This window comes from Actinomadura macrotermitis (assembly GCF_009604375.1).
Classification (GTDB): Bacteria; Actinomycetota; Actinomycetes; order Streptosporangiales; family Streptosporangiaceae; genus Spirillospora; species Spirillospora macrotermitis.
In genome coordinates, this window is sequence record NZ_WEGH01000002.1 from 1,720,863 (window position 1) to 1,833,519 (window position 112,657).

Annotated in this window: 111 protein-coding genes (2 of these 111 only partly in view); 84 read left to right on the plus strand and 27 right to left on the minus strand. The window is 73.0% G+C overall.

Annotated features, from left to right (window positions below):
- The 9 genes from ACRB68_RS20090 to lysX all read left to right on the plus strand — a co-directional run.
- Window positions 1-163, plus strand: the final stretch of a protein-coding gene (locus ACRB68_RS20090) for an ABC transporter ATP-binding protein (protein ID WP_153535190.1). It extends 527 nt beyond the left edge of the window; only the last 163 of its 690 coding nucleotides appear in the window; its start codon lies off the left edge, out of view; it ends in the stop codon at window positions 161-163.
- Window positions 164-168: 5 nt separating this feature from the next.
- Complete coding sequence (locus tag ACRB68_RS20095) at window positions 169-2,673, plus strand: ABC transporter permease (protein WP_153534312.1); 2,505 nt, start codon at window positions 169-171, stop codon at window positions 2,671-2,673.
- A 402-nt stretch (window positions 2,674-3,075) separates the two neighbouring features.
- Window positions 3,076-4,008: a Rossmann-like and DUF2520 domain-containing protein gene (locus ACRB68_RS20100; RefSeq protein WP_153534314.1), complete on the plus strand. Its 933-nt coding sequence runs from the start codon at window positions 3,076-3,078 to the stop codon at window positions 4,006-4,008.
- Between the two features lie 32 nt (window positions 4,009-4,040).
- A complete protein-coding gene (gene panC, locus ACRB68_RS20105; RefSeq protein WP_153534316.1) occupies window positions 4,041-4,898 on the plus strand; it encodes a pantoate--beta-alanine ligase in 858 nt (285 codons plus the stop codon).
- Between the two features lie 36 nt (window positions 4,899-4,934).
- Entirely contained in the window at window positions 4,935-5,351 is a 417-nt protein-coding gene (gene panD / locus ACRB68_RS20110; protein ID WP_153534318.1) for an aspartate 1-decarboxylase, read from the plus strand.
- Between the two features lie 138 nt (window positions 5,352-5,489).
- Window positions 5,490-7,097 (plus strand): L-aspartate oxidase, encoded by a 1,608-nt coding sequence (locus tag ACRB68_RS20115; protein WP_153534319.1) that lies wholly within the window; start codon window positions 5,490-5,492, stop codon window positions 7,095-7,097.
- Window positions 7,094-7,951, plus strand: coding sequence for a carboxylating nicotinate-nucleotide diphosphorylase (nadC, locus tag ACRB68_RS42840; RefSeq protein WP_153534321.1), 858 nt, complete (start codon window positions 7,094-7,096; stop codon window positions 7,949-7,951). The genes ACRB68_RS20115 and nadC overlap by 4 nt, the downstream gene beginning before the upstream one ends.
- Before the next feature lie 14 nt (window positions 7,952-7,965).
- On the plus strand, window positions 7,966-8,748 hold the full coding sequence (locus ACRB68_RS20125) for a type III pantothenate kinase (RefSeq protein ID WP_153534324.1): 783 nt from the start codon (window positions 7,966-7,968) through the stop codon (window positions 8,746-8,748).
- A gap of 49 nt (window positions 8,749-8,797) precedes the next feature.
- The gene (gene lysX, locus ACRB68_RS20130; RefSeq protein ID WP_328594461.1) at window positions 8,798-10,288 is read left to right on the plus strand and encodes a bifunctional lysylphosphatidylglycerol synthetase/lysine--tRNA ligase LysX; all 1,491 of its coding nucleotides are present in this window, start codon (window positions 8,798-8,800) and stop codon (window positions 10,286-10,288) included.
- 469 nt (window positions 10,289-10,757) lie between these two features.
- Here lysX and ACRB68_RS20135 read toward each other — a convergent pair whose 3' ends face one another.
- Window positions 10,758-12,200: a LacI family DNA-binding transcriptional regulator gene (locus ACRB68_RS20135; protein ID WP_328594462.1), complete on the minus strand. Its 1,443-nt coding sequence runs from the start codon at window positions 12,198-12,200 to the stop codon at window positions 10,758-10,760.
- A 150-nt stretch (window positions 12,201-12,350) separates the two neighbouring features.
- On the opposite strand from ACRB68_RS20135, the gene ACRB68_RS20140 reads away from it, so the two are divergent.
- Window positions 12,351-12,581, plus strand: coding sequence for a LuxR C-terminal-related transcriptional regulator (locus ACRB68_RS20140; protein ID WP_328594464.1), 231 nt, complete (start codon window positions 12,351-12,353; stop codon window positions 12,579-12,581).
- Window positions 12,582-12,710: 129 nt separating this feature from the next.
- Here the strand turns inward: ACRB68_RS20140 and ACRB68_RS20145 are convergent, their stop codons facing one another.
- A complete protein-coding gene (locus ACRB68_RS20145; RefSeq protein WP_153534327.1) occupies window positions 12,711-13,700 on the minus strand; it encodes a C40 family peptidase in 990 nt (329 codons plus the stop codon).
- Between the two features lie 190 nt (window positions 13,701-13,890).
- Between ACRB68_RS20145 and ACRB68_RS20150 the strand changes: the two genes are divergently transcribed.
- From ACRB68_RS20150 to ACRB68_RS20220, 15 genes are all read left to right on the plus strand, one after another.
- A complete protein-coding gene (locus ACRB68_RS20150; RefSeq protein ID WP_194293374.1) occupies window positions 13,891-14,394 on the plus strand; it encodes an amino-acid N-acetyltransferase in 504 nt (167 codons plus the stop codon).
- 3 nt (window positions 14,395-14,397) lie between these two features.
- Window positions 14,398-15,243, plus strand: coding sequence for an RDD family protein (locus ACRB68_RS20155; protein WP_153534330.1), 846 nt, complete (start codon window positions 14,398-14,400; stop codon window positions 15,241-15,243).
- Window positions 15,244-15,251: 8 nt separating this feature from the next.
- Window positions 15,252-15,845: an RDD family protein gene (locus tag ACRB68_RS20160; protein ID WP_153534332.1), complete on the plus strand. Its 594-nt coding sequence runs from the start codon at window positions 15,252-15,254 to the stop codon at window positions 15,843-15,845.
- 1,065 nt (window positions 15,846-16,910) lie between these two features.
- Window positions 16,911-17,231, plus strand: a complete 321-nt coding sequence (locus tag ACRB68_RS20165; protein ID WP_153534334.1) for a histone-like nucleoid-structuring protein Lsr2 — start codon at window positions 16,911-16,913, stop codon at window positions 17,229-17,231.
- Between the two features lie 386 nt (window positions 17,232-17,617).
- Window positions 17,618-20,131: an ATP-dependent Clp protease ATP-binding subunit gene (locus tag ACRB68_RS20170; protein WP_153534337.1), complete on the plus strand. Its 2,514-nt coding sequence runs from the start codon at window positions 17,618-17,620 to the stop codon at window positions 20,129-20,131.
- Between the two features lie 331 nt (window positions 20,132-20,462).
- A complete protein-coding gene (locus ACRB68_RS20175; protein ID WP_153534339.1) occupies window positions 20,463-21,674 on the plus strand; it encodes a ScyD/ScyE family protein in 1,212 nt (403 codons plus the stop codon).
- 176 nt (window positions 21,675-21,850) lie between these two features.
- A complete protein-coding gene (locus ACRB68_RS20180) occupies window positions 21,851-23,011 on the plus strand; it encodes an inositol-3-phosphate synthase (RefSeq protein WP_153534341.1) in 1,161 nt (386 codons plus the stop codon).
- Entirely contained in the window at window positions 23,008-23,820 is an 813-nt protein-coding gene (locus ACRB68_RS20185) for an SCO3242 family prenyltransferase (RefSeq protein ID WP_153534343.1), read from the plus strand. The genes ACRB68_RS20180 and ACRB68_RS20185 overlap by 4 nt, the downstream gene beginning before the upstream one ends.
- Window positions 23,817-24,662: a sugar phosphate isomerase/epimerase family protein gene (locus tag ACRB68_RS20190; protein WP_153534345.1), complete on the plus strand. Its 846-nt coding sequence runs from the start codon at window positions 23,817-23,819 to the stop codon at window positions 24,660-24,662. The genes ACRB68_RS20185 and ACRB68_RS20190 overlap by 4 nt, the downstream gene beginning before the upstream one ends.
- Window positions 24,652-25,260: an EboA domain-containing protein gene (locus tag ACRB68_RS20195; RefSeq protein WP_207709744.1), complete on the plus strand. Its 609-nt coding sequence runs from the start codon at window positions 24,652-24,654 to the stop codon at window positions 25,258-25,260. The genes ACRB68_RS20190 and ACRB68_RS20195 overlap by 11 nt, the downstream gene beginning before the upstream one ends.
- On the plus strand, window positions 25,260-26,105 hold the full coding sequence (locus ACRB68_RS20200; RefSeq protein ID WP_153534347.1) for a TatD family hydrolase: 846 nt from the start codon (window positions 25,260-25,262) through the stop codon (window positions 26,103-26,105). Before ACRB68_RS20195 ends, ACRB68_RS20200 begins: the two co-directional genes overlap by 1 nt.
- 2 nt (window positions 26,106-26,107) lie before the next feature.
- Window positions 26,108-27,238 (plus strand): metabolite traffic protein EboE, encoded by a 1,131-nt coding sequence (gene eboE / locus ACRB68_RS20205; RefSeq protein WP_328594533.1) that lies wholly within the window; start codon window positions 26,108-26,110, stop codon window positions 27,236-27,238.
- Window positions 27,235-28,602 (plus strand): alkaline phosphatase family protein, encoded by a 1,368-nt coding sequence (locus tag ACRB68_RS20210; protein ID WP_153534349.1) that lies wholly within the window; start codon window positions 27,235-27,237, stop codon window positions 28,600-28,602. Before eboE ends, ACRB68_RS20210 begins: the two co-directional genes overlap by 4 nt.
- Window positions 28,603-28,613: 11 nt before the next feature.
- Entirely contained in the window at window positions 28,614-29,405 is a 792-nt protein-coding gene (locus ACRB68_RS20215) for an N-acetylmuramoyl-L-alanine amidase (RefSeq protein WP_235959457.1), read from the plus strand.
- Between the two features lie 228 nt (window positions 29,406-29,633).
- A complete protein-coding gene (locus ACRB68_RS20220; RefSeq protein WP_153534351.1) occupies window positions 29,634-30,302 on the plus strand; it encodes an ArsR family transcriptional regulator in 669 nt (222 codons plus the stop codon).
- On the opposite strand, the gene add is transcribed toward ACRB68_RS20220, so the two are convergent.
- Entirely contained in the window at window positions 30,280-31,251 is a 972-nt protein-coding gene (gene add / locus ACRB68_RS20225) for an adenosine deaminase (RefSeq protein WP_328594466.1), read from the minus strand. The two genes, ACRB68_RS20220 and add, sit on opposite strands and share 23 nt — an antisense overlap.
- A 280-nt stretch (window positions 31,252-31,531) precedes the next feature.
- Between add and ACRB68_RS20230 the strand changes: the two genes are divergently transcribed.
- A complete protein-coding gene (locus ACRB68_RS20230) occupies window positions 31,532-32,524 on the plus strand; it encodes a PRC and DUF2382 domain-containing protein (protein ID WP_328594468.1) in 993 nt (330 codons plus the stop codon).
- A 58-nt stretch (window positions 32,525-32,582) separates the two neighbouring features.
- Here the strand turns inward: ACRB68_RS20230 and ACRB68_RS20235 are convergent, their stop codons facing one another.
- A complete protein-coding gene (locus ACRB68_RS20235; RefSeq protein ID WP_153534356.1) occupies window positions 32,583-32,996 on the minus strand; it encodes an ester cyclase in 414 nt (137 codons plus the stop codon).
- Between the two features lie 33 nt (window positions 32,997-33,029).
- On the minus strand, window positions 33,030-33,917 hold the full coding sequence (locus ACRB68_RS20240; protein ID WP_153535206.1) for an HhH-GPD family protein: 888 nt from the start codon (window positions 33,915-33,917) through the stop codon (window positions 33,030-33,032).
- 67 nt (window positions 33,918-33,984) lie between these two features.
- Between ACRB68_RS20240 and ACRB68_RS20245 the strand changes: the two genes are divergently transcribed.
- Window positions 33,985-34,638 carry a hypothetical protein gene (locus tag ACRB68_RS20245; protein WP_235959459.1) on the plus strand — a complete coding sequence of 218 codons (654 nt, stop codon included), beginning with the start codon at window positions 33,985-33,987 and terminating at the stop codon, window positions 34,636-34,638.
- A gap of 35 nt (window positions 34,639-34,673) precedes the next feature.
- Here the strand turns inward: ACRB68_RS20245 and ACRB68_RS20250 are convergent, their stop codons facing one another.
- Window positions 34,674-36,197, minus strand: a complete 1,524-nt coding sequence (locus tag ACRB68_RS20250; protein ID WP_207709745.1) for an MFS transporter — start codon at window positions 36,195-36,197, stop codon at window positions 34,674-34,676.
- Between the two features lie 113 nt (window positions 36,198-36,310).
- On the opposite strand from ACRB68_RS20250, the gene ACRB68_RS20255 reads away from it, so the two are divergent.
- Window positions 36,311-37,234 carry a helix-turn-helix transcriptional regulator gene (locus tag ACRB68_RS20255; protein WP_153534360.1) on the plus strand — a complete coding sequence of 308 codons (924 nt, stop codon included), beginning with the start codon at window positions 36,311-36,313 and terminating at the stop codon, window positions 37,232-37,234.
- Here the strand turns inward: ACRB68_RS20255 and disA are convergent.
- Together disA and radA are read right to left on the minus strand one after the other, a co-directional pair.
- Window positions 37,225-38,253 carry a DNA integrity scanning diadenylate cyclase DisA gene (disA, locus tag ACRB68_RS20260; protein ID WP_328594469.1) on the minus strand — a complete coding sequence of 343 codons (1,029 nt, stop codon included), beginning with the start codon at window positions 38,251-38,253 and terminating at the stop codon, window positions 37,225-37,227. The genes ACRB68_RS20255 and disA overlap by 10 nt on opposite strands.
- 167 nt (window positions 38,254-38,420) lie before the next feature.
- Window positions 38,421-39,845: a DNA repair protein RadA gene (gene radA / locus ACRB68_RS20265; RefSeq protein ID WP_153534363.1), complete on the minus strand. Its 1,425-nt coding sequence runs from the start codon at window positions 39,843-39,845 to the stop codon at window positions 38,421-38,423.
- A gap of 174 nt (window positions 39,846-40,019) precedes the next feature.
- Here radA and ACRB68_RS20270 point away from each other — a divergent pair, with 174 nt between their 5' ends.
- A complete protein-coding gene (locus tag ACRB68_RS20270) occupies window positions 40,020-40,868 on the plus strand; it encodes an SGNH/GDSL hydrolase family protein (protein ID WP_153534365.1) in 849 nt (282 codons plus the stop codon).
- A 1-nt stretch (window position 40,869) separates the two neighbouring features.
- On the opposite strand, the gene ACRB68_RS20275 is transcribed toward ACRB68_RS20270, so the two are convergent.
- On the minus strand, window positions 40,870-41,919 hold the full coding sequence (locus ACRB68_RS20275; RefSeq protein WP_153534367.1) for an alpha/beta fold hydrolase: 1,050 nt from the start codon (window positions 41,917-41,919) through the stop codon (window positions 40,870-40,872).
- Between the two features lie 74 nt (window positions 41,920-41,993).
- The gene (locus ACRB68_RS20280) at window positions 41,994-42,692 is read right to left on the minus strand and encodes a class I SAM-dependent methyltransferase (RefSeq protein WP_328594470.1); all 699 of its coding nucleotides are present in this window, start codon (window positions 42,690-42,692) and stop codon (window positions 41,994-41,996) included.
- Between the two features lie 187 nt (window positions 42,693-42,879).
- Between ACRB68_RS20280 and ACRB68_RS20285 the strand changes: the two genes are divergently transcribed.
- The 8 genes from ACRB68_RS20285 to ACRB68_RS20320 all read left to right on the plus strand — a co-directional run bounded on the left by ACRB68_RS20285 (window position 42,880) and on the right by ACRB68_RS20320 (window position 49,365).
- Window positions 42,880-43,764 carry a sugar phosphate isomerase/epimerase family protein gene (locus ACRB68_RS20285; protein WP_194293375.1) on the plus strand — a complete coding sequence of 295 codons (885 nt, stop codon included), beginning with the start codon at window positions 42,880-42,882 and terminating at the stop codon, window positions 43,762-43,764.
- On the plus strand, window positions 43,761-44,336 hold the full coding sequence (locus ACRB68_RS41425) for a TetR/AcrR family transcriptional regulator (RefSeq protein WP_328594471.1): 576 nt from the start codon (window positions 43,761-43,763) through the stop codon (window positions 44,334-44,336). Before ACRB68_RS20285 ends, ACRB68_RS41425 begins: the two co-directional genes overlap by 4 nt.
- Window positions 44,337-44,393: 57 nt before the next feature.
- Complete coding sequence (locus ACRB68_RS20295) at window positions 44,394-45,125, plus strand: ABC transporter ATP-binding protein (protein ID WP_153534371.1); 732 nt, start codon at window positions 44,394-44,396, stop codon at window positions 45,123-45,125.
- Window positions 45,122-45,856, plus strand: coding sequence for an ABC transporter permease (locus tag ACRB68_RS20300; RefSeq protein ID WP_153534373.1), 735 nt, complete (start codon window positions 45,122-45,124; stop codon window positions 45,854-45,856). The genes ACRB68_RS20295 and ACRB68_RS20300 overlap by 4 nt, the downstream gene beginning before the upstream one ends.
- A gap of 48 nt (window positions 45,857-45,904) precedes the next feature.
- A complete protein-coding gene (locus tag ACRB68_RS20305) occupies window positions 45,905-47,041 on the plus strand; it encodes an LCP family protein (protein WP_153534375.1) in 1,137 nt (378 codons plus the stop codon).
- Between the two features lie 71 nt (window positions 47,042-47,112).
- Entirely contained in the window at window positions 47,113-48,033 is a 921-nt protein-coding gene (locus ACRB68_RS20310; RefSeq protein WP_328594472.1) for a proline dehydrogenase family protein, read from the plus strand.
- 56 nt (window positions 48,034-48,089) lie between these two features.
- On the plus strand, window positions 48,090-48,884 hold the full coding sequence (proC, locus tag ACRB68_RS20315) for a pyrroline-5-carboxylate reductase (protein ID WP_153534377.1): 795 nt from the start codon (window positions 48,090-48,092) through the stop codon (window positions 48,882-48,884).
- A gap of 46 nt (window positions 48,885-48,930) precedes the next feature.
- Window positions 48,931-49,365: a hypothetical protein gene (locus ACRB68_RS20320; protein ID WP_153534379.1), complete on the plus strand. Its 435-nt coding sequence runs from the start codon at window positions 48,931-48,933 to the stop codon at window positions 49,363-49,365.
- Window positions 49,366-49,444: 79 nt separating this feature from the next.
- Here the strand turns inward: ACRB68_RS20320 and ACRB68_RS20325 are convergent, their stop codons facing one another.
- The gene (locus ACRB68_RS20325; protein WP_153534381.1) at window positions 49,445-50,500 is read right to left on the minus strand and encodes an alpha/beta hydrolase; all 1,056 of its coding nucleotides are present in this window, start codon (window positions 50,498-50,500) and stop codon (window positions 49,445-49,447) included.
- 192 nt (window positions 50,501-50,692) lie between these two features.
- On the opposite strand from ACRB68_RS20325, the gene ACRB68_RS20330 reads away from it, so the two are divergent.
- From ACRB68_RS20330 to ACRB68_RS20355, 6 genes are all read left to right on the plus strand, one after another.
- On the plus strand, window positions 50,693-51,913 hold the full coding sequence (locus ACRB68_RS20330; protein ID WP_153534383.1) for an acetoin utilization protein AcuC: 1,221 nt from the start codon (window positions 50,693-50,695) through the stop codon (window positions 51,911-51,913).
- The gene (locus tag ACRB68_RS20335; protein ID WP_328594474.1) at window positions 51,910-52,716 is read left to right on the plus strand and encodes a phosphatase; all 807 of its coding nucleotides are present in this window, start codon (window positions 51,910-51,912) and stop codon (window positions 52,714-52,716) included. The genes ACRB68_RS20330 and ACRB68_RS20335 overlap by 4 nt, the downstream gene beginning before the upstream one ends.
- Before the next feature lie 337 nt (window positions 52,717-53,053).
- Complete coding sequence (locus tag ACRB68_RS20340) at window positions 53,054-53,257, plus strand: helix-turn-helix domain-containing protein (protein ID WP_026414196.1); 204 nt, start codon at window positions 53,054-53,056, stop codon at window positions 53,255-53,257.
- A 384-nt stretch (window positions 53,258-53,641) separates the two neighbouring features.
- Window positions 53,642-53,740, plus strand: a complete 99-nt coding sequence (locus ACRB68_RS20345) for a 30S ribosomal protein bS22 (protein WP_018654693.1) — start codon at window positions 53,642-53,644, stop codon at window positions 53,738-53,740.
- Between the two features lie 47 nt (window positions 53,741-53,787).
- Entirely contained in the window at window positions 53,788-54,804 is a 1,017-nt protein-coding gene (locus tag ACRB68_RS20350) for an NAD-dependent epimerase/dehydratase family protein (protein ID WP_153534385.1), read from the plus strand.
- Window positions 54,805-54,813: 9 nt separating this feature from the next.
- Complete coding sequence (locus ACRB68_RS20355; RefSeq protein WP_153534387.1) at window positions 54,814-55,740, plus strand: lysophospholipid acyltransferase family protein; 927 nt, start codon at window positions 54,814-54,816, stop codon at window positions 55,738-55,740.
- Here ACRB68_RS20355 and ACRB68_RS20360 read toward each other — a convergent pair.
- On the minus strand, window positions 55,737-56,609 hold the full coding sequence (locus ACRB68_RS20360) for an HAD family hydrolase (protein ID WP_153534389.1): 873 nt from the start codon (window positions 56,607-56,609) through the stop codon (window positions 55,737-55,739). The genes ACRB68_RS20355 and ACRB68_RS20360 overlap by 4 nt on opposite strands.
- 99 nt (window positions 56,610-56,708) lie before the next feature.
- The gene (locus tag ACRB68_RS20365) at window positions 56,709-57,335 is read right to left on the minus strand and encodes a sigma-70 family RNA polymerase sigma factor (RefSeq protein WP_207709746.1); all 627 of its coding nucleotides are present in this window, start codon (window positions 57,333-57,335) and stop codon (window positions 56,709-56,711) included.
- A 191-nt stretch (window positions 57,336-57,526) separates the two neighbouring features.
- Between ACRB68_RS20365 and ACRB68_RS20370 the strand changes: the two genes are divergently transcribed.
- From ACRB68_RS20370 to ACRB68_RS20405, 8 genes are all read left to right on the plus strand, one after another.
- Entirely contained in the window at window positions 57,527-58,762 is a 1,236-nt protein-coding gene (locus ACRB68_RS20370; protein ID WP_153534393.1) for a putative quinol monooxygenase, read from the plus strand.
- Between the two features lie 56 nt (window positions 58,763-58,818).
- Window positions 58,819-59,079 carry a glutaredoxin family protein gene (locus ACRB68_RS20375; protein ID WP_153534396.1) on the plus strand — a complete coding sequence of 87 codons (261 nt, stop codon included), beginning with the start codon at window positions 58,819-58,821 and terminating at the stop codon, window positions 59,077-59,079.
- Window positions 59,080-59,354: 275 nt separating this feature from the next.
- A complete protein-coding gene (locus ACRB68_RS20380; protein ID WP_328594476.1) occupies window positions 59,355-60,083 on the plus strand; it encodes a redox-sensing transcriptional repressor Rex in 729 nt (242 codons plus the stop codon).
- Window positions 60,084-60,108: 25 nt separating this feature from the next.
- Window positions 60,109-61,488, plus strand: a complete 1,380-nt coding sequence (locus tag ACRB68_RS20385) for a glutamyl-tRNA reductase (RefSeq protein WP_153534397.1) — start codon at window positions 60,109-60,111, stop codon at window positions 61,486-61,488.
- Window positions 61,489-61,600: 112 nt separating this feature from the next.
- Window positions 61,601-62,530 carry a hydroxymethylbilane synthase gene (hemC, locus tag ACRB68_RS20390; RefSeq protein WP_153534399.1) on the plus strand — a complete coding sequence of 310 codons (930 nt, stop codon included), beginning with the start codon at window positions 61,601-61,603 and terminating at the stop codon, window positions 62,528-62,530.
- A complete protein-coding gene (locus ACRB68_RS20395; RefSeq protein WP_407924294.1) occupies window positions 62,517-64,130 on the plus strand; it encodes a bifunctional uroporphyrinogen-III C-methyltransferase/uroporphyrinogen-III synthase in 1,614 nt (537 codons plus the stop codon). The genes hemC and ACRB68_RS20395 overlap by 14 nt, the downstream gene beginning before the upstream one ends.
- Before the next feature lie 23 nt (window positions 64,131-64,153).
- Window positions 64,154-65,140: a porphobilinogen synthase gene (gene hemB / locus ACRB68_RS20400; protein WP_153534401.1), complete on the plus strand. Its 987-nt coding sequence runs from the start codon at window positions 64,154-64,156 to the stop codon at window positions 65,138-65,140.
- Between the two features lie 192 nt (window positions 65,141-65,332).
- Window positions 65,333-65,929: a bifunctional DNA primase/polymerase gene (locus ACRB68_RS20405; protein WP_153535222.1), complete on the plus strand. Its 597-nt coding sequence runs from the start codon at window positions 65,333-65,335 to the stop codon at window positions 65,927-65,929.
- On the opposite strand, the gene ACRB68_RS20410 is transcribed toward ACRB68_RS20405, so the two are convergent.
- Complete coding sequence (locus ACRB68_RS20410) at window positions 65,926-67,566, minus strand: serine/threonine-protein kinase (protein ID WP_153534402.1); 1,641 nt, start codon at window positions 67,564-67,566, stop codon at window positions 65,926-65,928. The genes ACRB68_RS20405 and ACRB68_RS20410 overlap by 4 nt on opposite strands.
- A 155-nt stretch (window positions 67,567-67,721) precedes the next feature.
- Here ACRB68_RS20410 and hemL point away from each other — a divergent pair, with 155 nt between their 5' ends.
- Window positions 67,722-69,023 (plus strand): glutamate-1-semialdehyde 2,1-aminomutase, encoded by a 1,302-nt coding sequence (gene hemL / locus ACRB68_RS20415; RefSeq protein WP_328594478.1) that lies wholly within the window; start codon window positions 67,722-67,724, stop codon window positions 69,021-69,023.
- On the opposite strand, the gene ACRB68_RS20420 is transcribed toward hemL, so the two are convergent.
- Both ACRB68_RS20420 and ACRB68_RS20425 read right to left on the minus strand, forming a co-directional pair.
- Window positions 68,912-69,847: a dihydrodipicolinate synthase family protein gene (locus ACRB68_RS20420; protein ID WP_153534404.1), complete on the minus strand. Its 936-nt coding sequence runs from the start codon at window positions 69,845-69,847 to the stop codon at window positions 68,912-68,914. The genes hemL and ACRB68_RS20420 overlap by 112 nt on opposite strands.
- 5 nt (window positions 69,848-69,852) lie before the next feature.
- On the minus strand, window positions 69,853-70,779 hold the full coding sequence (locus ACRB68_RS20425) for an EamA family transporter (RefSeq protein ID WP_153534406.1): 927 nt from the start codon (window positions 70,777-70,779) through the stop codon (window positions 69,853-69,855).
- Between the two features lie 72 nt (window positions 70,780-70,851).
- Here ACRB68_RS20425 and ACRB68_RS20430 point away from each other — a divergent pair, with 72 nt between their 5' ends.
- The 9 genes from ACRB68_RS20430 (at window position 70,852) to ccsB (ending at window position 79,529) form a co-directional block, all read left to right on the plus strand.
- Window positions 70,852-71,736, plus strand: a complete 885-nt coding sequence (locus ACRB68_RS20430) for a LysR family transcriptional regulator (protein ID WP_153534408.1) — start codon at window positions 70,852-70,854, stop codon at window positions 71,734-71,736.
- Window positions 71,737-71,759: 23 nt separating this feature from the next.
- Window positions 71,760-73,469: a serine/threonine-protein kinase gene (locus ACRB68_RS40565; protein WP_207709747.1), complete on the plus strand. Its 1,710-nt coding sequence runs from the start codon at window positions 71,760-71,762 to the stop codon at window positions 73,467-73,469.
- Window positions 73,470-73,512: 43 nt separating this feature from the next.
- A complete protein-coding gene (locus ACRB68_RS20440; protein ID WP_153534410.1) occupies window positions 73,513-74,055 on the plus strand; it encodes a hypothetical protein in 543 nt (180 codons plus the stop codon).
- 25 nt (window positions 74,056-74,080) lie between these two features.
- Window positions 74,081-74,686 (plus strand): hypothetical protein, encoded by a 606-nt coding sequence (locus tag ACRB68_RS20445; RefSeq protein WP_153534412.1) that lies wholly within the window; start codon window positions 74,081-74,083, stop codon window positions 74,684-74,686.
- Between the two features lie 64 nt (window positions 74,687-74,750).
- The gene (locus ACRB68_RS20450) at window positions 74,751-75,389 is read left to right on the plus strand and encodes a histidine phosphatase family protein (protein WP_153534413.1); all 639 of its coding nucleotides are present in this window, start codon (window positions 74,751-74,753) and stop codon (window positions 75,387-75,389) included.
- A gap of 48 nt (window positions 75,390-75,437) precedes the next feature.
- Window positions 75,438-76,025: a TlpA family protein disulfide reductase gene (locus ACRB68_RS20455; RefSeq protein WP_153534415.1), complete on the plus strand. Its 588-nt coding sequence runs from the start codon at window positions 75,438-75,440 to the stop codon at window positions 76,023-76,025.
- 121 nt (window positions 76,026-76,146) lie between these two features.
- On the plus strand, window positions 76,147-76,890 hold the full coding sequence (locus tag ACRB68_RS20460; protein WP_153534417.1) for a cytochrome c biogenesis CcdA family protein: 744 nt from the start codon (window positions 76,147-76,149) through the stop codon (window positions 76,888-76,890).
- A 1-nt stretch (window position 76,891) separates the two neighbouring features.
- Window positions 76,892-78,517 carry a cytochrome c biogenesis protein ResB gene (gene resB, locus ACRB68_RS20465; RefSeq protein ID WP_153534419.1) on the plus strand — a complete coding sequence of 542 codons (1,626 nt, stop codon included), beginning with the start codon at window positions 76,892-76,894 and terminating at the stop codon, window positions 78,515-78,517.
- Window positions 78,518-78,557: 40 nt separating this feature from the next.
- Window positions 78,558-79,529 carry a c-type cytochrome biogenesis protein CcsB gene (gene ccsB, locus ACRB68_RS20470; protein ID WP_153535226.1) on the plus strand — a complete coding sequence of 324 codons (972 nt, stop codon included), beginning with the start codon at window positions 78,558-78,560 and terminating at the stop codon, window positions 79,527-79,529.
- On the opposite strand, the gene ACRB68_RS40225 is transcribed toward ccsB, so the two are convergent.
- Window positions 79,526-79,699: a hypothetical protein gene (locus ACRB68_RS40225; RefSeq protein ID WP_194293376.1), complete on the minus strand. Its 174-nt coding sequence runs from the start codon at window positions 79,697-79,699 to the stop codon at window positions 79,526-79,528. The genes ccsB and ACRB68_RS40225 overlap by 4 nt on opposite strands.
- Window positions 79,700-79,825: 126 nt before the next feature.
- On the opposite strand from ACRB68_RS40225, the gene ACRB68_RS20475 reads away from it, so the two are divergent.
- Genes ACRB68_RS20475 through ACRB68_RS20490 form a run of 4 tightly spaced genes read left to right on the plus strand, consistent with a single transcriptional unit; the run spans window position 79,826 to window position 82,225 of the window.
- The gene (locus ACRB68_RS20475; RefSeq protein ID WP_235959461.1) at window positions 79,826-80,716 is read left to right on the plus strand and encodes a hypothetical protein; all 891 of its coding nucleotides are present in this window, start codon (window positions 79,826-79,828) and stop codon (window positions 80,714-80,716) included.
- 19 nt (window positions 80,717-80,735) lie between these two features.
- Window positions 80,736-80,990: a hypothetical protein gene (locus tag ACRB68_RS20480; RefSeq protein ID WP_153534423.1), complete on the plus strand. Its 255-nt coding sequence runs from the start codon at window positions 80,736-80,738 to the stop codon at window positions 80,988-80,990.
- Window positions 80,991-81,041: 51 nt separating this feature from the next.
- Window positions 81,042-81,917: a hypothetical protein gene (locus ACRB68_RS20485; protein ID WP_194293377.1), complete on the plus strand. Its 876-nt coding sequence runs from the start codon at window positions 81,042-81,044 to the stop codon at window positions 81,915-81,917.
- Window positions 81,918-81,970: 53 nt separating this feature from the next.
- Window positions 81,971-82,225, plus strand: coding sequence for a hypothetical protein (locus ACRB68_RS20490; protein WP_194293378.1), 255 nt, complete (start codon window positions 81,971-81,973; stop codon window positions 82,223-82,225).
- Between the two features lie 7 nt (window positions 82,226-82,232).
- Here the strand turns inward: ACRB68_RS20490 and ACRB68_RS20495 are convergent, their stop codons facing one another.
- From ACRB68_RS20495 to ACRB68_RS20505, 3 genes are all read right to left on the minus strand, one after another.
- On the minus strand, window positions 82,233-83,975 hold the full coding sequence (locus ACRB68_RS20495) for a serine/threonine-protein kinase (protein ID WP_207709748.1): 1,743 nt from the start codon (window positions 83,973-83,975) through the stop codon (window positions 82,233-82,235).
- Window positions 83,972-85,771, minus strand: coding sequence for a serine/threonine-protein kinase (locus ACRB68_RS40570; RefSeq protein WP_207709749.1), 1,800 nt, complete (start codon window positions 85,769-85,771; stop codon window positions 83,972-83,974). The genes ACRB68_RS20495 and ACRB68_RS40570 overlap by 4 nt, the downstream gene beginning before the upstream one ends.
- Window positions 85,772-85,936: 165 nt before the next feature.
- Window positions 85,937-86,134, minus strand: a complete 198-nt coding sequence (locus ACRB68_RS20505; protein WP_103564504.1) for a BldC family transcriptional regulator — start codon at window positions 86,132-86,134, stop codon at window positions 85,937-85,939.
- Between the two features lie 244 nt (window positions 86,135-86,378).
- Here ACRB68_RS20505 and ACRB68_RS20510 point away from each other — a divergent pair, with 244 nt between their 5' ends.
- From ACRB68_RS20510 to ACRB68_RS20600, 19 genes are all read left to right on the plus strand, one after another.
- Window positions 86,379-87,338: a threonine ammonia-lyase gene (locus ACRB68_RS20510; RefSeq protein ID WP_153534428.1), complete on the plus strand. Its 960-nt coding sequence runs from the start codon at window positions 86,379-86,381 to the stop codon at window positions 87,336-87,338.
- Between the two features lie 35 nt (window positions 87,339-87,373).
- Window positions 87,374-87,607, plus strand: a complete 234-nt coding sequence (locus tag ACRB68_RS20515) for a DUF4229 domain-containing protein (RefSeq protein WP_153534430.1) — start codon at window positions 87,374-87,376, stop codon at window positions 87,605-87,607.
- Window positions 87,608-87,664: 57 nt separating this feature from the next.
- Window positions 87,665-88,366: a demethylmenaquinone methyltransferase gene (locus tag ACRB68_RS20520; RefSeq protein ID WP_153534432.1), complete on the plus strand. Its 702-nt coding sequence runs from the start codon at window positions 87,665-87,667 to the stop codon at window positions 88,364-88,366.
- Window positions 88,367-88,512: 146 nt separating this feature from the next.
- Window positions 88,513-89,769: a geranylgeranyl reductase family protein gene (locus ACRB68_RS20525; protein ID WP_328594481.1), complete on the plus strand. Its 1,257-nt coding sequence runs from the start codon at window positions 88,513-88,515 to the stop codon at window positions 89,767-89,769.
- A gap of 184 nt (window positions 89,770-89,953) precedes the next feature.
- Complete coding sequence (locus tag ACRB68_RS20530) at window positions 89,954-90,313, plus strand: NADH-quinone oxidoreductase subunit A (protein ID WP_153534434.1); 360 nt, start codon at window positions 89,954-89,956, stop codon at window positions 90,311-90,313.
- Between the two features lies 1 nt (window position 90,314).
- Window positions 90,315-90,863: a NuoB/complex I 20 kDa subunit family protein gene (locus ACRB68_RS20535; protein WP_153534436.1), complete on the plus strand. Its 549-nt coding sequence runs from the start codon at window positions 90,315-90,317 to the stop codon at window positions 90,861-90,863.
- Between the two features lie 196 nt (window positions 90,864-91,059).
- On the plus strand, window positions 91,060-91,806 hold the full coding sequence (locus tag ACRB68_RS20540) for an NADH-quinone oxidoreductase subunit C (protein ID WP_328594483.1): 747 nt from the start codon (window positions 91,060-91,062) through the stop codon (window positions 91,804-91,806).
- Window positions 91,803-93,152, plus strand: a complete 1,350-nt coding sequence (locus ACRB68_RS20545) for an NADH-quinone oxidoreductase subunit D (protein ID WP_328594484.1) — start codon at window positions 91,803-91,805, stop codon at window positions 93,150-93,152. Before ACRB68_RS20540 ends, ACRB68_RS20545 begins: the two co-directional genes overlap by 4 nt.
- The gene (nuoE, locus tag ACRB68_RS20550; RefSeq protein WP_153534438.1) at window positions 93,149-93,985 is read left to right on the plus strand and encodes an NADH-quinone oxidoreductase subunit NuoE; all 837 of its coding nucleotides are present in this window, start codon (window positions 93,149-93,151) and stop codon (window positions 93,983-93,985) included. The genes ACRB68_RS20545 and nuoE overlap by 4 nt, the downstream gene beginning before the upstream one ends.
- Window positions 93,982-95,280 (plus strand): NADH-quinone oxidoreductase subunit NuoF, encoded by a 1,299-nt coding sequence (gene nuoF, locus ACRB68_RS20555; protein WP_328594485.1) that lies wholly within the window; start codon window positions 93,982-93,984, stop codon window positions 95,278-95,280. Before nuoE ends, nuoF begins: the two co-directional genes overlap by 4 nt.
- Window positions 95,277-97,763 (plus strand): NADH-quinone oxidoreductase subunit G, encoded by a 2,487-nt coding sequence (locus ACRB68_RS20560; protein ID WP_328594486.1) that lies wholly within the window; start codon window positions 95,277-95,279, stop codon window positions 97,761-97,763. The genes nuoF and ACRB68_RS20560 overlap by 4 nt, the downstream gene beginning before the upstream one ends.
- Window positions 97,760-99,100 carry an NADH-quinone oxidoreductase subunit NuoH gene (gene nuoH, locus ACRB68_RS20565; protein WP_153534440.1) on the plus strand — a complete coding sequence of 447 codons (1,341 nt, stop codon included), beginning with the start codon at window positions 97,760-97,762 and terminating at the stop codon, window positions 99,098-99,100. The genes ACRB68_RS20560 and nuoH overlap by 4 nt, the downstream gene beginning before the upstream one ends.
- Entirely contained in the window at window positions 99,087-99,692 is a 606-nt protein-coding gene (gene nuoI / locus ACRB68_RS20570) for an NADH-quinone oxidoreductase subunit NuoI (RefSeq protein ID WP_328594487.1), read from the plus strand. The genes nuoH and nuoI overlap by 14 nt, the downstream gene beginning before the upstream one ends.
- A complete protein-coding gene (locus ACRB68_RS20575; RefSeq protein ID WP_328594488.1) occupies window positions 99,689-100,579 on the plus strand; it encodes an NADH-quinone oxidoreductase subunit J in 891 nt (296 codons plus the stop codon). The genes nuoI and ACRB68_RS20575 overlap by 4 nt, the downstream gene beginning before the upstream one ends.
- Window positions 100,576-100,875: an NADH-quinone oxidoreductase subunit NuoK gene (gene nuoK / locus ACRB68_RS20580; RefSeq protein ID WP_153534442.1), complete on the plus strand. Its 300-nt coding sequence runs from the start codon at window positions 100,576-100,578 to the stop codon at window positions 100,873-100,875. Before ACRB68_RS20575 ends, nuoK begins: the two co-directional genes overlap by 4 nt.
- 10 nt (window positions 100,876-100,885) lie before the next feature.
- Window positions 100,886-102,799 (plus strand): NADH-quinone oxidoreductase subunit L, encoded by a 1,914-nt coding sequence (nuoL, locus tag ACRB68_RS20585; RefSeq protein ID WP_153534444.1) that lies wholly within the window; start codon window positions 100,886-100,888, stop codon window positions 102,797-102,799.
- Window positions 102,800-102,869: 70 nt separating this feature from the next.
- Window positions 102,870-104,444, plus strand: a complete 1,575-nt coding sequence (locus ACRB68_RS20590; RefSeq protein WP_328594489.1) for an NADH-quinone oxidoreductase subunit M — start codon at window positions 102,870-102,872, stop codon at window positions 104,442-104,444.
- Window positions 104,441-106,003 (plus strand): NADH-quinone oxidoreductase subunit NuoN, encoded by a 1,563-nt coding sequence (gene nuoN, locus ACRB68_RS20595; protein WP_153534446.1) that lies wholly within the window; start codon window positions 104,441-104,443, stop codon window positions 106,001-106,003. The genes ACRB68_RS20590 and nuoN overlap by 4 nt, the downstream gene beginning before the upstream one ends.
- A gap of 72 nt (window positions 106,004-106,075) precedes the next feature.
- Window positions 106,076-107,053 (plus strand): polyprenyl synthetase family protein, encoded by a 978-nt coding sequence (locus ACRB68_RS20600; RefSeq protein ID WP_153535240.1) that lies wholly within the window; start codon window positions 106,076-106,078, stop codon window positions 107,051-107,053.
- A gap of 61 nt (window positions 107,054-107,114) precedes the next feature.
- Here ACRB68_RS20600 and ACRB68_RS20605 read toward each other — a convergent pair whose 3' ends face one another.
- The 7 genes from ACRB68_RS20605 to ACRB68_RS41430 form a co-directional block, all read right to left on the minus strand.
- Window positions 107,115-108,218: a hypothetical protein gene (locus ACRB68_RS20605; RefSeq protein ID WP_153534448.1), complete on the minus strand. Its 1,104-nt coding sequence runs from the start codon at window positions 108,216-108,218 to the stop codon at window positions 107,115-107,117.
- A 127-nt stretch (window positions 108,219-108,345) separates the two neighbouring features.
- On the minus strand, window positions 108,346-108,954 hold the full coding sequence (locus ACRB68_RS20610; RefSeq protein WP_153534450.1) for a GTP-binding protein: 609 nt from the start codon (window positions 108,952-108,954) through the stop codon (window positions 108,346-108,348).
- On the minus strand, window positions 108,935-109,372 hold the full coding sequence (locus tag ACRB68_RS20615; RefSeq protein ID WP_153534452.1) for a DUF742 domain-containing protein: 438 nt from the start codon (window positions 109,370-109,372) through the stop codon (window positions 108,935-108,937). Before ACRB68_RS20615 ends, ACRB68_RS20610 begins: the two co-directional genes overlap by 20 nt.
- Window positions 109,369-109,800, minus strand: coding sequence for a roadblock/LC7 domain-containing protein (locus tag ACRB68_RS20620; RefSeq protein WP_153534454.1), 432 nt, complete (start codon window positions 109,798-109,800; stop codon window positions 109,369-109,371). The genes ACRB68_RS20615 and ACRB68_RS20620 overlap by 4 nt, the downstream gene beginning before the upstream one ends.
- Window positions 109,800-110,621 (minus strand): hypothetical protein, encoded by an 822-nt coding sequence (locus ACRB68_RS40230; protein WP_194293379.1) that lies wholly within the window; start codon window positions 110,619-110,621, stop codon window positions 109,800-109,802. Before ACRB68_RS40230 ends, ACRB68_RS20620 begins: the two co-directional genes overlap by 1 nt.
- 208 nt (window positions 110,622-110,829) lie before the next feature.
- Window positions 110,830-112,398, minus strand: coding sequence for a prenyltransferase/squalene oxidase repeat-containing protein (locus tag ACRB68_RS20630; protein ID WP_328594490.1), 1,569 nt, complete (start codon window positions 112,396-112,398; stop codon window positions 110,830-110,832).
- A gap of 130 nt (window positions 112,399-112,528) precedes the next feature.
- Window positions 112,529-112,657, minus strand: the 3' portion of a protein-coding gene (locus tag ACRB68_RS41430; RefSeq protein WP_235959466.1) for a hypothetical protein. 36 nt of this gene lie beyond the right edge of the window; the window shows 129 of its 165 coding nt (coding positions 37-165); its start codon lies beyond the right edge, outside the window — the gene reads right to left on this strand; the stop codon is at window positions 112,529-112,531.

Consider the following 112,657-nt stretch of genomic DNA (forward strand, 5'->3'; position numbering starts at 1 on the left):
GGTCCGCGAGATGGGCCAGACGATCGTCATGGTCACCCACGACCCGGTCGCCGCCTCCTACGCCGACCGGGTGGTGTTCCTGCGCGACGGGCAGATCGTCACCGAGCTGTACCGGCCGACCCCGGACACCGTCCTGGACCGGCTGAAGAGCCTGGGCGGCTGAGCCCGATGCTGCGCACCACACTGGCGGGCCTGCTCGCCCACAAGCTGCGGCTGCTGCTCACCGCGGTCGCCATCACCCTCGGCGTCGGGTTCATCTCCGGCACGTTCGTGCTGACCGACACCATGGACGCCGGCGTCGCCGAGTCCTTCGCCCGGTCGGCCGGGAAGGTCGACACCGCGGTGCTGCCGCCGGAGGGCCGCGACGGCGTCCCCGCCGCACTGCTCGGCAGGATCCGCGGCGTGCCCGGCGTCACCGCCGTGCACGGCGTGGTCAAGGGCGACGCCCCGCTGCTCGGCCGCGACGGCAAGGTCGTCGGCGACCAGGCCACCGTCGGCACCTCGGTGCCGGCCGGGCGGCTGCTGCGCTACGACGTCACCAAGGGCCGGGTGCCGGCCGGGCCGGACCAGGCCGTGGTCGACACCAAGGTCGCCGAGCGCGAGAAGTACACGGTCGGCGACACCGTCACCGTGCTGGACGCCCAGCGCCGGCCGCACCGGTTCACCCTCGTCGGGCTGGTCGACTTCGGCATCGAGCCCGACATCGGCATGCGCGGCGCGGTCGGCTTCGACCCGGCCACCGCGGTCGCGATGACCGGGGCCAAGAGCTACCACGAGATCGACGTCGCCGGGGCGTCGCCCGCCGCGGTCGCCGCGGCGACCGGCGGCGGCTACCAGGTGCTGAGCGGCAAGCGGCTCGGCGAGAGGCTGGCCAAGTCCGCGGGCGCCGACACCGAGGTCATCCAGACCGGGCTGCTGATCTTCGGGCTGGTCGCCATGCTGGTCTCGGCGCTGGTCATCTACAACACCTTCGCCATCCTGATCGCCCAGCGCACCCGCGAGATGGCGCTGCTGCGCTGCGTCGGCGCCTCGCGCCGCCAGGTCTTCGGCGGCGTGGTGCTGGAGGCGGCCGTGGTCGGCCTGGTCGGCTCGCTGCTCGGGCTGGCCGCCGGGCTCGGCCTCGGCGCCGGCGCGCTCGCGCTGATCAACGCGCTCGGCGCCCGCATCCCGGCCGAGGGCGCCACGCTCACCCCGCGCACCGTGCTGATCGGCCTCGCCGTCGGCGTGCTGGTCACCGTCGCGTCCGCGCTGCTGCCGGCCCGCGCCGCCACCCGCGTCGCGCCGATCGCGGCGCTGCGCAGCGAGCCCGAGCCCGGCAGCGGCCGGTTCCGGCTCGGCCGGGTGCGGATCGCGCTCGCCGCGCTGTTCGCGCTGCTCGGCATCGGCGCCGGGGTGGCCGGGTCGCTCGGCATGGCCAAGGGGCCGACCGCGATGTACGTGGTGGCGTTCGCCGGCGCGATGGCCTTCCTCGGGGTGATCGCGGTGATGCCCGCGCTGGTCCGCCCGCTCGCCCGCGCCGCCGGGGCGGTCCCGGCGCGGCTCGGCGGCGTGCCCGCCCGGCTCGCCGTGGCGAACGCGCAGCGCACGCCGCGCCGCACCGCGACCACCACGATCGCGCTGACGATCGGGGTCGGGCTGATGACGCTGTTCGCCGTCGTCGCCGCGGGCGGCAAGGCGACCGCCGACAAGCAGATCACCAAGCAGTTCCCGGTCGACTTCCAGATCCAGGCGCAGTACACCTCCGGCACCGGCCGCGACCGCGGGCTCGTCCCGCACGGGCTCACCGAGCGGCTGCGCGGCCGCGCCGAGCTCGCCTCGGTGATGGAGATCCGCGAGGACGAGGCCAAGGCGAGCGGGCGGGACGTGACGCTGACCACCGTCACCCGGTCCGCGCTCGGCACCCTGATCAAGCCGAAGTTCACCAGCGGGTCGCTGGCCGCGCTCGGCCCCGGCACCGCCGTGGTGAACGCCGAGACCGCCAAGGGGCGGGGCTGGCGGATGGGGCAGACCGTCCAGGTGGCCGCCAAGGGCGGCACGCTGCCGCTGCGGATCGCCGGGATCTACGCCAACGACCTGCCGCTCGTCGGCCTGCTGGTGCCCGAGGACGTCTTCGACCGCCTCACCCCGGTCCGGGACGCCCGCGCGGTGTTCGCCAAGGCCGCGGACGGGGCGTCGGCGGCGGCCGCCCGCACCGCGGTGACCGACGCGGCCCGGCCCTACCCGGCCGTCAAGGTGGCCTCGCAGGCCGAGATCAGGGAGCAGATGACCGACGCCATCGACACCATCTTGATGATCTTCGGCGGGCTGCTCGCGCTGGCGATCGTGATCGCGCTGTTCGGCATCGCCAACACCCTGACGCTGTCGGTGGTGGAGCGCACCCGCGAGTCGGCGCTGCTGCGCGCCCTCGGCATCACCAAGCGGCAGCTGCGCCGGATGCTGTCGGTCGAGGCCCTGGTCATGGCCGTGATCGGCGCCTTCACCGGGGTCGTGCTCGGCGTCGCGTTCGGCTGGGCGGCGACCCGCTCGATGGCCGACAGCGCGGTGTTCGCGGTGCCCTACCTGCAGATCGCCGGGTTCATGCTGCTGGCGGGCGCGGCCGGGATGCTCGCCGCCGTGCTGCCCGCACGGCGCGCGGCCAAGGCGTCCATCGTGGAGTCCCTCTCCCACGACTGACGCCGGCGGCGGGCGGGCCCCGCCCCTTGCCGCCCGTACGGGGTGGCGGCGCGGGGGCGGGGCCGCCCGTCCCGGTCGTCGACGCCGTCAGTACTGCTCTGGTCGGCGCTCGAGACCGAGCCGGGGGTGGTCCCGGGGGCTTCGGTGCTCACCGGGTCGCGGTGAGATCACCGTGCGTGACCGGGGTCACGGTCTACTGTTACTCCGACCTGGTGATCCGCTACAAGGGTTCACGGCGGGTGGCGGCCGAAGTGTGGCCCGGCACCCGAGGTCGAGGTGACGTTCGGTGTTCACATCGTCACCGCGAAGTGATGGCACCCGGAGGGCTGGACGCCACCCGGCCCGCGGGTACGCTGGGTCGCGCACGTCCGGTACCCCGCCTTCGAGGACTGGAACGAACCGATGGACCCATTCGCCCCGCCCCCCTTCGGCGCGCCCGCGGACCTGGGGGAACCCGATCCGCGCGACCGGCCCGCCCGGCTCGCCGTCGGCGTCGTCGGCGCAGGGCGCGTCGGCACCGCGCTCGGCGAGGCGCTGGACCGCGCCGGGCACCGCGTCGTCGCCGCGTCGGCGGTCTCCGAGCAGTCCCGGCGGCGCGCCGCCGAACGGCTGCCGGACGCCGCGCTCACCTCCCCGCAGGAGGTGGTCGCCGCCGCCGACCTGGTGCTGCTGACCGTCCCCGACGACGCGCTCGCCGAGCTGGCCGGCGGCCTGGTCGCGACGGGCGCGGACGTGGCGGGCAAGCTCGTCGCGCACACCAGCGGCCGGTACGGCACGGCGGTGCTGAACCCGCTCACCCGCGCCGGCGGGCTGCCGCTCGCGCTGCATCCGGTGATGACCTTCACCGGCCGTCCCGACGACACCGGCCGCCTGTCGGGCGTCTCGTTCGGGGTGACGGCGCCCGACCCGCTGCGGCCGGTCGCCGAGGCGCTGGTGCTGGAGATGGGCGGCGAGCCGGTCTGGATCGCCGAGGACCGCCGCGCGCTCTACCACGCCGCCCTCGCCGGCGGCGCGAACCACCTGGTCACGCTGGTGGTGGAGGCGATGGACCTGCTGCGCGCCGCCGGGGTCGGCGAGCCGGGCCGGATGCTCGGGCCGCTGCTCGGCGCGTCGCTGGACAACGCGCTGCGCCTCGGCCTGGACGGCCTGACCGGCCCGGTCGCGCGCGGCGACGCCGGCACGGTCGCCGACCACGTCGCCGAGCTGGCCCGGGTGTCGCCGGAGGGGCTGCGCGCCTACGTCGCGCTGGCCCGGCTGACGGCCGACCGGGCCCTGGCCGCCGGACTGCTGAAGCCCGAGGACGCCGAGCGGCTCCTCGAAGTGCTGGCCGACTGACCGAGGAGACCGGACGTGACCAAGGAGCAGAGATGACCCCCGTCATCGCCACGACGCGCGAGGAGCTGGCGGCGGTCCGCGCCGGCGCGAAGGGCACGCTGGCGCTGGTGCCGACGATGGGCGCCCTGCACGAGGGGCACCGGTCGCTGATCCGCCGGGCCCGCCAGGACGCCGACGTGGTCGCGGTGAGCGTCTTCGTCAACCCGCTGCAGTTCGGGCCCGGCGAGGACCTGGACCGCTACCCGCGCACGTTCGCCGCGGATGTGGAGGCGTGCGCCGCCGAGGGCGTCGACATCGTCTTCGCGCCCGCCGTCGAGGTCATGTACCCGGGCGGGCGGCCGCAGGTCTCACTGAAGTCGGGGCCGATGGGCGAGCGGGTGGAGGGCCGGACCCGGCCCGGGCACTTCGACGGAATGCTGACCGTCGTGCTGAAGTTGTTCAACCTGGTGGGTCCCGACCTCGCGGTGTTCGGGGAGAAGGACGCCCAGCAGCTCGCCATGATCCGCCGGATGGTCGCCGACCTGAACGTGCCGGTGCGCGTCGTCGGCGCGCCGACGGTGCGCGAGCCGGACGGGCTGGCGCTGTCCAGCCGCAACCGCTACCTGTCGGCGGCCGAGCGCACGACGGCGCTGGCGCTGTCGCGCGCGCTGCGGGCGGGCGCGGACGCGGTCGCCGGCGGCCCGGCGGCGGTCCGGCGGGCCGCGGCCGCGGTGCTGGACGAGGCGGCGTCCGCCGAGCCGCCGCTGCACCTGGACTACCTGGTGCTGGTGGACCCGGCGACCTTCACCGAGGTCGGCGGCGACCACGCCGGCGCGGCCGTGCTCGCGGTGGCGGGCCGGGTCGGCGCCACCCATCTGATCGACAACGTTCCGCTCGCCTTCCCCGGCTGAAATCCCCTGGATACCGGCACCCCCGAAGGAGACCCGATGTTCCGCACGATGTTCAAGAGCAAGATCCACCGCGCCACCGTCACCCAGGCCGACCTGCACTATGTCGGGTCGCTGACGCTGGACCAGGACCTGATGGACGCCGCCGACCTGCTGCCCGGCGAGCAGGTGGCGATCGTCGACATCGACAACGGCGCCCGGCTGGAGACCTACCTGATCGCGGGCGAGCGCGGCTCGGGGATCATCGGCATCAACGGCGCGGCGGCCCGGCTGGTCTCGCCCGGCGACCTGGTGATCATCATCAGCTACGCGCAGATGAGCGACGCCGACGCGCGCGCGTTCGTGCCGCGGGTGGTGCACGTGGACCGCGACAACAAGATCATCTCGCTGGGCTCCGACCCGGCCGAGCCGGTGCCCGGGACCAAGGACGTGCGCGGCGACCTCGTGCACGGCTGATCCGTGCCGGATTGACGCGTTCCAGGCCGCGGACCTGCGCTTTCGTGCGGGTCCGCGGCTTTTGCATGGGGTCGGCCGCCGGAGCATCCCGGGGTTAATGTCACAATGACGAGAACCGACTCCCTCCGAGGAGGGGACATGATCCCTCGTCAGCTCGCCGCCGCCGCCCCCGGCTGGACCACCACCGCCGACGTCGTCGTGATCGGGTCCGGCATCGCCGGCCTGGTCACGGCGCTGCGCTGCCGCCCGCACGGGCGGGTGCTGCTCGTCACCAAGGCGCTGCTGGACGCCGGCTCCACCCGCTGGGCGCAGGGCGGCATCGCCGCCGCGCTCGCCCCCGACGACACCCCCGCCGAGCACCTGGCCGACACCCTGGTCGCCGGCGTCGGCCTCTGCGACGAGGCGGCCGTGCGCGCCCTGGTCACCGAAGGACCGGACGCGGTGCGGCGGCTGATCGCGTTCGGCGCCGAGTTCGACCGCGCCGCCGACGGGGAGATCGCGCTCACCCGCGAGGGCGGCCACCACCGGCGCCGCATCGCGCACGCGGGCGGCGACGCCACCGGCGCCGAGATCAGCCGCGCCCTGCTGGCCGCCCTCAAGGAGGCCGGCATCGAGGTGATCGAGCACGCCCTGGTGCTCGACCTGCTCCGCGACGGCGCCGGGCGCGCCGCCGGCGTCACCCTGCACGTGATGGGCGAGGGCCAGCCGCACGGCGTCGGCGCGGTGCGCGCCCGCGCCGTCGTCCTGGCCACCGGCGGCCTCGGCCAGGTGTTCTCGGCCACCACCAACCCCGAGGTGTCCACCGGCGACGGCGTCGCGCTCGCGCTGCGCGCCGGGGCGGCCGTCGCCGACCTGGAGTTCGTCCAGTTCCACCCGACCGTGCTGTGGCTCGGCGACGGCGCGCGCGGCCGGCAGCCGCTGATCTCCGAGGCCGTCCGCGGTGAGGGCGCCCACCTGGTCGACGCGTCCGGGACGCGGTTCATGGCGGGCCGGCACGAGCTGGCCGAGCTGGCGCCGCGCGACGTGGTCGCCAAGGGGATCACGAACCGGATGCGCGAGACCGGCGCGTCCCACATGCTGCTGGACGCCCGCCACTTCGGCGCCGCGATGTGGGAGCGGCGCTTCCCGACGATCCTGGCCGCCTGCCGCCACCACGGCATCGACCCGGTGACCGAGCCGATCCCGGTCGTCCCGGCGGCGCACTACGCCAGCGGCGGCGTCCGCACCGACCTGCACGGCCGCACCACGGTGCCGGGCCTGTACGCGTGCGGCGAGGCCGCCTGCACCGGCGTGCACGGCGCGAACCGGCTCGCCTCCAACTCGCTGCTGGAGGGCCTGGTGTTCGCCGAGCGGATCGCCGCCGCCATCGCCGCCGACCCGGCCGTGCCGGGGACGCCCGGCGCGGCGCCCGCGCGCGCCGCGCTGCTCGGCCCGGACGCCCGCGCCGAGATCCAGCGGATCATGACGGCGCACGCCGGCGTCATCCGCACCGGGCCGGGCCTCGCCACCGCCGTCCGCGAGCTGGCCGCCCTCCCCGCGGGCGCCGAACCGGGCGTCGCGGCCTGGGAGGCGACCAACCTGCACACGGTCGCGTCGGCCATCGCGGCGGCCGCGCTGCGGCGCGAGGAGACGCGCGGCAGCCACTGGCGCGAGGACTTCCCGGACCTGTCCGCCGCCTGGCGCGGCCACCTGGTCACCCGGCTGGCCGGCGACGGCCTCACCACCACCTTCGAGGAGCACGCATGACCCCCGAACTCACCGCCCGGCTGACCGCCGCCGGCCTCGATCCACAGGCTGTGGAGAACCTGGTGCGGACCGCGCTGGCCGAGGACGGCGGCACCGACGTCACCAGCGAGCCGATCTTCGGCCCGGACGAGACCGCCGCCGGCGCCTTCACCGCCCGCGAGGACGGCGTCGTGGCGGGCGTCCCGGTCGCCGAGACGGTCTTCGAGCTGCTCGGCATCGGCTACGTCGCCAAGGTCGCCGACGGCGACCCCGTCACCGCCGGCCAGGTGCTGATCTCGGTGACCGGGCCGACCCGCGCGGTGCTGCGCGCCGAGCGGATCGCGCTGAACCTGCTCACCCACCTGTCGGGCATCGCCACCGCCACCCGCCGCTGGGCCGACGCGCTGGCGGGCACCAAGGCCCGCGTCCGCGACAGCCGCAAGACGCTGCCGGGCCTGCGCGCCCTGCAGAAGTACGCGGTGCGCTGCGGCGGCGGCGTCAACCACCGGATGGGCCTGCACGACGCCGCGCTGATCAAGGACAACCACGTGGCCGCCGCCGGCTCGGTCACCCGCGCCTACCAGGCGGTCCGCGCCGCCCACCCCGGCCTGCACATCCAGGTCGAGTGCGACACGCTGCCGCAGGTCGAGGAGGCCCTCGCGGTCGGCGCGACGTCGATCCTGCTGGACAACATGACCGTCGCCGAGACGGCCGAGGCGGTCCGGCTGGTCGCCGGCCGCGCCGAACTGGAGGCGAGCGGCGGCCTGACGCTGGACCGGGCCCGAGATGTCGCCGTGACCGGTGTGGACTACCTTGCAGTAGGTGCGCTGACCCACTCGGCGCGCGTGTTCGACATCGGCCTTGACTTCTCCTGATCAGCGGGGACCTGATGCTGCTCACCATCGACGTCGGTAACACCCACACCGTCCTCGGCCTCTTCGAGGGCGAGGAGGTGATCGAGCACTGGCGGATCAACACCGATCCACGGCGGACCGCCGACGAGATCGCCGTGGTCCTGCAGGGCCTGGTCCAGCAGAGCCCGCTGCTGGCCGACACCGACATCAGCGGCATCGCGCTCTGCTCGACGGTGCCCTCGGTGCTGCACGAGATGCGCGAGATGTGCCGCCGCTACTACGGCGACGTGCCCGCGGTGATCGTCGAGCCCGGCGTCAAGACCGGGGTGCCGGTCCGGATGGACAACCCCAAGGAGGTCGGAGCCGACCGCATCGTCAACGCGCTGGCCGCCGTGCACCTGCACGGCGGCCCGGCGATCGTGGTCGACTTCGGCACCGCCACCACCTTCGACGCCGTCTCGGCCAAGGGCGAGTACGTCGGCGGCGCGATCGCCCCCGGCATCGAGATCTCCATCGACGCGCTGTCCTCGCGCGGCGCCCAGCTGCACAAGATCGAGCTGGTCCGGCCCCGGTCGGTGATCGCCAAGAACACCGTGGAGGCGCTGCAGTCGGGCATCATCTTCGGCTTCGCCGGCCAGGTCGACGGGCTCGTCGAGCGGATGAGCGACGAGCTGGCCGCCGATCCCGGCGAGGTCACCGTCATCGCGACCGGCGGCCTGGCGCCGCTGGTGCTGGAGGAGTCGCGCAGCATCGACCACTTCGAGCCGTGGCTGACGCTGGTCGGCCTGCGCCTCATCTACCAGCGCAACACCCCGTAACGGCGCCCGCGCCCGTCCCGGCACCGGCGCGGGCCGATAGCCTTGCCGGGTGAGCGACGAGACCTACGACGACCTTCCGGAGCAGATGCGGGTGCGCCGGGAGAAGCTCGACCGGCTGCGTGAGAGCGGCATCGACCCCTACCCGGTGACCTTCCCGAGGACGGCGACCATCGCCGAGATCCGGGACAAACACCCCGGCCTGGAGCCGGGCACCGAGACGGGCGAGAAGGTCGGCGTCACCGGTCGCGTCATGCTGGTCCGCAACACCGGCAAGCTCTGCTTCGCCACCATCCGCGACGGCTCGGGCGACATCCAGGTGATGCTGTCGCTGGCCAACGTCGGCCAGGACGCGCTGGACGCCTGGAAGCGCGACGTGGACCTCGGCGACCACATCGGCGTCGAGGGCGAGGTGATCACCTCCCGCCGCGGCGAGCTGTCGATCATGGCGGACCGGTACGCGATCACCTCCAAGTGCCTGCGGCCGCTGCCCGACAAGCACGCCGGGCTCACCGACCCCGAGGCGCGGGTCCGCCAGCGCTACGTCGACCTCATCGTCAACGACGAGGCGCGCCGGATGGCGCAGATCCGCAGCGCCACCGTGCGCGCGGTCCGCGACTTCTGGCACGAGGAGGGGTACCTGGAGGTCGAGACCCCGATGCTCCAGCCGATCCACGGCGGAGCGGCGGCGCGGCCCTTCACCACCCACATCAACGCCTACGGCATGGACCTGTACCTGCGGATCGCGATCGAGCTGTACCTCAAGCGGCTCGTCGTCGGCGGGATCGAGAAGGTCTTCGAGATCAACCGCAACTTCCGCAACGAGGGCGCGGACTCCACCCACAACCCCGAGTTCACCATGCTCGAGGCGTACGGGACCTACCTCGACTACAACGACATGGCCGACCTGACGCAGCGGATGTACCAGAAGGCCGTCGTGGCGGCCCTCGGCACCACCGTCGTCCGGCACGGCGAGCACGAGATCGACCTCGGCCTGCCCGAGTGGCCGCGCATCACCCTGTACGGGGCGGTCTCCGAGGTGCTCGGCGAGGAGATCACCCCGCACACCCCGATCGAGGCGGTGCGCAAGCTCGCCGACGCCCGCGAGGTGCACTGGGACCCCAAGTGGGGCCAGGGCAAGGTCGTGCAGGAGATCTTCGAGGAGCTCATCGAGCACACCCTGATCCAGCCGACGTTCGTCATGGACTACCCGCTGGAGACCTCCCCGCTGACCCGCCAGCACCGCGAGGAGCCGCTGCTCACCGAGAAGTGGGACCTGATCGGGTTCGGCACCGAGCTCGGCACCGCCTACTCCGAGCTGGTCGACCCGGTCGAGCAGCGCCGCCGCCTCACCGAGCAGTCGCTGCTGGCGGCGGGCGGCGACCCCGAGGCGATGCAGCTGGACGAGGACTTCCTGCGGGCGCTGGAGTACGCGATGCCGCCGACGGGCGGCATGGGCGCCGGCATCGACCGGATGATCATGGCCTTCACCGGCAAGGGCATCCGGGAGACCATCCTGTTCCCCCTGGTGAAGCCGGAGTAGAACCCCAGGACAATCACGCCCGCGGGCCCCGGGTCCCTCGTCGGACGGCGAGGGACCCGGGGCCCGCGGCCGGTAGAGGACACCCGGCCCGCGTGTGGCGTAGGGGGCGCTCGGCGTGTGAGAGGCGGACCCGCCCGCCCCTTGGGCCGGTGCGTGGCGTAGGGGGCGCCTGGCGCGTGTTGAGTGGCCTCGCCTGCCTGAGTGGCCTGCGGCGTAGGGAACGCCCGGCACGCGCGGGCTGGGCCCGTTGCTTCGGTTTGGCAGGGGAGCGGTAGGGGTGTGACGGCCGGCATGCCTTTCCTGTCGGCAGGAGCCCGTGGACGTTCGATAGGTGGGCCCCGCCCGCCTTGGAGTGGCGCTTGGGCGGGCCGGTGAGACGGGGCGGGGCCTTGGCGGCATGTGGTGGGCCGCGCTGACGAGTGAACGGGCTCAAGGGGGCGGGCGTGGGGAGCGAAGTCGGGGCGGGGGGTCAGGCGGAGGCGCGGATGACGAGTTCGGGGGTCAGGACGACCTGGCGGTGGCGGTGGGAGGGGCCCTCGGCGGTCTCGGCCAGGGCCAGTTCGGCGGCCTCCCAGCCGAGCTCGCGGCGCGGCTGGCGGATCGTGGTGAGCGGCACCGCGGCGCCGGCGGCCAGCTCGATGTCGTCGTAGCCGATCACCGCGATGTCGGCGGGGACCCGCACGCCGAGCCGGACCAGCTCGTTGACCAGGCCGATGGCCAGCAGGTCGTTGGCGCAGAAGACGCCGGCCGGGACCGTCGGCAGGTCCAGCAGCCGCTGCGCGGCGGCCTGGCCCTCGGTGAGCGACAGGGTGTCCTGGGTGAGCACCACCGGCTCGTCGCAGCCGGCCTTGGCGAGGGTGCGGGCGGCGCCGTGGCGGCGCTCCAGCAGCGGCGGCGGCTCGGGGCGGCCGGTGACGAACGCCAGGTGCTCGCGGCCGAGGGCGATCAGGTGGGTGGCCGCGATGTCGCCGCCGGCGACGTGGTCGACCTGGGCGGAGCAGACGTCGGGGCCGGTGTGGTCCATCAGCACGACGCTCATCCCGGACGCGCGCAGCCGGTCGATGGCGGGCGCGCCGAGCGCGACCGGCATCGCCAGCACGCCGGTGGCGCGCTGCCCGGCCAGCAGCTCCAGGATCCGCTCCTCCTTTTGCGGAGAGTGATCGTTGCTGAGCCACAGCGCCTCGTAGCCGGCCTCGTTCAGCGCGAGCTCGGCCCCGCGCGCCACGTCGGTGGCGTAGGGGTTGGTGAGGTCGTCGACGAGCACGCCGAAGGCGCGGGCACGCCGCGCGGACCCCTCCGGCTCGGCCGGATCGGGGCCTTGGCGCAGCCGCCGCGCGGACTCGTTACGGACGAAACCGAGTTCCTCGATGGCCGCCCGGACACGGTCACGGGTAGCTTCGGCCACGAGTTCTGGCCGGTTTAGGACATTCGAAACGGTCCCAACTGAGACTCCCGCACGCCTTGCTACCTCGCGAATACTCGTCTGTGGCAACTCACTCCTCGTCGGCGTCGGGCCTGTTTCCCCAGGTGGGAGGGTTCTCCGCGGCGGTGACCCGAACGACCGGCCACGGAGCGCGTTCAAAGGGGTACAGAGCGCGTTTATTCGGTGCTTGACGGGCCGGATCCGGCCGCCTAGCGTTCCGAGCCGAAGCGTAGCTTGAAACGATTCACGATCTTCAACCGCGGTCGGGCCGGCGGAGGCCCGGAAGCGGCCGGAGAAGCGGACGGAAGGGAAGGGCCGTGGTTGCTGGAGATCATGTCCCGTCCCGGAACAGACGCACCCCCTTCTGCATGGGGCCGTCCACGCCTTCGTGGGCGGGCCTGCCGCACCCGGAGGTGCGTTCGTGTTCGGTCGGACCAACGACTGAATCGTCACCCGGAGTTCCCCTACTGCGCCCCGCATTCGGTCCATCGGCCACCTCCGGCCAAGCGCGCTGGCACCCCTGGAAACCGATGATCTAACCCCGGCAACCCGACGCTACGTACAGATCGACGCTCACCCGTACCTGTGCAGCGGGCGGCTGCATCCCCGCGGTCATCACCACGGACGAGGGAGGACGGAGTGGAACAGGCCACACTCGTACGACGTGGCACCGAGGATCTGCGGCTGAGCGAGGACGAGCTGAAGCTCCTCGCGCAGATCGCCAGCGGTGTCACCGCAGATGTGGCGGCACGCAAGCTCGAGCTGAGTGCACGGACCCTGCGCCGGCGGCTGCGCACGATCTGTGATCGGCTCGATGTCAACACCCCTATCGAGGCCGTGGTGTGGGCGGCCCGTAGGCAGCTCATCTAGTACCGGTTCTTCACGGCGAGCTCCGTCCGACCCCGCAGCGGCGGCGCCGGTTCCTGGCAGGTAGGTCCCTGCAGGCGGCGTCGCCGCGGACGTGGTTCGTCCCTCCCGCCCTCGCCGGGCGGCGGGGCGTCAGGCGACGCGGACCGCGCCGGCGAACGGGCGGCCGTCCATCGGGGCGATCTTGATGACGTCGCCGGTCTGCGGCGCGTGCAGCATCTTGCCGTCGCCGACGTACATCCCCATGTGGTGCAGGTCGGAGTAGAAGAACACCAGGTCGCCCGGCTGCAGCTGGTCGCGGGAGATGTGCGTGCCGGCGTTCCACTGGCTGCCGGTGTAGTGCGGCAGGCTGATGCCGACCTGCTTGTAGGCCCACATCGTCAGGCCCGAGCAGTCGAAGGTGGACGGCCCCGCCGCGCCCCACACGTACGGGCGGCCGATCTTGGTCATCGCCAGCCGCAGCGCCTGCGCGGCCTTGCCGGTGCCGATCACCGGCAGCTTGGCCAGCTCGCTCGGGTCCTTCTTGACGACCTGGCTGCGCAGCTTCTCGTACAGCTGGGTGACCTTCTTGCGCTGCGCGTCGAGCTGGGTGCGCAGCTGGTCGACCTGGCGGGCGCGCTGCTCGGCGGCCGTGCGCGCGCGCTGCGCGGCCTGCATGGCCTGCATCAGGAGCTCGACCTTGGTGCCGTCCTGCCTGGCGAAGTACCGCAGCGTCGACGACTGGTCCAGGACGCTCTGGGGGTCCTGGGCGGCGAAGAACGTCACCGCCGGGTCCGACCCGCCCTGCATGTAGGACGTGGCGGCCAGCCGGGCGAGCTTGTCGCGGATGCCCGTCAGGGCCTTCTCCTGGCGCTCGGCGTTCTCGGTGGCGACCTTGGCGGCCCGCTGCGACTGCTGGAGCTTCACCTTCAGGCCGTTGAACTGCTCGGTCAGCTGCTCCAGCTGGTCGGCGAGCTTGTGCGCCTGGTCCCTGAGCTCGGTGGTGGAGGGCTCGGGGTCGGCGTGCGCGGCGGGCGGCGCGGCCAGGGGGACGAGGGAGGCGGCGGCGACGGCCGCGGCCAGCGCGCGCCGGCGGGTGCTGCGACGGTGACCGTAAAGGGATCCAGGGCGCGACGGCTCCATGAATTCTCCTTCTGCTCTTCCGCCCTCCGGGGTCGGCTGACGAGCCAGCGCAGGACACTAACGGAACCGGCCCCTCCTGCCAACCGGAAGCCGGGAAGTCCCACGTCGGAGGCGTGCGGGCGGGCGGTGTGCGCACCTTGTCCGCGGGCGCGGGCCCGGTGTTCGATAATGTCGACTGTTTGTGGAAGTCATGATCAGGCGTGCCCGTACCGCCGACGTCCAGGAGATCCGCCGGCTGGTCGACCTGTACTCCGGGCCGGGGCGGCGCATGCTGAAGAAGACCACGGTGACCCTGTACGAGGACGTCCAGGAGTTCTGGGTGGCCGAGGACCTCCAGGCGGGCGAGATCGTGGGCTGCGGGGCGCTGCACGTGATGTGGGAGGACCTGGCCGAGGTCCGCTCGGTCGCGGTCGGCCCCGGGCACGGGGGGCGGGGCATCGGGCACCGGATCGTCACCCGGCTGCTGGAGACCGCCCGCGAGCTGGGGGTGCGGCGGGTCTTCTGCCTCACCTTCCAGGTGGACTTCTTCGCCCGGCATGGCTTCCAGCCGATTTTGGGCACTCCGGTGTCGCACGAGGTCTATGAGGAACTTCTGCGCTCTTACGACGATGGCGTGGCGGAGTTCCTGGACCTCGACCGGGTCAAGCCGAATACGTTGGGAAACACGCGCATGTTGCTTCGCCTGGAGGACTGACCGATGAGCGAATCCCCTCAACGCGGCGGGCAGTACCCCCCTCCGCAGGGCGGCGGGACGTACGGGCCCCCGCCCCCTTACCAGGGTCCCCAGTGGCAGCAACCGCAGCAGCCGCAACAACAGCAGCAGCAGTGGCAGCAGCCCCAACAGCAGCAGCAATGGCAGGAGCCTCAGCAGCAGCAGTGGCAGACCAGCACCTATGAGAACGAGGGTGGCGGCGGCTACGACCCCACCCTGGCCACCGGCGACCTGGTGACGGCGACGATCCTGCGGCGCGCGGGCGCGCGCATCATCGACAACGGGCTCGTCGCGGTGTTCGGGTTCGCGCTGATCCTGCCGTTCACCATCGGCATCTTCGGTCTTGAGACCTCCGGCTCCAAGGCCAGCTCCGAGGGCGCCGTCTGGAACTGGCCCATCATCATCACCATGTTCGCGGTGCTGGCCGTCCTGCCGTTCGTCTACGAGGCGGTCCAGCTGTCCATGTGGGGGCGCACGCTCGGCAAGCGCTTCCTGCACGTCGGCGTCGTCCAGCGCGACCCGCTGGGCGAGTCGGTGACGACGGCGCAGGCGGTGTTCCGCGCCGCGGTGAACAACATCGGCTACCAGATCGGCGTCTTCTTCTTCCTCATCCTCGCCGTGAAGGTGTGGGAGTACGCCGCCTACGGGATGCTGCTCGCCTGGGCGGGCGGCCTGATGGCCTACCTGTGGGCGATCTGGGACGAGCCGTGGCACCAGGCGCTGCACGACCGGTTCGCCGGCACCATCGTCATCGACGAGCGCGAGTACGCCGACGGCGGCTACTCCGACGGTGACCAGACCCAGGTCGGCTACTCCGAGTACGAGGGGTAGGCGCGCGGATGGCGGCGGGGCAGGAGGCGCACCCGCACGCGCCGGACGAACACGAGGAACACGACGACCTCGGCGAACACGACGAACACGACGAACACGACGAACACGCGCCGGACGGGCCCGGGAGCGCCGGGCCCGTCCTGGCCGACCCCGGGCAGCGCCTGGTCGCCCGGATCATCGACACGCTCGTGGTGGGCCTGCCGGTCCTGATGGTGCTGCGCGAGACCGTCCCGCACCGCACCCTGGAGGTCCTCGCCCCGCCGCTGGTGGCCGGTCTCCTGCTGGTCTACGAGGCGCTCCAGCTCGCCCTGTGGGGCCGTACGCCCGGCAAGCGGCTCACCGGCATCCGCGTCGTGCGCGAGTCCGGCGGCGGCCCGCTGGGGGCCGGGCGGGCGCTGCTGCGTACGGCGGTGTACACGCTGCCGGTCGCGGTCCGGCCCGTCCCGGTGCCCCTCCTCACGGCGGCGGCCGGGTTCTTCTGGGTGGTGAACGTCGCGTTCATCTACGAGGGGACGCGCGGGGCCGTCCCGGACGGCCGCCGCCAGGCGCTGCACGACCGGTTCGCCGGGACGGTGGTCGTGAAGGCCGGCCCGGCGGCCTGAAGACGCGCGGCGGGGCGGCGCGGAGACCGGCGCCGGCCCGCCCGCCCGGACGTGAAATCGAACACTCCCCGGCCGCGGGATGATCACTGAAATCCCTTCCCGGCGGCCGATGCGGCCGAAAGCCGGAACGGCTGTGCGCCGTCCCCTCCCCGAATAAGAGCCCCCTGCCTAACCCGCCTGTGGCACCGGCTCCACGCCCCCGCAAGCGGAACTGGCCGCGATGCCGGAGCGCAACTGGGCGCCCGCCCGCGGACGGCTCGCAGGGACATCCCCGGGCCCGTACGCGCGCGCTCCGGCGCGCCGGTAAATAGGGTGGGCGGGACACTGAACGCCGGTTGTCCCATCAGATCTGTCCGATCGCCGGACGGGGCGCCGTCGCGGGAAGTCCGCTGCGGCAGGGCGGGTAAGGAAAATTGACCCGAGTGCTCTGTGGTGCCGATGGCGCCGGGCGCGCGGCGGGCTTGAGCGCCCGATCGCCGGCGTCCTGCCGGGACGGCGCCAGTAACTGCCATCATTGCGGACTTATCTGGCTAATAGGGGTGAGGGCCGGTCGCCGCGCGGGCCGGGGGAAAGGATTTCCGTCCGGGCGCCGCGAGGCGGCACCCGTTCACATCCCCGGCGTCCGGGCCGGTCGCGGGCGGTCCGCCGCTTTCGCCCCGCCGGCCGTGCGGTTAGTCCCGTTACGTCAGGGTTAATCGGAGGCTGCGGGGGTGGGTGTTGCCGCCCGGCTTAACCCCGGACCAGGGAAATGGGCGGTAGCAGACCACCGCCGGCCCGAAAGACGGCGGGGTGGAAACCGGCCCCAATGCCCGGCCGTCGGACCTGGTCAGCGGACCGTCCGGCCGGCCCGGGCGGCCGGAAAACGCCGGGATCGCGCCCCCGCACGGACAATTCCCGCGCCGCCGGGGCCCCGGCCGGGCCCCGGCGCGGGATTCGACAAGCCCGATTACCCCCCGTTACCAGGGGCAAGATGACAACATCGCGCGTCTGAATTGTCATCGGCGTGGATCGCGGTATATCTTTGGCAACCGAATGCAGTTTTGATCCAGCGAAAGGTCTGGCCTCATGGCACAGAAGGTCCAGGTGCTTCTCGTCGACGACCTCGACGGTGGCGAGGCGGACGAGACCGTAGCGTTCTCGATCGACGGCGCCTCCTACGAGATCGACCTCAGCGCCGCCAACGCAAAGAAGCTGCGGGATTCACTGCAGCCGTTCGTGGAGAAGTCGCGTAAGGCGGGCACCGCCAAGCGGCGCCGCACGCGCACCGGCTCCAACCGCGAGCGCAGTGCGGAGATCCGCGCCTGGGCGAAGGCCCGCGGCATCAAGGTCAATGAGCGCGGCCGTATCCCGCAGAATGTGATCGAGCAGTACGAGGCGGCCAACTGACGCCGCCTCCAGGCGGCCTGGCCCGTCCGCTGCGGCCCGTCTCCGGGGGAGGAGGCGGGCCGTTCGCTTATGGCGTAGCGAATCGTGGGTTCGCGCTCGCGGGGCACGGTAGACAGGTACGCATTCGGCAATCGGGGGGCCGGGCGGCCGCCGATCGCGGGCGACCTGCGAAAAGCCCCCCGTTCGCTTGCGGCGTAGCGGGAACATGACGCGAGCGAACGGTAGTTGGATGAGACTGAACAGCGCTTAGCTGGGGAACGTCTCCTGGTGGGAGTGCACCGGGCGGCCTCCTCGGGGCGGGCTAGGTTTGATAGGTGCCAGCACCTGCGGAAGGACAGGTCCGGACGTTCCGGACCCTGCCCAACCGCTCTGTGAGGAGCGACGAGATGTTCGAAAGGTTCACCGACCGCGCGCGGCGGGTTGTCGTTCTGGCTCAGGAAGAGGCCAGGATGCTCAACCACAACTACATCGGCACCGAGCACATCCTCCTGGGTCTGATCCACGAGGGTGAGGGTGTCGCTGCCAAGGCATTGGAGAGCCTGGGGATCAGCCTCGAGGCGGTGCGCCAGCAGGTCGAGGAGATCATCGGCCAGGGCCAGCAGGCGCCGTCGGGGCACATCCCGTTCACTCCCCGTGCCAAGAAGGTGCTGGAGCTGTCGCTGCGCGAGGCGCTGCAGCTCGGCCACAACTACATCGGCACCGAGCACATCCTGCTGGGCCTGATCCGCGAGGGCGAGGGCGTGGCCGCCCAGGTCCTGGTGAAGCTCGGCGCGGACCTGAACCGGGTCCGTCAGCAGGTCATCCAGTTGCTGCACGGCTACCAGGGCAAGGAGCCCGCCGCCTCCGGCGGCCCCTCCGAGGCGACCCCCTCGACCTCCCTTGTGCTGGACCAGTTCGGCCGCAACCTGACGCAGGCCGCCCGCGAGGGCAAGCTCGACCCGGTCATCGGCCGGGACAAGGAGATCGAGCGGGTCATGCAGGTGCTCTCGCGCCGCACCAAGAACAACCCGGTGCTGGTGGGCGAGCCCGGCGTCGGCAAGACCGCCGTGGTGGAGGGCCTGTCCCAGAAGATCGTCAAGGGCGAGGTGCCCGAGACGCTGAAGGACAAGCAGCTCTACACCCTGGACCTCGGCGCACTGGTCGCCGGGTCGCGCTACCGCGGTGACTTCGAGGAGCGCCTGAAGAAGGTGCTGAAGGAGATCCGCACCCGCGGCGACATCATCTTGTTCATCGACGAGCTGCACACGCTCGTCGGGGCGGGCGCCGCCGAGGGCGCGATCGACGCCGCCAGCATCCTGAAGCCGATGCTGGCCCGCGGCGAGCTGCAGACGATCGGCGCGACCACGCTCGACGAGTACCGCAAGCACCTGGAGAAGGACGCCGCGCTGGAGCGCCGCTTCCAGCCGATCCAGGTCGCCGAGCCGTCGCTGCCGCACACCATCGAGATCCTCAAGGGCCTGCGCGACCGCTACGAGGCGCACCACCGCGTGTCGATCACCGACAGCGCGCTGGTCGCCGCCGCGCAGCTGGCCGACCGCTACATCAGCGACCGGTTCCTGCCCGACAAGGCGATCGACCTCATCGACGAGGCCGGGTCGCGGATGCGCATCCGCCGGATGACCGCGCCGCCGGACCTGCGCGAGTACGACGAGAAGATCGCCGACGTGCGGCGCGAGAAGGAGAGCGCGATCGACGCGCAGGACTTCGAGAAGGCCGCCGCGCTGCGCGACTCCGAGAAGCAGCTGCTCGGCCAGAAGGCGCAGCGGGAGAAGGAGTGGAAGGCCGGCGACATGGACGTCGTCGCCGAGGTGACCGAGGAGCTCATCGCCGAGGTCCTGGCCACCGCCACCGGCATCCCGGTCTTCAAGCTGACCGAGGAGGAGTCCACCCGGCTGCTGCGCATGGAGGACGAGCTCCACAAGCGCGTCATCGGCCAGGAGGACGCCATCCGGGCGCTCTCGCAGTCGATCCGGCGTACCCGCGCCGGCCTGAAGGACCCCAAGCGTCCCGGCGGCTCGTTCATCTTCGCCGGCCCGTCCGGCGTCGGTAAGACCGAGCTGTCCAAGACCCTGGCGGAGTTCCTGTTCGGCGACGAGGACGCGCTGATCCAGCTCGACATGTCCGAGTTCATGGAGAAGCACACCGTCTCGCGGCTGTTCGGCTCCCCGCCCGGCTACGTCGGGTACGAGGAGGGCGGCCAGCTCACCGAGAAGGTGCGCCGCAAGCCGTTCTCGGTCGTGCTGTTCGACGAGATCGAGAAGGCCCACCCCGACATCTTCAACTCGCTGCTGCAGATCCTGGAGGACGGTCGCCTGACCGACGCCCAGGGCCGGGTCGTGGACTTCAAGAACACCGTCATCATCATGACCACCAACCTCGGCACCCGGGACATCTCCAAGGGCGTCGGGATGGGCTTCCAGCGGCAGAACGACGAGCAGGGCTCCTACGACCGGATGAAGGCCAAGGTCGGCGAGGAGCTGAAGCAGCACTTCCGCCCCGAGTTCCTGAACCGTGTCGACGACACCGTGGTCTTCCACCAGCTCACCCCGAAGGAGATCATCCAGATCGTGGATCTGATGATCGCCCGCGTGGACGAGCGGCTGAAGGACCGCGACATGGGCATCGAGCTCAAGCAGGAGGCCAAGGACCTGCTCGCCGAGCGGGGCTACGACCCGGTGCTCGGCGCCCGGCCGCTGCGCCGCACGATCCAGCGGGAGATCGAGGACAACCTGTCCGAGAAGATCCTGTACAACGAGCTGAAGTCCGGCCAGATCGTCATCGTCGGCGTCGAGGGCTCGGGCGAGGAGGCCAAGTTCACCTTCAAGGGTGTGCCGAAGCCGTCCACCGTCCCCGACACCCCGCCGCCGGTCGAGGGCGCGGTCAACTTCAACAAGGAGTGACCGTGGCGCCCGCCTTCGTGGTGGGCGAGGATCGCAACAACAAAGAGTGACCCGCTAGCCACTGAGGCGCTGAGAGGCCCGCACCGATCCGTTCGGTGCGGGCCTTTCGCATGCCCGCAGGGCAGTGGGATGCACGCGGGGCCGCCGGGGTTCGCGGGACGGGCCGGGATTTCCGGGCCTCAGGGCACCTCTTTTTCGCGGGACGGCGGCCCCATGAGCCTGGGACGACGGGACTGGCAGCGTCTCTGGTGGCGCCGCGCAGGGGGCCCGCCCGTTGGGAGTCCGGGCGGCACGTCCACCCCTGCGCGGCGCCGCCGACGAGGGGAGAGACATGGCTCGATCGTTCAAGGGGTGGTCCGCCGCCGTGGCGGCCGGCGCGGTGGCCGCGTCGCTGGCCCCGGGCGCCGCGCTGGCCGATCCGGCGGCCACGGCGACGGCGAAGGTGTCGCTGAAGCTGGTCGCGGACAAGCTGAACGGGCCGCGCGGCATCACGGTGCTGAAGGACGGCACCGTGCTGGTCGCCGAGTCCGGTTACGGCGGCTCAGGGCCCTGCGTGGGGGCCGGCGAGGCGCGGCAGTGCTTCGGGCTGAGCGGCTCGGTCTACCGGGTGAAGGGGAGCAGGAAGGGTCGGGTGGCGACGCGGTTGCCGTCGCTCGGCGAGGCCGGTCCGGTCGACGTCGCGGTGGACGGCAAGGACCTGGTCGTGCTCAGCGGGTTCGGTGGCAGCACCGCCGACCGCAAGCGGTTCGGCAAGGCCGCGGCGCGGCTCGGCACCCTCTACCGGGTGCGCAACGGCAAGATCAGGGGTGGCGCGGTCGGGGACGCGGTCGATCACGAGACCCGGCTGGACCCCGACTGGATCCTGCCGCGCGAGCCGGGCGGCGAGCCGAGCGTGAACGGCAACCCGTGGCGGTTCGTGCCGGTCCGCGACCACGGCGCGCTGATCGCCGACGCGGGCGGCAACGACGTGGTGGGGGCCCGCGCCGGGCACACCACCACGCAGGCGGTGTTCCCCTACAGCGGCGGCCAGGTGCCGAAGCAGGCGAAGGCGGCGGCCGCGTCGGCGCAGGCCCGCCGGGTGCTGCGCGCGGTCGCGGGCCCGGCCGGCCTGAAGGCGGGCGAGGCCGGGAACGTGCAGTCGGTGCCGTCGGGCATCGTCAAGGGCCCGGACGGCGCGTACTACGTGAGCGAGCTGGCCGGGTTCGTGCCGGGCGCGTCGCGCATCTGGAAGATCCGGCCCGGCTACAGGCCGCAGCTGGTCGTGTCGGGCCTGTCGACGATCATCGACATCGCCTTCGACGCCAAGGGGCGGCTGCTCGCGCTGCAGATGATGAAGGGCGCGCCGCCGCAGGGGCCGGACGACCCGCCGCCGCCGGGCGCGCTGATCCGGATCGACCTGAAGACCAAGAAGCAGACCGAGCTGGCGAGCCAGGGGCTGATGATGCCGACCGGGCTCGGCACTGGCCCGCACGGTGAGATCTATGTGTCCAACCTCGGCATGGGCAAGGGCGCGGGGCAGCTGCTGCGGGTCCTGGGAGCCTGATCCCCCTCGTCCAGGGGGTTGGCCGTTAACGGCCGAAGACGTCCGGGCCCGGTGAAGCCGGGTTAGAACCGGACGCGTGATTACGCTCGGTGGTCCTGCCGCTACCTGGCGGGACCGCCGGGCACGGACGGCCGGGGCCCGGTGGTCCCGGCCCCGGGTGCACGGGGGAGTGATCGATGGGTGTCGGGGTGTGGCTGGTCGGCGCGCGCGGCTCGGTGGCGACCACCGCCGTCGCGGGCGCGGCGGCGTTGCGGGCGGGGCTGGCGCCGCCGGCCGGGTGCGTGACGGAGTCGCCGGCGTTCCAGGGGGCGGGGCTGCCACCGCTGGGGGAGCTGGTGTTCGGCGGCCATGACGTGGTGGCGACGCCGCTGCCGAAGCGGGCGGAGGAGCTGGTGCGGGGCGGGGTCGTCCCGGCGCCGCTGCTGGAGGCGGTGCGCGCGGATCTGGAGGCGGCCGACGCCGAGATCCGGCCCGGCCTGGGCGGCTGGGACGGCGGGGCGCGGAGCCGCCGCGCGGACGTGGCGCGGCTGGTCGCCGACATCGCCGGGTTCCGGGAGCGGCACGGGCTGGACCGGGTGGTGGTGATCAATGTGGCGTCCACCGAGCCGCCCTGCGCGCGGCAGCCCGAGCACGGCGATCTCGCCGCGCTGGAACGCGCCATGGACGAGCCGGGCGCGGGCCCGCTGCCGCCGAGCTCGCTGTACGCGTACGCGGCGCTGTCGGCGGGCTGCGGGTATGTGGACTTCACGCCGTCGGCCGGGGCGCGGCTGCCCGCGCTGGACGAGCTGGCCCGCACGCGCGGCCTGCCGTACGCGGGCAGTGACGCCAAGACCGGCGAGACGCTGGTGAAGACGGCGCTGGCGCCGATGTTCGCGGACCGCGCGCTGGAGGTGCGGTCCTGGTCGGGCACGAACCTGCTCGGCGGCGGCGACGGGGCGACGCTGGCCGATCCGGCGGCCCGGCGGAGCAAGACGGCCTCCAAGGACCGGGCGCTGCGGGAGATCCTCGGCGGCCCGGTCGAGGGGGAGACCCACATCGACCATGTGCAGGCGATGGGCGAGTGGAAGACCGCTTGGGACCACGTGGTTTTCGAGGGGTTCCTCGGCGCGCGGATGACGCTGCAGTTCACCTGGCAGGGCTGCGATTCGGCGCTCGCTGCCCCGCTGGTGCTGGATCTGGCGCGGCTCGTAGCGCGCGCACACGAGGCGGGGGAGAGCGGCGCGCTGCCCGCCCTCGCCTTCTTCTTCAAGGATCCGGTCGGAACCGACGAGCACCGCGTCTCGGCGCAGTACGACCTGCTGCACACGTGGGTGCACGGACTGGGAGGCACTCAATGAACGCACGAGATCTGGCGGAGCTGGTGCGCGCTCCGGCGGCGCTGACCGTCCCGGGCGACTCTCTGGCCGGGGGCGCGCGGGGCCTCGCGCCCGCGCTGGCGTCGGTCTGCCTGTACTGGGCGGGGATGGCGCTGAACGACTACGCGGACAGGGAGCTGGACGCCAAGGAGCGGCCCGAGCGACCCATCCCGTCGGGGCGGGTCACTCCAGCGCGCGCGCTCGGCGTCGCGTCCGGCCTCACCGCCGCCGGCCTCGCTCTAGCAGCGGTGCAGGGCCGCCGCACGCTGGCCATGGCGGCGCCACTCGCGGCCGTGGTGTGGTCCTACGACCTGCTGCTGAAGGACACCCCGGCGGGCCCGGCGGCGATGGCGGCGGCACGCGGACTGGACGTCCTGCTCGGCGGCGCCGACAGCGCGGCGGCGGGCGCGGTCGCCGCGCACACCTTCGGGGTGACGGTCCTCAGCCGCGGCGAGGTGACCGGCGGCAGCGCGGCCCGCGCGGGCGTGGCGCTCGCCGCGACCGGCGCCGCGGCCGCGCTCGCCGCCCGCCACACCGGCCCCCGACGGGACCGGGCGGCCCGGTACGGGCTGCTCGCGGCCTATGCCGGGACGGTCGGCGCGGCGCAGCTGAAGGCGGCCCGCGAACCGGACGCCGCGACGGTCCGGGCGGGCGTCGGCGCGAGCATCCTCGGGGTGCTGCCGCTGCAGGCGGGCCTGATCGCGGGCCGGGGCCGGCCCGTCGCGGCGGCGGCCGTCGCCGCGCTGCACCCGCTCGCCCGCCGGCTCGCACGGAAGGTGTCGCCCACATGAGATTCGCCTACGGGACCAACGGGTTCGGCGACCACCGCCTGACCGACGCGCTCGGCGTCATCGCCGACCTCGGCTACGACGGCGTCGCGCTGACCATCGACTCCAACCACCTGGACCCCTACGGCCCCGACCTCGCCCGCGAGCTGTCGCGGACCGCCGCGCGCCTGGCCGCGCTCGGCCTGCGGACGGTGATCGAGACCGGCGGCCGGTACGTGCTGGACCCGCGCCGCAAGCACCGTCCGACACTGCTCGATCCCGCCGGGGACGCCGAGCGCCGCATCGACCTGCTCTGCCGGGCGGTGTGGATCGGCGCCGAGCTCGGCGCGGAGGCGGTCTCGTTCTGGAGCGGCGCGGCGCCCGCCGGGCTGGCCGCCGAGGCGGCCTGGGACCGCCTGGTCAAGGGGATCGAGCCCGTCCTCGCTGAGGCCGACCGGTACCGGATCCCGCTCGGCTTCGAGCCCGAGCCCGGCATGTTCGTGGAGACGATCGCGGGGTTCGAGGAGCTGCGCGACCGGCTCGGCCGCCCCGGCCGGTTCGGGCTGACGCTCGACATCGGGCACTGCCGCTGCCTGGAGCCGGACCCGGTGCCCGAGTGCGTGCGGCGGGCCGGGCCGTACCTGGTGAACGTCCAGATCGAGGACATGCGGCGGGGTGTGCACGAGCACCTGGAGTTCGGCGACGGGGAGATCGACTTCCCGCCGGTGCTGGCCGCGCTCGCCGCGACCGGCTACCGGGGGCTGGTCGGGGTGGAGCTGCCCCGGCACGGCCACGCCGCGCCCGCCGTCGCGGAACGCTCCCTGCGCTTCCTGCGCGGTGCCCTGGGAGGTGCCGGTGGAGCCTGACGACCTGGTGATGGACGCCAAAGGCTGGGCCTGGCTGGCCTACGCGACCGCGCACTGCGCCGCCGACCCGGCCGCGATCGGCGCGCTGTTCCCGACCGCCGGGCGCGCCTGCGGGCGCGAACCGGTGTCGGGCCGGCCGGAATGGAGCGTGGACCAGGAGGTCCGGGTCCGGCTGATGCTCGCGCTCCCGCTGACCGGCGCCGGCCTCGGCGCGGCGGTCTTCGACCTGTACCGGTACGGCGACGCCGCCGAGCGCGTCGCGGTGCTGCGCGGCCTCGCCCGGCTGGACGCCGAACGGGCCCTCGGCGACGCGGGCCTGCCGATCGTCCACGACGCGCTGCGCACCAACGACGCCCGGCTGATCACCGCCGCCGTCGGCCCCTACGCCGCCGCGCACCTGGACGACGACGCCTACCGGCAGGCCGTCCTGAAGTGCGCCTTCACCGGCGTCCCGCTGACGAGGGTGGCGGGCCTGGCCCGCCGTGCCGACCGGGAGCTGATCCGGATGCTCACCGACTACACGCACGAACGCCGCGTGGCGGGACGGGACATCGCGCCCGACATCGTCCACGTGGTCGAACAGAACGGACACCTGTGATGCGCATCTTCGACCCGCACGTCCACATGAGCTCGCGCACCACCGACGACTACGAGGCGATGCGCGCGGCGGGCGTCCGCGCCGTCGTCGAGCCGGCGTTCTGGCTCGGCCAGCCGCGCACCTCGGTGGGCTCGTTCACCGACTACTTCGACGCGCTGCTCGGCTGGGAGCCTTACCGGGCGGCCCAGTTCGGCGTCCGGCACCACTGCACGATCGCGCTGAACCCCAAGGAGGCCAACGACCCGCGCTGCCGCGGCGTGCTGGAGCTGCTGCCGCGCTACCTGGCCAAGGACGGCGTCGTCGCGGTCGGCGAGGTCGGCTACGACGCGATGACGCCCGCCGAGGACGAGGTGTTCCGGGTCCAGCTCGGCCTCGCCGCCGAGCACGGCCTGCCGGTGCTGGTGCACACCCCGCACCGCGACAAGGCCGCCGGCACCCGCCGCAGCCTGGACGTGGTGCGGGAGTCGGGCTTGCCGCCCGAGCGGGTGCTGGTCGACCATCTGAACGAGCTGACCGTGGCGATGGTGAAGGACGCCGGGTCCTGGATGGGCTTCTCGGTCTATCCCGACACCAAGATGGACGAGCGGCGCATGGTCGCGCTCCTCAAGGAGTACGGCACCGACCGGATCCTGGTGAACTCGGCGGCCGACTGGGGCCGCAGCGACCCGCTGAAGACCTACAAGGTCGGGCTGGCGATGCTGGAGGCCGGGTTCTCGGCCGGCGACGTCGACACCGTCCTGTGGCGCAACCCCGTGGCGTTCTATGCCCAGAGCGGCCGGCTGGAGCTGGACGACGCCGCCCCCGAGGCCGAGTACGCGGGCAACACCATCAAGCGGGGCGGGTGAGCGTGCGCTTCCGGCATCCGGACGGGTCGCTCGTCCATCTCGCGTACTGCACCAACGTCCACCCGGCCGAGGACCTGGACGGCGTGATCGGCCAGCTCGGCCGCTACGCCCGCCCGGCCCGCGAGCGGCTCGGTGTGCCGCTGCTCGGCGTCGGCCTCTGGCTCGCGCGCGGCGTCGCCGACGTCCTGGTCGCCGACCCGGCGCGGCTCGCGCGGCTGCGCGCGGCGCTGGACCGGCACGGCCTGGAGGTGGTGACGCTGAACGGCTTCCCCTACCAGGGCTTCCAGGCCGAGGTCGTCAAGCACCGCGTCTACCACCCGGACTGGACCGAGCCGGCGCGGCTCCGCTACACCCTGGACCTCGCCCGCATCCTCGCCGGCCTGCTGCCGGACGACGTCGCCGAGGGCAGCGTCTCGACGCTGCCGCTCGCCTGGCGGCACCCCTGGACCGAGGGGCAGGCCGCCACGGCCGCCCGGCACCGCGCCCTGCTCGCCGAGGGCCTCGCCGAGCTGGCGGCCGAGACCGGCAAGACGATCCGGGTCGGGTTCGAGCCCGAGCCGGGCTGTGTCGTGGAGACCACCGCGCAGGCGGCGGCGCAGGGGCTCGGGGTCTGCCTGGACGCCTGCCACCTGGCCGTCGCGTTCGAGGACCCGGCGGCGGCGGTGGCGCGGCTCGGGCCGTCCATCGTCAAGCTGCAGGCGTCGGCGGCGCTGCACGCCGACCGGCCCGCCGACCCCGCGACCCGCCGCGCCCTCGCCTCGTTCGCCGAGCCGCGCTTCCTGCACCAGACCCGCGAGGCCGGCCACCTGCACGGCACCGACGACCTCGACGCCGCCCTGGACGGCTGGCTGCCCGGCGACGCCGCCTGGCGGGTGCACTTCCACGTCCCGCTGCACGCCCCGCCCGCGCCGCCGCTCCGCTCCACCGGGCCCGTCCTGGAGGAGGTCCTGGCCGTGCTGTTCGGCGGCGACCGGGCGCTGACCCGCCACATCGAGGTCGAGACCTACACCTGGGAGGTCCTGCCCGACCCGCCGCGCACCCCCGGGGCCCTCGCCGACGGCATCGCCGCCGAGCTCGCCTGGACCCGCGACCGCCTCATCGACCTCGGACTGAAAGAGGAGCACCCGGCATGACCCCCACCCCGCTCGTCGTGATCGACGTCGTCGGCCTCACCCCGCGGCTGCTCGCGCACATGCCCAACCTGACCAGGGCGATGCGCGCCGAGGCGGCGCTCGGCACGGTGCTGCCCGCCGTCACCTGCTCGGCGCAGTCGACGTTCCTGACCGGCGCGCCGCCGCGCGAGCACGGCGTCGTCGGCAACGGCTGGTACTTCCGCGACCTCGGCGAGGTGCTGCTCTGGCGGCAGCACAACGCCCTGGTCGGCGGGTCGAAGATCTGGGACGACGCGCGCCGCGCCCACCCCGGCTACCGCGTCGCCAACGTCTGCTGGTGGTACGCGATGGGCGCCGACGTCGACTGGAACGTCACCCCGCGCCCGGTCTACCACGCCGACGGCCGCAAGTCGCCCGACTGCTACACCACCCCGCCGGAGCTGCGGGTGGACCTCACCCGCGAACTCGGCCGGTTCCCGCTGTTCACCTACTGGGGGCCGAAGGCCGGGATCGCCTCCAGCGCGTGGATCGTGAAGGCGGCGCGGTACCTGCTGGAGCGCGAGCGGCCCGACCTCACGCTCGTGTACGTCCCGCACCTGGACTACGACCTGCAGCGGTTCGGGCCGGGCGGGGCGGAGGCGGTCGCGGCGGCCCGCGCGGTCGACCGCGTCCTCGCGCCGCTGCTGGACGACGCCGCCGCGGCCGGCGCGGTCACCGTGGTGCTGTCGGAGTACGGGATCACGCCGGTGTCGCGGCCGGTGGACGTCAACCGGGCGCTCCGCCGCGCCGGCCTGCTGGAGGTGTACCGGCAGGCGGGCATGGAGTACCTGGACCCGTGGACGTCGCGGGCGTTCGCCGTCGCCGACCACCAGATCGCGCACGTCTACGTCAAGGACCCCGCCGACCTGGAAACGGCCCGCAAGGTGCTGGCGGACCTGCCCGGCGTCGCCGAGGTCCTGGACGGCGACGGCAAGGCCCGGCACGGCCTGGACCACGAGCGCTCCGGCGAGCTGGTCGCGGTCGCCGAACCCGACTCCTGGTTCACGTACTACTACTGGCTGGACGACGCCCGCGCGCCCGACTTCGCCCGGCTCGTCGACATCCACCGCAAGCCCGGGTACGACCCGGCGGAGCTGTTCTTCGACCCGTCCGACCGGTTCGTCAAGCTGCGCGCCGCGGGCGCCCTCGCCCGCAAGGAGCTCGGCATGCGCTACGCGATGAACGTGGTGCCGCTGGACCCGTTGCCGGTGCGCGGCAGCCACGGCCGCCTGCCCGCCGACCCGCAGGACGGGCCGGTGCTGCTCTGCTCGCACCCGCTGGAGCGGACCGAATACGCCGCAACGGATGTGAAATCACTACTGCTGAGCCTCGCCGGTCTCCGGTAGCGTGCGGTCCCATGGTGCTTTGGCGCGGTTTGAGTGTCGGGATGGTCGTGGTGGCGGCGTCGGCGGGCATCGCCGGGGTGGCGCTCGGGCAGGACGACGCCCCGCCGGCGGCGGCCCGCCCGGTCGCGGCGGCCGCCGCCAGGCCGCTCGCGGGCAAGGTCATCGTCATCGACCCCGGGCACAACGGCCTCAACTACAAGTACCCCAAGATCATCAACAAGAAGGTGAAGGCGGGGCCGTTCCGCAAGGCGTGCGACACGACCGGCACGTCCACCAACTCCGGCTACACCGAGCACGCCTACACCTGGGACGTGGCCAACCGCCTGGCCCGGCTGCTGCGCGCGCAGGGCGCGACGGTGAAGCTGACCCGGCCGAACGACCGGGGCGTCGGGCCGTGCGTGAACCAGCGCGCCGCCATCGGCAACAAGGCCCACGCCGACGCGGCCGTCTCCATCCACGCCGACGGGGCGCCGTCCGGTAAGCGCGGCTTCCACGTCATCATGCCGGGCTACGTGAAGGGCTACACGGGGCCGATCGTGAAGCCGTCCAAGCGGCTCGGCTACGACATCCGCGACGCCTTCCGGCGCGGCACCGGCGAGCCGTACGCCAACTACGTCGCGCGCAAGGGCGTCGACGTGCGCACCGACCTCGGCGGGCTGAACATGTCGACGGTGCCGAAGGTGTTCATCGAGTGCGGCAACATGCGCAACCGCACCGACGCGGCGAACTTCAAGAGCGCCGCCTGGCGCCAGCGCGCGGCAGCGGCCCTGGCCGCGGGCCTGAGCACCTACGTGCGCCGCTGAATTTATTGGCCTTTCCGGCCCGGCTCCTCGCCTGGCGGCTCGGAGCCGACCGGCCAGGCGGCGAGCGCTGCGTCGCTTCGCGACCTGCCGCACGGGCCTCGCCTTCGGCGTCGGCCCGCGCGGCAGCCTCCGGTCGCGCTCGCGCGGGCTGGGGTCGTGCGGACTGGAGGCACACGCATCGGCTTGCTGAGTGGGGATTTTGTCGTACCAGGTTCGTAGTATTCGAACATGCGATCGAATCTGCTGGGCTCGGCGGCGGACTTCCGGCGGGGTGGGCGGTCGGCCCGTCCCCTCGACTCACACCTCGCGCAGCTGTTCCTGCGCGACCTGCGGGCGCCCGCGCCCGCCCGGCTCCCGATCTTCCGGTCCCGGCTGCAGGGCGAGCTGCTCGCCCGGCTGCTGCTCGGCCCGGCCCGCGAGCACGCGATGCTCGACCTGGCGGTCATGCTGCGCACCGACCTCGGGTCGGTCATGCGGGAGATCGACCGGCTCGTCCGCGCCGACCTGCTCGTGCTGCGCCGCACGACGGGCGGGCGGCTGGTCGCGCGCAATCCCGCCAGCCCGCTGTTCGAGCCGCTGGCGCAGCTGCTCGCGCTCACCTACGGGCCGGCCGGGGTGCTCGCCGAGGAGTTCGGCCGGCTGCGCGGCGTCACCGGGCTGCACCTGTTCGGCGCGTGGGCGGCCGGGCACCAGGGCGGCGACGTCGAGGTGCTGGTGATCGGCGCGGTGCCGCCCGAGGCCGCGTTCGACGCGGCGCAGGAGGCGTCGGCGCGGCTCGGCCTGCCCGTGCACGCGGTGGTCCGCTCGGCGGCGGCGTGGGCGGGCGACGACGACCCCTTCCTCCGCGAGATCCGCGCCGGGCGGACCGTCCAGATCAGCCCGTCAGCCATTCGGTGATGCCGGCGTGCAGGCGCTCCTTCGTCGCGGCGGGGGCGAAGGAGGCGTCCACGCCGTTGCGGGCCAGTTCGGCGAGCACCGCGTCGTCGTAGCCGAACGCCTCGCGCAGGTGCGCGTACTCGCCCGACAGCGGGGTGCCGATCAGCGCCGGGATGTCGGTGTTGACGGTGACCAGCAGCCCGGCGTCGCGCAGCCGGGGCAGCGGGTGCGCGGCGAGCGAGGCGGCGAAGCCGAGCGCGACGTTGGAGGACGGGCAGACCTCCAGCGGGATGCGGCGGTCACGGACCTCGGCGGTGAGGGCGGCGTCGTCCAGCACCCGGATGCCGTGGCCGAGCCGCTCGGTGCGGCCGGAGGTGATCGCCTGCCGGATGCTCGCCGCGCCCTCGGCCTCCCCGGCGTGGTGCACCACGTGCAGCCCGGTGTCGCGGGCGGCGGCGAAGACCTCGGTGAACGGGTCGCCGGGGTAGGCCTCGTCCCCGGCGAGGCCGACCGCGACGACCGCGTCGTGCCGGCGGGCCAGCTCCAGGGTGCGCCAGGCGCGCTCGACCGAGCGGCGGCGCGAGTGGTCCAGGATCACCCGCGTCTCCATGCCGAAGTCGGCGCGGCCCTGCTCCAGGCCCTCCAGGACGGCCTTCAGCGGCATGTCCAGGTCGCCGAGGCGCTCGCCGTGCGCGGCGGCGGTGAACGAGACCTCGGCGTAGCGGGTGCCCTGCGCGGCCTCGTCCGCGCAGTACTCGTAGGCGACGCGGCGGAAGTCGCCGGCCGTGCACAGGGCGTCCCGGATCAGGGCGTTCTGCTCGAAGAAGTCGGCGAAACCGGCGAAGGCGGGCGGCCGGTCCGGGACCGTCAGGCCGTTCGCGGCGCCGATCTCGCGGAGCGTCGGCCAGCGGACCGTGCTCTCCAGGTGGACGTGCAGGTGGGTCTTGGGCAGCTTCAGCAGATCGCGCACGGTCGTCCACGTTAGGGGGAGCGGCCGCCCGGCGGCCAGCCGATTACGGGCGGCCGGGACGTCAAACGATCACCTCGATGTGGTGGCGGCCATTTTTCTTTAAAGGGCGTTCCTGGTTCTTCATCCGGCCATTAAATGATGATCATTATGCGTTTCGTGGCAGCGGCTCCGGAAAGACAAAAGGTGGCGAGGCGACTCGTGCAAATGAGAGCACATTCTGGATCCGTTTCCAGGGGCGGCGGCCGCCGGGAACGGAGCCGAGCACGCAAGGGGATTCGACGTGCAGACCAAGACGACCGGCAAGGAACTGATGGACCGCGAGGTCACCGGCAGCGACGGCGCCAAGCTCGGGCACGTCAAGCAGGTCTACCTCAATGACGCGACCGGTGCCCCCGAATGGGTCACGGTGAACACCGGGTGGTTCGGCCAGCGGGAGAGTTTCATTCCGCTCGCCGACGCGCGGCACCATGGCGACACCCTTCAGGTGCCCTATGACAAGGAAAAGATCAAAGGCGCGCCGAGCATCGACGCCGACCAGCATCTGGGGCGTCAGGAGGTCGCCGAGCTCTACCGCTACTACGGCCTGCAGCCGGCCCGCGGCACCGTGCCGAACCAGCCGGGCAAGGCCAACGGGCAGCCCGTCCCGCCCGGCCCGGCGGGCCACCCCGGGCACCGGCCCGGCGAGCAGCACTACGCCTCGCAGCGGCCGGTCGCCCAGCAGCCGCCCGACCAGCGCGTGGGGGGCCACCGCGCCCCCGAACCCGACCGGGCCGCGATGATCGGCGGCCGGCCCGGGCCCGCCAACTCCCACAAGCCCGGGCGGGAGGAGACCGCCCACACCGAGGGCGTGGAGCTGATCCGCTCCGAGGAGCAGCTGCGCATCGACAAGGAGCAGCTGGAGAGCGGCCAGGCCCGGCTGCGCAAGTGGGTCGAGATCGAGCACGTGCAGATGTCGGTCCCGGTGATCCGCGAGCGCCTCAAGGTCGAGCGCGAGCCCGTCACCGGCGACTACAGCGGCGAGCCGAGCATCGGCGAGGACGAGCAGGTGATCATCCTGCACGAGGAGCGGGTGATCGTCAGCAAGGAGACCGTCGCGGTCGAGCGCGTGCGGGTCAGCGTCGAGCAGTACACCGAGCAGGAGGACGTCGAGGACGAGGTGCGCAAGGAGCGCGTCGAGGTCGTCCCCGAGGACGAGGTGGACATGCTGGGCGACCGGCGCATGGCGCCCGACCCGATGCTGCACGACCGGCAGCGCGACCGCTACCGGCGCTGACCGCGCCCCGAGACCCCGGCCTCCCGGCCACACGCCCCGGGAGGCCGGTTCCTTGCGCTCAGGCGAACGCGGCGCCGAGCCGGGTCATCATGCCGAGCACGTCGCTGACCACCCAGTACTCCACGAAGCGCCCGTCCTCGGCGCGCAGGATGTCGGTCCCGGTGAAGGCGACCTTCGTGCCGGGCGCGGCCGTGGTGCCGGGCAGCCCGCCCCGGTAGGCGCCAAAGAACGACCAGTGCGCGGCGACGGTGCCGCCGTCCACGACCGGGCCGGCGATCAGCTCGGTGGACACGTCGTCGAACAGCGTGAACGTCCGGGCGATCCGCGCGGCGGCCGCGTCGCGGCCCTGGACCTCCTCGCCGGCCCAGTGGCTGAGGAGACCGGGCGCGCACAGCTCCTCGATCACCGGCAGGTCGCCCTGCCACAGCTCCCCGAGCCAGCGGCGGTACATGTCCGCGATGCGATCGCTCATGGATTCCGCCTGCCCGCCGCGGCGATGGCGAAACTAGGACGGCAGGGCGTAGCGGCCGTCGTCCAGGGGGTCGACGAGGCCGTCGGCGACGAGGGCGTCCAGGGCGCGTTCCCGCTGGACGGCGTCGGCCCACACCACGTCCAGCGCGGGCTTGCCGACCGGGCCGTGCGCGTCGCGCAGGACGGCCAGCAGCCGGCCCCGGCACTGCCGGTCGGTGCCCGCGTAGGTCTGGCCCTTGCGGGGCGGCCCGTCGTAGGCGGGGCGGCCGCGCAGCTGCCACTCGCACCGGTCCAGCACCGGGCAGTCCGCGCAGCGGGGCGAGCGGGCCGTGCAGACCAGCGCGCCGAGCTCCATGGCCGCGACCGCCCAGCGGGCCGCGGTGGCCGGGTCGTCCGGCAGCAGCGACTCGGCGAGCCGCACCTCGGCGCGGGTCTGGGACTTCGGCGGGTACTCCGCGCCCGACACCAGGCGGGCGAGGACGCGGCGGACGTTGGTGTCCAGCACCGCGTGCCGCTGCCCGAACGCGAAGCTCGCCACCGCCGCGGCCGTGTAGGCGCCGATGCCGGGCAGCGCCAGCAGCTCGGCGTGGTCGGCGGGCACCGCGCCGCCGTGCCGCTGCGTGATCGCGACGGCGGCCTGGTGCAGCCGCAGCGCGCGGCGCGGGTAGCCGAGCCGCCCCCACGCGCGGACGGCCTCGCCGGACGGCTCGGCGGCCAGGCCGGCGGGCTCGGGCCAGCGCGCCAGCCACTCCCGCCAGACCGGCAGCACCCGGGCGACCGGCGTCTGCTGGAGCATGATCTCGCTGACCAGCACGCCCCAGGGCGTGGCGTCCGGCGCCCGCCACGGCAGGTCGCGGGCATGGCGGTCGTACCAGGCGAGGATCGGCTGGACGGGCGAGGCGGGGTTCGGGGAGGTCTGCATGACGAGACGCCATTGTGGCACGGCGGGTCTCCGCCCCCGCCGAGACCGGCGAATGCATACTGAGCGTATGGAGGAGGACACCGAAAGCGACTACGGCGACGAGGGCCTCGACCAGTTCTGGAAGCGCCGGGCCATCGCCCTCGCCGGGGTCATCGGCACCATCGGCTTCATGGTGTACGCGTGCAGCGGCGACGACGACGGCAAGCGCACCGTGCAGAACGCCGCCGCGGTGGGGACGCCGAGCGCGTCCGCCTCGTCCGCGGCGCCGGCGGTGATGCCGACCGTCACCGTCACGGCCACCGCGACCACCACCGCCAAGCCGCGCAAGAAGGACGGCGACGCCTGCGACCCGAAGGCCATGGTGCTCAGCCTGGCCCCCGTCAAGGACGTCTACCGCGACGGCGAGCAGCCGCAGTTCCGGATGACGCTGGTGAACACCGGCGAGCGCGCCTGCACCTTCGACGTCGGCCGCGACTCGGTCGACCTGCGCGTCTCCTCGGGGACGGACCGGGTCTGGTCGGCGCGGCAGTGCGCGCGCGACGGGTCGTCGATCCAGCTGCTGCGGCGCGGCATCCCCTACACCGAGACGATCACCTGGGACCGGCGGCGCGGCAACGACGGCTGCCGCGGCCACCGCGAGGAGGCCCAGCCGGGCACCTACGTCGCCAAGATCAAGGCGCGCGGGCTGAAGGCGCCCCGGCAGGTGTTCGCGCTGCGCTGAGCCTCCCGCGGCGTCGATGCCGCGTCACTGCCGCGTCACTGCCGCCCGGCGCGGTGCGGCGCGAGCGCGAGGTAGGTGAGGACCGCGCCGAGCGCCGACAGGGCCGCCAGGACGAGGCCGAGGGTGTGGAAGGCGCCGGTGAACCCGGCGGCCAGGGCCGCGTGGTGCGCCCCGTCCACCTTGCCCTGGACGGCCTGCCCGGCGAGCCGCGCCGCCGGGCCGGCGGGCAGGCCGCCGTCGCCCAGCCGGGCGGCGGTGAGCGTGGTGAGCAGGGCCGCGGCGCCGGCCACGGCGACGGACTCGCCGGTGATGCGCATCGTGTTGAAGACGCCCGCCGCCGCACCGGCGTTCTCGACCGGGACGGTGCCGACGGCGGCGTTGTCCATCACCCCGAACGCCAGCCCCACCCCGGCGCCGAAGGGCAGCAGGGGCAGCGCCAGCTCCCACCAGGACGCGTCGCCGCGCAGGGTCGTCAGGAGCAGGGCGCCGACCGCGATCAGCGCGGAGGCGCCGGTCAGCACCGCCCGCACGGAGGTGCGCGCGGCCAGCAGGCCGGCGGCGAGCGGCAGCAGCAGGACCGGCGCGGTCATCGGCAGCAGGAGCAGCCCGCTGGCGAGGACGGTGCGGCCGGCGACGCCCTGGAGGTAGGCGGGCAGGTACACCAGCAGGATGACGAAGCCGAGGGTGACGGTGAAGGGCTGGCAGACCACCGCGGCGAACTCGGGCCGGCGGAACAGCCGGACGTCGAACATCGCCCGGCCGGCCCGGCGCAGCTCCACCGCGGTGAACAGCGCGACCAGCGCCACGGCCGCGGCGAGCGGCAGCAGGGTGCCCGCCGCGCCCCAGCCCGCGGACGAGGCCTGGACGAAGGCGAAGGAGAGGCAGGCCAGCCCGGCGGTGAAGGCGGTCAGCCCGGCCACGTCCAGGGGCCTGCGGGCGGGGTCGCGGGACTCGGGGGCGCGGGTGGCGCACAGCCACGCGGGCAGCGACATCGCCGCGACCAGCAGGAACACCGACCGCCAGCCGGCCGCCTCGACCAGGGCCCCGGCGACCAGCGGCCCGCTCGCCAGGCCCGCGCCGAAGGAGGTGCCGAGGATGCCGAACGCCAGCCGCCGGCGCCGCCCGGAGGTGGCGTGGGCCAGCACCGCCGCGCCCGAGGCCAGCACGGCCGCGGCCCCGCCGCCCTGGACCGCCCTGGCCACGTCGGCCACCGCCATCGAGGGCGCCAGCGCGACCAGCAGGGACAGCGCCCCGACCAGGGCGATGCCGGTGAGCAGGACGCGGCGCCGGCCGAGCCGGTCGGCCAGGCCGCCGGCCGCGAGCGGCAGCGCCGCGAAGGTGATGTTGAAGGCGTTCAGCATCCACTGCGCGGCGCCGACCGAGGAACCCAGGTCCGCCGCCATGCTCGGCAGGGCCACCGCGGCCCCGGTCACCGAGAACGGCAGCATCATGCTGGCGGACGCGACCGCGGCCACCGTGGGCCAGTAGCCGTGCCCGCCGTCGTCCTCGGGCCGGGCCGGGCGGGAGCGGCGCGTGCCGCTGAGAGAAGACGTGGTCATGCCCTCGATCGTCGGCGCGGGCCGTGCCGGGAAGAAGGGGCGGCCGTTCCCTGGGAACGGCAGGGCCACCTTACGGCCCCCGCGTCCCCGCCCTCGGCCCGCATACTGGGCCCATGGCCAACACCAGCGTGCTCGCCGCCACCCTCGGCGGCTATCTGCGGGCCCGGCGGGCCTTGGTGCCGCCCGCGGACGCGGGCCTGCCGGCGACCGGCCGCCGCCGCGTGCCCGGCCTGCGCCGCGAAGAGGTCGCCGAACTGGCCGGGCTCAGCACCGACTACTACGTGCGGCTGGAGCAGGGCCGCGCCGACCGCCCCTCCGCCGAGGTCCTGGACGCGCTCGGCCGGGCGCTGCGGCTCGGGCCCGCCGAGCGCGCCCACCTGCACGACCTGGCCCGGCCGCCCCGCCGCGCCCCGGCGGCCGCCGCGGGACGGGCCGGCGCGCTGCGGCCGGCGCTGCGGCAGGTCGTCGAGGCCGTCCCGGCCACCCCCGCCGTGATCATGAACGACCGCACCGACGTGCTGGCCTGGAACCCGCTCGCGGCCGCGCTGATCGCCGACTTCCCCGGTCTGGCGCCGCGCGAGCGGAACATGGCCCGCCGCATCCTGCTGGACCCGGGCGCGCGGGAGATCCACCTGGACTGGGACGAGGCCGCGCGCACCACGGTCGGCATCCTGCGCATGGCCGCCGGGCGCCACCCGCACGACCTCGAGCTCGTGCGCCTGGTCGGCGAGCTGTCCCTCGGCAGCGAGACCTTCCGCACGCTGTGGGCCGGCCACCACGTCCACGAGAAGACCCACGGGCCGAAGCGCTTCCGCCACCCCATCGCCGGCGACCTCACGCTCGACTACGAGACCTTCCAGGTCCCCGGCGCCGCGCACCACCTGCTGGTGATCTACACGGCCCCGCCCGGCAGCCCCGCCGAGGAGGCGCTGGCCTTCCTCGGCGGCCACATCGCCGCCGGGGCGGGCGCCCCCGCCCGCACGCGAGCGCGTCCGGAGGCCGCAGCGCGGGCCGACGCCGAAGGCCGTCAGACGTAGCGTTCGAGGATGGAGGACTCGGCGAGGCGGGACAGGCCCTCGCGGACGCTGCGGGCGCGGGACTCGCCGACGCCGCCGACCGCCTGCAGGTCGTCGATGCTGGCCGCCAGCAGCTTCTGCAGCCCGCCGAAGTGCTCCACCAGGCGCTCCACGACCAGGCTCGGCAGCCGCGGCACCTTGGCCAGCAGCCGGTACCCCTTCGGGCTGACCGGCAGGTCGAGCGACTCGGGGCCGGTGAAGCCCATCACCTCGGCGACGGTGGACAGGTCGAGCAGCTCGTTGGCCGACAGGGCGTCCAGCGCGTTCAGCACCGCCGCGACGCCGTGCAGGCGGGTGCCCGCGGACGGGTAGTCGCGCACGATCAGCTCGCGGTCGACGTCGACGCCCGAGACCAGCTCGTCCAGCTGCAGCGACAGCAGCCGGCCGTCGGTGCCGAGCTCGACGACGTAGCCCTCGATCTCGTCGGCGATGCGGCGCACCATCTCCAGCCGCTGCACCACCGCCGACACGTCGCGGACGGTGACCAGGTCCTCGATCTCCAGCGCCGACAGGGTGCCCGACACCTCGTCCAGGCGCAGCTTGTAGCGCTCGAGGGTGGCCAGGGCCTGGTTGGCCTTGGACAGGATCGCCGCCGAGTCCTCCAGGACGTAGCGGATGCCGTCCAGGTAGAGGGCGATGATGCGCATCGACTGGCTGACCGAGATCACCGGGTGCGGGGTCTGGCGGGCGACCCGCTCGGCGGTGCGGTGCCGGGTGCCGGACTCCTCGGTCGGGATGGTGGAGTCGGGCACCAGGTGCACCGCGGCGCGCACGATGCGGTGCCGGGTGCTGTCGAGCACGATCGCGCCGTCCATCTTGGCGAGCTCGCGCAGCCGCGTCGCGGAGAACTCCACGTCGAGCTCGAAGCCGCCGGAGCAGATCTCCTCGACGAGGTCGTCGTAGCCGAGCACGATCAGCGCGCCGGTGTGGCCGCGCAGGATGCGCTCCAGGCCGTCCCTCAGCTGGGTGCCCGGGGCCACCGCCGCGAGCGTGGCCCGGCGTCGTTCGTCATGACCCTTGTTGTGTGCTGGCACCTGGCCCCCGGAGGTCGCTGGACGGCGTCAGTTTACCGAGGAGGGCGGCAGGTCGGTTCCTCCCCAGGTCGCAAGCTTGCGCCCGATGACGTCATACCCTGGCGTGACCCCGCTCAGGGCGCGGTGAATGCCACTTGTAGCGCCTGGGTGAGGCTGTCCACCTCCATCACCTTCATGCCCTCGAAGCTCATGAGCTGCGGGTCGGCCCGTTTCAGCGGCGATCCGCTGCCGAGCTCCAGCGAGCCGCGCGGCACGACGGCGTACTTGAAGCCGAGCCGGGTCGCCTCGGCGAGGCGCCGCTGCACACCCGGCACGATCCGCACCTCCCCGGCGAGGCCGACCTCGCCGACCGCGATCAGGCTGGACGACAGCGACTGCTCCACGGTGGACCCGGCGACCGCGAGCGCGAGCGCCAGGTCGACGGAGGTCTCGGCGAGCCGGACGCCGCCGACGGTGGACACGTACACGTCCTGCTCGTGCATGGAGATCTTGCAGCGCTGGGCGAGCACCGCCAGCACCATCGCGACCCGGGAGGTCTCCAGCCCCGACGACGCGCGCCGCGGCGAGGGCAGGTGCGACTTGGCGACCAGGGCCTGCACCTCGGCCACCAGCGGGCGGCGGCCCTCCAGCGTGACGGTGACGCAGGTGCCGGGGACCGGCTCGTCGCGGCGGGTGAGGAACAGCCCGCTCGGGTCGGGCAGGCCGACGATGCCGACCTCCGACAGGTCGAAGCAGCCGAGCTCGTCGGTCGGCCCGTAGCGGTTCTTCACCGCGCGGATCATCCGCAGCCGGCTGTGCCGGTCGCCCTCGAAGTACAGCACCACGTCGACCAGGTGCTCCAGCAGGCGCGGCCCGGCGATCGCGCCCTCCTTGGTGACGTGGCCGACCAGCACGACGGTGATGCCGCGCTCCTTGGCGACCCGGATCAGGTTGGCGGCGACCTCGCGGATCTGGGTGACGCCGCCGGGCGCGCCGTCGACCTCCGCGGTGCCGATCGTCTGGATCGAGTCGACCACGATCAAGGACGGCTCGACCGCGTCGACGTGGCCGAGCACGGCCGACAGCTCGGTCTCGGCGGCCAGGTACAGCCGGTCGGTGATCGCGCCGATCCGGTCGGCGCGCAGCCGGACCTGCTCGGCCGACTCCTCCCCGGTGATGTACAGGACGGAGGAGGTGCCCGTGCCGCCCGTAGTGGTGGAGGCGAGGGCGGCGACCTCCAGCAGCAGGGTGGACTTGCCGATGCCGGGCTCGCCCGCCAGCAGCAGCACGGCGCCGGGCACGATGCCGCCGCCGAGCACCCGGTCGAGCTCGTCCAGCCCGGTCGGGCGGGTCTGCGCGGAGCGCACGTCGACCTGGCCGATCGGCCGCGCGGGCGCGCTGACCGGGCCCGCCGTCACCACCCGGGCCGCGGCGGCGCTGGACCCCTCGATGATCGTGCCCCAGGCCTGGCACTCGCCGCAGCGGCCCACCCACTTGGAGGTCTGCCAGCCGCACTCCGAGCACCGGTAGGCGGCCTTGGCCGTCTTCACCTTCGCCATGGCCCGAAGCGTACGGCCGGCCACCGACAGTTCGGTCCCGGTCCGTGGGGCCGGCCGGAACTTCTGTGACTTATGGTGTTCAGGCAATCACGACCAGTTATGGCCATCTGCGTTGACGGAGGCGTCGGGCCGGCCGTCTGCTGTCAGAGGGCCCCGGTGAAAGGACCGCACGGCATGCTGCTGAAGAAGGCGCTGGGGCTCGGGGCGGCCGTGGCGGCGGTACTGGCGCTCGGCGCGCCGGCGCAGGCCGCGCCGTCGGGGGGCGGATATGTGGCGCTGGGCGACTCGTTCACCGCCGGGCCGCTCATCCCGAACCCCGCCGGCCGGCCGGCGGGGTGCATGCGGTCGGACCACAACTACCCCTCGCTCGTTGCCGCCCGTATCGGGGCCCGGCTGACCGACGTGAGCTGCAGCGGCGCCGAGACCACCGACATGACGGCCCCGCAGCGCACCTCGCTCGGCGTCAACCCGCCCCAGCTGAACGCGCTCACCCGCCGCACCCGCCTGGTGTCCCTCGGCATCGGCGGCAACGACCTCGGCTTCAGCGAGATCACCGTGGCGTGCGGGCTGGCGAGCGTCACCGACCCGCTCGGCGCGCCCTGCACCGCCCGCTTCGGCGACCGGATCGCCCGCCGCGTCGACGCCGTCGCGCCGAAGGTCGCCGCGGTGCTCGCCGGGATCCGCCGCCGCGCGCCCCGGGCACGGGTGCTGGTCGTCGGCTACCTGCGGCTGGTGCCCGGCGCGCCCGGCTGCTGGCCCGCCGTCCCGATCGCCCGCGGCGACCTGGCGTTCCTGGACGGCGCCGAACGCCGCCTCAACCGCATGCTCGCCGAACAGGCCAGGGCGGTCGGCGCGACCTTCGTGGACACCTACCGGGGCGGCCTCGGCCACGACATGTGCGCCCGCCCCGGCCGCAAGTGGGTCGAGGGCATCGTGCTGACCTCCCCGGCGGCCCCGGTCCACCCCAACCAGGCCGGAATGCGCGAGGTGGCCCGCCGCGTCACCGCCGCCCTGGACGCCTGACCTACCCCTTGCGGGCGCGGTCGATCAGGTCGGTGAGGTGCTCCGTCACCACGGCGGGGCGCTCCAGCATGGACATGTGGCCGGCGACCGGGATGACCTCCAGCCGCGCCGACGGCACGCAGGAGGCGATCTTCAGGCTGTGCCCGACCGGGGTCATCATGTCGTTCTCGGCGCTGATGACCAGGGTGTCGACGCCGCCGAGGTGCGCGCAGTCGCTGATCACGTCATGGGTGATCATCGAGTGGAAGAAGTCGATGAGGGCGTCCATCCGGGTCTCGGCCATCATCTGCTCGGCGAAGGCGACCGCGGCGGGGCTCGCGTCGGGGCCGAAGGCGATCAGGTCCTCGATCAGCACCGAGCCGTCGCGGCCGAGGTGGCGCACCTTCTCGATGAGCGCCGAGCCCGCGCCGACGGCGCGCAGCGCGCGCGGCAGCACCCGCTGGGTGACGCGGGCGAGGGCGGCCGGCAGGCCGAGGGTGACCGAGCCGAGCTCGCCCGAGGAGGTGTTGAGCAGGCCGATCCCGACGACCTTGCGGCCGAGCGTCTCGCTGTACTCGTCGGCGAACCGCAGCGTCGTCATGCCGCCCATGGAGTGGCCGACCAGGACGACCGGGGTGTCCTCGGGGACGGTCTGGTCGATGACGTCCTTCAGGTCGTGCGCGAGGCGCGGCAGCCCGTAGTCGTCGCGGGCGCCGCCGTCGGAGCGGCCGTGGCCGCGCTGGTCCCAGAAGACCAGGCGGGCCTGGCCGCGCAGCGCCTTGCGCTGGAAGTGCCAGGAGTCCTGGGTGAGGGTCCAGCCGTGCGAGAACACCACGGCGAGGTCGGTGCGGTCCTCGCCGTCGATCTCGGCGTACAGGCGGGTGCCGTCGGCGGCGCGGACCGGGACCGGGCGGCCGCGCAGCGACCCGAACGGCTCGCCGGCGTAGGGGTCGGGCCGCATCCGCAGCCGGCGGACGGCGCGGCGCTGGGCGGCCAGCCCCGCCCCGGTGGCGCCCGCGCCGAGCGCGGTGGCGGCGAGGATGTTGCGGCTCGTCCTGGCGGCACGTCCCATGTCCGACCCTCCCAAGTTCGTTGGACGGGTCATTGTTGTACATCTATCCAACAGGCGGGAGGGCGGGGGGTGGCTCAGCGCGCCCGCCACCAGATGTTGATCGCGTAGTCGACCTCCAGGCCGTCGTGCTCGCGCAGGAAGGTCTCGGCGAGCGCGGCCGGGAACTCGATCTTCAGCACCGCCGCCAGGTCCGCGCGCGACCCGAACACCCACCGGATCATCAGGGGTTCGCGCTGGTAGCCGCGGCGCGTCCAGAACCGCTCCACCGCCGCCGGGTCGTAGGACGGCAGGCCGCGCCGGAACCAGCCGCCGAACGTGGAGCGGGTCGCGTCGTTGTCGATGACGAACACCGCGCCGCCGCGCCGCACGACCCGGTCCAGTTCGGCGAGGCCCGGTTCGCAGCCCGGCCCGAAGAAGTACGCCCACCGTGCGTGCACGACATCGACCGAAGCGTCCGGAAGTGGCAATGCCTGTGCCGTGCCCACACGCACCGTGACGTTCGGCAGGTCGCGCACGCGCGCGCGGGCGGCCGCGGCGAGCCGGGCGTGCGGCTCCACACCGACGACCCGGGCCGCCTCCCGGGCGAACATCGGCAGGTGGAAGCCGGTGCCGCAGCCGAGGTCCAGCACGGTCGCGCCGGCCCACGGGCGCAGGCGCCGCAGGGCCGCCTCGATCGCGCCGTCGGGATCCACGGCACGGTTCTCGATCTCATAGACCTGAGGGGAGTTCCAGATGTTGGGGCTCGGCACGGCCCCGGGCGCGATGTCGACCACAACGACAGAGCGTAGTCACCGCATCCGTCAAGAAATGAGCATCACCCAGGGGCATGGGTTTCATCGCGGCTCCGGGCGAATAGGCTTTCCGTTGCGTGGGGCGCCGCCGGGCGCCGGCAGGACCTTGCCGCCGCCGGGGGGCGCGTCCGCGCCGTCAACCGCCGAGCGACCACCTGGCGAGGGAGCCTTGACCCCGCAGCACAACGGCGCCACCACCCCGGCGATCCGCGTCCCGGACGCCCCGATCACGCTGTCCACGGCGTCGGTCTACCCCGAGAAGGTGCCGAGCGCCTTCGAGATCGCGGCGCTGCTGGGCTACGACGGCGTCGAGGTCATGGTGTCCACCGACGCCTCCTCGCAGGACCTGAGCGTGCTGCGCCGGCTGTCGGACTACCACCAGGTCCCGATCAAGTCGATCCACGCGCCCTGCCTGCTGCTCACCCAGCGGGTCTGGGGCCGCGAGCCGTGGGGCAAGCTGATCCGCTCCAAGGAGGTCGCCGAGGAGCTCGGCGCCGAGGTCGTGGTGGTGCACCCGCCGTTCCGCTGGCAGCGCGACTACGCCCGCGAGTTCGTCGAGGGCATCGCCCGCATGCAGGACGAGACCGACGTGCTGTTCGCGGTCGAGAACATGTTCCCGCTGAAGGCGCGCGGCGCCGAGGCCGGCATGTACGCCCCCGACTGGAACCCCGTCGACCAGGACTACCCGCACGTCACCCTGGACCTGTCGCACACCGCGGTGTCCGGTTCGGACGCGATGGCGATGGCCGCCGACCTCGGCGACCGGCTGCGCCACATCCACCTGGCCGACGGCGTCGGCGTCACCAACAAGGACGAGCACCTGGTGCCGGGCCGCGGCGCCCAGCCGTGCGGGCCGATGCTGGAGACCCTCGCCGAGGGCGGCTTCGCCGGGCACGTCGTGCTGGAGGTCAACACCCGCCGCGCCGACAGCCGCGCCGAGCGGATGGAGGACCTGGCCGAGGCCCTGGCGTTCGCCCGGCTGCACCTGGCCGCGGCCGACCGCACCTGGCAGGTCACCTCCCGCGGCGAGGTGACCCGCCGGGGCGCCACGTGAGCCGACCGCCCGGACGCCGCCCGGGGCCGACCGAGACCCGCGAGGCGATCCTGGCCGCGGCCCGCGAGCTGTTCGGCGACAAGGGCTACGACGGCGCCTCGCTGCGCGCCATCGCCCGCGCCGCGGGCGTCGACCCGGCGCTGGTGCACCACTTCTTCGGCAACAAGGAGGGCGTGTTCGTCGCGGCGATGCGCTTCCCGGTCGACCCCGCCGAGCTGCTGACCCGGATCGCGCCGGCCGGCCGCGAGGGCGTCGGCGAGGCGATGGCCCGGTCGTTCCTGGAGATCTGGGAGGACCCGGCCCGCCGCGCGCCGATCCTGGCGATGCTGCGCTCGGCGATGACCAACGAGAAGGCCGCCGCGATGATGCGCGAGTTCGTCACCGCCGCGCTGTTCGCCCGCGCCGCCGAGAAGTACGGCATCCCGCCGGTGCGGGTGAACGCCGCCGCCGGGCAGCTCATCGGGGTGGTGATCCTGCGCCACGTCCTGAAGGTGGAGCCGATCGCGTCGGCGCCGGTGGACGAGCTGGTCACGATGCTCGCGCCCGCCCTCCAGCTCCATCTCGGCGAGTAGGGCCTTACCCCTGTGCGGACCCTTGACGGGGGACAGGTGCCGGCTTAAATTCAACATATGATGAATTCAGGTCCGGCGATCCGGGTGCAGGGGCTGCGGGTCGTTCGCGGCGGGCGCGAGGTGCTGCACGACCTGGCGTTCGAGGTGCCCCGGGGCACGATCGTCGGCCTGCTCGGGCCGAGCGGGTGCGGCAAGACGACCCTGATCCGGGCGCTGGTCGGGGTGCAGGTCGTGCGGAGCGGCACGGTGACCGTGCTCGGCGAGCCGGCCGGGGCGCCCGGGCTGCGGCGCCGCGTCGGGTACGCCACCCAGAAGCCCGCGGTGTACGGCGACCTCAGCGTCGCCGAGAACCTGCGCTACTTCGCCGCCATGCTCGGCGCGCCGCGCTCCGACGTGGCCCGGGTGATCGACGAGGTCGGGCTCGGGCGGCACCGCGACCAGGTCGTGGCGACCCTGTCGGGCGGGCAGCTGAGCCGGGTGAACCTGGCCGCCGCGCTGCTCGGCGGGCCCGAGCTGCTGGTGCTGGACGAGCCGACCGTCGGCCTGGACCCGGTGCTGCGCCAGGAGCTGTGGGAGCTGTTCCGCGAGCTGGCGGCCGGCGGGGCGACGCTGGTGGTGTCCAGCCACGTCATGGACGAGGCCGGCCGCACCGACCGGCTGCTGCTGATGCGCGAGGGCCTGATCCTCGCCGACGGCACGCCCGAGGCGCTGCGCGCCCGCACCGGCGCGCGCGACCTGGAGGAGGCCTTCCTCCAGCTCATCACCGAGCAGTCCGGGAGCGCGGCATGAACGTCTCGATCACGCTGGCCACCACCCGCCGCATCCTGGCCCAGCTGCGCCACGACCACCGCACGCTCGGCATGCTGATCGGGGTGCCCGCGCTGCTGATGGTGCTGCTGCGCTACGTCTTCGACCGGCCGGGCCTGTTCGACCGGGTCGGGCCGCTGCTGATCGCGGTCTTCCCGTTCGTGATCATGTTCATCGTGACCAGCGTCGGCACGCTGCGCGAGCGCACCGGCGGCACCCTGGAGCGGCTGATGACCACGCCGATGGCCAAGCTGGACCTGCTGCTCGGCTACGCGCTGGCGTTCGGGCTGCTGGCGCTGGTGCAGGTCGGCGTGGTGCTGGCGATCTCGCTGACCTGGCTCGGCCTGGACCTGCACGGCTCGGCCTGGTCGCTGCTGCTGGTGGCGGTGCTGGACGCCCTGCTCGGGATGGCCCTCGGGCTGCTGGCCAGCGCGTTCGCCCGCACCGAGTTCCAGGCGGTGCAGTTCATGCCCGCGTTCGTGCTGCCGCAGGTGCTGCTCTGCGGGCTGCTGATGCCGCGCGCCCAGATGGCGTCCTGGCTGGAGGCGGTCTCGGACGTGCTGCCGCTGACGTACGCGGTGGAGGCGATGCGCGAGGTCAGCGCCAGGAGCGAGGTCACCGGCACGCTGCTGCGCGACATGCTGGTCATCGCGGGCTGCACGGTGCTCGCGCTGGTGCTGGGCGCGGCTACGCTGCGGCGTCGTACCCCTTAAGCACCTTTTAAGCAAAAATGAGGCATTGGCCTGGTAATCTCCGGCGCCATGACCCCGCGTGACATCCCCGGTTCCGAGCCGCCCGCCGCCGAGGCCGAGGCCCCGGCCGCGGAGCCGACGCCGACGCCGGCGGACGGGCCGCGCGAGGGCGGCGGCCACCGGCGCGGCAAGGGCAAGCGGCGCGTCTGGCCGCGCGTGCTGATCGCGATCGGGCTGTTCCTCGTCCTGCTGGTCGCCGGGATCGGCGGCCTGCTGTGGGAGCGCGAGTCGTCCCTGAACGGCAACATCAAGCGCCAGCAGGGCTGGCGGCCCGACGGGAACCGGCCCGGCCCCTCGGCCGAGGGCACCGACAACTGGCTGCTCGTCGGCTCCGACACCCGCGCCGAGTCCGGCACCACCGGCAAGGGCAACGACGACCTGTGGAAGCCGGGCCAGCAGCGCTCGGACACGATCATGCTGCTGCACCTGCCGGCCGACCGCAAGAAGGCCTACCTGCTGTCGTTCCCGCGCGACTCGTGGGTGGACGTCTCCGGCTACGGCAAGCAGAAGATCAACGCGGCGTTCTCCTACGGCGGCCCGAAACTGCTGACCGAGACGATCGAGAAGCTCACCGGCGTCCGCATCGACCACTACGGCGCGATCGACTTCGAGGGCTTCAAGGCGATGACCGATGCCCTCGGCGGCGTCACCGTCGACATCAAGCAGAGCGTCTACGACCCCTCCCGGCACAAGAACTGGGAGGCCGGCAAGCAGAAGCTGGACGGCAAGGACGCGCTGCTGTTCGTCCGGCAGCGGCACAACCTGCCGAACGGCGACTTCGACCGGATCCGCCGCCAGCAGGCGTTCCTCGGCGCGCTCGCCCGGCAGGCCGCCGACGGCGGCACGCTCACCAACCCGATCAAGCTGAACCGCTTCCTGGAGGCGTTCACCAAGTCGATCACGGTGGACGACTCGATGGACGCCGGCAAGCTGCGCTCGCTCGCGCTCGGCCTGCGCAACCTGCGCCCCGGCGACGTGACGTTCATGACCGCGCCGAACAAGGGCCCGGCGGCGCGCGGCAAGCAGAGCGTGGTGCTGCTCGACCCCAAGAAGGACGCCGCGCTGTTCGAGGCGATCAAGACCGCGGAGATGCCCGCCTACATCGCCAGGTACGGCGGCGGGAACCAGATCGGCCAGGTGTCGTGATCTCCGCCGGACGCCGGGTATGACCTGAGGAAGGCCGGACAGGGTGGTCCGGCCGGAAACGGGGATCGCCGGTGTTCCGTCAGGCACTGCTGGCCGCCGCTCGCAGCGGGGCCGTCCGCACGGTCGTGGAGAGGGCGCCGCTCAGCCGCGACGTCGTCCGCCGGTTCATCGCGGGCGAGACGACCGAGGACGCGATGAAGGCCACCGAGCGGCTCGTCGGCGAAGGCCTCATGGTCTCCCTGGACGTCCTGGGGGAGGACGTCCAGGACCGCGGGCAGGCCGAGACGACCGTCCGGAACTACACCGCGCTGCTGGACCGGCTCGCCGCGGCCGGCCTCGGCAACCGCGCCGAGGTGTCGCTGAAGCTGACCGCCGTCGGGCAGGCCCTGGACGAGGACCTGGCGCTGGACAACGCCCGGCGGATCTGCGCCGCCGCCCGCACGGCGAGCACCACCGTCACGCTGGACATGGAGGACCACACCACGGTCGACTCCACCCTGCGCGTGGTGACCGAGCTGCGCCGCGACTTCCCCGACGTCGGCGCCGTCATCCAGGCGTACCTGCGGCGCGCCGAGGAGCACTGCGCCGAGCTGGCCTACGAGGGCTCGCGGGTGCGGCTCTGCAAGGGCGCCTACGCCGCGCCCGACACGATCGCGTTCCAGAGCCGCGAGGACGTCGACAAGTCCTACGTGCGGTGCACGAAGGTCCTGATGGCCGGCAGCGGCTACCCGATGCTGGCCACCCACGACCCGCGCCTGATCGACATCGCCGGGGCGCTGGCCGTCATGAACGACCGCGACCCGGAGTCGTTCGAGTACCAGCTGCTCTACGGCATCCGCCCGAACGAGCAGCGGCGCCTGGCCGGGCAGGACGCGCAGGTGCGCGTCTACGTCGCCTACGGGGCCGAGTGGTACGGGTACTTCATGCGGCGCCTCGCCGAACGCCCCGCCAACCTGGCCTTCTTCCTGCGCTCCCTGGCCGGGAAGGGCTGACCGCCGCGCGCCACTAGGCTGGGGCCGTCGTTGAAACCCCACGTCAAGGTGTGCGCATGATCGCGATTCTGGGTGCCGGGAAGATGGGCGAGGCGCTGCTGTCGGGCGTCCTGCGGGCGGGCCGCCGGCCGGCGGAGCTGGCCGCCACCGCCCGCCGGGAGGAGCGCGCCGCGCTGCTGCGCGAACGCTACGGCATCGAGATCACCACCAACGTCGCGGCGGCGCGGACCGCGGACACGCTGGTGCTGGCGGTGAAGCCGCAGGACATGGGCGTGCTGCTGGAGGAGATCGGCCCGCACGTCCCGCCCGGCCACCTGGTGATCTCCATGGCGGCCGGCATCACCTCGGCGTTCATCGAGGCGCGGCTGCCCGAGGGCGTCCCGGTGGTGCGGGTCATGTCCAACACCCCGGTGCACGTGGACGAGGCGATGAGCGTCATCTCGGCCGGGTCGCACGCGGGCGAGGAGCACCTGAAGCTCGCCGAGGAGCTGCTCAGCCCCGTCGGCAAGGTGCTGCGCATCCCCGAGTCGCTGCAGGACGGCGCCACCGCGCTGTCGGGCAGCGGCCCGGCGTACTTCTACTACCTGGTCGAGGCCATGGTCGACGCGGGCATCCTGCTCGGCATGCCGCGCGCCGCCGCGCTGGAGATGGTGGTCCAGTCGGCGGTCGGCGCGGCGGTGATGCTGCGCGACTCCGGCGAGCACCCGGTGCTGCTGCGCGAGGCCGTCACCTCGCCGGGCGGCACCACGATCGCGGCGATCCGCGAGCTGGAGCGGCACGGCGTGCGGGCCGCGGTGCTGGAGGCGATCGAGGCGGCGCGCAACCGGGGCCGCGAACTCGCCGGTGGTTGAGGCGGCCGCGGTTGAGCCGATCGGCCCTGGCGTACGTGTCAGGGGTATGAGAATCGTGCTGCGGGTCCTGGTGGCGGCCGGGCTGGCCGTGGACGCCGTCGTGCACTGGCGGTTCGCGCCGGACATGGCGGGCGTCCAGGGCGGCTCGATCGGCGGTGACGTGATCTTCTACGCGCAGGCGGCGGTGGCGGGCGCCGTCGGGCTGCTGGTCCTGTTCCTGGCCCGCCGCTGGACGTACGCGCTCGCCTTCCTGGTGGCGGCGAGCGCGGTCGGCGCCCTGCTCCTCTACTACTTCGTGCGGGTCGGGCCGCTCGGCCCGCTGCCCGACATGTCCGAGCCGGTCTGGTACACGGAGAAGACGGTCAGCGCGGCGGGCGAGGGGGTCGCCGCGCTGGCCGCGCTCCTGGGGTTCTGGACCGCCGGGCGCAACCGGCCCGAGGACCGCCGCCGCCGTGGGGCGGAGCCGGCCCGGGTGGCCTGAACCCGGGGTTTGGCGAGGTTCCCCCCGCACGGCCGACGCCCGTCACCGCGCGGTCGTGCGGGGGGAACCCCAAGCCGCTTCAGGCGACGGCCTCCGCCTGGGGCGCGGCGGGTTCGGCGGAGACGACGCGGGCGACGAAGCGCGCGGTCTCGCGCATCGCCGCGCTCGCCTCCGGCAGCACCCGGTTGAGGATCTGGAAGACGTGCATCTGCCCCTTCCAGACCTGCAGCCGGCAGTCGTTGCCGCCCTCGGTCAGCGCCCGGTGCAGCGCCTCGGCGTCCGCGCGCAGCACCTCCGCGCCGCCGACCTGGATCAGCATCGGCGGGGTGTCGGTCCAGGGGGAGGCGAGCAGGGCCAGCCGCGGGTCGTCGAATCCGGCCGGCCCCACCACGAGACGGGCGACCCGGCGGGCCGCGGTGGCGCTGATGTAGGGGTCGCGGGCCCGCGACCGGGTGGACAGCTCGCAGGTCAGGTCGACCCAGGGGGAGAACAGGACCGTTCCGGCGGGGCGCGGCAGCCCGGTGCGGCAGATCTCGCCGGTCAGCGCCGCGGCCAGGTGGCCGCCCGCGGAGTCGCCCGCGATCACGATGCCGGACGCCGGGACGCCGCGCGCCAGCAGCCACCGGTAGGCCGCGACGGCGTCCTCCAGCGGCGCCGGGAAGGGGTGCTCGGGCGCCAGCCGGTAGCGCGGGACCAGCACCGGCAGGCCGGTGTCGAGCGCGAGGCGCGAGGTGATCGGGCGGTGCGTGCGCGGCGAGCACACCACGTAGCCGCCGCCGTGCAGGTAGAGGATGGCGCCGCGGGCGGTCCGCTCGCCCTCGCGGGTGAGGACCCACTCGCCCCGCACCGGGCGTTCCAGGCCGCCCTGCTCGACCTGCGGGTCGGCCAGCTGCTTGATCAGCACGCGCTGGCTGTGCCGCAGCAGCAGGGACGCGGCGTCGACGCCGGAGCGGGCGGTGCGGATGCCGCGGGCGTGGCCGGGCGCGTGGTGGATGATCGGGTAGAAGCCGAGCCGCAGCGTGCGCGAGATGGCGCGGCTGCGGATGCTGGGGCGGCGGTCGTAGGGCAGGCCGGCGCGGGGAGCGGCCTCGGCGAGCGGCAGAGGGGTGACGTCGGGCGGGAGGCGCGTGTCCATTTACACCCCTTTTAATGTTGTGTTTCCACGATGTTACGTATATGCCCGTTAATCGCGGTGGTTCACGTCACAACTTTGTAGCAACGGCGGCCGTTTGCGGCGGCGCGGGGGCCGTCCGTGCGCGCCGGGACGCGGGCCGTGGTGATCCATGCCACCCGGGCGGACGTTCCGCCGGGGCGATACCGTGAGGTCATGAGCAGCGATTCGTCCGCCCTGTCCCCCCGGAACTGCGGGCTTCAGGTCCTGTGGGACGAACGGCTCACCGAATACGATTTCGGACCCGGGCACCCCATGAACCCCGTCCGCGTCGAGCTGACCATCGCCCTCGCCCGCGAGTTCGGGCTGCTGGACGCGCCGAACGTGCGCGTCGAGGCGTTCAAGGCCGCCGACGACGCGCTGCTCGGCCTGGTCCACGAGGACGCCTACATCGCCTCGGTCCGCCATTCCGGCCAGACCGGCCTGCCCGACCAGCGGCGCGGCCTCGGCACCCCCGACAACCCCGTCTTCCTCGGCATGCACGAGGCGTCCGCGCTGATCACCGGCGCCTCGGTGGCCGGGGCGCGCGCGGTGTGGACGGGCGAGACCGCGCACGCCGTCAACATCTCCGGCGGCCTGCACCACGCCTTGGCGGGCGCCGCCAGCGGCTTCTGCGTCTACAACGACCCGGCCGTCGCGATCGCCTGGCTGCTGGACAACGGCGCCGAGCGCGTCGCCTACGTCGACATCGACGTGCACCACGGCGACGGAGTCCAGGCGGCGTTCTACGACGACCCCCGGGTGCTGACGGTCAGCCTGCACGAGACGCCGCGCACGCTGTTCCCCCACAGCACCGGCTTCCCGCAGGAGAGCGGCGGCCCGGACGCGCCGGGCAGCGCGGTGAACGTGGCGCTGCCGCCCGGCACCGGCGACGCCGCCTGGCTGCGCGCGTTCGAGGCGGTCGTCCCGCCGGTGCTGCGCGCGTTCGCCCCGCAGATCATGGTCACCCAGCACGGCGCCGACGCGCACGCGCTGGACCCGCTGGCCCACCTGATCCTCAGCGTGGACGGCCAGCGCACCGCCCACGCCCGGCTGCACGCCCTGGCGCACGAGATCTGCGGCGGGAGGTGGCTGGCCACCGGGGGCGGCGGGTACGAGCTGGTCCAGGTCGTGCCGCGTGCCTGGACGCATCTGCTGGCCGAGGCCGCGGGCCGGCCGATCGACCCGGCGGCGGGCACCCCGGACGCCTGGCGCGACCTCGTGCGCCGCCGCACCGACGAGATCGCGCCGCGCCGGATGACCGATGGAACGATCGAGGTGGAGGTGCACACGTGGGAGACCGGATACGACCCGGCCAACCCCGTCGACCAGGCGGTGCTGGCGACCCGGCGGGCGGTGTTCCCCGAGCACGGCCTGGACCCGATGGCGGACCTGTGACGGCGCCGTCGCGCGCGGAGCTGCGCGAGCACCTGGTCCGCACGATGATCGCCGGGGAGGTCGCCACGCCCCGGCAGAACAACCTGCTGCACTACCGGCGGATGGCCGCGGGGAACCCGTACTACCAGTTCGGGCTGGAGTTCAAGCGCGCCTGGACCGAGCGGGAGGTGCTGGAGGTCATGGTCGAGCGCTGCGGCGTCGACCCCGACCCCTACCACCTGTACGGCGACGACACCATCGACCCGGAGCTGACGATCGACGCGCTGGAGGCGATGGGCGACCGGATCGCCCTGGCCGCCGAGCGCCGCTCCCCGGTGGTGCTGGCGACGGGCCACCCGGCGACGCTGACACCGGTCTACCAGGCGGTCGCGGCGGCGCTGGCGGAGCGGGGCTGCCGGATCCTGACGCCGGCGGCGGGCTGGGAGTACGAGATCGAGACCTCCCACAGCGGCCTGGAGCTGCGGCGCCTGGTCTACGCGCCCGGCGGCGTGGCGATGCTGGAGGGCGACGACGGCCGCACCCACCACACCCACGACTCCGCCCCGATGGAGCAGATGCTGGCCGTTCTCGCAGCCGAAGGGGCGGACTGGCCGGATCTGGCCATGGCCGACCACGGCTGGGCGGGTGCCGCCGGCCAGGCCGGCATCGACGCGGTCGGCTTCGCGGACTGTAACGACCCGGCACTGTTCGTGGGCGCCGCCGAGGGCAAGGTCGCGGTGGTGGTCCCGCTCGACGACGGCGTATCGCCGCATCATTACGCCCCCATGACTGCGTATTTGCTGAATCGTGCAGGGCTCGCCTGAATAAAGGTTCCCCGATCGGTGGCCGGAATGTGTCACGCGGTGTGACGCGGCGGCCGTAGCGGGGCGGCCGGGGCGGCATCACCCCCGCGGGAACGGCTGAGCCGCAGGTCACCGGGGGTGTCGGCGGTGCGGAGCGGCGCCGCGGCGGGCCCGGTGCCGCCCCCGCCGTGCCGGGGCCGGGAGCACAGTGTGTCCATTCCGTCAGGTCAGGAGACGGAACCAGGTGGAATTTCCCTCTTGCGACAGCCGATACACGATTTACGCTGGAGGAAGTACACGTGCGTGATCAAAGTCACCCAAAGGGCCGGTGCGCGTCACGTGTGGAAGAGGGCGTCCGATGAGCTCAGGCGAGCGACCTCTCAGCGAGGTCAGGTTCCTGACTGTGGCCGAAGTGGCGGCGGTGATGCGGGTGTCCAAGATGACCGTCTACCGCCTCGTCCACTCAGGCGAGCTGCCCGCGATCCGCGTGGGCCGCTCGTTCCGGGTACCCGAGCAGGCCGTGCACGACTATCTGCGCGACGCGTTCATCGAAGCCGGATGAGCGCGCCCCGCCATGGCGGGGCGGATCCGGGGTAGGGGCGGGGCATGAGCCCCCTTCACCGCCCCCGGACCGATCGACGCAGAGCCCGCGGCGCGGGCACCGCCCGCGCCGGAACGGCCTGGCGCCCACGGGGGTGCGATCGGGGAACAGGACCGGGGAGAAGGACCGGCCGGCGGTGTGGCGACCGCCGGTTCCGGTGTCCGGGGTGGCAGGCCCCGGACACCGGAAACGGCCCGTTCCGCCCCGGCGTGGCGGCGTGCCCGCCGACCGGAGGCGAGACCTCTGCTGGCGCAGCGGTACCCTTGGGCAGCGGACCGTGCACATCGAGAGAGTCGGTGGCCTGTCCGCATCCTGTACGACACCCGATATGCCGAGCGAGGTCTCGTGGGCTCTGTCATCAAGAAGCGCCGCAAGCGGATGGCGAAGAAGAAGCACCGCAAGCTGCTGAAGAAGACGCGCATCCAGCGTCGCAACAAGAAGTAAACACACCGGCCACTCAGCCGTAAGGGGTGGGGCGCACAGTGTCCTCCATGCCCTCTGCCGCGGCCCGTGTCGTACTTGTCACGGGCGTCTCCCGTTTCCTGGGGGCGCGGGTCGCGAACACCCTCCAGGCCGATCCCGGCATCGAGCGGGTCATCGGCGTGGACACGGTGCCGCCCGCGACGTCGCTCGGACGCACCGAGTTCGTCCGGGTCGACATCCGCACGCCCAGCATCGCCAAGGTGATCTCCTCGGCCGAGGTGGACACGGTGGTGCACCTGAACCTGGTGACCGCACAGGCGGGCCCCCGGGCGAAGGTGAAAGAGCTGAACGTCATCGGCACGATGCAGCTCCTGGCGGCATGCCAGCGGTCGCCCGACATGCGCAAGCTCGTCGTGCGGTCCTCGGCCGCGGTGTACGGGTCCTCGCCGATGGACCCGGCGGTGTTCACCGAGCAGGACCAGCCCGCCCAGGCCCCCGCCGGCGGCTACGCCAAGGACGCGGTCGAGGTCGAGGGCTATGTGCGCGGGCTGACCCGGCGCCGCTCGGACCTGGTGGTCTCGGTGCTGCGGTTCGCCAACTTCCTCGGGCCGGGGGTGGACTCCCCCCTCACCCGCTACCTGCGGATGCCCGTCGTCCCGACGGTGCTGGGATTCGACCCCCGGCTGCAGTTCGTGCACGAGGACGACGGCATCGAGGTGCTGCGCCGGATGACCGTGGAGGACCATCCGGGCTGCTTCAACGTCGCCGGCGACGGCATCCTGCTGCTGTCGCAGGCGCTGCGCCGGGCGGGCCGCCCCTACGTGCCGATGCCGACCCAGTCGATCTCGATGGTCGGCGACCTCGGCCGCCGGTTCGCCGGCCTGTCGGGCTTCTCGCCCGAACTGCTGCGCTGGCTCACCTACGGCCGCGTCATCGACACCTCCGCCCTCGCCGCCGAGCTGGCATGGCGGCCCAAGTACAGCTCCGAGGACGCGTTCGCGGACTTCCTCTCCGCGCAGGGCCGCGGCCGCACCGCCCCCCTGGAACTGCTGGGCCGGCTGGCCGCGGCCGCCGGCCGGGACTGAGGAGGGACCATGAACGCCCAGCCGCACCACGACGACGAGGACGCGCAGGTCATCCCGCTGAACGTGGCCCCGCCCGAGGAGCCGCCCGCGGCCGCCGGGCCGAGCCCGCTGGAGCGCCGCATCGCCTCCGGCCTGGCCTTCCTGCGCCGGCGCCTGCAGGGCGAGTACGAGGTCGACGAGTTCGGCTACGATCCCGACCTGAACCGCTCGGTGCTGCTGCCCGCCGCCCGCGCCCTCTACGAGCGCTGGTTCCGGGTCGAGCTGATCGGCGCGCAGAACGTCCCCCGCGAGGGAGGCGCCCTGCTCGTCGCCAACCACTCGGGCACCATCCCGCTCGACGGCGTCATGCTGACCGTCGCCGCCCACGACCACCTCGGCCGCGACCTGCGCCTGCTCGGCGCCGACCTGGTCTACCAGGTGCCGCTGCTCGGCCACCTGTCCCGCAAGGCCGGCCACACCCTCGCCTGCCCCGCCGACGCGTCCCGGCTGCTGGCCAAGGGCGAGCTCGTCGGCGTCTTCCCCGAGGGCTTCAAGGGCGTCGGCAAGCCCTACGCCGACCGCTACCACCTGCAGCGCTTCGGCCGCGGCGGCTTCGTGGAGACGGCGCTGCGCGCGGACGTCCCGATCGTCCCGTGCGCCATCGTCGGCGCCGAGGAGATCTATCCCAAGCTCGCCGACCTCAAGCCGCTCGCCCGGCTGCTCGGCCTGCCCTACTTCCCGGTCACCCCGACCTTCCCCTGGCTCGGCGCGGCGGGCCTGATCCCGCTGCCCTCCAAGTGGGTGATCCAGTTCGGCGAGCCGATCCCGCTGGGCGATCTCGGCCCGGACGCCGCCGACGACCCGATGACCGTCTTCAACCTGACCGACCAGGTCCGCGAGACCGTCCAGCAGATGCTCTACGAGACCCTCCTGCGCCGGGGCCCCGCCTTCTTCTAGGCGCGGTAGTGCCGGCGCAGCGCGATGCCCGCGGCGACGCCGCCGGCCAGGGCGCCGGCGCCCGCGGCCGCCGGGAGCGCGACCATGGTCACCTTGCGGCCGGTGCGGAAGTCGTGGATCGGCCAGCCGTGCTCGCGGGCGTGGTCGCGCAGGGCCGAGTCGGGGTTGACCGCGTGCGGGTGGCCGACCGTGGTGAGCATCGGCAGGTCGTTGATCGAGTCGCTGTAGGCCGAGCAGCGCGACAGGTCCAGGCCCTCGCGCTGGGCCAGGGCGCGGATCGCCTCGGACTTGGCGGGCCCGTGCAGCAGGTTGCCGATCAGCCGGCCGGTGTAGACGCCGGCGTCGGTCTCGGCGACGGTGCCGAGGGCGCCGGTGAGGCCGAGGCGGTGCGCGATGGTGCGGGCGACCTCGACGGGCGTCGCGGTGACCAGCCAGACCTGCTGGCCGGCGTCCAGGTGCTGCAGCGCGAGGCGGCGGGTGCCGTGCCAGATGCGGTCGGCCATCACCTCGTCGTAGATCTCCTCGCTCAGCCGGACCAGGTCCTTGACCTGCTGCCCGGCCACGAAGGACAGGGCCATCTCCTTGGCGCTGCCGATGTGCTCGGCGTTCTCGGTGCCGCGCAGGCGGAACGCCGCCTGCCCCCAGGCGAACATGGCCAGGTCGCGCGCCGTGAACAGCTTGCGGGAGGCCAGTCCGCGGGCGAAGTAGTAGATGGACGCGCCGCGCATCATCGTGTTGTCCACGTCGAAGAACGCCGCGGCCGTCGGGTCGGGGTCGGGGAGCGGGGCATGCGCGGCGGCCGCCGCGGCCGCCGCCTCCCCCGCGCTCACCGGGTCTTCTTCCTTACCGCGCTGCCAGAAAAGCCGCATGGAACGAGCCTAGTCAATAGGGCGGGGATGGCCGGGGCTTCGGGCCGGATTGGGATGGTGTTCACGTTCGCGCGGGCGGGCGTCATCGGGTGTTCGCGCTCAGCCGCGCAGGTCGTCGGGCAGCAGGCGGGCCAGGGAGCGGACGGCGCGGTACTGCAGCGCCTTGATCGCGCCGGTCTTCTTGCCCATGACCAGGGCGGTCTCGGCCACCGACAGACCGCGCAGGAAGCGCAGCTCGACGCATTCGCGCTGCTCGGCGCCGAGGCTGTGCACGGCCGCCAGCAGGGCCGTGTTCGTCATCGAGTCGAGCACCGCCCGTTCGGGGCCCTCGTCGGGCAGGTCCGGCTCGACCAGCTCGGCGGTGCAGAACTCCAGCCGGTGGCGGCTCGACTTGAAGTGGTCGGTGACCAGGTTGCGGGCGATGGTCACCAGCCAGGCCCCGAAGTCCTTGCCCTGCCAGTGGAAGTCGCCGATGCGGCGGAGCGCGCGCAGGAAGGTCTCGCTGGTCAGGTCCTCGGTGAGGGAGTGCGAGCCGACCCGGTAGTAGACGTAGCGGTAGACCAGCTCGACGTAGTTGTCGTAGAGGGAGCCGAACGCCTCGGCGTCGCCGTCGCGGGCGCGCAGCACCAGGTCCTTGACCGCGTCGCCGCGCCGTCCCCGGCGGGCCGCGTGCGGGGACGACCAGGGCAGCGGTGTCACTCGGGCATCGAGGGTCAGGCTGCGCATGCAGTTCTCCTCGGGGCGTATGCGACCTCCGGCGTGAATCGCCACTCTAGGTAGCGCGGGGGAGGGCAGGCAACGGTGGCCGCGGGCGGGGGCCCGGGGCGGCTCGTGCGGCCCGGTGACAAGGGCGGTCCGGGAAGTTCGCGGCGCAGCGGTTACCCTTCGGCGCCCCGGATCGGGCACCATGGGGCGCGATGGTCGAAGCTCTTCTCGCGCTGCTGGCGACCCTGGGTGCCCTGACGGCCACCGGGTTGCTCGTTTCGCGCGCCTCAAAGGACCGGCTGCTCTACCTGATCGCCTGGTCGCTGACCCTGGTCGGCATCTCGCTCGCGCTCGCCTGCATGACGGTGGGCTTCTTCGCGGGCTTCAACGGACTGCTGTTCCGGGTGGTGGAGCTGGGCGCGGCGCTGATCGCGCCGATGTGGCTGGCCCTCGGCATGGTGGAGCTGATCGCGCGGCCGGTGCAGGTGCGGTTCGCGGCGTGGCTGTTCGCGGTGTCCTACAGCGTGGTCGCCCTGGTGATCGCGGTGCTGGACCCGCTGACGTCCTACAAGTTCGCCAAGGCGCTGCCCCCGCCGTCGAAGGTGTACCAGACGCTGCCGCTGCTGCTCGTCGACGGCGCGCACGTGGTCGCGGTGCTGGCGCTGGTGGCGTGCGCGGCGGTGACGGCGCTGCAGGCCAGCAAGCGCGACCAGGAGGCGGCCGAGCTGCTGATCCCGGTCGCGCTGGTGGCGCTGGCGGGCGTGCTGGTGGTCACCGGCACCCGCGGGTTCCTGCCGGGCATGCTGGTGCCGGTCCTGCTCGGCGGCGCGGCCGGCCTGGTCTGGTACGGCGCGATACGCACCATCCCGGTGTACGACGACGAGGACGCCGAGTACGAGGACGAGCCGGCCACCGGCTACGAGACCCCGCCGCCGCCCCCGCCGCAGCCGGCCCCCGCGCCGCAGCCGCAGCCGGCCGCGCCCCCGGCGTCCAAGCGCGGCGAGCTGCGCTTCCCCGAGCCGGCGAGCGAGGAGCTGCGCTTCCCCGACCCGGCGCCGCCGACCAGCGTGGACGGGTTCGCCGCCGCGGCCGCCGACCCGGCCGTCTGCGGCCAGATCACCGTGTACACGCTGCTGGACGGCCGCGAGGAGCCCTTCGACCGGCTGGCCGAAGCGCTGGTCCAGGCGGCCCGCACCGCCGAGCCGGACACGCTGATCTCGGCCGTGCACGAGGTGGTGAACACGCCCACCCAGCGCATCCTGTACGAGCTGTTCCGCGACGAGGCGGCGTTCGAGGCGCACCGGCGGCAGCCGCACGTGCAGCGGTTCCAGGCCGAGTCGCGCCCGCACGTGCTGGCCACCAACGTCATCGAGCTGCGCCTCGGCGCAGCGAAGGTGCTCCCGCTGCCCGCCCCCGGCGGCCGCTCCGGCCAGGTGACCCGCCGGTGAGCCCGAGCGGCGGCGAGGCCATGGACACGGGCGCGCCGCCGAGCGGAGGCGAGGCCATGAGCACCGACATCACGATCACGCTGCTGGGCAAGCCCGGCTGCCATCTGTGCGACGACGCGCGGGCCGTGATCGAGCGGGTCGCCGCCGACCTCGGGGTGGCGGTGCGCGAGCGCGACATCACCCTGTCGGAGGCCGACACGCGCGAGTACTGGGAGCAGATCCCGGTCACGTTGATCAACGGGGTGCAGCACGACTTCTGGCGGGTGGACGAGGCGCGGCTGCGCGCCGCCATCGCCAAATTGCGTAAAACCCGTTAGACAGGGCAATTACCCCAGAAAACGGGATGTCTGGTCAGTCACACCACCTGCGGACCCCTGGCCTGCGGATACGTCCGGCACACCCCCGCTGACCTGGGCTTTTAAGTCCGGCGCGGGCGCGCGAGCGGACCCGTTGGGTGGGGGGCGACTTTGTGCGCGTATTCACAAAGGCTTAACCTGGGAGGCAGCCCTGGGCGGCCAGGCGGTGGCCGTTGCGGTCCCCGCCACGGAATGGCCGGGGTCAGACCTAGCGTCGAGCCCCCGAAGAGCAGGCCGTGACACCTCGACAGAACCGCACCCGCGCCGAACGCGGCATTCCCGAAGCCACCGTCGCGCGGCTGCCGGTGTACCTGCGGGCGCTGCACACCCTCCAGGACCGCGGCGTGGCCACGGTCTCCTCGGAGGAGCTGGCCTCGGCCGCCGGGGTCAACTCGGCCAAACTTCGTAAAGACCTGTCCCACCTCGGCTCGTACGGTACGCGGGGCGTCGGGTATGAGGTCGAATATCTGGTCTACCAGATCTCCCGCGAGCTCGGCCTGACCCAGGACTGGGTCGTGGCCATCATCGGGGTGGGTAACCTGGGCCGCGCGCTGGCCGGTTACGGCGGATTCGCCTCGCGCGGGTTCCGGGTGGCGGGGCTGCTGGACGCCGACGAGGCCATCGTCGGCCAGCAGATCTCCGGCATGACCGTGGAGCACATCGACCGGCTGGAGGACGTCATCGCCGAGCGCGGCGTGTCCATCGCGGTCATCGCCACGCCCGCGGGCGCCGCCCAGAAGGTGTGCGACCGGGTGGTGGCGTCCGGGGTGACCAGCGTGCTGAACTTCGCGCCGGTGGTGCTGGCGGTGCCGGACGGCGTCGACGTGCGTAAGGTCGATCTGTCGATCGAACTGCAGATCCTGGCCTTCCACGAGCAGCGCAAGGCCGGCGGCCCCGGCGAGCACCCGCTCGCCGGCGACGGGCCGCCGGGCACGGCGCAGTACGTCGAGGCGGTGCAAGCGTGATCAGTGAGCGGGAGGGACACCGCGCATGAGCGTCCTGGTGGTGGGACTGAGCCATGGCAGCGCTCCGGTGGCGGTGCTGGAGCGCGCGGCGGTGGCCGGGGACGACCTGACCAAGCTGCTGCACGCGGTGCACGACAGCGGGCACGTCACCGAGGCCGTCATCGTGTCGACCTGCAACCGGGTCGAGGTGTACGCGGTGGTGGACCGTTTCCACGGCGGCGTCACCGCGATCACCGAGCTGCTGGCGCTGCATTCGGGCGTCCCGCAGGACGACCTGTCCCGGCACCTGTACGTGCACTACGAGGAGCGGGCCGTCCAGCACGCCTTCTCGGTGGCGTGCGGGCTGGAGTCGATGGTCGTCGGCGAGGGCCAGATCCTCGGCCAGCTGCGGGCGGCGCTGCGGCTCGCGCAGCACGAGGACACGATCGGCAGCGAGCTGCACGAGGTCGTGCAGAGCGCGCTGCGGGTGGGCAAGCGCGCCCACCACGAGACCGGCATCGACAAGGCGGGCGCGTCGCTGGTCAGCGTCGGCCTGCAGGTCGCCGAGAAGCACCTGGGCCCGCTGGAGTGCGCCCGGGCGCTGGTGGTGGGCGCGGGCGCGATGAGCGGCCTGGCCGTCGCCACGCTCGGCCGGGCGGGCGCGCGCGAGATCGTCATCGCCAACCGGACCGAGGCCAAGGCGGTGCGCCTGGCGGCCGAGTCGCCGGTGCCGGCCCGCGCGATCCGGCTGGACGAGCTGGACGGCGCGCTGGCGGACGCCGACCTGGTCGTCTCCTGCACCGGCGCGGCCGGGCTGGTCCTCACCGCCGGGCAGCTGCGCGCGCACGGCGTCGGCACCGACGGGCGGCGCCGCTTCTTCCTGGACCTGGCGCTGCCGCACGACATCGACCCCGGCGTGGCCGCGCTGCCCGGCGTCGCGCTCGCCGGGCTGGAGCAGCTGCGCACCGCGCAGGAGGCCGCGCGGGCGATCGGCCCCGAGGCGGTCGAGGCGGTCCGCGCGATCGTCGCCGAGGAGGTCGCGGCGTTCCTGGCCGGCGCGCGCGCCGCCGCCGTCGCGCCGACCGTGGTGGCGCTGCGCAGCAAGGCCGCCGAGGTGGTCGAGGCCGAGCTGGCCCGGCTTACCGGGCGGCTGCCCGAGCTGGACGAGCGGGCCCGCAAGGAGATCGCGCACGCGGTCCGCCGCGTCGCCGACAAGCTGCTGCACGCGCCGACCGTGCGGGTGAAGGAGCTGGCCGCCGCGCCCGGCGGCGACGCCTACGCCGACGCGCTGCGCGAACTGTTCGACCTGGACCCGAAGGCGCCGCAGGCCGTGGCCCGCGCCGACCTGCGCGAGCCCGCCGTGCCCGCCGTCCCCGTGGACGCGCCGTGGGCGCGCGGCACCGACGACCAAGGAACCCGATCATGACTGCGTGCAGGCGCGCGGCGGCTGGACTGAGGAGCGCAGGGAGCTTGCGACCGGAGCGACGAGGGAAGCCGTCGCGTAAGGGCGCCTGCTCGCCGCCGAACGGAGTGAGGCAATGAGCACGGACAGGGCGCCGCTGCGCCTCGGTACCCGCAAGAGCCTGATGGCGACCACCCAGTCCCAGCTGGTCGCCGACGCTTTGTCGCAGCGTACGGGGCTTGCGGTGGAGCTTGTCGGGGTAACGACGCAAGGTGATGTTTCCAAGGCCTTGCTTGCCCAGATGGGCGGTACGGGCGTTTTCGTCAGTGAGCTGCGGGACAGGGTGCTGTCCGGTGAGGTGGACTTCGCGGTGCATTCGCTGAAGGACCTGCCGACCGGCGCCGCCGAGGGGATCACGCTGGCCGCGACGCCGCGCCGCGACGACCCGCGCGACGCGCTGTGCGGCCCGGCCAAGCTCGCCGACCTGCCGCGCGGCGCGCGCGTCGGCACCGGCTCGCCGCGCCGGGTGGCGCAGCTGCTCGCGCTCCGTCCCGACCTGGAGGTGGTGCCGATCCGCGGCAACGCCGACACCCGCCTCGGCAAGGTGACCAGCGGCGAGCTGGACGCGGTCGTGCTCGCCTACGCCGGGCTCACCCGGATCGGCCGGCTGGAGGCGGTGGCGGAGGTCTTCGAGACCGAGCAGATGCTGCCCGCGCCGGGCCAGGGCTCGCTGGCGCTGGAGTGCCGCTCCGACCGCCCCGAGCTGGCCGGGCTGCTCGGCACCGTGGACGACGCGGCGACCCGCGCCGCGGTGCTCGCCGAGCGCACGGTGCTGGCGGTGCTGGAAGCGGGATGTTCGGCGCCTGTGGGAGCATACGCTGCCGAAAGAGAACAAGAGCTTCATCTGACGGCCAACGTCGTGTCCAGCGACGGGACCCGGCAGATCAGGCTGTCCGCACGCGGCCACCGCGATGAGGCCGAGCGGCTCGGGCGCGATCTCGCGCACCGCATGCTCGGCCTCGGGGCCGACCAGTTGATGGGGGAGCGCACCATTGAGCCCCGCTAACCGCAGTTCCGCCGACCGGCCCGCCGGGGCGGAGGCGGCTCCGCAGGCGTCCGGCACCGGGCTGGTCGTCCTGGTCGGCATGGGCCCGGGCGACCCGGGCCTGCTGACCCTGCGCGCCGCCGCCGAGCTGGGGCGCGCCGACGCGGTGGTGGCCGACCATGCCCGCGTGCACCCCGAGATCATGGCGCACTGCCGCGCCGACGCCGAGATCCTGGACTCGGCCGCCGGCGACCCGGTGAAGCTGGCGGTGAAGGCCGCCCGCGCGGGCCGGCGCGTCGTCCGGCTGTTCCAGGGCGACCCGGGGCTGGCCTGCGGCCTGGCCGCCGAGGGCGGCGCGCTGGCCAAGGCCGGCGTGCCGATCGAGGTGGTGCCCGGCGTGTCCGCGGTGACCGGTGTGCCGGGGTACGCGGGCATCCCGCTGACCGACCCCAAGCATCGCGAGGTGCGCGTCATCGACGCCGGCGACGGCGCGGTGGACTGGGAGAAGTTCGCCAAGACCGACGCGACCCTGGTCATCCTGGGCGCCGAGGGCATCGTCGCCGAGGTCGCCAAGGCCCTGGTCGCGGTCGGCCGCCCCGACTCGACCCCGGCCGCGATGACCGGCGCCGGCACCACCACCGAGCAGGAGACCGTGGTCTCCACGCTCGGCCGGCTCGCCGCCGACGCCAAGGGCATGGAGGCGCCCGCCCTGATCATCGTCGGGGACGTGGTGAACTGGCGCGACAAGCTGTCGTGGTTCGAGAATAAGCCGCTGTTCGGCTGGCGCGTCCTGGTGCCGCGCACCAAGGAGCAGGCCGTCTCGCTGTCGGACCAGCTGCGCGCCTACGGCGCGGTGCCCGACGAGGTGCCGACGATCTCGGTCGAGCCGCCGCGCACCCCGCAGCAGATGGAACGTGCCGTCAAGGGCCTGGTGACCGGCCGCTACGAGTGGGTGGTGTTCACCTCCACCAACGCGGTGCGCGCGGTCCGGGAGAAGTTCACCGACTACGGCCTGGACGCCCGCGCGTTCGCCGGCCTGAAGGTCGCCGCGGTCGGCGAGCAGACCGCCGCGGCGCTGGTGGAGTTCGGCATCCAGCCCGACCTGATGCCGTCGGGGCAGCAGTCCAGCGAGGGCCTGGCCGAGGTGTGGCCGCCCTACGACGAGGACCTGGACCCGATCAACCGGGTGCTGCTGCCGCGCGCCGACATCGCCACCGACACCCTCATCGCCCGGCTGACCGAGCTCGGCTGGGAGTGCGAGGACGTCACCGCCTACCGCACCGTGCGCGCCGCGCCGCCGCCCGCCCCGATCCGCGAGGCGATCAAGGGCGGCGGGTTCGACGCGGTGCTGTTCACCTCCTCCTCCACGGTGAAGAACCTGATCGGGATCGCGGGCAAGCCGCACAACGTGACGGTGATCGCGGTGATCGGGCCGCAGACGGCCAAGACGGCCGAGGAGTACGGGCTGCGCGTCGACGTGATGGCCGACAAACCGTCCGTATCGGCACTGGCCGAGGCGCTGGCCGAGTACGGTGCGAAGCGGAGGGCGGCTCAGGTCGAGGCGGGCGATCCGCTGCGCAAGCCGAGCCAGATGCGCCGGGGCGCGCGCCGCCGCAAGTAGCAGCCGAGGGAGATCTTTCCGTCATGTCCGCACAGTTCCCCGTCGCCCGGCCGCGGCGGCTGCGCCGCACGCCCGCGCTGCGCCGGCTGGTCGCCGAGACCCGGCTGAGCCCCGCCGACCTGGTGCTGCCGATGTTCGTCAAGGAGGGCATCGCCGAGCCGAACCCGATCGGCTCGATGCCCGGCATCGTCCAGCACACCCGCGACAGCCTGCGCAAGGCCGCGCACGAGGCGGTCGCGGCCGGCGTCGGCGGGCTGATCCTGTTCGGCGTCCCGGCGGTCAAGGACGCCGTCGGCTCGGCCGCCGACGCCCCCGACGGCGTCGTGCAGACCGCGCTGCGCGACCTGGCGTCCGACCTCGGCGACTCCGCCGTCATCATGACCGACCTCTGCCTGGACGAGTTCACCGACCACGGCCACTGCGGCATCGTCACCGAGGCCGGCGAGATCGACAACGACGCCACCCTGGAGCGGTACGCGCGCATCGCCGTCGCGCAGGCCGAGGCCGGCGCCGACGTCGTCGCGCCGAGCGGCATGATGGACGGCCAGGTCGCCGCGATCCGCCGCGCCCTGGACGGCGCCGGGTACCCCGAGCTGCCGATCCTGGCCTACTCGGCCAAGTACGCCTCGGCCTACTACGGCCCGTTCCGCGAGGCCGCCGAGTGCGCGCCGCAGTTCGGCGACCGGGCCACCCACCAGCAGGACCCGGCCAACGCGGCGGAGTCGCTGCGCGAGGTCCGGCTGGACCTGGCCGAGGGCGCCGACATGGTCATGGTCAAGCCCGCCGGGGCCTATCTGGACATCATCCGCCAGGTCCGCGACAGCGTCGACGTGCCGGTGGCGGCCTACCAGGTCAGCGGCGAGTACGCGATGATCGAGGCGGCGGCCGAGCGGGGCTGGGTGGACCGCGAGCGCACCATCGACGAGTCCCTGGTCGCCATCCGCCGGGCCGGCGCGGACATCGTGCTCACCTACTGGGCCACCGAGGTCGCCCAGCGGCTGGCGCGCTGAGCCCCGCCCGCGGCAAATGATCACCCGGGACCATGCCCGGGTGGTCATTTAGGACCCTTTCCGGGGGGTGCCGCCTCTCGGCCCGACCGCACCCGGCATCATCGGTGACAGGGAGCTACGGGACGACCTTTGGGGGGCGCTTTGCTGGCTGTCTCGGGGAACAAACGGCAGCGGCGCGAGCAGCGCGAGCGCATGGCCGCCGCCGCGCGGGGCTACGCCGCGCTCGGCTGGCCGTGCACGACGGGCGCGCAGACGGGCGCCGACCGGGCCTGCTCGTGCGACCGGGTCGGCTGTCCCGACCCCGGCGCGCATCCGGTGTCGGGCGCGTGGGCGCTGCAGGCCAGCGTGGACACCCGTGTGCTGGGGGAGCAGTGGGCCAAACGGCCCGGCGCGAACATCATCCTGCCGACCGGCCGCGTCTTCGACGTGTTCGACGTGCCCGCCGCCGCCGGGGAGCTCGCGCTGGCGCGGATCGCCGCGGAGGGGCTGCCGGTCGGGCCCGTCGCGAACCTGGCGAACGAGCGGCACCTGTTCTTCGTCGCCACCCGCGGCGCCCCCGTCGACGAGGACGAGTGGTGGTCCTGCCACCTGGACTGCTCGCCCGAGTCCGTCGTGGAGACGCCCGGCATGCGCTGGCACTGCCGCGACAGCTACGTGGTGGCGCCGCCGTCGGTGCTGCCGCACGGCCGCGCGGTCACCTGGATCCACCCGCCGGACGGCCGGCGGCTGCCGGACCCGCTGCGGCTCCTGGAGGTCCTGTCCGACAGCTGCGAGGCGATCCTGTCCTAGGCCTTGGGGGCCGTGATGACCTTGCGGCCCCAGGTGGAGTAGGTCGTGGTCAGCGTCTGCGGCTTCGCCCCCGCCACCTTGATCACCAGGTGCACCGGGCGGGCCGCCTTGTCCAGCCGGAACGTGTAGCTGACCTGGCCGGCCCCGGCGAACAAGGGGGCGGCGTCGCCCAGCCGGTCGGCCGCGGCGGTGCCCTGGTAGAGCGTCCCGTTCTTCTTGAACGCGGTGCTGGCGCGCAGCAGCGCCGGCACGTTCGCGACGGCCGACGCCTGCCGGACCTGGGCCGCCAGGCCCGGGTAGCCGCGCGCGGCGGCGTCGGCGGGCAGCCTGCGCCAGCCTTTGCCCGCCTGGAGGTAGACGGCGTCGCGGATCGCGACGGCCCGGGTGGCCTTGCGGGTGTCCCCGGCGCCCGACACCGACATGGAGTAGGCGGCGGGGCCGTCGCCGGCCAGGCCGAAGGAGCCGCGCGCGGAGAGCGGGCCGGCGCCGCCGGCGCGGCGGAAGCTGAACTTGGCGCCCGGGGCGCGGGTGAGGGCGGCGTCGACGCGGTCGGCGAGGGCGCGGGCGCCCGCCTGCGCCGGGTCGGCGGTCGGCACCGGCTGCGGGGAGCCGGAGGTGGTCGGGTGCGGCGGGTCGTCGGCCTTGTCCTTGCCGAGCACGGTGGCGGCGGCCGCGACCCCGCCGCCGATCGCCAGCACCGCCACGACCGCGACGAGCGGCTTGGCCTTGCTGCGCTTGCCCTGGCGGGCCGGGACGACGGCGTTGCGGCCCGACGAGCGCGCCGGGCGCGGCTCGGGCGCCGCGGCGGCCTGCCCGGCCAGCTCGGTGATGCGCTCGCGGCCCTGCGCCTCCCAGGACGGCCCGTAGGCGGCGACGGCGGCGTCCTCCACCGCGCCGAGGAACTCCGCGGCGCTCGCCGGGCGCTGCTCCGGGTCCTTGGCCAGGCCCGCGGCGATCAGGTCGCGCAGCGGGCCGGGGACGGCCTCGACCGGGATCGGCGCCTCGCGGTGCGACTTGGCGACGCCGCGCCCGGTGTAGGGGGGCCGCCCGGTGAGGCACTCGAAGAACATCGCGGTGGCGGCGTACAGGTCGCTGCGCGCGCTGATCGGCGCGCCGTCCCACAGCTCGGGCGCGGCGTAGGCCGAGCCGGCCTGCGCCTCGGTGCCGGGCGGGGCGAGCGAGAAGTCGGTGAGCCGGGCGTTGCCCTTGGCGTCGATGAGGACGTTGCAGGGCCGCAGCGACCCGTGCAGGACCTCCAGCTCGTGCGCGGCGGCCAGGCCGAGCAGCGTGCCGCCGAACAGCGACAGCGCGGCCAGCGGCCCGGTCGGGCCCTGCGCGGCCAGCACCCGCCGCAGCGTCACCCCGTCGACGCGCTCCATCACGATCGCGGTGCCCTGCGGCACCTCGACCAGGTCGAAGAAGTCGACCACGTTGGGGTCCTCGAGCTGCGAGAGCCGCCGCGCGACCGCGCGGAACCGCGACAGGTAGGCCTCGTCCCCGTCCAGGCGGGGGTCGAGGTACTTGATGGCGACCTTGGTCTGGGTGACGTCGTCGACGGCGAGGATCACTTTGCCGATGACGCCGCCGCCCAGGTCCTGTTCCTGCGTGAAGCCCGGAACCGTCCAGCCGTTGACCACGTGCGAGCATCCCTTCCGATACGGCCGGCGCCGATGCACCACACAGTATTGATCATTTCCCGTGCGACGTGCACGGAAGTCACTTTGCTGGAATACCGGCCCGTAGCAGGCGTGGTCAAGGGCAGTGTCCGAAATGCAACTGTCAGACTGGTGCGGTGAGCGACTACGAAGTGTCCCAGCAGCTGTTCGACCGGGCGAACCAGGTGGTCCCGGGCGGGGTCAACTCGCCGGTGCGGGCGTTCCGCGCCGTGGGCGGGACGCCCCGCTTCATCACCTCGGCGCGCGGCCCCTACCTCACCGACGCCGACGGCAACGAGTACGTCGACCTGATCTGCTCGTGGGGCCCGATGATCCTCGGGCACGCGCACCCGGCGGTGGTGGCGGCGGTGCGCGAGGCGGCCGGGCGCGGCACGTCCTACGGCGCGCCGACGCCGGGCGAGGTGGAGCTCGCCGAGGAGATCGTGGCGCGCACGCCGGTGCAGCAGGTGCGGCTGGTCAACTCCGGCACCGAGGCGACCATGTCGGCGATCCGGCTGGCCCGCGGCTTCACCGGCCGCTCCAAGATCGTCAAGTTCGCGGGCTGCTACCACGGGCACGTGGACTCGCTGCTCGCCGCCGCCGGGTCCGGGGTGGCCACGCTCGCGCTGCCCGACACCCCGGGCGTGACCGGCGCGACGACGGCCGACACGATCGTGCTGCCCTACAACGACGTCGCCGCGATCGAGCAGGCGTTCGCCGAGTTCGGCCACGACATCGCCTGCGTGATCACCGAGGCGGTGCCGTGCAACATGGGCGTGGTGCCGCCGCTGCCGGACTTCAACGCGCTGCTGAAGCGCCTGTGCGAGCGCGGCGGGGCGCTGCTGGTCATCGACGAGGTGCTCACCGGGTTCCGCGCGTCGGCGTCGGGCTGGTACGGGATCGAGGGCGTGCCGGGCGACCTGATGACGTTCGGCAAGGTGATGGGCGGCGGGCTGCCGGCCGCGGCGTTCGGCGGCCGCGCGGACGTGATGGGCCACCTGGCGCCCGCCGGGCCCGTCTACCAGGCGGGCACCCTGTCGGGGAACCCGCTGGCCACCGCGGCGGGCCTGGCGACGCTGCGCAATGCCGATGCCGCCGTGTACGAGGCGATCGACCGGGCCGCGGCGATCGTGTCGCAGGCGGCGTCGGAGGCGCTGGCCAAGGAAGGCGTCCCGCACCGGCTGCAGAACGCCGGCAACCTGTTCTCGATCTTCTTCACGGACGAGCCCGTCGGCGACTTCGCGGCGGCGCAGCGCCAGCACGTCCAGGCCTACGCGGCGTTCTTCCACACGGCGCTGGAGCACGGCGTGTACCTGCCGCCGTCGGCCTACGAGGTGTGGTTCCTGTCGGCCGCGCACGACGACGCGGCGCTGGAGCGGGTCGTGGCGGCGATGCCGCACGCCGCCCGCGCCGCCGCGCAGGCGTCGACCTCGGCGTAGAGGGCCCGGTAGGCGGCCATGGCCCGGCGGACGGTCTCGCGGCGCGGCGCGCGCAGCGGTGCCCGGACCGCCGGGTCGTCGATCAGGCCGAGCTCGGCCAGGCACGCCTTCAGCACGGCGGGCGACGGCTCGGCGAACAGCGCGTCCACCAGCGGCAGCAGCGCGTTGTGCGTGGCCAGGTCCAGGCCGGCGCAGGCGGCGGGGGCCAGGCACGCGGTCGCCGAGATCGCGCCGGCGGCGCCGAGCCGCAGCATCGGGTAGGTGTAGGCGTCGTCGCCGCACAGCACCGGCCGCCCGGAGGCCAGCAGGGCCAGGGTGTCGGCGTCGATGGCGCCGGGGCAGTGCTTCATCGAGGTCACGCAGTCCAGGTCGAGCAGCCGCAGCAGCGTGTCGAGGTGGAGCTGCTTCCCGGTCCGGTAGGGGATGTTGTAGGGCAGCAGCGGCACGTCGACGGCCGCGCCGACGGCCTGGAAGTGCTCGACGACGCCCTCGTCGGACGGCCGCAGGTAGTAGGGGACGACGACGAGCAGCGCGTCGGCCATGGGCGCGCGCTCGCGGGCCTGCCGCACGGTGTCGTCCGTGCCCATCGTCCCGGCGCCGACGGTCAGCGGCACGCCCCGGTCGATGGTGACGGCGCGGCACACCTCCAGCACGGTGCGCTGCTCGGCCGCGCTCAGCAGCGCGGCCTCGCCGGTGGTGGCGAGCGCGACGAGCCCGGCGGCGCCGTGGTCCAGGACGTGCCCGGCGAGCCGTGCCAGGGACGCGGCGTCCACCGCGCCGGCGGCGGTGAACGGGGTGATCAGGGAGACGTGGACACCGTGCACGGAGGTCACCTCGTGGGTTCGAGCAGGGGCTCGGTCAGGGGGACGGGGACGGGGCGGGTGGGCAGCCGCAGCCCGCTGAGGGCGACGCCGCCGACGATCAGCGCGGCGGCCGTCAGCCGCAGCGCGCCGACGTGCTCGCCGAGCACGACCACGGCCGAGGCCAGCCCGAACGGCGGGACGAGCAGCGAGTACATGCCGACCGTCCCGGCGGGGTAGCGGCGCATCAGCCAGCCCCAGGCGCCGAAGCCGACCAGCGTGGAGACGTAGGCGATGTAGGCCAGCGAGCCGGCGCCCGCCCAGGTGACGTGGTGGACGGCCCACGGGATCGCGCCGGGCCCCTCGAAGGCCAGCGAGAGGGCGAGCAGCGGCAGGATCGGCACCAGCGACATCCAGACCATGAACCCGAAGGCGTCCACGGGCGCGCCGGCGGTCTCGTTCATCCGCCGCATCCCGACGTTGGCGAGCGCCCACATCGCGGCGGCGCCGACGCAGAGCAGGAACGCCAGGACGGGCCCGCCGCGCCCGCCGGACTGGGCGGCGCCGAGCAGCGCCACCCCGCCGAACGCCACCGCCATGCCGGCGGCGCGCATGACGGTCAGCCGCTCGCGCAGGAACAGCCCGGCGAACAGGGCGGTGAACAGGGCCTGCGTCTGCAGCAGCACCGACGACAGGCCCGCGGGCATGCCGAGGTGCATGCCGATGAACAGCAGGCCGAACTGGCCGACGCCGAGCGGCAGGCCGATCAGCGCGAGCCAGCGCCACCCGACCGGCGGGCGGCGGACGAAGAACACCGCGGGCAGCGCGGCGGCGGCGAAGCGCAGCGCGGCGAACAGCAGCGGCGGGAAGCTCTCCAGGCCGACCTTGATCGGCACGAAGTTGAAGCCCCAGATCGCGGCGATGAAGGTGGCGAGCAGGACGTGGCGCAGACGCATGCGCCCATCGTCGGCCCGCCCTATATTTAGGACAAGCTAGAAGTTCTTGACAAAACGTTTTAGAGTTGCTTCATGCTGGATCTGGAACGGCTCCGCGCCCTGCACTCGGTGGCCACCTACGGCTCGGTCAGCGCCGCCGCCGACGTGCTGCACGTGACCACCTCGGCGGTCTCCCAGCAGCTGGCCAAGCTGGAACGCGAGACCGGCCAGAAGCTGCTGGAGCGCAACGGCCGCGGCGTCCGCCTCACCGACGCCGCCGAGCTGCTCGTCACGCACGCCGACAACATCCTGGCACTCGTCGAGCGCGCCCAGGCCGACCTGGAGGCGCACCGCGGCGCGGTCGTCGGCCAGTTCACCATGGGCGCCTTCCCCACCTCGATCCGCGGCCTGCTGCCGCCCGCGCTCGGCGCCCTGCGCACGGCCCACCCCGACCTGCGGGTGCAGGTCCAGGAGCTGGACCCGATGCAGAGCATGCCGCTGGTGGCGCGCGGCGACCTGGACATGGCCATCGTCCAGGACTGGAACAACCAGCCGCTGCCGCACCCCGAGGGCCTGCAGCACGGCTTCATCTGCGACGACGTCGCCGACGTGGCGCTGCCCCCGGGCCACCCGCTGGCCGGCCGCGACGAGATCGACATCAAGGAGCTGGCGGGCGACCCGTGGATCAGCTCCTCGACCGACAGCGTCTGCTGCGCCTGGCTGATCCAGACGCTGCGCGGGTGCGAGGCCGAGCCGCGCATCGACCACATGGCCTACGAGATCCCCACCCAGCTGTCGCTGGTCGCGGCCGGGCTCGGCAGCGCGATCCTGCCCCGTCTCGGCCGCTGCGACGTGCCGCCGGAGGTGGTGGTGGTGCCGCTGAAGCCCGCCCTCACCCGCCGCGTCTACGCCGTCTGGCGCGAGGAGGCGGCCCGCCGCCCGGCCATCCGCGCCGTCCTGGCCGCCCTGCGCGGCTGATCATGGGGCGGTAGCGTCCCCCCGTGACCGACTGGCGGATATCGGGCTTCACGGAGATGAAGCGGCTCGGGGCGGGCGCGCAGGGGCACGTGGCGCTGGCCCGCCACGACGCGTCCGGGGCGCTCGTGGCGGTCAAGTACCTGCCGGCGGGCGCGTCCGAGGAGGAGCGCGCGCGGATGCGGCACGAGGCGCGGATGCTCGCCCAGGTCGACAGCCCGCACGTCGCCCGCCTCTACCGGATGGTGGAGGGCGACGGGGGCGCCGCGATCGTGATGGAGGCGATCGACGGCGTCTCCCTGAAGGAGCTGCTCGAACGCACCGGCGCGCTCGGCCCGGAGGCGTCCCTGGCGGTGCTGAAGGGCTCCCTGCTCGGCCTGGCCGCCGCGCACGCCGTCGGGGTGGTGCACCGCGACTTCAAGCCCGCCAACGTGATGGTCCCGGCGGACGGCGGCAGCAGGCTCGTCGACTTCGGCATCGCCGTCCCGGCCGGGCAGGCCTCGGGCGGCGCCGGGACGCCGTTCTACATGGCGCCCGAGCAGTGGACCCGGCGGACCGCCACACCGGCCACCGACGTCTACGCCGCGACGTGCGTGTTCGTCGAGTGCGTGAGCGGAAGCCGCCCCTACCGGGGCGATCTCGCCGCGCTGCAGAGCGCCCACCTGACCGCGCCGGTCCCGGCGGAGGCCGTCCCGGAGCCACTGCGGCCGCTGGTGGAGCGGGGAATGGCCAAGGACCCCGCCGGACGCCCGGCGGGCGCCGCCGCGTTCGTCGCGGAGCTGGAGTCGGTCGCGGCCGGCGCGTACGGGGCCGACTGGGAGCAGCGGGGCGTGCGCGCGCTGGCCGTCTCGGCGGCGGCCCTGGCGGCGCTGTTCCCGCTCGGCGCGCTGCTCACCGCGCCGGGCGCGGGCGTCGCGGCCGGCGCGGGGAGCGCGGGCGGCGGCCTGCTGGCGACCGCGACGGGCAAGGTGGTCGCGGGGGCGGCCGTGGCGGCGCTCGTCGCGGGCGGCGCCGTGGCCGTCCGGCAGGCCGCCGGGGACGAAGAGCGGCCCCGCCCGCGCCCTTCCGCCTCCGCGGCGCTCGTCGCCGCCGTCACCCAGTGCAAGGTCACCGACTCCTCCGACCGGGACGCCACGCCGAAGGGCCGGCCGCAGCCCGTCCGGCTGCCCGCCCAGGTCCGCCTCCCGGTCGGCGCCGCGGTCTACCGGTTCGGCCCGGACATCCACCTGATCGGCGAGGCCGGCGCCGCCTGCCGGGAACTGGCGAGCAACGGTGGTGGCTTCTCGCAGATCGGCAGGGAGGGGGCGGGGAGCGTGTACCGCACCTTCCCCTTCACCAACGGCGGCATCAAAGGCGAGCTGTGTCGGCTCTTCCCGGCCTCGCCGTGGACCCGCAAAGCCGCGCCGAACCCAGCCGACTGCGACGTCGACCCGATCCAGTACCGGCAGGATCTGCAGACCGGCGTTCCCGGTCTCGAAGGGATGCTGGCCGCAGCGGGGGCTTACAACGAGAAGCCCCCGCCGTCGCCCTACGCCTCCGTGACGCTGGGCCTGGTCGGAAAGAACGGCGTCCCCAGCGAGGTGAACTGCACGATGCCGTGGGCCAAGGCGGCGATCTGCACCGCCGCGCTCACCTACTGGTTCGCCGAAGCGACGAGGGAGGACGGCATCGGCCCGGCCGACCTGGACCGGGTGGCGCGCCGGATCGCCGACGTGGTGGCCGCTTCGCGCCGCTGACCGGCCTTCCGGCGGCCGGGCGGCTTCGGCAGACTGGGCGATCATGAAGCGTGCATGGTGGCTCCCACTGACCGGCCTGCTCCTGCTGACGGGCTGCGGCGAGACCGGCAAGCCGAAGACCGCGCCGTCGCCGTCCCCCTCGGCCTCGGCCTCGGCTCCGGCCGGTGCGGCGCCCTCGGCGTCCGCCACCGCCCAGGCCTCCGCCCCGGCCGGGGCGCCGCGCGGCCCGTACGCCGGGCAGAAGGTCCAGGGCGTGCTGAAGGCCGGGGACACGCCCAGCCGCCCGCTGTACGCCCCCGCCAAGATCGTGATCACCGATCCGGGGGAGTACGACATCGTGCGCACCGGGCCCTACACCGCGATCGAGCTGGCCTTCACCCCGAAGCTCAGCGAGTTCCGGCTCGAGAACGTGCGCGGCGCCGTCCAGCCGGTGTCCCACCCGATCACCCGGGCCCGGTTCGACGAGATCCTGGCCGGGGTGAAGGAGCAGGGGAACAAGGTCGAGGGCGGCAGCTACTGGGAGATCGAGTTCGATCAGGACGGCCGGGTCGCCGCGGCGCACCGGCCCGCTGGGCCCAACGTCTGAGCGCGGCGCCTGGCAGCATGGGGGGATGACGTTCACGCTGCTGGTGTGGCACGAGCCCGCGCCGATCTCCCGGGAGCAGGCCGCCGGGACCGACCTCGCCGGGCTCGCGCCCGGCCCCGCCGTGGCCGCCTTCGCCGACGAGTTCGGCAAGCTGCGTCCCGAGGCCGCGCCCGAGGTGGTCGAGGACCGCTACGCCCGGGTCACGCTGGCGCCGGAGAACGTCGACGAGCTGTCCACCGAGGTCTTCGCGCTCGCCCGGGCGCACGGACTGGTCTGCTGGGACCCCGAGCGGGAGCTGGTGCACAACCCCGGCCCGGCCGGCGTGTACGAGGGCATGCAGCTGCACACCGGCGACGGGCTGATCGTCCTGGACCCCGACCTCGGGCTGATCCGCGACGCGCTCGCCCGGCTCGGCCCCGGCAACCCGTTCGCGGCGCTGGTGGTGTTCGGGCGGCACTTCGTGCAGGCGTCCCCGGAGGAGGGCGGCTTCGAGCTGGAGTACAAGGACAGCGTGAAGGGCGTCCTGTACCGCACCCACGTCGGCGACGTCGCCGAGGTGCAGCGGGCGTTCCAGGAGTACGCGATGGACGGGCGGGGCTTCCTGGAGCGCCACGACTGGGCCGAGGTCTGACCGGTCCCGCAGGGGGCGGGCTGGCGACGGCGGCACCGGCCCGCGCGGGTAACCTGGCGACGCGATGACTGAGACCACGACTGTTCACCTGCTGCGGCACGGTGAGGTGCACAATCCCGAGGGCGTTCTGTACGGCCGGCTGCCCGGGTACCGGCTCAGCGAGGACGGCCGGCTGATGGCCAAGGCCGCCGCCGACTGGTTCTCCGGCCGGGACGTGACCGCGCTGTTCTCCTCCCCGATGCAGCGCGCCCTGGAGACCGCGGCGCCGCTGGTCGACACCTTCGACCTGCCGGTGTCGGTGGACGACCGGCTGATCGAGGCCGACAACCGGTTCGAGGGCCTGACCTTCGGCGTCGGCGCGGGCTCGCTGCGCCGCCCCGAGCACTGGCGGCACCTGCGCAACCCGTTCACCCCCTCGTGGGGCGAGCCCTACAAGGAGATCGCGGCGCGGATGCGCGCGGCGGTCATCCGGGCCCGCGACGCCGCGCGTGGGCACGAGGCGATCGCGGTCAGCCACCAGCTGCCCATCTGGATCCTGCGGATGCACGCCGAGAAGCGCCGCCTGTGGCACCACCCCGGCCGCCGCGAGTGCGGGCTGGCCAGCATCACCAGCCTGACGTTCGAGGGCGCCCGGCTGGTCGAGGTCTCCTACGCCGACCCGTGCGCGGGGATGGGCGGGCAGACCGGTGTCGCGGGCGCCTGACCGGCCCACTACATTGAGTACTACGTTCTGTAGTAGTAGGAGGGTCCGTTGAGCCCCCGAATCACCCGGGCACGCGCCGCCGCCGCTGCCGTGGCGCTGTGCGCGCTGCTGGCCGGCTGCGCCGGGAACAACGCCCAGGCCGGCCCCGCCGGCAGCGACAACCGCTTCATCGGCGGCGCCGGCGACGTGCAGCAGATCGCGCCCGCCGACCGCAAGGCCGCCCCGCAGGCGGCCGGCGCCACCCTGACGGGCGCCCGGGCGAGCCTGGCCGACCTGCGCGGCAAGGTCGTCGTGGTCAACTTCTGGGCGTCCTGGTGCGCGCCCTGCCGCGGCGAGGCGCCCTCGCTGGAGCAGGTCTACCAGGAGAACAAGCCGAAGGGCGCCGAGTTCATCGGCGTCGACTTCAAGGACGCCAAGGAGAACGCCAAGGCGTTCGAGCGGCGCTTCAAGGTGTCCTACCCGAGCTTCTTCGACGCCGACGGGCAGATCGGCCTGGCCTTCCGCGACGTCCCGCCGAACGCCATCCCGAGCACCCTGGTGCTGGACCGGCAGGGCCGGGTCGCCGCGCGGATCATCGGCGCGACCACCTACTCCAAGCTGAACCCGGTCGTCGGCAAGGTCCTGGCGGAGAAGTGACCCTCCTCGCTGCGAGCGGCCGCGCGTCGTCTGGACTGAGGAGCGGCGGGAGCCTGCGACCAGAGCGACGAGGGAAGACGGCGCGTAAGGCGGCCGCGAGCCGCCGAGCGGAGGCGAGGCGATGAGCGCCGTCGGTGAAACGGTCGCCAACGGGTCGCTGCTGGCGGCGGCGCCGCTGGCGGCGGCGGCCGGGCTGGTCTCGTTCGCCTCGCCGTGCGTGCTGCCGCTCGTGCCCGGCTACCTGTCGTACGTGACGGGCATGACCGGCGCGGAACTGGCCGCGCAGCGCCGCGGCCGGCTGCTGGCCGGGGTGGCGCTGTTCATCGCCGGCTTCTCCGCGGTGTTCGTCGCGATGGGCGCAGCGGCGGGCGGCCTCGGCCGCTGGCTGGCCGAGTACACCGACCCGATCAGCCGGGTCCTCGGCGTCGTCACGATCGTGTTCGGGCTGGCCTTCATGGGCCTGGTCCCGGGCCTGCAGCGGACGGTGAAGTCGGGGCGGCTGCCGGCCGCCGGCCTCGCCGGGGCGCCGCTGCTCGGCGTCCTGTTCGGGCTCGGCTGGACGCCGTGCATCGGCCCGACGCTCGGCGCCGTCCAGACGCTGTCGTTCAGCGAGGGCAGCGCCGGGCGCGGCGCGCTGCTGTCGCTGGCCTACTGCGCCGGCCTCGGCCTGCCGTTCCTGCTCACCGCGCTCGCCTACCGCCGTGCGCTCGGCGCGTTCGGCGCGGTGAAGCGGCACTACCCGCTGGTCATGCGGCTCGGCGGCGGCATGCTCGTGGTCATCGGCGTGCTGCTGGTGACGGGCCTGTGGGGCGACCTGACCATCCAGCTGAAGTCGTGGATCAGCGGCTTCGAACCGGTTATTTGAGATGACGCACACAGACGGCACGGAAGTCGGTACCGAGGCCCCCGCCGAGCGGCGGCCCCCGCAGGAGGTGCCGCGGCCGAAGGGGCTCGGCCCGTTCGGCTGGCTGCGCTGGGCGTGGCGGCAGCTGACCACCATGCGCACCGCGCTGATCCTGCTGTTCCTGGTCGCGCTCGGCGCGGTGCCGGGGTCGGTGCTGCCGCAGCGCGGCGAGGCGCCCGAGCGGGTCGCGCAGTACTTCACCGACCACAAGACGGCCGCGCCGATCCTCGACAAGATGTCGATGTTCGACGTGTTCGCCGCCCCGTGGTTCGCGGCGATCTACATCCTGCTGTTCGTGTCGCTGGCGGGCTGCGTCATCCCGCGCGCCGGCAAGCACCTGCAGGCGATGCGGGCGCGGCCCCCGGCGGCGCCGCGCAACCTGGCCCGGCTGCCGCAGGCCGAGACCTACGAGACCGAGCGCGGCGCCGACGAGGTGCTCGCCGAGGCCCGCAAGGTCCTGAAGAGGCGCCGCTTCCGGGTGGACGCCGCGGACGGCTCCGTCGCCGCCGAGAAGGGCTACCTCGGCGAGACCGGCAACCTGGTCTTCCACCTGGCGCTGCTGGTCCTGCTGTTCGCGCTCGGCATGGGCAACTCGTTCGGCTACCGCGGCAACGTCCTGCTCACCGAGGGCAAGACGTTCGCCAACGCGCTGAACAACTACGACCAGTTCAAGCCCGGCCGCCAGTTCGACACCGACGAGCTGGCCCCCTTCACCCTGTCCCTGGACAGGTTCCACGCCGAGTACCAGACCAAGGGCGACAAGCGCGGCCAGGCCGTCGACTTCTCGGCCAAGGTCCGGTTCAAGGCGGGCCCGTCGTCGCCGGACAGGCCCTTCGACCTGAAGGTCAACCACCCGCTGAAGGTGGACGGCACGAAGGTCTACCTGCTCGGGCACGGGTACGCGCCGCAGTTCACCGTCCGCGACGCCAAGGGGAACATCGCCTTCCAGGACACCGTGCCGTTCCTGCCGATGGAGCAGCGCAACCTGACGTCCGAAGGCGTCGTCAAGGCGCCCGACGCCGACCCGCAGCAGCTGGCGTTCTACGCGATCCTGTGGCCGTCGGCGGTGGCGTCCAAGGACGGCAAGCAGATCGAGTCGGCGTTCCCGGCGGCGCTGCGGCCCGTGGTGTCGATCTCCTCGTTCACCGGCGACATCGGGCTGGACTCGGGCGTCCCGCAGTCGGTCTACCAGCTGCCCGCGCTCAAGGACGGCAAGCTGAAGCCGCTGAAGGGCGGGCAGAAGCTGCTGGAGCCGGGCGAGACCTTCAAGCTGCCGGGCAACGCCGGCTCCATCACCTTCGACGGGCTCAAGGAGTGGACGAGCCTGTCGGTCAACCACGACCCCGGCCGGATCCCCGCGCTGATCGCGGCGATCCTGGCCGTCGCGGGCGTGGCCACCTCGTTCCTGGTCCGCCGCCGCAGAGTGTGGGTCCGTGCGCGCGCCGGAGAGGGCGGGCGTACCGTGGTCGAGGTCGGCGGTCTGACGCTGGGCAACCCGACCCCGGAGTTCGACGAGATCGTGGCCGCGCTGCGCGGCGGGCAGGCGGACGCGTCCGGACCCGCCCCGGCAACCGAATCTAAGGAGTGACGAGGTGGGTTCCGACCTCGCGAACCTGAGCGACAAGCTCATGCTGACCACCGTCGTGCTGTACATCGTCGCGCTGGTCGCCTACGCCGCCGACCTCGGCTTCGGGCAGGGCCGGCGGCGCGCCGCGGCCGTCCCCGAGCGGGCGAAGGTGCTGGCGGGCGCGGGCGGCGGCGAGACGGTGGAGGACGCGCCGGCCGAAGCGCCGCCGGCGGAGGAGGAGGCAGGCCGCGACTGGGGCCGCTTCGCGATCCTGCTGAACGTGCTCGGCTGGGCCGCCAACCTCGGTGTGATCATCACCCGCGGCGCGGCGGTGGAGCGCTGGCCGTGGGGCAACATGTACGAGTTCCTCACCGCCATCACCTTCGCGGCCGTGACGGCCTACCTGGTCGTGGCGGTCCGCTACCAGGCCCGGTTCCTCGGCGCGTTCGTGATGGCCGCGGCCGTCGTCGCGCTCGGCGTCGACAACATCTGGCTGTACAACTCCGCGGGCCCGGTCACGCCGGCGCTGAACTCCTACTGGATCGCCATCCACGTCACCGCCGCGATCATCGCGACGGGCGCGTTCACCGTGGCCGGCGCGGCCACGCTGCTGTACGTGCTGAAGTCGCGCCGCGAGGCGGCCGGGCCGATCCCCGCCGACGGCTTCTGGGCGCGCGTCCCCTCCGGCGAGAACCTGGACCGGCTCGCGCTGCGCGTCACCATGTTCGCGTTCCCGATCTGGACCGCCGCGATCATCATGGGCGCGATCTGGGCGGACGAGGCCTGGGGCCGCTACTGGGGCTGGGACCCCAAGGAGATCTGGTCGTTCGTCACCTGGATCGTCTACGCCGCCTACCTGCACGCCCGCTCCACCGCGGGCTGGAAGGGCCGCCGCGCCGCGATCCTCGCGCTGGTCGCCTTCGCCGCGCTGCTGTTCAACTTCTTCGGCGTGAACTACATGTTCAAGGGCAAGCACTCCTACGCCGCGCCCGCCCCCGCGCCCGTCGTGCAGCGGGTGGACCGGGCCGTCTAGTCGCCGCGCAGCCGCCGGTCGAGGTCGCGCAGGAAGTCGGGGTCGTCGTCCGGGCCCTTGGGGCCCCCGGACGACGGCCCCGCGGCATTGCCGGTGAAGGGGACACGGGCCGGGCGGGCCAGGAACAGCCACACCCCGATGAGCACGAAAGCGATCAGCGCATACGCCATGCCAAGAGGTTAATGCGTGACCGGACCGGATGACGGCGTGTCGGATCCGGGCTTACCCTGCCTCGGGGGGATCAGCCGATGTCGACCGGGGGTCGCGGACGAAGGAGCCCGATGCGCTTCAAAGGCATGCATCGCAAACCCCGGGACGGGATGTTCGCACCGCCGTCCCCCGAGATGCGCCCGGTGCGACCGCGCAGCAACCAGCCGCGGGACCGGTTCGGCCGGTTCCGCAAGGCCGGTCGCGACGACGGTTTCGCGCTCCGCCAGGGCCCCGACCGGCCGCCGGAGACCGTGCAGGGACGGTTCGCGCGGTCCGCGCCCGCGCGCGGCGACGGCGGCGCCCGCTTCCTGCGCGACTACGAGCTCGACGAGGCGCTGCCGCGCGTCGAGCCGCACCCGCCGGGCGTCCCGCACGCCGCGGACGGGCGACGGCACTGTGGCGTCCTGGAAAGGATCCTGTACCGCCAGTGGGACGCCCGGCAGGGCCCGCCGACCCCCGAGACGGTGCGCGCGGTGGAGAGCCTGGCGGCGCTGCCCGACCGGCTGAAGGAGCGGCTCGCCGCGGGCCTGGACGGCATCTACGTCGGCCCCGGCGGCGTCCCGCAGCTGGACGACATGGGCCACCTGCGCGACCACCCGCTGCCGTCGGGCCGGGGCACCTGGGACATCTGCGCGGGCGCCTACGGCGACCGCAAGGTGATCGTCGGGGACCGGCCGTCGCCGACCCCGGACGTGATGATGCACGAGGTCGGGCATGCCCTGGACGACATCGACGGCGAGGGCGCGGGCTGGCAGTCCGACGGCCCCGCCTTCCGCGCCCTGTACGACCAGTGCCGCCCGTACCTGGCGAGCGACTTCCACACCGCCGCGGGCGCGCTCGGCCGCCGCGAGTTCTTCGCCGACGCCTTCGCCGCGATTTCCGCCCGCCAGCGCCCCGCTCTGGTCGATATGCTCGCCGGCGACATCAGGATGGCGCTGGAGGTCATGCTCTTCTTCAACCGACGGTATGGCATCTGAGGATCGGAGGTGATGGGCGATGTACGTGATCCGGCTTCCCGACGGCACGCTGCGCGTCCCGCACGGCGTCCTGTCCGACCCCGGCACGGGGGACGCGCAGATCGTCGCCGACGCGTACGTGGAGATCGGCCCGGACGACCCCGACTATGAGCGGCTGCTCGCCGGTTCGCTGACCGAGGCCGAGCTGGAGGACAAGCGGCGCGGCTGGCGCGCGGGCAACGACGACCTGGAGCGCACCTTCGAGGAGTGGAAGGCCGCTCGCGAGGACGACTGACCGCGACTTTCCTGATCACGGTACGTGTCATAGTGAACGCGGATAGCATCCGTGCTCGTGCCCTCCTCCCTCCATGAGGCCCTCTGCGAGATGTTCCGGGATCGTCCCGAACTGGCAGCCGAGGTCCTGACCAGCTCCCTGGGTCTGGCGATCCCCGCCTACCGGGACGCGCAGATCCGCTCCGGCGGCGTCACCGACGATCGCATGGCCGAGCTCCGCGCCGACGTCGTGGTGGAGTACGCCGACCAGGAACGCAAGTTCGCCGTGATCGTCGAGGTGCAACTGGGCCACGACGCGGCCAAGGGATATTCGTGGCCCCTCTACATGATGGGTCTGCGACAGCGACTGCGCTGTCCCGTGATGCTGCTGGCCATCTGCCCGAAGCGGCCGGTCGCGCGCACATACATGCGGCCCATCGACCTCGGCCATCCCGGCATGACCTTGACCCCGCTGGTGGTCGGCCCCGACCAGATCCCCTACATCACCGATCCTGAAGAGGCCGTGCGCACTCCCGAGCTGGCGGTGCTGTCCGCGCTGGCGCACGGTGCCCTGCCGGAAGGCCGCGCGGTGCTGGCAGCGCTGCCGGACGCCTACTCGGCGCTAGATCGCGACCACCGTGCGCTATACCATGACCTTGTCCAAACTGCGCTGCCCGAGGCCGCGCGTCGCTTCCTGGCGGAGACGATGAAGCTGAAGAACTACGAGTACCAGAGCGAGTTCGCCCGCGAGTACTTCGGCAAGGGCAAGGTCGAGGGGCAGTTGGAAGCCACGGCGAAGCTCATTCTGCGGGCTCTGGCGGCACAGGGCGTCTGTGTCTCGAACGAGGCGCGCGAGCGTATCGCCGGGTGCCGGGATCTCGAGCAGTTGGAAGCCTGGTTCGATCGGGCCACCACGGTCTCCAGTACCCGCGAGCTCTTCCAGGACTGACCGGGTGTCAGCGGGCGGCCTTGAGGCGGGGGTCAGCAGGCCGTGTGGAGACGATGATGCTGAAGAACTACGAGTACCAGAGCGAGTTCGCCCGCGAGTACTTCGGCAAGGGCGTGGCTGAAGGCAGGGCCAAAGAGAAGACGGAGACCACGGCGAAGAACGTTCTGCACATCCTCAGGACCCGGAGCGTCTGCGTCTCGGACGAAGCCCGCAGGCGCATCCTCGGCTGCCAGGACCTTGGACAGCTCCAAACCTGGCTCGAACGAGCCATCACGGCCTCCAGCACCCGCGAGCTGTTCCAGGACTGACCGGGCGTCAGTGGGCGGCCTTGATCACCTCGGGGTTCAGCAGGCCGTCCAGCTTCGCCCAGGGCACCGGCGTCCAGGCGGTGTCGGAGCACGCCTCGCCGAACAGGCCGCCGAAGAGGAACTCGGCGCCCTGCGGGGTGAGCAGGGTGCGCGACGCCAGCCGTGACACCGGCCGGTTCAGCTGCGGGGAGAACAGCTTGTAGTCGCAGAAGGAGCCCTGGTCACGCAGCTTGGCCGGTACGGCGACGCGGCGGACGATCGTCTGCGAGCCCGCCGGCGTCAGCACGGCGGGCAGGAACATCTCGCCGGTCTGCAGGGCCCGTCCGGTCCGCAGGTCCACTGTGACGGTGACGACCGTGCCGAGGGTGCCGCCGCCTGCGTTGACCGGCCGCTTGAGGTCGTAGGCCGCCGAGACGTAGCGGGGACCGGCGAGGCCGATCCGGCTTTTGAAGACGGCGGGGGTGGAGCGGTTCATCTGGCCCTGCGGGCCTTGCCGGTCCTTGTCCAGCAGCAGCCACTGCCGCCGCTCTTCGGCCATGAAGTCGTCCACCGGTTTGCGCAGGGCCTGGTTGACGCGGGTCTGCAAGGCGGTGTCGCGCAGGCCCTTGACCGTGACGATCTGCGCGCCGGTCGTGAACAGGCCGGTGGACGGGTTCTTCAACGTCATCAGCGTCGTCGTCGCGGCGATCCGCTGGACGGCCGGGGGCCGTTTCGGCTCGGGCCTGGCGGCCTGGTAGGCCGCGACCCCGCCGCCGCCGAGCGCGACGGCGCCGATCGCCACGCCTGCCACGACCTTGGCACCGCCCGCGGCCGCCATGGCGCCGCCGCCCGCGCTCGCGGCGCTCGCGCCACCGGCGGCTCCGGTCGCCGTGCCGGTGCCGATTCCGGCCGCGGCCAAGGGGAACGCTGCCGCCAGCGCGACCGCTCCGGCGGCCAGCGCGCGGACGCCCCTGCTCTCCCAGTCGGCCCCGTAGGCGGCCTGCGCGCGGCTCTCCAGGGCCGCGGCGAAGTCCCCGGCGGTGGGCGGACGCTCCTCGGGGCGCTTGGCGAGGCCGCTTCGCACCAGTTCGTGCAGCGGTTCGGGGATGCCGTCCAGCGGCACCGGGGCCGTGCGGTGCGCGTGGGCGAGGGCGGCGGCGTCGCCGGCGAAGGGCGGCCGGCCGGTGAGGCACCGGTAGAAGACGCAGGTCGCGGCGTAGACGTCGGTGGCGGGGCTCGCCGGCCGCCGGTCCCACTGCTCGGGCGCCATGTACACCGGGGTGCCCGAGCCGCCGCCCTGCCCGGTGTGGGTGGCGACGCCGAAGTCGGCGAGCTTGCTGAGGCCGTCCGGCCGGACCAGGACGTTGGCGGGTTTGTAGTCCCGGTGCACCACACCGAGGCCGTGGGCGGCGTCGAGGCCGAGCAGCGAGCCTTTCAGGACGGCCAGGGAGGCCTCGGGGGAGAGGGTGCCGTGCTCGTCGAGGACGCGTTTCAGCGAGACGCCGTCGACGGCCTCCATGACGATCGCGGCCTGCCCGCCGGCGCTGGTCACGAACTGCAGGAGCCGCACCACGTACGGGCTCTTCACCCGGCCGAGCAGCTCGGCCTCGCGGCGCAGTGCCGCGACGGCGTCCGCGTCGGCGGTCAGCAGGTACTTGATCGCGACGGGGCTCCCGGAGGCGTCGTGCCGGGCCAGCACCACCCGGCCGAACGCGCCCGCGCCGAGTTCGCGGATCTCGGTGAAGCCCGCCACCCGCCAGGCGGAGGTCACCGGGCGGCCTTGATCACTTCGGGGTTCAGCAGGTCGCCGACCTTCGCCCAGGGCATCGGGGTCCAGCCGTAGGCCGAGCACTCGCCGCCGATGTTGCCGCCGAAGAGGAACTCCACGCCCTGCTTGGTGAGCAGGGTGCGGGTCGCGAGGGTGTCCGCCCCGTAGATCTCGCGGCCGGTGTTCGGCGCGGTCCGGGCGACCAGGGAGTAGTCGCAGTTGGGGGACGTGGGGCGCATGTTCGCCGGGAGCGGGACGCGCTGGTTGAACGTCCGTACGCCGGCCGGCGTCAGCGCGGCGGGCTGGAACATCTCGGTGCTCTGCAGGGTCTTGCCGGTCTGGAGGTCGACCGTCACCGTGCGGACCTGGCCCATGGAGCCGCCGCCCGCGTAGATCCAGCGCCTCATGTCGTAGGCGGCCGAGACGTAGCGCGGTCCGGCGAGCCCGGCGCGGCCCTTGAAGATCGCCGAGCGGGCCTTGTTCAGCCGGCGCCACTGGGGCGCGACCGAGCCGCCCTTGATGGAGGCCCAGTCCTTGCGCTCCTGGGCCAGGAAGTCGTCCACCGGCTTGCGCAGCGCCTGGTTGACGCGGGCCTGCAGGGCGGTGTCGCGCAGGCCCTTGACCGTGATGATCTGCGCGCCCGTGGCGAACATGCCGCTGTCGGGATTGCTGAACGAGACCGGTGTCGTCACCGCGGCGACCTGCTGGACGGCCGGGCGCTGCTTCGGCTTGGACTTGGCGACCTGGTAGGCGGCGACTCCGCCGCCGCCGAGCGCGACGGCGCCGAGGGCGACGCCCGCGACGACCTTCGTGCCGCCCACGGCCGCCATGGCGCCGCCGCCCGAGCCGGCCGCGCTCGCGCCGCCGGCCCCGGCGGCCCCCGCTCCGGCGGCCCCGGCCCCGGCCCCGGCCGCGCCGCCGGTGCCGAGCCCGGCCGCGGCCAGCGGGAACGCCGCGGCCAGCGCCGCGGCGCCGGTCGCCAGGGCGCGGATGCCCTGGTGCTCCCAGCCGGCGCCGTAGGTGGTGCGCGCGAGGTCCTCCAGGGCCGCGGCGAAGTCGCCGGCGACCGGCGGGCGCTCCTCGGGACGCTTGGCCAGCCCGCTCCACACGAGCCGCCGCAGCGGTTCGGGGATGTCGTCCAGCGGCACCGGCTCGGACAGGTGCGCGTGCATCAGCGCGGCCTGCGACCCGCCCGCGAACGGCGGGCGGCCCGTCACGCACTGGTAGAAGACGGCGGTGGCGGCGTACACGTCGGCCTCCGGGCCGGCGGCCTGGCGCTGCCACTGCTCGGGCGCCATGTACAGCGGGGTGCCCGCGCCGCTCGCCTGCCCGGCGTGGGTGGCGACGCCGAAGTCGGCGAGCTTGCTCAGCCCGTCGCCCTGCACGAGGACGTTGGCGGGCTTGTAGTCGCGGTGCACGACGCCGAGGCGGTGCGCGGCGTCCAGCCCGAGCAGCGACCCCTTCAGCACCACCAGCGACGCCTCGGGCGTGAGCCTGCCGTGCTCCTCCAGGACCCGCTTCAGCGTGACCCCGTTGACGGCCTCCATCACGATCGCGGCCCGGCCGTCGGCGCTGGTCGCGAACTGGTAGAGCCGCACCACGTGCGGGCTCTGCACCCGGCCGAGCAGCTCGGCCTCACGGCGCAGCGCCGCGACGGCGCCCGCGTCGGCGGTCAGCAGGTACTTGATGGCGACGGGGCGGCCGGAGGCGTCGTGCCGGGCGAGGACCACCCGGCCGAACGCCCCGGCGCCCAGTTCGCGCACTTCGGTGAAACCACCGACCCGCCATTCCTCGGGCACGCGAATACCTTTCATGTCCAGCGCTGGAACGCAATACGGCAAGGAGCGGGAATGGGCTTGGAATGCGATCCGCGGGCGGCCGGCCGCAAGGGCCGGGGCCAGGCTGGAGGAGTAGCGGCACCGCGTGCGCGACGGGGCCGGCCGCCGGGACCGGAACCCGGTGGTCTAGCGTTCGGCCCCGACAGGTTCGTCCCCGCGGAGCAGGGCGTGCACCTCGGATTCACGGAAACGGCGGTGGCCGCCGGGAGTGCGGATGCTGCTGATCCGCCCGGCCGCGGCCCAGCGGGTGACCGTCTTCGGGTCGACCCGGAACAGGGCGGCGACCTCCCCCGGGGTCAGTAGGCGCTCGCTCGTGCTCTCCACGTTTTCTCTCCCCCTTTGTCCCGCTCTCTGCGCGGGTGGACTGTTTCCTAGTGTGGCGGGTCAAGACCGATTTCTCCCTTGTTTTCGGAAAAGATCACGCTCCGTAGTCCGCTGAGCTGCGCCTATCACGGGAAGTGAAGGCCGCTCCGGGCACACCGATCCCACCCTTCCCGCGCGATGTGCCAGGTCCCGCCGGGCGCCGCCCGTTACCGGCCACCGAACCCGACGGCATACGCTGCGGGGCATGTCGGATCTGGTGACCCTGGCGGACATCGAGCGCGCGGCCGCCGGAGTCGCCGGCGCGGTGCTGCGCACCCCGCTCGTGCCCTTTCCCGGCGCCGACCCCGAGCTGCTGGTCAAGGCCGAGTCGCTGCAGCCGATCGGCGCGTTCAAGCTCCGCGGCGCCCGCGCGGTGATCGGCGCGCTGCCCGAGGAGGTGCGCGCCCGCGGCGTCGTCGCGCACTCCAGCGGCAACCACGCGCAGGCCGTCGCCTACACCGCGCGCGAGTTCGGCGTCCGCGCCGTGCTGGTCATCCCGCACACCGCGCCCGCGGTGAAGGTGGACGCGTGCGCCGCGCTCGGCGCCGAGATCGTCTACGTGGAGCCGACGCTGGAGGCGCGCGCCGGCACCGCCGCCCAGCTCGCGGACGCGCACGGCTTCACCCTCGTCCCGCCGTTCGACCACCCCGGCGTCATCGCCGGGCAGGGCACCGTCGGACTGGAGATCGTGCAGGACCGGCCGGACGCGCAGGTGGTGCTCGTCCCGGTCGGCGGCGGCGGCCTGATCTCCGGCGTCGCGGCCGCGGTCAAGGCGCTGAACCCGGCCGCCCGGGTGATCGGCGTGGAGCCCGAGCTGGCCGCCGACGCCCGCGACTCGCTGCGCGCCGGGCACCCCGTCGGCTGGCCCGCCGAGGACACCGGCCGCACCATCGCCGACGCGCTGCGCGTGCAGCGGGTCGGCGACCTCACCTTCGCGCACATCCGCGAGCACGTGGACGCCATCGTCACCGTGACCGACGACGAGATCCGCGGCGCCATGCGCCGCCTCGCCCGCGAGGCCCGCCTGATCGCCGAGCCAGGCGGCGCCGTCGCCACCGCCGCCTACCTCTACCGCCGCGCCGAGCTGCCCGAAGCACGCACCTATGTATCGGTCCTGTCGGGCGGCAACGCCGACCCGGCGCTGTTCGCCGAGGTCCTGCGTTAGCACCTCGCGGGGGCGGGGGTAATCTCGTAGGCGTCATGCATCCTGTACTCCGTTACTCCCTCGCGCGGCTGCTGATCTTCGCTGCGACCGCCGGCGTGCTGTGGTTCACCCCGCTGCAGCAGACCCCGGCCTTCCTGCTGCTGGCCGCCATGCTGCTCAGCGGCCTGATCAGCTACGTGCTGCTGTCGCGCCAGCGCGACGCGGTGTCGTCCGCGGTGATCGAGCGGAAGCAGAAGTTCGAGCAGGCGCGGACCAAGGAAGACGCCTGACCTCCTAGGCGGGACGGCGCACGCGCCGCCGCGCGGGCCGCCTCCTATGGTGGTGGCATGACCCGCGCCTCTCTCGACAAACAGCCCGCCGACGTCGCGGCCATGTTCGACAGCACCGCCGAACGCTACGACCTGCTCAACACGCTGATGACCGGCGGCCAGGACCGCCGCTGGCGGCGCGAGGTCGTCCGGGCCGTCGCGGCGCGGCCCGGTGAGCGCGTGCTCGACCTGGCGGCCGGCACCGGCACCTCCTCCGTCCCCTTCGCCGAGTCCGGCGCCGAGACGGTGGCCTGCGACTTCTCCCTTGGCATGCTGCGGGTCGGGGTGCGCCGGCAGGAGGGCGTGGAGCGGCTCAGCTTCGTCGCCGGGGACGCGCTGCGGCTGCCCTTCGCCGACGACTCCTTCGACGCCGTCACCATCTCCTTCGGGCTGCGCAACGTCGCCGACACCATCGCCGCGCTGCGCGAGCTGCGCCGCGTCGCGCGCCCCGGCGGCCGGCTGCTCATCTGCGAGGTGAGCCACCCCCCGAACCCGCTGCTGGCGTTCGGGCACAAGGCCCATCTGAAGGTCGGGCTGCCGCTGCTGGCCAAGGTCAGCTCCAACCCCGACTCCTACCACTACCTGGCCGAGTCGACGCTGGCCTGGCCCGACCAGGCCGCGCTGGCGCGGATCATCCAGGACGCCGGCTGGACGAAGGTCCGCTGGCGCGACCTCACCTTCGGGGTGGCGGCGCTGCACCACGCCGTCAATCCCGGCTGATCGGTTCGGAACGGGCCACCCGCCTGTTTTCGGACCGGTCCAAAACCCGGGGTGCCGAGAGGTACCCACGGGCCGCTCCAAAGGAATAGACTCCCCAACGGATTCTTGTGAAGTACTTCACAAGCGAACGAGCTAAGAGGAACGCTGTGACCGACTCCACCCGACACGCAGACGTCATCGTCGTCGGGGCCGGGCCCGCCGGATCATCGACCGCCTACTGGCTGGCCCAGGCCGGCCTGGATGTGCTGCTCCTGGAGAAGGCCACGTTCCCGCGCGACAAGATCTGCGGAGACGGCCTCACCCCCCGCGCCGTGCGGGCGCTCATCTCCATGGGCGTGGACATCGACGCCCCCGGCTGGAGCCGGAACAAGGGCCTGCGCATCTACGGCGGCGGCGTCAAGGTCGAGCTGCCCTGGCCGGAACTTGCCAGCTTCCCCGACTTCGGCCTGGTCCGCACCCGGATGGACCTGGACCAGCTGCTCGCCGAGCACGCCGCCCGCGCCGGCGCCCGCCTGCTGCAGGGCTGCAACGTCACCGGCCCGATCCTGGACGAGCGCACCGACCGCATCACCGGCGTCACCGCCAAGCACCAGGGCGAGGACGTGGAGTTCCACGCCCCGCTCGTCGTCGCCGCCGACGGCAACTCCACCCGGCTGTCGCTGGCCATGGGCCTGCAGCGCCGCGAGGACCGGCCGATGGGCGTGGCGGTCCGCCGCTACTACAAGAGCCCCCGCCACACCGACGACTACATGGAGGCGTGGCTGGAGCTGTGGGACGGGCAGCGGCTGCTGCCCGGCTACGGCTGGGTCTTCCCCGTCGCCGACGGCACCTGCAACGTCGGCCTCGGCCTGCTCAACACCAGCAAGTCGTTCCAGAACGTCGACTACCGCGGCATGCTCAAGGGCTGGACGTCCACCATGCCCGAGGACTGGTGCTTCGACGAGGAGCACGCGACCGGCCCGACCCGGGGCGCGGCGCTGCCGATGGGCTTCAACCGGCAGCCGCACTACACCCGCGGCATGCTGCTCGTCGGCGACGCCGGCGGCATGATCAACCCCTTCAACGGCGAGGGCATCGACTACGCGCTGGAGTCCGGCCGGCTGGCCGCCGACATCATGGTGCAGGCGCTGGCGCGCCGCACCCCGGCGCAGCGCGAGCGGACCCTGTACGAGTACCCGCGCATCCTCAAGGACGAGCACGGCGGCTACTTCACGCTGGCCCGCGTGTTCGTGCAGGCCATCGGCGACCCCCGGGTGATGAAGTTCCTCACCGCGCACGGCCTGCCGCACCCCACGCTGATGCGGTTCACCCTGAAGCTGCTGGCCAACCTCACCGACCCTCGCGGCGGTGACGCGATGGACCGCATCATCAACGCCATGCAGAAGGTGGCGCCCGCCGCTTAATCGACCCCCTGAGGGGAGTGCTATTGATCACCTTGGCTAGGGTGACGACCCGCGTTCGTGACCGAGGTCACGAGGGCGGTCGCGTCACCGTGGCGCGTCCGTCCGGCGCCGCGCACCGCCCCGTGCGCGGCCCGGGACGCGTCTCGTACAACGTCGTACGTTCCGAGGAGAGGCGATAGGGACGATGGATCTCTATATCCCGATCATCGTGCTGGGAGCGCTGGCCTTCCTGTTCGCGGCCGGCTCGGTGGCGATGGCCTCCATGACCGGTCCCAAGCGGTGGAACCGGGCCAGGCTGGACGCCTACGAGTGCGGCATCGAGCCGACCCCGCAGCCGGTGGGCGGCGGGCGCTTCCCGATCAAGTACTACCTCACGGCGATGCTGTTCATCGTCTTCGACATTGAGATCATCTTCCTTTATCCCTGGGCGGTCGCCTTCGACCACCTGGGGATTTTCGGTCTGGTGGAGATGGTCCTTTTCATCCTCACCGTGCTGGTGGCGTACGCCTACATCTGGCGGCGCGGTGGTCTGGAGTGGGACTGAGATGGGTCTAGAGGAGAAACTCCCCAGCGGGTTCCTGCTGACGACGGTCGAGCAGGTCGCCGGATGGGCGCGCAAGAGCTCGGTGTGGCCCGCCACGTTCGGGCTCGCCTGCTGCGCGATCGAGATGATGGCGGCGGGCGACCCCCGGCACGACTTCGCCCGGTGGGGGATGGAGCGGGCGTCGGCGACGCCCCGGCAGGCCGACCTGATGATCGTCGCGGGCCGGGTGAGCCAGAAGATGGCGCCGGTGCTGCGCCAGATCTACGACCAGATGACCGAGCCCAAGTGGGTCATCGCGATGGGCGTGTGCGCCTCCTCGGGCGGCATGTTCAACAACTACGCGATCGTGCAGGGCGTGGACCACATCGTCCCGGTGGACATCTACCTGCCCGGCTGCCCGCCGCGGCCGGAGATGCTGCTGGACGCGATCATGAAGCTGCACGACAAGATCCAGAACACCAAGCTGGGCCCGCAGCGCGCCAAGCAGATCCAGGAGCTGGAAGAGGCCAAGCGCCGCCAGCTGCCGCTGCTGGGACAGGGGACGATCTGATGAGCGAGACGCAGGCGCGCGGCGCGCGCTGGACTGAGGAGCCTGCGACGAGGGAAGCGCGTGCCGTAAAGCGCGCCGGAGTCGAGCGGGGGGCGCTGTTGAGCGAGACGCAGGCGCGCGGCGCGCGCTGGACTGAGGAGCCTGCGACGAGGGAAGCGCGTGCCGTAAAGCGCGCCGGAGTCGAGCGGGGGGCGCTGTGACTTCTCAGAATCCCGAGCAGGCGGCGGAGCAGGCCGCCGACCGCCTTCCGGCGGCGACGGAGGAGGAGCGGCAGGAGCAGCCGGTCGTCCGCATGGGCATGTTCGGCGCCAAGACCACCGGCGACACCTCCGGCTACGGCGGTCTTGTCGTCCGGCAGCGGCCGAAGGTGTCGTCCGAGCGGCCCTACGGCGGCCCGGACGGCGCGGCCGAGGCGGGCGAGTTCGACGCCGTCGCCGACGCGCTGGAGCAGGCCCTGCCCGGCTTCGGCGACGCGGTCGAGCGCGTCGTGACCGACCGCGGCGAGATCACCTTCCACGTCCGCCGCGAGCGCCTCCCCGAGGTCGCGCGGACCCTGCGCGACCAGCCCGACCTGCGGTTCGAGCTGTGCACCGGGGTGTCGGGCGTGCACTACCCGCAGGACACCGGCGCCGAGCTGCACGCCGTCTACCACCTGCTGTCGATCACCCACAACCGGCGGATCCGGCTGGAGGTGAGCTGCCCCGACGCCGACCCGCACATCCCGTCGGTCGTCGAGGTGTACCCGACCAACGACTGGCACGAGCGCGAGACCTACGACTTCTTCGGGATCGTGTTCGACGGCCACCCGGCGCTCACCCGCATCGAGATGCCGGACGACTGGGTCGGGCACCCGCAGCGCAAGGACTACCCCCTCGGCGGCATCCCCGTCGAGTACCGAGGTGCGGAGATCCCGCCGCCGGACCAGCGGAGGTCGTACACGTGAGCCCCTCCACCAAGTACACCGAATACGACGCCTACGCCGCCGACGAGGCGGCCGAGGGCAAGGTCTTCGACGTCAACGGGCAGGACTGGGACCAGGTCGTCGCCGGCGCCGCCGACGGCGGCGACGAGCGCCTGGTCGTCAACATGGGCCCGCAGCACCCGTCCACGCACGGCGTGCTGCGCCTCATCCTCACCCTCGACGGCGAGACGGTGACCGAGTGCCGGGTCGGCATCGGCTACCTGCACACCGGCATCGAGAAGAACATGGAGTTCCGCACCTGGACGCAGGGCACCACGTTCTGCACCCGGATGGACTACCTGGCGCCGATCTTCAACGAGACGGCGTACTGCCTCGGCGTGGAGAGGCTGCTCGGCATCACCGACCAGATCCCCGAGCGGGCCCAGATCATCCGGGTGATGATGATGGAGCTCAACCGGATCTCCTCGCACCTGGTCGCGATCGCCACGTTCGGCCTGGAGCTCGGCGCGACGACGGTGATGCTGAACGGCTTCATCGAGCGCGAGTACACCCTCGACCTGTTCGAGGAGATCACCGGCCTGCGGATGAACATGGCCTACGTCCGGCCGGGCGGCGTCGCGCAGGACCTGCCGAGCGGCGCGCTCAGCAAGCTGCGCGACTACCTGGACCGGATGCCGAAGCGGTTCCAGGCGATGCGCAAGCTGATGGACGACAACCCCGTCTACAAGGCGCGCACCGTCGACGTGGCCTACCTGGACCTCACCGGGTGCATGGCGCTCGGGATCACCGGCCCGGTGCTGCGCGCGACGGGGCTGCCGTGGGACCTGCGCAAGTCGCAGCCCTACTGCGGCTACGAGACCTACGACTTCGAGGTCGCCACGCAGACCACCTCCGACGTCTACGGCCGCTACCTGGTCCGGATGAAGGAGATGGAGGAGTCCCTGAAGATCGTCGAGCAGTGCGTGGAGCGGCTGCAGACGGTCAAGGGCCCGGTGATGATCGAGGACAAGAAGATCGGCTGGCCGGCGCAGCTGGCCATCGGCGCGGACGGCATGGGCAACTCGCCCCGGCACATCGCGCACATCATGGGCACCTCGATGGAGGCCCTCATCCACCACTTCAAGCTGGTGACCGAGGGGTTCCGGGTGCCGGCCGGGCAGGCGTACGCGGCGATCGAGTCGCCGCGCGGCGAGCTCGGCGTGCACGTGGTGTCCGACGGCGGGACCCGCCCCTACCGGGTGCACTTCCGCGACCCGTCGTTCACCAACCTGCAGGCGGCCCCCGCGATGGCCGAGGGCGGCATGATCGCCGACGTCATCGCCGCGGTCGCCAGCATCGACCCGGTTATGGGAGGCGTGGACCGATGACCGATCAGCTGCATCAGATCGAAGGTCCCTACGCGGGCACCGAGCCCTACGACCTGGAGACGCGCGCGCGCCTCGAGCGGGACGCCAAGGAGATCATCGCCCGCTACCCCAAGACGCGGTCGGCGCTGCTGCCGATGCTGCACCTGGTGCAGTCCGAGGACGGGCACATCACCCGGCGCGGCATCGACCTGTGCGCCGAGCTGCTCGGCATCACGCCCGCGCAGGTCACCGGCGTGGCGACGTTCTACACCCAGTACAAGCGCGAGCCGGTCGGGGAGTACCACGTCGGCGTCTGCATCAACACGCTGTGCGCGGTGATGGGCGGCGACCAGATCTGGGCGGAGCTGTCCGCGCACACCGGTGTCGGCCACGACGAGACCACGCCGGACGGCAAGGTCTCGCTGGAGCGCATCGAGTGCAACGCGGCCTGCGACTTCGCCCCCGTCATGACGGTGAACTGGGAGTTCTTCGACAACATGACGCCGGCCAAGGCCAAGGAGCTGGTCGACGACCTGCGCTCGAGTAAGGAAGTGCTTCCTTCTCGCGGGCCGAACGGGCTGTGCACCTGGAAGCAGGCGTCGCGGGTGCTCGCCGGCTTCCCCGACGGCCGCGCCCACGAGGGCGTGCAGGCCGGACCGGAGTCGCTGCGCGGGCTGGAGCTGGCCAAGGAGCGCGGCTGGGAGGCCCCGCCTTCCAACGGCACTGGCGCGGGGCGGGTCGGGCCGGACGAGCCCGTCCAGGCCGGCGAGGTCACCGACCCGCCGCCGAACGAGCCGGGCGAGCCCATCGGCGGCGACGTCAAGCCGGGCAGCCAGGAGGGGAAGAACCAGTGACCACGCTGACCCCGATCCTCACCAAGAACTGGGATCAGGCCGACTCCTTCACCCGCGCCGGGTACGAGCGCGAGGGCGGCTACCAGGCGCTGCGCACCGCGCTCGGCATGGACCCCGACGCGATCGTGCAGGCCGTCAAGGACTCCGGGCTGCGCGGCCGCGGCGGCGCGGGCTTCCCCACCGGCATGAAGTGGGGGTTCCTGCCGCCGTCCAGCCCGAACCCGCGGTACCTGGTCGTCAACGCCGACGAGTCCGAGCCGGGCACGTGCAAGGACATCCCGCTGATGATGGCCAACCCGCACGTGCTGGTCGAGGGCGTCATCATCAGCGCCTACGCGATCAAGTCCAACCACGCGTTCATCTACGTGCGCGGCGAGGTGCTGCACGTCATCCGCCGCCTGCAGCGGGCGGTCGCCGAGGCGTACGAGGCCGGCTACCTCGGGCAGGACATCCTGGGCTCCGGCTACGACCTGGAACTGGTCGTGCACACCGGCGCCGGGGCCTACATCTGCGGCGAGGAGACGGCGCTGCTGGACTCCCTGGAGGGGTACCGCGGTCAGCCCAGGCTGAAGCCCCCCTTCCCGGCGGTCGCGGGACTCTACGGCGGTCCCACCGTCATCAACAACGTCGAGTCGATCGCCTCGGTTCCCTCGATCGTGGCCAACGGGGCGGACTGGTTCGCCGCGATGGGCACCGAGAAGTCGCAGGGGTTCGGGATCTTCTCGCTGTCGGGCCACGTGACCCGGCCCGGCCAGTACGAGGCGCCGCTCGGCATCACGCTGCGCGAGCTGCTGGACATGGCGGGCGGGATCCGCGAGGGGCACCGGCTGAAGTTCTGGACGCCGGGCGGCTCGTCCACCCCGCTGTTCACCGACGAGCACCTGGACGTGCCGCTGGACTTCGAGTCGGTCGGCGCGGCCGGGTCGATGCTCGGCACCCGCGCCCTGCAGATCTTCGACGAGACGACCTGCGTGGTGCGGGCCGTCCTACGCTGGTCGGAGTTCTACGCGCACGAGTCGTGCGGCAAGTGCACGCCGTGCCGCGAAGGCACCTACTGGTACAAGAAGATGCTGAAGCGGCTGGAGGCCGGGCAGGGCAGCGAGGAGGACCTCGACACCCTGCTGGACCTGTCCGACAACATCCTCGGCCGCTCGTTCTGCGCGCTCGGCGACGGCGCGACGAGCCCGGTGGTGTCGTCGATCAAGCTCTTCCGCGACGAGTACATCGCCCACTTCGAGCAGGGCGGCTGCCCGTTCGACCCGGCGAAGTCCACCCTCTGGGCAGGTGCCAAGTGACCGTCACCGACAACACTCCCAAGACCGAGCAGGTCGAGATGGTCCAGGTGACCATCGACGGGTTCGAGGTCGAGGTGCCCAAGGGCACCCTGATCATCCGGGCCGCCGAGCTGCTCGGCATCCAGATCCCCAGGTTCTGCGACCATCCGCTGCTGGACCCGGTCGGGGCCTGCCGCCAGTGCCTGGTGGAGATCCCCGACGCCGGCAACGGCCGCGGGATGCCCAAGCCGGCGGCGTCGTGCACCACCACGGTGATGCCGGGCATGGTCATCAAGACCCAGCTCACCTCCCCGGTCGCCGACAAGGCCCAGCACGGCGTGATGGAGCTGCTGCTCATCAACCACCCGCTGGACTGCCCGGTCTGCGACAAGGGCGGCGAGTGCCCGCTGCAGAACCAGGCGATGTCCAACGGGCGCGGCGAGTCGCGGTTCGCCGAGACCAAGCGGACCTTCCCCAAGCCGCTGCCGCTGTCGACCGGGGTGCTGCTGGACCGCGAGCGCTGCATCCAGTGCGCCCGCTGCACCCGCTTCTCCGACCAGATCGCCGGGGACGCGTTCATCGACCTGCTGGAGCGCGGCGCCAAGGAGCAGGTCGGCATCGCCGACGGCAAGCCGTTCCAGTCCTACTTCTCCGGCAACACCGTGCAGATCTGCCCGGTGGGCGCGCTGACCGGGTCGGCCTACCGGTTCCGGTCGCGGCCGTTCGACCTGGTGTCGCAGCCGAGCACCTGCGAGCACTGCGCGTCGGGCTGCGCGCTGCGCACCGACCACCGGCGCGGCAAGGTCACCCGCCGCCTGGCGGGCGACGACCCGCAGGTGAACGAGGAGTGGAACTGCGACAAGGGCCGGTGGGCGTTCACCTACGCCACCCAGCCCGACCGGCTCACCCAGCCGCTGGTCCGCAACGAGCGGGGCGAGCTGGAGCCGGCGTCGTGGCCCGAGGCGCTCGCCGCCGCCGCGCGCGGCCTGGCGGGGGCGCGCGGCCGGGCCGGCGTCCTCACCGGCGGGCGGGTGACGCTGGAGGACGCCTACGCCTACGCCAAGTTCGCCAGGGTCGCGCTCGGCACCAACGACGTGGACTTCCGCGCGCGCGCCCACTCAGCCGAGGAGACGCAGTTCCTGGCCTCCGCGGTGGCGGGCCGCCCGATCGAGGTCACCTACGCCGACCTGGAGAAGGCGCCGGCGGTGCTGCTCGCGGGCCTGGAGCCCGAGGAGGAGTCGCCGATCGTCTTCCTGCGGCTGCGCAAGGCGTTCCGCAAGAAGGGCCTGAAGGTCTTCGCCGTCGCGCCGTTCGCGTCGCGCGGCCTGGCCAAGGTCGGCGGCACGCTGCTGCCGGCCCGGCCGGGCGACGAGGCCGAGGTGCTCGGCTCGATCATCGACGGCGGCGGGACCCGTGAGCTGCTGGAGACGCCCGGCGCGGTCATCCTCGTCGGCGAGCGGCTCGCGGCGGCGCCGGGCGCGCTGTCCAGCGTCGTCCGGCTCGCCCACATCACCGGCGCGCGCCTGGCCTGGGTGCCGCGCCGGGCGGGGGAGCGCGGCGCGCTGGAGGCCGGGGCGCTGCCCGGGCTGCTGCCGGTCGGCCGCCCGGTGACCGACCCGGCCGCCCGCGCGGAGGTCGCGCGGGTCTGGGGCGTCGCCGAGCTGCCCGCCGGGCCGGGCGAGGACGCCGCCGGCATCCTCGCCGCCGCCGCCCGCGGCGAGCGGGCCGCGCTGCTGGTCGGCGGCGTGGACCCCTACGACATGCCCGATCCGGGCGCGGTGCTGGCGGCGCTGGACGCGACGCCGTTCATCGTCAGCCTGGAGCAGCGGCCGAGCGCGGTCACCGACCGCGCCGACGTGGTGCTGCCGGTCGCGGCCGTCGCCGAGAAGGCCGGCACGTTCGTCGACTGGGAGGGCCGCGGCCGCCCGTTCGACGCCGCGCTGAAGTCCACCGGCCGGATGGCCGACCTGCGGGTGCTGGACGCGCTGGCCGGCGAGATGGACGTCCACCTCGGCCTGCCCGGGCCCGAGGCGGCGCGCCGCGAGCTCGCCGAGCTCGGCGTGTACCGCGGCGAGCGGCCGGCCGCGCCGGGCACCGCGCAGGGCCACCGGCCCGAGCCGGGGCCGGGCCAGGCGCTCGTGGCCACCTGGCGGCTGCTCCTGGACCGGGGCCGGCTGCAGGACGGCGAGCCCTACCTGGCCGGCACCGCCAAGCCCGCCCTCGCCCGGCTGTCGCCCGCGACCGCCGCCGAGATCGGCGCGACGGACGCGGTCACGGTCACCGGCCCGCGCGGCGCGGTCACGCTCCCGCTGGAGATCACGCCGGACCTGACGGACCGGACCGTGTGGCTGCCCGCCAACTCGGCGGGCGCCGCGCTGTACCGCGACCTCGGCGCGACCGCCGCGAGCATCGTAGAGATCTCCGCCGCCGCCGGGCCCGTGACGGAGGAACCCGTCGCCGACCGCGCCGCGGCCGAGGACTTCGAGGTTGGAGGCACCGAATGAGTCTGCTCGCCTACGCGCCCGCGCCCTCGGATCCGACGCTGTCGGCGTTCGGCAAGGACCCGTGGTGGCTGATCGGCGGCAAGGTCCTCGCCATCTTCGTGTTCCTGGTGCTGACCGTGCTGATGTCGATGTGGGTGGAGCGCCGCGTCATCAGCCGGATGCAGCTGCGCGTCGGCCCGAACCGCTGCGGCCCGTTCGGGCTGCTGCAGGGCCTCGCCGACGGCGTGAAGCTGGCGCTGAAGGAGGACATCGTCCCGCGCCAGGTCGACAAGATCGTCTTCGTGCTGGCGCCGGTGGTGTCGGCGGTGCCGGCGTTCATCTCCTTCATCATCATCCCGTTCGGGCCGACGGTGTCGGTCTTCGGCCACCACACCGCGCTGCAGGGCACCGACCTGCCGGTCGCGGTGCTGCTGGTGCTGGCGATGTCCTCGATGGGCGTCTACGGCATCGTGCTGGCCGGCTGGTCGTCGATGTCGCCCTACTCGCTGCTCGGCGGGCTCCGCTCGTCCGCGCAGGTGATCTCCTACGAGATCGCGATGGGGCTGTCGTTCGTGGCGGTGTTCCTGTACGCCGGGACGATGTCGACGACCGGCATCGTCAACGCCCAGACCGACACCTGGTTCGCGGTGCTGCTGCTGCCGTCGTTCCTGGTCTACGTCGTCACCATGATGGGCGAGTCCAACCGCATCCCGTTCGACCTGCCCGAGGGCGAGGGCGAGCTGGTCGGCGGCTTCCACACCGAGTACTCGTCGCTGAAGTTCGCGATGTTCTTCCTCGCCGAGTACATCAACCTGGCCACCCTGTCGGCCCTCGCCACCACGCTGTTCCTCGGCGGCTGGCGGGCCCCCGCGCCGATCTCCACGGTCTGGGCGGGCGCCAACAGCGGCTGGTGGCCGGTGCTGTGGTTCATGGTGAAGCTCTGGCTGTTCATCTTCTTCTTCATCTGGCTGCGCGGCTCGCTGCCGCGGGTCCGCTACGACCAGCTGATGAAGCTCGGCTGGAAGGTGCTGATGCCCTTCTCGCTCGGCTGGATCCTGCTGGTCGCCACGGTGCGCGCGCTGAAGAACGAGGGCTACGCCGTCCAGTCGATCTTCCTGTACGCCGCGATCGCGGCCGGCCTGGTCATCGCCGCGACCGTCGCCTGGGAGATGGGCCGGGGCGGCAAGAAGGACGGGCCCGAGCCCGAGCCCACCGGGACCGGCGCCGCGGACGCCGCGGCGGGCGGCTTCCCGGTGCCGCCGATGGACGCCCCGCACTACCACGGCCGGCCGGTGAGCGTGCCGGCTCCGCGCCCGACCGAAGCGTCCCCCAAGGAGGTCGCAAGTGGGATTCACTGACTTCCTGAACCCGGTCAAGGGGTTCGGGGTCTCGTTCCACCAGATGTTCATGAAGAGCGAGACCGTCCAGTACCCCGAGGTGAAGAAGCCGACGGCGCCGCGCTTCCACGGCCGGCACCAGCTGAACCGGTGGCCGGACGGGCTGGAGAAGTGCGTCGGGTGCGAGCTGTGCGCCTGGGCGTGCCCGGCCGACGCCATCTTCGTCGAGGGCGCCGACAACTCCGCGGACGAGCGCTACTCGCCCGGGGAGCGCTACGGCCGCGTCTACCAGATCAACTACCTGCGGTGCATCCTGTGCGGCCTCTGCATCGAGGCCTGCCCGACCCGGGCGCTCACGATGACCAACGAGTACGAGCTCGCCGACGACAGCCGGGAGAGCCTCATCTACACCAAGGACATGCTGCTCGCGCCGCTGCGCGAGGGCATGGAGGCGCCGCCGCACGCGATGCGGCTCGGCGACACCGAAGAGGAGTACTACCGCCTCGGCCTCACGCCCGATTCCCCCGAGGGGGGGCGACCCCCCGCACCCCCCGAAGAGGCGGAGGGGCGGCTTCGCCGGTCGGCGCCCGAAGAGGGAGGTGACCGCAAGTGACCGCGCACGTGATCGCCGGCCAGGTGGCCGACGCCCAGCCCGGCGAGGCGTTCATCTTCTGGCTGCTGGCCGTGGTGTCGGTCTGCGCCGCCCTCGGCATGATCTTCATGCGGCGGGCGGTGCACTCGGCGCTGCTGCTCGCGGTGGTGATGCTGTCGCTGGCCGCGCTGTACGCGGTGCAGGACGCGCCGTTCCTGGCGTTCGTCCAGGTCATCGTGTACACCGGCGCGGTGCTGATGCTGTTCCTGTTCGTGCTGATGCTGGTCGGCGTCAGCTCCACCGACTCGCTGGTGGAGACGATCCGGGGCCAGCGCCTGTGGGGCGCGGTCGCCGCGCTCGGCTTCCTGGTGCTGCTCGCCGCCGGGTTCGGCAACGCCGCGCTCGGCGACTCGGCCGGCCTGAAGCAGGCCAACGCCGAGGGCAACGTCATCGGCCTGGCCCGGCTGCTGTTCACCCAGTACGTGTTCGCGTTCGAGGTGACCAGCGCGTTGCTGATCACCGCGGCGCTCGGCGCGATGGTGCTGGCGCACCGCGAGCGCACCACGCCGAAGCCGACGCAGAAGGACCTGTCGGTCAAGCGGTTCAAGAGCGCCGCGCACCCGGGCCCGCTGCCCGGCCCCGGCACCTACGCCCGGCACAACGCGGTCGACATGCCCGCGCTGCTGCCGGACGGCACCCCGTCGGAGCTGTCGGTCAACCCCGTCATCGCGGCGCGCGCCGACACCGCCTCCCGGCACACCGACCTGTACGGCGAGTCCGAGGGCGACGCGGTCACCGCGGACGTGGCGGCGGTGCAGGCCGCCACGGGGCGGGCCGAGGGCGCGGACGCCGAGGGCCGGGCGGTCGTCCGTTCCACCGGCATCTCTGAAGGCGAGGCCGAGCGATGAGCCCGGGACACTACCTGGCGCTGTCGGCGATCCTGTTCACCATCGGCGGCCTCGGCGTGCTCGTGCGCCGCAACGCGATCGTGGTGTTCATGTGCGTCGAGCTGATGCTGAACGCCACCAACCTGGCGTTCGTCACCTTCGCCCGCATGCACGGCAAGCTCGACGGCCAGATCATCGCGTTCTTCGTGATGGTGGTGGCCGCGGCGGAGGTCGTGGTCGGCCTGGCGATCATCATGACCATCTTCCGGACCCGCAGGTCCTCGTCGGTCGACGACGCGAACCTGCTGAAGTACTGAGAGGCAGGGAATGAAAGCGGAAGGCATCCAGGCCGCGTCCTGGCTTCTGATCGCCCTGCCGCTCGCGGGCGCGGCGATCCTGCTGCTCGGCGGCCGGCGCACCGACAGATGGGGTCATCTGCTCGGCGTCACGGCGTCGGCGGCCTCGTTCGTGGTCGGCGTCGCGATGTTCGCGCAGATGCTCGGGTACGACGCCGAGGAGCGGCGCCGCACCCTGCACCTGTGGGACTTCATCGACGCCGGCGTGGTCAAGGTCGGCGCGGACCTGCTGGTGGACCCGCTGTCCATCAGCTTCGTCCTGCTGATCACCGGCGTGGGCACGCTCATCCACGTCTACTCCATCGGCTACATGGCGCACGACCCGGACCGGCGCCGGTTCTTCGCCTACCTGAACCTGTTCGTCGCGGCGATGCTGACGCTGGTCCTCGGCGGCAACTACGTGATCACCTTCCTCGGCTGGGAGGGCGTCGGCCTGGCGTCCTACCTGCTGATCGGGTTCTGGCAGTACAAGCCGACCGCGGCGACCGCGGCCAAGAAGGCGTTCGTGGTCAACCGCGTCGGCGACCTCGGCTTCCTGACCGCGCTGATGCTGATGTTCGCGGTGTTCGGCACCGCCGGGTTCGACCAGATCCTCGGCACCGGCGCCGAGCACGTCGGCGCCGCCGCCAAGCTGTCGTCGGGCACCGCGACCGCGCTCGGCCTGCTGCTCCTGCTCGGCGCGTGCGGCAAGTCCGCGCAGCTGCCGCTGCAGTCGTGGCTGCTGGACGCGATGGAGGGCCCGACCCCGGTGTCGGCGCTCATCCACGCCGCGACGATGGTGACCGCGGGCGTGTACCTCATCGTCCGCTCCGCGGCGATCTTCGAGATGTCGCACACGGCGCAGCTGGTGGTGACGATCGTCGGCGCGGCCACGCTGCTGGCCGGTGCGGTCATCGGGTGCGGCAAGGACGACATCAAGAAGGCCCTGGCCGGCTCGACGATGTCGCAGATCGGCTACATGCACCTGGCCGCCGGGCTCGGCAAGACCGGGTACGTCTTCGCCATCGCGCACCTGATCGCGCACGGCTTCTTCAAGGCGGGCCTGTTCCTCGGCGCCGGCTCGGTCATGCACGGCATGAACGACGACGTGAACATGCGCCACTACGGCGGCCTGCGCAAGATGATGGTCCTCACCTGGGCCACGTTCGGGCTCGGCTACCTGGCCATCATCGGGTTCCCGTTCCTGTCGGGCTGGTTCACCAAGGACGGCATCATCGAGGCCGCGTTCGAGAAGGGCGGCACCTCGGGGAGCATCCTCGGGGCGTGCGCGCTGATCGGCGCGGGCATCACCGCGTACTACATGTCGCGGGTGATGTTCATGACCTTCTACGGCGAGAAGCGCTGGGAGGAGGGCGTGCACCCGCACGAGTCGCCGAAGGTGATGACGGTCCCGCTGATCCTGCTGTCGTTCGGCTCGGTGTTCGCCGGCGGGTTCCTGGTGCTCGGCGGCTTCGCCGACTTCCTCGCCCCGGTCGTGGGCGAGCCCGAGCACCACGAGTTCAAGTTCATCACGGTCCCCGGCATCGCGACCTTCGTCCTGATGGTCCTCGGCGCCGGCATCGCGTGGCGCCAGTACGGCGCCCGCCCGGTGCCGACGACGGCGCCGAAGGGCTCGTTCGTCACCGTCGCGGCCCGCAAGGACCTGTACGGGGACGCGCTGAACGAGTCGCTGCTGATGCGTCCCGGCCAGTGGCTGACCCGCCTGGCGGTCTGGTTCGACAACCGGGGCGTCGACGGCGCCGTCAACGGCCTGGCGGCCGGCATCGGCGGCACCTCCGGCCGTGTCCGGCGGATCCAGACGGGCTTCGTCAGGTCCTATGCCCTTTCCATGTTCTTCGGCGCCGCGGTCATCGTGGCCGCTTTGCTGGCGGTGAACGTTTCGTGAACGCCCTTTCCATGCTGTGTCGAATCGGAGCCGCAGTCATCGTGGCCGCGCTCCTGGCGGTGAACGTCTCGTGAACGACTTCCCCTGGCTGTCCGTACTGATCGCGCTGCCGCTCGTCGGCGCGCTCGTGGTGGCCCTGCTGCCAAGCGCGCGCGAGACGCTCGCCAAGCAGGTCACGCTCGGTGTCTCCGTCGTCGTCGCGGCGCTCGCGCTGGTGATGACGTCGCAGTTCGACACCGGCGGCGCGCGCTTCCAGTTCGAAGAGAAGTACTGGTGGATCAAGCAGTTCGGCGTGCACTGGGCCGTCGGCGTCGACGGCATCGCGCTGACGCTGGTCGTGCTGTCGGTGATCCTGGTGCCGCTGGTGGTGCTCGCCTCCTGGGACGAGGCCGGCCGCTCCGGCGGCGTCGACGTCCCGGCCAGGCGCTCCGCCAAGACCTACTTCGCGCTGCTCCTCGGCCTCGAGGCGACGATGATCGGCGTCTTCGCGGCGACCGACGTCTTCCTGTTCTACGTCTTCTTCGAGGCGATGCTCATCCCGGTGTACTTCATCATCGGCTACTACGGGGGCGCGCAGCGCTCCTACGCCGCGGTGAAGTTCCTGCTGTACTCGCTGTTCGGCGGGCTGCTGATGCTGGTCGCCGTCATCTGGCTGTACCCGCTGTCGGCCAAGGCGCCGAGCGCGGGCGGCGTCGGCCACGGCACCTTCCTGTTCAGCGAGCTCAGCACCATGCACATCGAGCCGACCACGGCCCGGTGGCTGTTCCTCGGCTTCTTCGTCGCCTTCGCGATCAAGGCGCCGATGGTGCCGGTGCACACCTGGCTGCCCGACGCCGCGGCGCAGTCCCCGGCGGGCGCGCTGGTGCTCGTCGTCGGCGTGCTGGACAAGGTCGGCACCTACGGCATGCTCCGGTTCTGCCTGGAGCTGTTCCCCGGCGCCGCCAAGTGGGCGACGCCGGTCGTGCTCGCCCTCGCGGTGGTCAGCATCATCTACGGCGCGGTCCTGGCGATCGGCCAGGTCGACCTGAAGCGGCTGGTCGCCTACACCTCGGTGTCGCACTTCGGGTTCATCGTGCTCGGCATCTTCGCGATGACGACCGCGGGCCAGTCCGGCGCCGCGCTGTACATGATCAACCACGGGTTCTCCACCGGCGCGCTGTTCCTCATCGTCGGCTTCATGATCGTGCGCCGCCGGTCGGCGCGGATCGCCGACTTCGGCGGCGTGCAGAAGATCGCCCCGGTGCTCGCCGGGACGTTCCTGGTGGCCGGCCTGTCCGGGCTGTCGCTGCCCGGCCTCGCGCCGTTCGTGTCGGAGTTCATGGTGTTCACCGGCACCTTCGAGCGGTACCGGGTGCCCGCGGTGATCGCCACCATCGGCATCGTGCTGGCCGCGATCTACATCCTGTGGACCTACCAGCGCACCATGGGCGGCCCCGCCGCCGAACCGGTGCGGGCCATGCCGGACCTGTCGGCCCGGGAGAAGCTCGCCGTCGCGCCGATCATCGCGATCATCGTGGCGATGGGCTTCTTCCCGCAGCCGGTGCTGGACGTGATCAATCCCTCGGTGAAGCAGACGATGGTCCGGCTGGACCGGCACGACCCGGCCCCCAAGATCAACGTCGCGGAGAACGGAGCGCGCCCATGACCGCGAGAGTCGTCCTGGCGCAGGGGGCCGACATCCCGGCCCCGCACATCGAGTACGGCCAGCTCGCGCCGATGCTGCTGGTGTTCGGCGTCGCCATCGCCGGTGTGCTGGTCGAGGCGTTCGTCGGCCGGTCCGGCCGGTACCGCGCCCAGGTGCCGCTGGCCGCGCTCGGCCTGCTCGGCGCGTTCGTCTGGACGATCTACCTGGCGGCGCAGGACAAGCCGTTCCACGTCGCCGCCGAGGGCGCGATCGGCGTGGACGGCCCCACCCTGTTCCTGCAGGGCACCATCCTGGTGCTGGCGCTGATCAGCCTGCTGCTGGTCGCCGAGCGGCGGCAGCCGAGCTTCGCCGCGCAGGCGTCCGCGCTGCCCGGCAGCGAGGCCGAGCAGGACGCGATGGCGGCCGGGTTCACCCAGACCGAGGTGTTCCCGCTGATGATGTTCGCGGTCGGCGGGATGCTGATGTTCCCGGCGTCCAACGACCTGCTCACCATGTTCGTCGCACTGGAGGTCATGTCGCTGCCGCTGTACCTGCTGTGCGGCCTGGCCCGCCGGCGGCGGCTGCTGTCGCAGGAGGCGGCGGTCAAGTACTTCCTGCTCGGCGCGTTCTCCTCGGCGTTCTTCCTCTACGGGACGGCGCTGCTGTACGGCTACGCCGGGTCGGTCCGCCTCGGCGCGATCTCCGCGCAGCTCAGCAAGGACGCCGGCAGCGACACGCTGCTGCTCGCCGGCGTCGCGCTGCTGTCGGTCGGGCTGCTGTTCAAGCTCGGCGCGGTGCCGTTCCACATGTGGAAGCCCGACGTCTACCAGGGCGCCCCGACCCCGATCACCGCGCTGATGGCGTCGTGCACCCTGGTCGCGGCGTTCGGCGCGATGCTGCGGGTCTACTACGTGGCGCTGGAGAACCTCCGGTGGGACTGGCGGCCCGCGATGTGGGGCGTGGCGATCCTCACCATGGTCGCCGGCGCCGTCATCGCGATCACCCAGACCGACCTGAAGCGGATGCTGGCCTACTCCTCGGTCGCGCACGCGGGGTTCCTGCTCACCGGCGTCGTGGCCACCTCCCGCGACGGCCTGTCGGGCACCCTGTTCTACCTGGCCGCCTACGGCTTCACCACGATCGGCGCGTTCGCGGTGATCATGATGGTGCGGGACGCGGGCGGCGAGGCGGCGCACCTGTCGCGCTGGGCCGGCCTCGGCAAGCGCTCCCCGCTGGTGGCGGGGGTGTTCGCCTTCTTCCTGCTGGCGTTCGCCGGCATCCCGCTGACGAGCGGCTTCACCGGCAAGTTCGCGGTGTTCAAGGCCGCGATCGAGGGCGGCGCGACGCCGCTGGTGGTCGTCGGCGTGCTGTCGTCGGCGGTCGCGGCGTTCTTCTACGTCCGCGTCATCGTGGTGATGTTCTTCAGCGAGCCGGACGCCGACGGGCCGACCGTGGTGTCCGCCCCGGCGACCGCGGCTGCGGTCGCGCTCGGCGTGGCGGCTACTGTGGTACTCGGTGTGCTCCCCCAGCCCATGCTGGACCTCGCGGGGCATGCCGCGACGCAGATGTTCGTCCGGTAGGGGGTTTGGGTGAGTAGCGTTTCCGCTGCGGAGTTCGACGGCGGGCCTGTAGAGGCGACGGGCCCGTTCGGGCTGCCCATCGACGCCGGGCTCGCCGCCGACGCCCGCACCGCGCTCGCGGGGGTCGAGGCGCTGCTGCTCGACGCGGTCCGCAGCGAGGACCCGCTGCTCACCCAGGCGTCCAAGCACCTGGTCGAGGCGGGCGGCAAGCGTTTTCGCGCGATGCTGGTGGTGCTGGCCGCCCAGTTCGGCGACAAGACCGCCCCGGGCGTCGTCCCGGCGGCGGTCGTGGTCGAGTTGACCCACCTGGCCACGCTGTACCACGACGACGTGATGGACGAGGCGCCGGTGCGGCGCGGCCAGGAGTCGGCGAACGCGCGGTGGACCAACACCGTCGCGATCCTCACCGGCGACTACCTGTTCGCCCGCGCCTCGGACCTGCTGGCCGACCTCGGCCCCGAGGCGGTGCGCATCCAGGCCCGCGCGTTCGCGCGGCTGGTGCGCGGCCAGATCCAGGAGACGGTCGGCCCGGCCGCCGACGCCGACCCGCTGAAGCACTACCTGCAGGTCGTGGCGGACAAGACCGGCTCACTGATCGCGGTGTCGGGCCAGTTCGGCGCGCTGCTGGCCGGCGCCCCGCCGCACGTGGTCGACACCATCACCTCGGCCTGCGAGAAGATCGGCGTGGCGTTCCAGCTGTCGGACGACATCCTGGACATCACCTCCGACGCCGAGCAGTCCGGCAAGACCCCCGGCACCGACCTGCGCGAGGGCATCCGCACCCTGCCGATGCACCTGGTCCTGGCCGGCGCCGGCTCGGGCCCGGACGACGCCCGGCTGCGCGAGCTGCTGGACACCGACCTCACCGACGACGCCCTGCACGCCGAGGCGCTCGCGCTGCTGCGCGCGCACCCGGCGATGGACCAGGCCCGCGCGGACCTGCGCCGCTGGGCCGAGGACGCCCGCGCCGAGCTGATGACCCTGCCCGACATCCCGGCCCGCGCGGCCTTCACCGGCCTGTGCGACTACGTCGTCACCCGCACCGGCTGACACCAGAACGCAAGCGGAAGGGGAGCGCCTCCGGCGCTCCCCTTCCGCTTTCCCGCCGGTGTCAGCCCGCGAGAACGTCGTCGATGGTGGTGGCGGTGATCGCGCGCTCAGCCCACCGGGTGAGAGCGGCATCGCCGGCGTCGGCCATGATGCGGGCCATGACCTGTGCAGCGGCTTCCCGCGGAACTTCGATGCCCCTGGCGCGGAGCACCACGAACATCATTTCGGCGCAGCCTCTGGCATAGCCCTCGGCATGGCCTCTGGTGAAGGTCCCGGGGCTGAGGACGGGGTCGAGGACGTCGTCGATGGTGGTGGCGGTGAGGCTGCGGCTCAGCCACTGGTCGATGGTGGCCTCGTCGGTGCAGGCCATGATGTGGTCGGCGACGTCCTGAGGAACTTCGATGCCGCGCAACCGGAGCACCTTCAGCAACATTTCGGCCCTGCCGCTGGCCTCGCCCTTGGCGTAGGTTTCAGGGTTCAGGGCTTTGCCGAGGTCGGTCTGGTACGGGTAGATCTTCGTGCTCATCAGCAAACTCCACAGTTCGCCGGCGGCGGTGTCGCCGAGACCGGCCCGAGTGAATTCGGCGAGGAATCCGGCGGAATCGGTATCCAGGATGTTGAGCGCGTCGGCCAGCGCCTCCAGTATCGCATCCGCGTGTGCGGAGCGTGCGTGGGTGAGTGCGGAGAAGACGGCGAAGAAGACGTCGTCGGAGGCGTGCCGGGGGTCGGTGACGGCGGGGACGTTGCCGGGGCCGAGGGCGATGGGGCGGACCACCATGGCCGGCCACTTCTCGTGGCCGATCTTGATGGGGCGGCCGGCCCAGTCGGCGGTGGCCTTGTCGGAGCAGGTCACCAGCAGGGTCACCGGGCACTTGTACTTGTCGTGCAGGTAGGCGATGTAGTAGCACCAGCTCGAGTGCTTGCCCGGGTCCGGCCGGCCCTGCGACTCGACGATCATGATGTGATCGCCCTCGTCGCTCTCGGAGATCAGGACGGTGTCGGCGCGGCGCTCCAGCGGCTTCACCTCGGTGAGGTCGCAGTTGAGGACGCGCACGGCGCGCGGGGTGGGGAACTCCAGGCCCAGCAGGTGTTCCAGGGCCCGCCCGAACAGGGCGGTGTCCTCCCGGAAGAGCTGGTGGAGCGCCTCATGAGGGGATGAGACCATGCCCGAAGGTTGCCGAACGCGTTCGATCGGTGACAGCCGAACGGCAAAGTGCGGGTATAAGTCTGCTATGGCGGCGGGCAGGGAAAAGGGGGGCGCCGGAAGGCGCCCCCCTTTCCTCGTGTCCGGGTCAGGCCTGCTGGGGCTGGGGGAGGAGGCCGCGGAACTTCATCGCGTGCAGGACCAGGTCGATGAGGATCTTCTTGCAGGACTCCAGGCTGCGCGCGTCGCACAGCATCACCGGCACCGACGGGCCGAGGTTCAGCGCCATCTGGATCTCGGCCAGGTCGAACTGCTGCGCCCCCTCGAAGCAGTTCACCGCGACGACGAACGGCGTCCCGCGCCGCTCGAAGTAGTCCACCGACGGGAAGCAGTCCGACAGCCGCCGGGTGTCGGCGAGCACGACCGCGCCGAGCGCCCCGAGCGAGACCTCGTCCCACATGAACCAGAACCGCTCCTGGCCCGGCGTGCCGAACAGGTACAGGACGTACTCGTCGCGCATGGTGATGCGGCCGAAGTCCATGGCGACCGTGGTGGTCTTCTTGCGCTCGACCCCCGACAGGTCGTCGACGCCGACGCCCTCGTCGGTGAGGATCTCCTCGGTGCGCAGCGGCGCGGTCTCCGACACGGTGCCCACCATCGTGGTCTTGCCGACGCCGAAGCCGCCCGCGATGACGATCTTGACGGCGGTGGGGAGCCGGCGGCCGCGCGGGCCGCGGTCAGAGTGCCCGGAGGCCATCGATCACCGCCTGGTAGAGCCTGATGTCGTGCATGTCCGCCTCCGGTTCGGGTTCCTGCATGGTGATGAGGCTCTTGTCGAGCAGGTCGCCGAGCAGCACCCGGACCGTGGCGACGGGCAGGTCCAGGTACCCGGTGAGCTCGGCGACCGACATCACCGTCCGGCACAACCGCATGATCGCGACGTGCTCGGGGCCGAGGCCGAGCTGGCCGTCGGGTTCGGGCCCGGCCGCCACCACCAGCGTGATGAGGTCGAACTTGCCCCGGGTCGGCTCGATCCGGCCCCCGGTCATCACGTACGGCCGCACCATCGGGCCGGCGTGCTCGTCGAGCCACTGGTCGGGTTCGGGCTGACCGGGCCACTGGGGCCGTTGCTCCTCAGGCCATCGCTCCTGCGCTGGATCCTCGGGCGGCATCATGACGTGGGTCGGCTCTCCGGTGCGGTGGTGGACTCGGTCCGGGACGGGGTCGACAGGTGGTGGCCCATGCTGGTGACCAGCATCGCCATCTCGTAGGCGATGAGGCCGACGTCGGCCTCCTCGTCGCTCAGCACGGCCAGGCAGGCGCCCTTGCCGGCGACCGAGACCAGCAGGAACGCCGACTGCATCTCCACGATCGTCTGGCGGACGGGGCCGCCGCCGAAGCGGGTGCCGGCGCCCTTGGCCAGGCTCTGGATGCCGGCCGCGACGGCGGCCAGGTGCTCGCCGTCGTCCTGGGTCATGCTCGCCGAGGAGGCCATGAGCAGCCCGTCGGCCGACAGCACGACCGCGTGCCGGGCGTGCGGCAACCGGCCGACCAGGTCGTCCAGCAGCCAGCCCAGATCGGCCGCCGAACCCGCCTTCTGCATCACTGCTCGTCCTCGCCTTCTGCGTGCTTGCCCAGGGTTTCGGCCGCGTCGCTGCGGCCGCGGCGGGTGCCGCGCTGATAGGAGCCCATGATCCGCTGGATCTCGGCGGGCGTCCGGGCCGGCTCTTCGGGGTCGGCGTCCTGCGGGGCGCCGTCGCACAGCGGCGGCGCCAGGCTCGTCTGCGGGACCCGGACGGGCAGGCCGGACGGCGTGGTGGGGTCTTCGGGCACGGGCGGCTCTTCCTCCGGCTCGGCGGCGGTCTCGGGCGGCTGCGGTGCCGTTCGTGGCACGTTCCGCGGGACGGCCCGGCGGTTCCGGTCTTCCAGGTTCTGGAAGGGGGCGGGTTCGCTGCTTTCGGGGAGCCCGTCGCAGATGACCGGTTCGCAATGCCGGATCCCGATGAGCGCCCGGACGGTGTTCATCGGGCGGCTGCCGGCGAGTCCGGTGAACTGCGTGTGCCCGGCCGGCCGGATGTGTCCGCTGGTCAGCGCGTCCTCCTGGGACGGCACTTCCCGAATTCGGTTCAGTTCCAGCGGCGTGCGGATGTCCTTGGCGGGCCGTTCGTCGTCGGGCGCGGCGTTTTCGGGGTGGGCGCGATAAACCGGGTCAATGGCACCGGAGTGCAGTTCGGTCGCGCGGACGCGGCCGGTGCCGCGCGCGCCGGCGCCGCGGGCGGGCCGGGCGTCGCAGGCGCCGACCCGCGGCAGGTTCACCCCCTCGCGCGGGGTGGCCCGGGCCGCGAACGCCCACAGGGCGGTCGGCGAAACCGGCGGAGCCGTGACTTTCGCCCGCAGACGGGAGTTGCGGAAGCGCATTAACAACCGACCCAACGATATGTAAGGGAGTTCGCGAGCCCGGCCGGGCCGTTTTTGGGGTCGCGAAACACTTCTCGTGCTGAGATGAGTGGACCCGCCGGGGGCGTTCCACACAGCCCAGAACCTTACCAACGCAAACTAAAGCGCTCAAGGCGGTCCGCAGTCACGAGGTTGCTATGCGGCGCTTTGTCGATACTTTGCCGTGTGTTTTATTTCACTTAATTGCAATACCGGTTGCGCTCTGCAGGAGATGCGCCGAGACCAGCACCGCCGCCCGGACGATCGCGGTCGGGTGGTAGAGGTCCTTGTCGTGCCAGAGCGCCGGCGGCTCGTCGGCGGCGTCGCCGGTCAGCGCGGAGGACAGCAGGTCCGCCGCGCGCAGTGCCGCGCGCACCGGCTCGTCGCCGGAAGAAGAGCTGGTCAGCAGCAGGATCTGCACCGCGTAGGCGGTCTCCTCCGCGGTGCCGCCCCAACGCCCCCAGGAGCCGTCCGGGTGCTGGGTGTCCAGCACCCAGCGGCGCGCGCGCTGCACCGCGGCCGTGTAGGCCCCGCCGCCGAAGCGGTCCAGGGCGAAGACGCAGCAGGCCGTCGCGTAGTACGGCGAGGCGTGCCAGCGGTCGGTCCAGCTGCCGTCCTGATGCTGCTGCTCGCACAGCCAGTCGCCGACCTTGCGGATGGTCGCGTCGTAGCGGCGGGCCGTCTCCTCCTTCAGCCGGTCCCTGCCGACGCTCTCCAGGTACTGCCCGAACGCCTCCAGCACGTGCGCGTTGGTGGTGAGGGAGAAGCCGTCCTCGCCGGCCCAGGTGCAAAAGTGCGTCGGGGTCTCGTACTCCCACAGGGCGTCCGGGCTGTGCGGCGCGCCGAGCAGGGCGAGCGCGTAGAGCGCGCCGGCGGTGGTGTCGGCATCGGCGGGCAGCCCGGCGGCGGCGGACGTCCCGGCCGGGCCGAGCGGCGCGGTCAGGCTGAGCACCAGCTCGGGCGGCGTGGTGAAGGGGATGCCGGCGCGCGCCAGCCAGGCCAGCACCCAGCCGCGCTCGAAGACCGTCAGCGGGTAGCCGACGGGGACCGGCCCGTCGTGCCAGGACGCCACGGTCTCCAGGTGCCAGCGCGCCGGGTCGCTCGGGTCGGCGGGCGGCCGGTCGCCGAGCCAGGCGGCGGTCGCGGCGGGCGAGGCGCCGATCGTGCCGGTGGCCTCGGGGCGGACGTGCGGCAGGCCGCGCGCGGTGTCGCCGACGATCTCCAGGGCGTGCAGCAGCTTCTGCGGCACCACCGCGCCCGACGCCAGCATGGCGCGGATCATGGCGAGCTTGGCGTTGTCCATCCCGGCCGGCAGCGGCAGCACGAGGTCGCGCCGGTGCTCCAGGCCGGGCGGCGGGGCGAGCAGGTGCCGGCCGATCAGCGTGATCAGCGACGGCACGATCAGCTCGATCGCCGGCATGTCCGGCAGCCGCGAGCGCCCCGCGCCCGGCAGCAGCCCGGTCAGCCGCTCCAGCCCGGCGTCGGCCGCCGCCACCACGGCCGGGGCGCCGCCCGGGTCCGCGTGCAGCACCGACAGCAGGGCCTCGGTGGCGCTCAGCGTCGGGACGAGCGCGTAGCCGGCCTCGGGCGCGCCCCAGCCGCCGTCGGGCCGCTGGGTGCGCAGCAGGTACGCCACCCGCCGGTCGTGTCCGGTGAGCCATGGCGTCAGCGTGACCAGCCGGCCCGTCTCGTACACCGAGGGGGAGACCTGGCCCCAGGGAGCCCTGACCAGGCCCTGCACCAGCGCGCGCGCTTCGGCGGCCACGTCGACGCCGATTCGCACAGGAGTGGCCGAGATGACCTGCCCGCCGCTCACAGTTCGCCCCGGTAACGGAGGGCGCCGGGCAGGCGCAGCGCCTTCGGGACCTCGCGGTCGGTGGGAAGGAGCGGCGCGGTCATGCGCGCCCGTCCAGCGGACGGGCGACGCCGGGGGCGGGCCGGGCCACCCGGCTCGGCCGCCGCAGTTCTCCGAGGGACTCGCGGACGACGCGGCATGCGCTGCGGTCGATGCGGAAGTTCTTGGC

Bases quoted from the DNA above. Each gene is read 5' to 3' on its own strand.
- ACRB68_RS20155 (WP_153534330.1), top strand. From the start codon at position 14,398: ATGAGCGAATCCCCTCAACGCGGCGGGCAGTACCCCCCTCCGCAGGGC.
- ACRB68_RS20375 (WP_153534396.1), top strand. From the start codon at position 58,819: ATGAGCACCGACATCACGATCACGCTGCTGGGCAAGCCCGGCTGCCAT.
- ACRB68_RS20330 (WP_153534383.1), top strand. From the start codon at position 50,693: ATGAGCAGCGATTCGTCCGCCCTGTCCCCCCGGAACTGCGGGCTTCAG.
- ACRB68_RS20440 (WP_153534410.1), top strand. From the start codon at position 73,513: ATGAAGCGTGCATGGTGGCTCCCACTGACCGGCCTGCTCCTGCTGACG.
- ACRB68_RS20515 (WP_153534430.1), top strand. From the start codon at position 87,374: ATGCATCCTGTACTCCGTTACTCCCTCGCGCGGCTGCTGATCTTCGCT.
- resB (WP_153534419.1), top strand. From the start codon at position 76,892: ATGACGCACACAGACGGCACGGAAGTCGGTACCGAGGCCCCCGCCGAG.
- ACRB68_RS20620 (WP_153534454.1), bottom strand. From the start codon at position 109,800: ATGCAGAAGGCGGGTTCGGCGGCCGATCTGGGCTGGCTGCTGGACGAC.
- ACRB68_RS20490 (WP_194293378.1), top strand. From the start codon at position 81,971: ATGATGCTGAAGAACTACGAGTACCAGAGCGAGTTCGCCCGCGAGTAC.
- ACRB68_RS20325 (WP_153534381.1), bottom strand. From the start codon at position 50,500: ATGGACACGCGCCTCCCGCCCGACGTCACCCCTCTGCCGCTCGCCGAG.
- ACRB68_RS20360 (WP_153534389.1), bottom strand. From the start codon at position 56,609: ATGCGGCTTTTCTGGCAGCGCGGTAAGGAAGAAGACCCGGTGAGCGCG.
- ACRB68_RS20255 (WP_153534360.1), top strand. From the start codon at position 36,311: ATGGCCAACACCAGCGTGCTCGCCGCCACCCTCGGCGGCTATCTGCGG.
- ACRB68_RS20245 (WP_235959459.1), top strand. From the start codon at position 33,985: ATGGAGGAGGACACCGAAAGCGACTACGGCGACGAGGGCCTCGACCAG.
- ACRB68_RS20275 (WP_153534367.1), bottom strand. From the start codon at position 41,919: ATGGGACGTGCCGCCAGGACGAGCCGCAACATCCTCGCCGCCACCGCG.
- ACRB68_RS20385 (WP_153534397.1), top strand. From the start codon at position 60,109: ATGAGCGTCCTGGTGGTGGGACTGAGCCATGGCAGCGCTCCGGTGGCG.
- ACRB68_RS20135 (WP_328594462.1), bottom strand. From the start codon at position 12,200: ATGGACCGAATGCGGGGCGCAGTAGGGGAACTCCGGGTGACGATTCAG.
- ACRB68_RS20125 (WP_153534324.1), top strand. From the start codon at position 7,966: ATGCTGCTCACCATCGACGTCGGTAACACCCACACCGTCCTCGGCCTC.
- ACRB68_RS20350 (WP_153534385.1), top strand. From the start codon at position 53,788: ATGCCCTCTGCCGCGGCCCGTGTCGTACTTGTCACGGGCGTCTCCCGT.
- ACRB68_RS20320 (WP_153534379.1), top strand. From the start codon at position 48,931: ATGAGAATCGTGCTGCGGGTCCTGGTGGCGGCCGGGCTGGCCGTGGAC.
- ACRB68_RS20250 (WP_207709745.1), bottom strand. From the start codon at position 36,197: ATGACCACGTCTTCTCTCAGCGGCACGCGCCGCTCCCGCCCGGCCCGG.
- nuoL (WP_153534444.1), top strand. From the start codon at position 100,886: ATGAAAGCGGAAGGCATCCAGGCCGCGTCCTGGCTTCTGATCGCCCTG.
- ACRB68_RS20530 (WP_153534434.1), top strand. From the start codon at position 89,954: ATGGATCTCTATATCCCGATCATCGTGCTGGGAGCGCTGGCCTTCCTG.
- ACRB68_RS20370 (WP_153534393.1), top strand. From the start codon at position 57,527: ATGGTCGAAGCTCTTCTCGCGCTGCTGGCGACCCTGGGTGCCCTGACG.
- ACRB68_RS20535 (WP_153534436.1), top strand. From the start codon at position 90,315: ATGGGTCTAGAGGAGAAACTCCCCAGCGGGTTCCTGCTGACGACGGTC.
- ACRB68_RS20235 (WP_153534356.1), bottom strand. From the start codon at position 32,996: ATGAGCGATCGCATCGCGGACATGTACCGCCGCTGGCTCGGGGAGCTG.
- ACRB68_RS20145 (WP_153534327.1), bottom strand. From the start codon at position 13,700: ATGGAGCCGTCGCGCCCTGGATCCCTTTACGGTCACCGTCGCAGCACC.
- ACRB68_RS20510 (WP_153534428.1), top strand. From the start codon at position 86,379: ATGTCGGATCTGGTGACCCTGGCGGACATCGAGCGCGCGGCCGCCGGA.
- ACRB68_RS20200 (WP_153534347.1), top strand. From the start codon at position 25,260: ATGCGCATCTTCGACCCGCACGTCCACATGAGCTCGCGCACCACCGAC.
- ACRB68_RS20615 (WP_153534452.1), bottom strand. From the start codon at position 109,372: ATGATGCCGCCCGAGGATCCAGCGCAGGAGCGATGGCCTGAGGAGCAA.
- ACRB68_RS20190 (WP_153534345.1), top strand. From the start codon at position 23,817: ATGAGATTCGCCTACGGGACCAACGGGTTCGGCGACCACCGCCTGACC.
- nuoN (WP_153534446.1), top strand. From the start codon at position 104,441: ATGACCGCGAGAGTCGTCCTGGCGCAGGGGGCCGACATCCCGGCCCCG.
- ACRB68_RS20475 (WP_235959461.1), top strand. From the start codon at position 79,826: ATGCATCGCAAACCCCGGGACGGGATGTTCGCACCGCCGTCCCCCGAG.
- ACRB68_RS20210 (WP_153534349.1), top strand. From the start codon at position 27,235: ATGACCCCCACCCCGCTCGTCGTGATCGACGTCGTCGGCCTCACCCCG.
- hemB (WP_153534401.1), top strand. From the start codon at position 64,154: ATGTCCGCACAGTTCCCCGTCGCCCGGCCGCGGCGGCTGCGCCGCACG.
- ACRB68_RS20305 (WP_153534375.1), top strand. From the start codon at position 45,905: ATGACCCCGCGTGACATCCCCGGTTCCGAGCCGCCCGCCGCCGAGGCC.
- ACRB68_RS20605 (WP_153534448.1), bottom strand. From the start codon at position 108,218: ATGGTCTCATCCCCTCATGAGGCGCTCCACCAGCTCTTCCGGGAGGAC.
- proC (WP_153534377.1), top strand. From the start codon at position 48,090: ATGATCGCGATTCTGGGTGCCGGGAAGATGGGCGAGGCGCTGCTGTCG.
- ACRB68_RS20430 (WP_153534408.1), top strand. From the start codon at position 70,852: ATGCTGGATCTGGAACGGCTCCGCGCCCTGCACTCGGTGGCCACCTAC.
- ACRB68_RS20215 (WP_235959457.1), top strand. From the start codon at position 28,614: ATGGTGCTTTGGCGCGGTTTGAGTGTCGGGATGGTCGTGGTGGCGGCG.
- ACRB68_RS20610 (WP_153534450.1), bottom strand. From the start codon at position 108,954: ATGGCCTCCGGGCACTCTGACCGCGGCCCGCGCGGCCGCCGGCTCCCC.
- nuoE (WP_153534438.1), top strand. From the start codon at position 93,149: ATGACCGATCAGCTGCATCAGATCGAAGGTCCCTACGCGGGCACCGAG.
- radA (WP_153534363.1), bottom strand. From the start codon at position 39,845: ATGGCGAAGGTGAAGACGGCCAAGGCCGCCTACCGGTGCTCGGAGTGC.
- ACRB68_RS20405 (WP_153535222.1), top strand. From the start codon at position 65,333: ATGGCCGCCGCCGCGCGGGGCTACGCCGCGCTCGGCTGGCCGTGCACG.
- hemC (WP_153534399.1), top strand. From the start codon at position 61,601: ATGAGCACGGACAGGGCGCCGCTGCGCCTCGGTACCCGCAAGAGCCTG.
- ACRB68_RS20445 (WP_153534412.1), top strand. From the start codon at position 74,081: ATGACGTTCACGCTGCTGGTGTGGCACGAGCCCGCGCCGATCTCCCGG.
- ACRB68_RS20175 (WP_153534339.1), top strand. From the start codon at position 20,463: ATGGCTCGATCGTTCAAGGGGTGGTCCGCCGCCGTGGCGGCCGGCGCG.
- ACRB68_RS20115 (WP_153534319.1), top strand. From the start codon at position 5,490: ATGATCCCTCGTCAGCTCGCCGCCGCCGCCCCCGGCTGGACCACCACC.
- ACRB68_RS20520 (WP_153534432.1), top strand. From the start codon at position 87,665: ATGACCCGCGCCTCTCTCGACAAACAGCCCGCCGACGTCGCGGCCATG.
- ACRB68_RS20170 (WP_153534337.1), top strand. From the start codon at position 17,618: ATGTTCGAAAGGTTCACCGACCGCGCGCGGCGGGTTGTCGTTCTGGCT.
- ACRB68_RS20150 (WP_194293374.1), top strand. From the start codon at position 13,891: ATGATCAGGCGTGCCCGTACCGCCGACGTCCAGGAGATCCGCCGGCTG.
- ACRB68_RS20220 (WP_153534351.1), top strand. From the start codon at position 29,634: ATGCGATCGAATCTGCTGGGCTCGGCGGCGGACTTCCGGCGGGGTGGG.
- ACRB68_RS20460 (WP_153534417.1), top strand. From the start codon at position 76,147: ATGAGCGCCGTCGGTGAAACGGTCGCCAACGGGTCGCTGCTGGCGGCG.
- ACRB68_RS20480 (WP_153534423.1), top strand. From the start codon at position 80,736: ATGTACGTGATCCGGCTTCCCGACGGCACGCTGCGCGTCCCGCACGGC.
- ACRB68_RS20450 (WP_153534413.1), top strand. From the start codon at position 74,751: ATGACTGAGACCACGACTGTTCACCTGCTGCGGCACGGTGAGGTGCAC.
- ACRB68_RS20355 (WP_153534387.1), top strand. From the start codon at position 54,814: ATGAACGCCCAGCCGCACCACGACGACGAGGACGCGCAGGTCATCCCG.
- nuoH (WP_153534440.1), top strand. From the start codon at position 97,760: ATGAGTCTGCTCGCCTACGCGCCCGCGCCCTCGGATCCGACGCTGTCG.
- nuoK (WP_153534442.1), top strand. From the start codon at position 100,576: ATGAGCCCGGGACACTACCTGGCGCTGTCGGCGATCCTGTTCACCATC.
- ACRB68_RS20180 (WP_153534341.1), top strand. From the start codon at position 21,851: ATGGGTGTCGGGGTGTGGCTGGTCGGCGCGCGCGGCTCGGTGGCGACC.
- panC (WP_153534316.1), top strand. From the start codon at position 4,041: ATGACCCCCGTCATCGCCACGACGCGCGAGGAGCTGGCGGCGGTCCGC.
- ACRB68_RS20340 (WP_026414196.1), top strand. From the start codon at position 53,054: ATGAGCTCAGGCGAGCGACCTCTCAGCGAGGTCAGGTTCCTGACTGTG.
- ACRB68_RS20425 (WP_153534406.1), bottom strand. From the start codon at position 70,779: ATGCGTCTGCGCCACGTCCTGCTCGCCACCTTCATCGCCGCGATCTGG.
- panD (WP_153534318.1), top strand. From the start codon at position 4,935: ATGTTCCGCACGATGTTCAAGAGCAAGATCCACCGCGCCACCGTCACC.
- ACRB68_RS20160 (WP_153534332.1), top strand. From the start codon at position 15,252: ATGGCGGCGGGGCAGGAGGCGCACCCGCACGCGCCGGACGAACACGAG.
- ACRB68_RS20295 (WP_153534371.1), top strand. From the start codon at position 44,394: ATGATGAATTCAGGTCCGGCGATCCGGGTGCAGGGGCTGCGGGTCGTT.
- ACRB68_RS40225 (WP_194293376.1), bottom strand. From the start codon at position 79,699: ATGGCGTATGCGCTGATCGCTTTCGTGCTCATCGGGGTGTGGCTGTTC.
- ACRB68_RS20095 (WP_153534312.1), top strand. From the start codon at position 169: ATGCTGCGCACCACACTGGCGGGCCTGCTCGCCCACAAGCTGCGGCTG.
- ACRB68_RS20365 (WP_207709746.1), bottom strand. From the start codon at position 57,335: ATGCGCAGCCTGACCCTCGATGCCCGAGTGACACCGCTGCCCTGGTCG.
- ACRB68_RS20165 (WP_153534334.1), top strand. From the start codon at position 16,911: ATGGCACAGAAGGTCCAGGTGCTTCTCGTCGACGACCTCGACGGTGGC.
- nadC (WP_153534321.1), top strand. From the start codon at position 7,094: ATGACCCCCGAACTCACCGCCCGGCTGACCGCCGCCGGCCTCGATCCA.
- ccsB (WP_153535226.1), top strand. From the start codon at position 78,558: ATGCTGACCACCGTCGTGCTGTACATCGTCGCGCTGGTCGCCTACGCC.
- ACRB68_RS20185 (WP_153534343.1), top strand. From the start codon at position 23,008: ATGAACGCACGAGATCTGGCGGAGCTGGTGCGCGCTCCGGCGGCGCTG.
- ACRB68_RS20300 (WP_153534373.1), top strand. From the start codon at position 45,122: ATGAACGTCTCGATCACGCTGGCCACCACCCGCCGCATCCTGGCCCAG.
- ACRB68_RS20270 (WP_153534365.1), top strand. From the start codon at position 40,020: ATGCTGCTGAAGAAGGCGCTGGGGCTCGGGGCGGCCGTGGCGGCGGTA.
- ACRB68_RS20100 (WP_153534314.1), top strand. From the start codon at position 3,076: ATGGACCCATTCGCCCCGCCCCCCTTCGGCGCGCCCGCGGACCTGGGG.
- ACRB68_RS20240 (WP_153535206.1), bottom strand. From the start codon at position 33,917: ATGCAGACCTCCCCGAACCCCGCCTCGCCCGTCCAGCCGATCCTCGCC.